This is a genomic window from Actinoallomurus soli (assembly GCF_024055715.1).
Classification (GTDB): Bacteria; Actinomycetota; Actinomycetes; order Streptosporangiales; family Streptosporangiaceae; genus Actinoallomurus; species Actinoallomurus soli.
On record NZ_JAMXMV010000020.1, the window covers coordinates 1 to 115343 of the forward strand.

Annotated in this window: 97 protein-coding genes, 4 tRNA genes, 2 pseudogenes and 1 riboswitch (1 of these 104 running past the window's edge); of the genes and pseudogenes, 62 read left to right on the plus strand and 41 right to left on the minus strand. The window is 71.5% G+C overall.

Annotation, left to right across the window (positions count from 1 at the left end):
- Positions 1-68 precede the first annotated feature (68 nt).
- Positions 69-1193, plus strand: a complete 1125-nt coding sequence (locus NDW01_RS34135; RefSeq protein ID WP_252828473.1) for a tyrosine-type recombinase/integrase — start codon at positions 69-71, stop codon at positions 1191-1193.
- 211 nt (positions 1194-1404) lie between these two features.
- Here NDW01_RS34135 and NDW01_RS34140 read toward each other — a convergent pair.
- From NDW01_RS34140 to NDW01_RS34150, 3 genes are all read right to left on the minus strand, one after another.
- A tRNA-Val gene (locus NDW01_RS34140) sits at positions 1405-1479 on the minus strand.
- 23 nt (positions 1480-1502) lie between these two features.
- Positions 1503-1573: transfer RNA gene (locus tag NDW01_RS34145), tRNA-Cys, on the minus strand.
- Positions 1574-1600: 27 nt separating this feature from the next.
- A tRNA-Gly gene (locus NDW01_RS34150) sits at positions 1601-1673 on the minus strand.
- Between the two features lie 139 nt (positions 1674-1812).
- Here NDW01_RS34150 and NDW01_RS34155 point away from each other — a divergent pair.
- The 5 genes from NDW01_RS34155 (at position 1813) to NDW01_RS34175 (ending at position 9337) form a co-directional block, all read left to right on the plus strand.
- On the plus strand, positions 1813-2532 hold the full coding sequence (locus NDW01_RS34155) for an ArsR/SmtB family transcription factor (RefSeq protein WP_252828474.1): 720 nt from the start codon (positions 1813-1815) through the stop codon (positions 2530-2532).
- A gap of 302 nt (positions 2533-2834) precedes the next feature.
- Positions 2835-5027 carry a hypothetical protein gene (locus NDW01_RS34160; protein WP_252828475.1) on the plus strand — a complete coding sequence of 731 codons (2193 nt, stop codon included), beginning with the start codon at positions 2835-2837 and terminating at the stop codon, positions 5025-5027.
- The gene (locus tag NDW01_RS34165; RefSeq protein ID WP_252828476.1) at positions 5027-6016 is read left to right on the plus strand and encodes an AAA family ATPase; all 990 of its coding nucleotides are present in this window, start codon (positions 5027-5029) and stop codon (positions 6014-6016) included. Before NDW01_RS34160 ends, NDW01_RS34165 begins: the two co-directional genes overlap by 1 nt.
- Before the next feature lies 1 nt (position 6017).
- Complete coding sequence (locus NDW01_RS34170) at positions 6018-7145, plus strand: DUF58 domain-containing protein (protein WP_252828477.1); 1128 nt, start codon at positions 6018-6020, stop codon at positions 7143-7145.
- On the plus strand, positions 7142-9337 hold the full coding sequence (locus tag NDW01_RS34175; RefSeq protein ID WP_252828478.1) for a DUF3488 and transglutaminase-like domain-containing protein: 2196 nt from the start codon (positions 7142-7144) through the stop codon (positions 9335-9337). Before NDW01_RS34170 ends, NDW01_RS34175 begins: the two co-directional genes overlap by 4 nt.
- A gap of 102 nt (positions 9338-9439) precedes the next feature.
- On the opposite strand, the gene NDW01_RS34180 is transcribed toward NDW01_RS34175, so the two are convergent.
- Positions 9440-11251: a serine/threonine-protein kinase gene (locus tag NDW01_RS34180; RefSeq protein ID WP_252828479.1), complete on the minus strand. Its 1812-nt coding sequence runs from the start codon at positions 11249-11251 to the stop codon at positions 9440-9442.
- A gap of 330 nt (positions 11252-11581) precedes the next feature.
- Between NDW01_RS34180 and NDW01_RS34185 the strand changes: the two genes are divergently transcribed.
- Positions 11582-12436 carry an aminotransferase class IV gene (locus NDW01_RS34185; RefSeq protein ID WP_252828480.1) on the plus strand — a complete coding sequence of 285 codons (855 nt, stop codon included), beginning with the start codon at positions 11582-11584 and terminating at the stop codon, positions 12434-12436.
- A gap of 85 nt (positions 12437-12521) precedes the next feature.
- Here NDW01_RS34185 and NDW01_RS34190 read toward each other — a convergent pair whose 3' ends face one another.
- Positions 12522-12944, minus strand: coding sequence for an SsgA family sporulation/cell division regulator (locus tag NDW01_RS34190; protein WP_252783169.1), 423 nt, complete (start codon positions 12942-12944; stop codon positions 12522-12524).
- A 205-nt stretch (positions 12945-13149) separates the two neighbouring features.
- Between NDW01_RS34190 and NDW01_RS34195 the strand changes: the two genes are divergently transcribed.
- From NDW01_RS34195 to NDW01_RS34215, 5 genes are all read left to right on the plus strand, one after another.
- A complete protein-coding gene (locus NDW01_RS34195; protein WP_252828481.1) occupies positions 13150-13518 on the plus strand; it encodes a TIGR02611 family protein in 369 nt (122 codons plus the stop codon).
- Positions 13519-13580: 62 nt separating this feature from the next.
- A tRNA-Val gene (locus NDW01_RS34200) sits at positions 13581-13652 on the plus strand.
- Between the two features lie 561 nt (positions 13653-14213).
- Positions 14214-14672: a hypothetical protein gene (locus NDW01_RS34205; protein WP_252828482.1), complete on the plus strand. Its 459-nt coding sequence runs from the start codon at positions 14214-14216 to the stop codon at positions 14670-14672.
- 631 nt (positions 14673-15303) lie between these two features.
- Positions 15304-16539 (plus strand): carbohydrate-binding protein, encoded by a 1236-nt coding sequence (locus tag NDW01_RS34210; RefSeq protein WP_252828483.1) that lies wholly within the window; start codon positions 15304-15306, stop codon positions 16537-16539.
- Positions 16540-16824: 285 nt separating this feature from the next.
- The gene (locus NDW01_RS34215) at positions 16825-17220 is read left to right on the plus strand and encodes a hypothetical protein (RefSeq protein WP_252828484.1); all 396 of its coding nucleotides are present in this window, start codon (positions 16825-16827) and stop codon (positions 17218-17220) included.
- Between the two features lie 181 nt (positions 17221-17401).
- Here NDW01_RS34215 and NDW01_RS34220 read toward each other — a convergent pair whose 3' ends face one another.
- From NDW01_RS34220 to NDW01_RS34240, 5 genes are all read right to left on the minus strand, one after another.
- On the minus strand, positions 17402-19336 hold the full coding sequence (locus NDW01_RS34220) for an ATP-binding cassette domain-containing protein (RefSeq protein WP_252828485.1): 1935 nt from the start codon (positions 19334-19336) through the stop codon (positions 17402-17404).
- Positions 19333-20235 (minus strand): Nif11-like leader peptide family natural product precursor, encoded by a 903-nt coding sequence (locus NDW01_RS34225; protein WP_252828486.1) that lies wholly within the window; start codon positions 20233-20235, stop codon positions 19333-19335. The genes NDW01_RS34220 and NDW01_RS34225 overlap by 4 nt, the downstream gene beginning before the upstream one ends.
- 4 nt (positions 20236-20239) lie before the next feature.
- Positions 20240-23455, minus strand: a complete 3216-nt coding sequence (locus tag NDW01_RS34230; protein WP_252828487.1) for a type 2 lanthipeptide synthetase LanM family protein — start codon at positions 23453-23455, stop codon at positions 20240-20242.
- Between the two features lie 90 nt (positions 23456-23545).
- Positions 23546-23785, minus strand: coding sequence for a cinnamycin family lantibiotic (locus NDW01_RS34235; RefSeq protein ID WP_252828488.1), 240 nt, complete (start codon positions 23783-23785; stop codon positions 23546-23548).
- A gap of 35 nt (positions 23786-23820) precedes the next feature.
- Positions 23821-24204 carry a DurN family substrate-assisted peptide maturase gene (locus tag NDW01_RS34240; protein ID WP_252783181.1) on the minus strand — a complete coding sequence of 128 codons (384 nt, stop codon included), beginning with the start codon at positions 24202-24204 and terminating at the stop codon, positions 23821-23823.
- 166 nt (positions 24205-24370) lie between these two features.
- Here NDW01_RS34240 and NDW01_RS34245 point away from each other — a divergent pair, with 166 nt between their 5' ends.
- Positions 24371-25693 (plus strand): cytochrome P450 family protein, encoded by a 1323-nt coding sequence (locus NDW01_RS34245; protein ID WP_252828489.1) that lies wholly within the window; start codon positions 24371-24373, stop codon positions 25691-25693.
- A 72-nt stretch (positions 25694-25765) separates the two neighbouring features.
- Here NDW01_RS34245 and NDW01_RS44535 read toward each other — a convergent pair.
- Positions 25766-26350: pseudogene (locus NDW01_RS44535) on the minus strand (nucleotidyltransferase family protein); the annotation flags it as partial.
- 22 nt (positions 26351-26372) lie between these two features.
- Complete coding sequence (locus tag NDW01_RS34250) at positions 26373-27638, minus strand: lactate racemase domain-containing protein (RefSeq protein ID WP_252828490.1); 1266 nt, start codon at positions 27636-27638, stop codon at positions 26373-26375.
- A 242-nt stretch (positions 27639-27880) separates the two neighbouring features.
- On the opposite strand from NDW01_RS34250, the gene NDW01_RS34255 reads away from it, so the two are divergent.
- The 3 genes from NDW01_RS34255 to NDW01_RS34265 all read left to right on the plus strand — a co-directional run bounded on the left by NDW01_RS34255 (position 27881) and on the right by NDW01_RS34265 (position 31620).
- Positions 27881-29431, plus strand: coding sequence for a class I adenylate-forming enzyme family protein (locus NDW01_RS34255; protein WP_252828491.1), 1551 nt, complete (start codon positions 27881-27883; stop codon positions 29429-29431).
- Between the two features lie 269 nt (positions 29432-29700).
- Positions 29701-30687, plus strand: a complete 987-nt coding sequence (locus NDW01_RS34260) for an alpha/beta hydrolase (RefSeq protein ID WP_252828492.1) — start codon at positions 29701-29703, stop codon at positions 30685-30687.
- Between the two features lie 102 nt (positions 30688-30789).
- Positions 30790-31620, plus strand: coding sequence for a DUF1206 domain-containing protein (locus NDW01_RS34265; RefSeq protein ID WP_252828493.1), 831 nt, complete (start codon positions 30790-30792; stop codon positions 31618-31620).
- A gap of 43 nt (positions 31621-31663) precedes the next feature.
- On the opposite strand, the gene NDW01_RS34270 is transcribed toward NDW01_RS34265, so the two are convergent.
- Both NDW01_RS34270 and NDW01_RS34275 read right to left on the minus strand, forming a co-directional pair.
- Positions 31664-32170 carry a CBS domain-containing protein gene (locus tag NDW01_RS34270; protein ID WP_252828494.1) on the minus strand — a complete coding sequence of 169 codons (507 nt, stop codon included), beginning with the start codon at positions 32168-32170 and terminating at the stop codon, positions 31664-31666.
- Complete coding sequence (locus NDW01_RS34275; RefSeq protein WP_252828495.1) at positions 32167-32595, minus strand: pyridoxamine 5'-phosphate oxidase family protein; 429 nt, start codon at positions 32593-32595, stop codon at positions 32167-32169. Before NDW01_RS34275 ends, NDW01_RS34270 begins: the two co-directional genes overlap by 4 nt.
- Positions 32596-32882: 287 nt before the next feature.
- Here NDW01_RS34275 and NDW01_RS34280 point away from each other — a divergent pair, with 287 nt between their 5' ends.
- The 4 genes from NDW01_RS34280 (at position 32883) to NDW01_RS34295 (ending at position 39096) form a co-directional block, all read left to right on the plus strand.
- Entirely contained in the window at positions 32883-35243 is a 2361-nt protein-coding gene (locus tag NDW01_RS34280) for a phosphoketolase family protein (protein ID WP_252828496.1), read from the plus strand.
- The gene (locus tag NDW01_RS34285) at positions 35240-36298 is read left to right on the plus strand and encodes an acetate/propionate family kinase (protein ID WP_252828497.1); all 1059 of its coding nucleotides are present in this window, start codon (positions 35240-35242) and stop codon (positions 36296-36298) included. Before NDW01_RS34280 ends, NDW01_RS34285 begins: the two co-directional genes overlap by 4 nt.
- Before the next feature lie 144 nt (positions 36299-36442).
- Positions 36443-38047, plus strand: a complete 1605-nt coding sequence (locus tag NDW01_RS34290) for a sensor histidine kinase (RefSeq protein WP_252828498.1) — start codon at positions 36443-36445, stop codon at positions 38045-38047.
- 191 nt (positions 38048-38238) lie between these two features.
- Positions 38239-39096: a universal stress protein gene (locus tag NDW01_RS34295; protein ID WP_252828499.1), complete on the plus strand. Its 858-nt coding sequence runs from the start codon at positions 38239-38241 to the stop codon at positions 39094-39096.
- Between the two features lie 5 nt (positions 39097-39101).
- Here the strand turns inward: NDW01_RS34295 and NDW01_RS34300 are convergent, their stop codons facing one another.
- Positions 39102-40646 (minus strand): sensor histidine kinase, encoded by a 1545-nt coding sequence (locus NDW01_RS34300; RefSeq protein WP_252828500.1) that lies wholly within the window; start codon positions 40644-40646, stop codon positions 39102-39104.
- On the minus strand, positions 40643-41398 hold the full coding sequence (locus tag NDW01_RS34305; protein ID WP_308211839.1) for a response regulator transcription factor: 756 nt from the start codon (positions 41396-41398) through the stop codon (positions 40643-40645). Before NDW01_RS34305 ends, NDW01_RS34300 begins: the two co-directional genes overlap by 4 nt.
- 187 nt (positions 41399-41585) lie before the next feature.
- Between NDW01_RS34305 and NDW01_RS34310 the strand changes: the two genes are divergently transcribed.
- The 3 genes from NDW01_RS34310 to NDW01_RS34320 are packed head-to-tail and all read left to right on the plus strand — an operon-like array spanning position 41586 to position 44314.
- Complete coding sequence (locus NDW01_RS34310) at positions 41586-42956, plus strand: ferredoxin reductase family protein (protein WP_252828501.1); 1371 nt, start codon at positions 41586-41588, stop codon at positions 42954-42956.
- A gap of 21 nt (positions 42957-42977) precedes the next feature.
- Complete coding sequence (locus NDW01_RS34315; protein ID WP_252828502.1) at positions 42978-43487, plus strand: FMN-binding protein; 510 nt, start codon at positions 42978-42980, stop codon at positions 43485-43487.
- Entirely contained in the window at positions 43484-44314 is an 831-nt protein-coding gene (locus NDW01_RS34320) for an FAD:protein FMN transferase (RefSeq protein WP_252828503.1), read from the plus strand. Before NDW01_RS34315 ends, NDW01_RS34320 begins: the two co-directional genes overlap by 4 nt.
- Here NDW01_RS34320 and NDW01_RS34325 read toward each other — a convergent pair.
- The 3 genes from NDW01_RS34325 to NDW01_RS34335 form a co-directional block, all read right to left on the minus strand.
- Positions 44230-45033 carry an HAD-IIA family hydrolase gene (locus NDW01_RS34325; RefSeq protein WP_252783199.1) on the minus strand — a complete coding sequence of 268 codons (804 nt, stop codon included), beginning with the start codon at positions 45031-45033 and terminating at the stop codon, positions 44230-44232. The genes NDW01_RS34320 and NDW01_RS34325 overlap by 85 nt on opposite strands.
- 105 nt (positions 45034-45138) lie before the next feature.
- Entirely contained in the window at positions 45139-46740 is a 1602-nt protein-coding gene (locus NDW01_RS34330) for an adenylate/guanylate cyclase domain-containing protein (RefSeq protein WP_252828504.1), read from the minus strand.
- Positions 46741-46927: 187 nt separating this feature from the next.
- Positions 46928-47746 carry a helix-turn-helix transcriptional regulator gene (locus NDW01_RS34335; protein ID WP_252828505.1) on the minus strand — a complete coding sequence of 273 codons (819 nt, stop codon included), beginning with the start codon at positions 47744-47746 and terminating at the stop codon, positions 46928-46930.
- A 223-nt stretch (positions 47747-47969) separates the two neighbouring features.
- Here NDW01_RS34335 and NDW01_RS34340 point away from each other — a divergent pair, with 223 nt between their 5' ends.
- The 4 genes from NDW01_RS34340 to NDW01_RS34355 all read left to right on the plus strand — a co-directional run bounded on the left by NDW01_RS34340 (position 47970) and on the right by NDW01_RS34355 (position 52601).
- Positions 47970-48719, plus strand: coding sequence for a dienelactone hydrolase family protein (locus NDW01_RS34340; RefSeq protein ID WP_252828506.1), 750 nt, complete (start codon positions 47970-47972; stop codon positions 48717-48719).
- A gap of 130 nt (positions 48720-48849) precedes the next feature.
- On the plus strand, positions 48850-49788 hold the full coding sequence (locus NDW01_RS34345; protein WP_252828507.1) for an aldo/keto reductase: 939 nt from the start codon (positions 48850-48852) through the stop codon (positions 49786-49788).
- A 139-nt stretch (positions 49789-49927) separates the two neighbouring features.
- A complete protein-coding gene (locus tag NDW01_RS34350; RefSeq protein ID WP_252828508.1) occupies positions 49928-50857 on the plus strand; it encodes a DMT family transporter in 930 nt (309 codons plus the stop codon).
- A 106-nt stretch (positions 50858-50963) separates the two neighbouring features.
- On the plus strand, positions 50964-52601 hold the full coding sequence (locus NDW01_RS34355) for an LCP family protein (RefSeq protein WP_252828509.1): 1638 nt from the start codon (positions 50964-50966) through the stop codon (positions 52599-52601).
- Here NDW01_RS34355 and NDW01_RS34360 read toward each other — a convergent pair.
- Complete coding sequence (locus tag NDW01_RS34360) at positions 52573-53478, minus strand: glycosyltransferase family 2 protein (RefSeq protein ID WP_308211840.1); 906 nt, start codon at positions 53476-53478, stop codon at positions 52573-52575. The genes NDW01_RS34355 and NDW01_RS34360 overlap by 29 nt on opposite strands.
- A 101-nt stretch (positions 53479-53579) precedes the next feature.
- On the opposite strand from NDW01_RS34360, the gene NDW01_RS34365 reads away from it, so the two are divergent.
- The 6 genes from NDW01_RS34365 (at position 53580) to NDW01_RS34390 (ending at position 61261) form a co-directional block, all read left to right on the plus strand.
- The gene (locus NDW01_RS34365) at positions 53580-54443 is read left to right on the plus strand and encodes a glycosyltransferase (RefSeq protein WP_252828511.1); all 864 of its coding nucleotides are present in this window, start codon (positions 53580-53582) and stop codon (positions 54441-54443) included.
- Positions 54433-55569, plus strand: coding sequence for a UDP-galactopyranose mutase (glf, locus tag NDW01_RS34370; protein WP_252828512.1), 1137 nt, complete (start codon positions 54433-54435; stop codon positions 55567-55569). The genes NDW01_RS34365 and glf overlap by 11 nt, the downstream gene beginning before the upstream one ends.
- Entirely contained in the window at positions 55566-57671 is a 2106-nt protein-coding gene (locus NDW01_RS34375; RefSeq protein ID WP_252828513.1) for a glycosyltransferase, read from the plus strand. Before glf ends, NDW01_RS34375 begins: the two co-directional genes overlap by 4 nt.
- Positions 57668-58564, plus strand: a complete 897-nt coding sequence (locus NDW01_RS34380) for an ABC transporter permease (RefSeq protein WP_252828514.1) — start codon at positions 57668-57670, stop codon at positions 58562-58564. Before NDW01_RS34375 ends, NDW01_RS34380 begins: the two co-directional genes overlap by 4 nt.
- Before the next feature lies 1 nt (position 58565).
- Complete coding sequence (locus NDW01_RS34385) at positions 58566-59960, plus strand: ATP-binding cassette domain-containing protein (protein WP_252828515.1); 1395 nt, start codon at positions 58566-58568, stop codon at positions 59958-59960.
- A 68-nt stretch (positions 59961-60028) separates the two neighbouring features.
- Positions 60029-61261 (plus strand): acyltransferase family protein, encoded by a 1233-nt coding sequence (locus NDW01_RS34390; RefSeq protein WP_252828516.1) that lies wholly within the window; start codon positions 60029-60031, stop codon positions 61259-61261.
- Positions 61262-61267: 6 nt separating this feature from the next.
- On the opposite strand, the gene NDW01_RS34395 is transcribed toward NDW01_RS34390, so the two are convergent.
- The 8 genes from NDW01_RS34395 to NDW01_RS34430 all read right to left on the minus strand — a co-directional run bounded on the left by NDW01_RS34395 (position 61268) and on the right by NDW01_RS34430 (position 73845).
- Positions 61268-62380 (minus strand): GDSL-type esterase/lipase family protein, encoded by a 1113-nt coding sequence (locus tag NDW01_RS34395; protein ID WP_252828517.1) that lies wholly within the window; start codon positions 62378-62380, stop codon positions 61268-61270.
- 37 nt (positions 62381-62417) lie between these two features.
- A complete protein-coding gene (locus NDW01_RS43590) occupies positions 62418-65426 on the minus strand; it encodes a beta propeller repeat protein (protein ID WP_305883844.1) in 3009 nt (1002 codons plus the stop codon).
- 178 nt (positions 65427-65604) lie between these two features.
- Entirely contained in the window at positions 65605-66624 is a 1020-nt protein-coding gene (gene galT / locus NDW01_RS34405) for a galactose-1-phosphate uridylyltransferase (RefSeq protein WP_252828518.1), read from the minus strand.
- A gap of 64 nt (positions 66625-66688) precedes the next feature.
- A complete protein-coding gene (locus NDW01_RS34410; protein WP_252828519.1) occupies positions 66689-69355 on the minus strand; it encodes a glycoside hydrolase family 2 TIM barrel-domain containing protein in 2667 nt (888 codons plus the stop codon).
- Between the two features lie 9 nt (positions 69356-69364).
- On the minus strand, positions 69365-70849 hold the full coding sequence (gene arfA, locus NDW01_RS34415) for an arabinosylfuranosidase ArfA (RefSeq protein WP_252828520.1): 1485 nt from the start codon (positions 70847-70849) through the stop codon (positions 69365-69367).
- Positions 70846-71655 carry a carbohydrate ABC transporter permease gene (locus NDW01_RS34420; RefSeq protein WP_252828521.1) on the minus strand — a complete coding sequence of 270 codons (810 nt, stop codon included), beginning with the start codon at positions 71653-71655 and terminating at the stop codon, positions 70846-70848. The genes arfA and NDW01_RS34420 overlap by 4 nt, the downstream gene beginning before the upstream one ends.
- Positions 71655-72563, minus strand: coding sequence for a carbohydrate ABC transporter permease (locus NDW01_RS34425; protein WP_252828522.1), 909 nt, complete (start codon positions 72561-72563; stop codon positions 71655-71657). Before NDW01_RS34425 ends, NDW01_RS34420 begins: the two co-directional genes overlap by 1 nt.
- 7 nt (positions 72564-72570) lie before the next feature.
- Complete coding sequence (locus NDW01_RS34430; RefSeq protein ID WP_252828523.1) at positions 72571-73845, minus strand: ABC transporter substrate-binding protein; 1275 nt, start codon at positions 73843-73845, stop codon at positions 72571-72573.
- A gap of 205 nt (positions 73846-74050) precedes the next feature.
- Here NDW01_RS34430 and NDW01_RS34435 point away from each other — a divergent pair, with 205 nt between their 5' ends.
- Positions 74051-75106 carry a LacI family DNA-binding transcriptional regulator gene (locus NDW01_RS34435; protein WP_252828525.1) on the plus strand — a complete coding sequence of 352 codons (1056 nt, stop codon included), beginning with the start codon at positions 74051-74053 and terminating at the stop codon, positions 75104-75106.
- Positions 75107-75439: 333 nt separating this feature from the next.
- Here NDW01_RS34435 and NDW01_RS34440 read toward each other — a convergent pair whose 3' ends face one another.
- Both NDW01_RS34440 and NDW01_RS44540 read right to left on the minus strand, forming a co-directional pair.
- Positions 75440-75664 (minus strand): fibronectin type III-like domain-contianing protein, encoded by a 225-nt coding sequence (locus tag NDW01_RS34440; protein ID WP_256513829.1) that lies wholly within the window; start codon positions 75662-75664, stop codon positions 75440-75442.
- Positions 75574-75828, minus strand: a complete 255-nt coding sequence (locus NDW01_RS44540) for a glycoside hydrolase family 3 N-terminal domain-containing protein (protein ID WP_406567788.1) — start codon at positions 75826-75828, stop codon at positions 75574-75576. Before NDW01_RS44540 ends, NDW01_RS34440 begins: the two co-directional genes overlap by 91 nt.
- Here NDW01_RS44540 and NDW01_RS34445 point away from each other — a divergent pair.
- From NDW01_RS34445 to NDW01_RS44545, 5 genes and pseudogenes are all read left to right on the plus strand, one after another.
- Complete coding sequence (locus NDW01_RS34445) at positions 75709-76134, plus strand: hypothetical protein (protein WP_252828527.1); 426 nt, start codon at positions 75709-75711, stop codon at positions 76132-76134. The two genes, NDW01_RS44540 and NDW01_RS34445, sit on opposite strands and share 120 nt — an antisense overlap.
- 630 nt (positions 76135-76764) lie before the next feature.
- On the plus strand, positions 76765-77076 hold the full coding sequence (locus NDW01_RS34450) for a hypothetical protein (RefSeq protein ID WP_252828529.1): 312 nt from the start codon (positions 76765-76767) through the stop codon (positions 77074-77076).
- A gap of 387 nt (positions 77077-77463) precedes the next feature.
- Positions 77464-77883 carry an ATP-binding protein gene (locus tag NDW01_RS34455; protein WP_252828531.1) on the plus strand — a complete coding sequence of 140 codons (420 nt, stop codon included), beginning with the start codon at positions 77464-77466 and terminating at the stop codon, positions 77881-77883.
- A 212-nt stretch (positions 77884-78095) separates the two neighbouring features.
- Positions 78096-78833 (plus strand): annotated as a pseudogene (locus NDW01_RS34460) (helix-turn-helix domain-containing protein); the annotation flags it as partial.
- 35 nt (positions 78834-78868) lie between these two features.
- On the plus strand, positions 78869-78967 hold the full coding sequence (locus tag NDW01_RS44545) for a DUF397 domain-containing protein (RefSeq protein ID WP_406567786.1): 99 nt from the start codon (positions 78869-78871) through the stop codon (positions 78965-78967).
- A gap of 70 nt (positions 78968-79037) precedes the next feature.
- Here NDW01_RS44545 and tenA read toward each other — a convergent pair whose 3' ends face one another.
- Complete coding sequence (gene tenA / locus NDW01_RS34465; RefSeq protein ID WP_252828533.1) at positions 79038-79718, minus strand: thiaminase II; 681 nt, start codon at positions 79716-79718, stop codon at positions 79038-79040.
- A gap of 58 nt (positions 79719-79776) precedes the next feature.
- Positions 79777-79874: riboswitch (TPP riboswitch) on the minus strand.
- Between the two features lie 78 nt (positions 79875-79952).
- Complete coding sequence (locus tag NDW01_RS34470) at positions 79953-80741, minus strand: sulfite exporter TauE/SafE family protein (protein ID WP_252828535.1); 789 nt, start codon at positions 80739-80741, stop codon at positions 79953-79955.
- A gap of 85 nt (positions 80742-80826) precedes the next feature.
- Here NDW01_RS34470 and NDW01_RS34475 point away from each other — a divergent pair, with 85 nt between their 5' ends.
- A complete protein-coding gene (locus tag NDW01_RS34475; protein ID WP_252828536.1) occupies positions 80827-81588 on the plus strand; it encodes an AraC family transcriptional regulator in 762 nt (253 codons plus the stop codon).
- Positions 81589-81601: 13 nt separating this feature from the next.
- On the opposite strand, the gene NDW01_RS34480 is transcribed toward NDW01_RS34475, so the two are convergent.
- A complete protein-coding gene (locus tag NDW01_RS34480) occupies positions 81602-82045 on the minus strand; it encodes a GNAT family N-acetyltransferase (protein WP_252828537.1) in 444 nt (147 codons plus the stop codon).
- 207 nt (positions 82046-82252) lie between these two features.
- Here NDW01_RS34480 and NDW01_RS34485 point away from each other — a divergent pair, with 207 nt between their 5' ends.
- Positions 82253-83293: a hypothetical protein gene (locus NDW01_RS34485; protein ID WP_252828538.1), complete on the plus strand. Its 1041-nt coding sequence runs from the start codon at positions 82253-82255 to the stop codon at positions 83291-83293.
- Here the strand turns inward: NDW01_RS34485 and NDW01_RS34490 are convergent.
- Both NDW01_RS34490 and NDW01_RS34495 read right to left on the minus strand, forming a co-directional pair.
- Complete coding sequence (locus NDW01_RS34490; RefSeq protein WP_252828539.1) at positions 83241-83951, minus strand: hypothetical protein; 711 nt, start codon at positions 83949-83951, stop codon at positions 83241-83243. The genes NDW01_RS34485 and NDW01_RS34490 overlap by 53 nt on opposite strands.
- Positions 83948-84688, minus strand: coding sequence for a class I SAM-dependent methyltransferase (locus NDW01_RS34495; protein ID WP_252828540.1), 741 nt, complete (start codon positions 84686-84688; stop codon positions 83948-83950). Before NDW01_RS34495 ends, NDW01_RS34490 begins: the two co-directional genes overlap by 4 nt.
- A 47-nt stretch (positions 84689-84735) precedes the next feature.
- Between NDW01_RS34495 and NDW01_RS34500 the strand changes: the two genes are divergently transcribed.
- Positions 84736-85389 carry a PhzF family phenazine biosynthesis protein gene (locus tag NDW01_RS34500; RefSeq protein WP_252828541.1) on the plus strand — a complete coding sequence of 218 codons (654 nt, stop codon included), beginning with the start codon at positions 84736-84738 and terminating at the stop codon, positions 85387-85389.
- A 527-nt stretch (positions 85390-85916) separates the two neighbouring features.
- Here the strand turns inward: NDW01_RS34500 and NDW01_RS34505 are convergent.
- On the minus strand, positions 85917-86351 hold the full coding sequence (locus NDW01_RS34505; protein WP_252828542.1) for a MerR family transcriptional regulator: 435 nt from the start codon (positions 86349-86351) through the stop codon (positions 85917-85919).
- A gap of 56 nt (positions 86352-86407) precedes the next feature.
- Here NDW01_RS34505 and NDW01_RS34510 point away from each other — a divergent pair, with 56 nt between their 5' ends.
- A complete protein-coding gene (locus NDW01_RS34510; RefSeq protein ID WP_252828543.1) occupies positions 86408-87364 on the plus strand; it encodes an SDR family NAD(P)-dependent oxidoreductase in 957 nt (318 codons plus the stop codon).
- A 162-nt stretch (positions 87365-87526) separates the two neighbouring features.
- The gene (locus tag NDW01_RS34515; RefSeq protein WP_406567787.1) at positions 87527-89398 is read left to right on the plus strand and encodes a rhamnogalacturonan lyase; all 1872 of its coding nucleotides are present in this window, start codon (positions 87527-87529) and stop codon (positions 89396-89398) included.
- A gap of 49 nt (positions 89399-89447) precedes the next feature.
- On the opposite strand, the gene NDW01_RS34520 is transcribed toward NDW01_RS34515, so the two are convergent.
- Positions 89448-90473 (minus strand): pectate lyase family protein, encoded by a 1026-nt coding sequence (locus tag NDW01_RS34520; protein WP_252828544.1) that lies wholly within the window; start codon positions 90471-90473, stop codon positions 89448-89450.
- 329 nt (positions 90474-90802) lie between these two features.
- Here NDW01_RS34520 and NDW01_RS34525 point away from each other — a divergent pair, with 329 nt between their 5' ends.
- Both NDW01_RS34525 and NDW01_RS34530 read left to right on the plus strand, forming a co-directional pair.
- The gene (locus NDW01_RS34525) at positions 90803-92329 is read left to right on the plus strand and encodes an MDR family MFS transporter (RefSeq protein ID WP_252828545.1); all 1527 of its coding nucleotides are present in this window, start codon (positions 90803-90805) and stop codon (positions 92327-92329) included.
- Between the two features lie 238 nt (positions 92330-92567).
- Complete coding sequence (locus NDW01_RS34530) at positions 92568-92960, plus strand: hypothetical protein (protein WP_252828546.1); 393 nt, start codon at positions 92568-92570, stop codon at positions 92958-92960.
- A 43-nt stretch (positions 92961-93003) separates the two neighbouring features.
- Here the strand turns inward: NDW01_RS34530 and NDW01_RS44065 are convergent, their stop codons facing one another.
- From NDW01_RS44065 to NDW01_RS34550, 3 genes are read right to left on the minus strand one after another with little or no spacing between them, the layout of a single operon-like run.
- The gene (locus NDW01_RS44065; protein ID WP_308211841.1) at positions 93004-93558 is read right to left on the minus strand and encodes a Clp protease N-terminal domain-containing protein; all 555 of its coding nucleotides are present in this window, start codon (positions 93556-93558) and stop codon (positions 93004-93006) included.
- Between the two features lie 2 nt (positions 93559-93560).
- Entirely contained in the window at positions 93561-93794 is a 234-nt protein-coding gene (locus NDW01_RS34545; protein WP_252783236.1) for an RNA polymerase subunit sigma-70, read from the minus strand.
- A gap of 50 nt (positions 93795-93844) precedes the next feature.
- Positions 93845-94243: a PPOX class F420-dependent oxidoreductase gene (locus tag NDW01_RS34550; protein WP_252828547.1), complete on the minus strand. Its 399-nt coding sequence runs from the start codon at positions 94241-94243 to the stop codon at positions 93845-93847.
- 96 nt (positions 94244-94339) lie between these two features.
- Between NDW01_RS34550 and NDW01_RS34555 the strand changes: the two genes are divergently transcribed.
- The 3 genes from NDW01_RS34555 to NDW01_RS34565 all read left to right on the plus strand — a co-directional run bounded on the left by NDW01_RS34555 (position 94340) and on the right by NDW01_RS34565 (position 98434).
- On the plus strand, positions 94340-94792 hold the full coding sequence (locus NDW01_RS34555; protein WP_252828549.1) for a MarR family winged helix-turn-helix transcriptional regulator: 453 nt from the start codon (positions 94340-94342) through the stop codon (positions 94790-94792).
- A gap of 87 nt (positions 94793-94879) precedes the next feature.
- Positions 94880-96505 (plus strand): acyl-CoA carboxylase subunit beta, encoded by a 1626-nt coding sequence (locus NDW01_RS34560; protein WP_252828551.1) that lies wholly within the window; start codon positions 94880-94882, stop codon positions 96503-96505.
- 3 nt (positions 96506-96508) lie between these two features.
- A complete protein-coding gene (locus NDW01_RS34565; protein ID WP_252828552.1) occupies positions 96509-98434 on the plus strand; it encodes an acetyl/propionyl/methylcrotonyl-CoA carboxylase subunit alpha in 1926 nt (641 codons plus the stop codon).
- Between the two features lie 28 nt (positions 98435-98462).
- On the opposite strand, the gene NDW01_RS34570 is transcribed toward NDW01_RS34565, so the two are convergent.
- The gene (locus NDW01_RS34570; RefSeq protein WP_252828553.1) at positions 98463-99377 is read right to left on the minus strand and encodes an NmrA family NAD(P)-binding protein; all 915 of its coding nucleotides are present in this window, start codon (positions 99375-99377) and stop codon (positions 98463-98465) included.
- Between the two features lie 87 nt (positions 99378-99464).
- Between NDW01_RS34570 and NDW01_RS34575 the strand changes: the two genes are divergently transcribed.
- The 13 genes from NDW01_RS34575 to NDW01_RS34635 all read left to right on the plus strand — a co-directional run.
- Complete coding sequence (locus NDW01_RS34575; protein WP_252828554.1) at positions 99465-100235, plus strand: TetR/AcrR family transcriptional regulator; 771 nt, start codon at positions 99465-99467, stop codon at positions 100233-100235.
- A 315-nt stretch (positions 100236-100550) separates the two neighbouring features.
- Positions 100551-101303, plus strand: coding sequence for an enoyl-CoA hydratase-related protein (locus NDW01_RS34580; RefSeq protein ID WP_252828555.1), 753 nt, complete (start codon positions 100551-100553; stop codon positions 101301-101303).
- Positions 101291-102076, plus strand: coding sequence for a CPBP family intramembrane glutamic endopeptidase (locus NDW01_RS34585; RefSeq protein ID WP_252828556.1), 786 nt, complete (start codon positions 101291-101293; stop codon positions 102074-102076). Before NDW01_RS34580 ends, NDW01_RS34585 begins: the two co-directional genes overlap by 13 nt.
- A 241-nt stretch (positions 102077-102317) precedes the next feature.
- Positions 102318-103343, plus strand: coding sequence for a LacI family DNA-binding transcriptional regulator (locus NDW01_RS34590; protein ID WP_252828557.1), 1026 nt, complete (start codon positions 102318-102320; stop codon positions 103341-103343).
- Positions 103344-103421: 78 nt separating this feature from the next.
- The gene (locus NDW01_RS34595) at positions 103422-106343 is read left to right on the plus strand and encodes a glycoside hydrolase family 48 protein (RefSeq protein ID WP_252828558.1); all 2922 of its coding nucleotides are present in this window, start codon (positions 103422-103424) and stop codon (positions 106341-106343) included.
- 151 nt (positions 106344-106494) lie between these two features.
- On the plus strand, positions 106495-108222 hold the full coding sequence (locus NDW01_RS34600; protein ID WP_308211842.1) for a glycoside hydrolase family 6 protein: 1728 nt from the start codon (positions 106495-106497) through the stop codon (positions 108220-108222).
- Between the two features lie 628 nt (positions 108223-108850).
- On the plus strand, positions 108851-109858 hold the full coding sequence (locus NDW01_RS34605; RefSeq protein WP_252828559.1) for a LacI family DNA-binding transcriptional regulator: 1008 nt from the start codon (positions 108851-108853) through the stop codon (positions 109856-109858).
- The gene (locus NDW01_RS44070; RefSeq protein WP_252828560.1) at positions 109855-110805 is read left to right on the plus strand and encodes a carbohydrate ABC transporter permease; all 951 of its coding nucleotides are present in this window, start codon (positions 109855-109857) and stop codon (positions 110803-110805) included. Before NDW01_RS34605 ends, NDW01_RS44070 begins: the two co-directional genes overlap by 4 nt.
- A complete protein-coding gene (locus NDW01_RS34615; RefSeq protein WP_252828561.1) occupies positions 110802-111620 on the plus strand; it encodes a carbohydrate ABC transporter permease in 819 nt (272 codons plus the stop codon). Before NDW01_RS44070 ends, NDW01_RS34615 begins: the two co-directional genes overlap by 4 nt.
- A 13-nt stretch (positions 111621-111633) precedes the next feature.
- Positions 111634-112932: an ABC transporter substrate-binding protein gene (locus NDW01_RS34620; RefSeq protein WP_252828562.1), complete on the plus strand. Its 1299-nt coding sequence runs from the start codon at positions 111634-111636 to the stop codon at positions 112930-112932.
- Positions 112929-113918, plus strand: a complete 990-nt coding sequence (locus NDW01_RS34625) for an ADP-ribosylglycohydrolase family protein (protein WP_252828564.1) — start codon at positions 112929-112931, stop codon at positions 113916-113918. The genes NDW01_RS34620 and NDW01_RS34625 overlap by 4 nt, the downstream gene beginning before the upstream one ends.
- A gap of 16 nt (positions 113919-113934) precedes the next feature.
- A complete protein-coding gene (locus NDW01_RS34630; protein ID WP_252828565.1) occupies positions 113935-114966 on the plus strand; it encodes an ADP-ribosylglycohydrolase family protein in 1032 nt (343 codons plus the stop codon).
- Positions 114963-115343, plus strand: partial view of an ADP-ribosylglycohydrolase family protein gene (locus tag NDW01_RS34635; protein ID WP_252828566.1) — the beginning only. The gene runs 753 nt beyond the window's last position; only the first 381 of its 1134 coding nucleotides appear in the window; the start codon lies at positions 114963-114965; the stop codon falls past the right edge of the window. The genes NDW01_RS34630 and NDW01_RS34635 overlap by 4 nt, the downstream gene beginning before the upstream one ends.

Sequence of the window (115343 nt, forward strand, 5' to 3'; positions counted from 1 at the left end):
CGGCTCGATCCGCTCCCACAGGCTGTCCCGCACGATCCACGGCGGCTGCTCGCCCTTCTTCACGGAAGATGATCAAAGCTGCCCGGCAGCCACCGTGGGACCGAAGTGATCATTTTGTTAGGACCTCCAAGACCGAAGCCCTCGCCGCGGCTGAGGACCTGGACAGTGACCAGCGCCGTGGAACCTTCATCGACCCCAACGATTCGCGCACCAGTCTGGCCGAGTGGGCGAGCCAATGGCGGAAGACCCACCTGGTCGCCGCCAGCACCCAAGCCAAGTACGACCACTACCTCGACCAGCACATCCTGCCCGCCTTCGGGCGCCTGGCTCTCGATCAGATCCGCCGTAGCGCGGTCAAGCAGTGGGCGATCGGCCTGCGCGCCCGTTACAGCCTGGCCAGCGTCCGCGGCATCGTCACCCTCATGTCGCTGCTGCTGACCGCGGCGGTCGAGGAACGCATGATCGCCATCAACCCGATCCAGGGCCTGCGCATGGCCGAACCCCGCACCCACCACCAACCAGACGTCGACCTGCGGCAGACCGCCAAACGCCCGATTCCCACCAGCGACCAGGTCCTGGCCATCGCCGACCGCATCCACCTACTCGGCGGACGCCCGGCGCAGGTGATGGTGATCACAGCCGCATTCACCGGGATGCGCTGGGGGGAGATCACCGGCCTGTCCAAGACCAACTGCCATCTCGACCAGGGCTATCTGCGAGTCGACCCGGACAACGGATCACTGCACGAGGTTGGCGCGCGCCTATGGCTCGGCCCGCCCAAGACCGACGCCGCCGCCCGACGCATCGACCTGCCGCCCTTCCTTATCGTTCTCCTCCGAGAGGTCATCGATAGTCATGACCATCCGCAGGTGTTCATCACCCCAGATGGGCACTGGCATCGGCGATCGAACTTCGCCCGCCGCCTATGGCGGCCCGCCTGTGACGGCGACCCCAGCCGCAAATGGCCGTTCATCCTGCCCGGGGCGGTCTTCCACGGCCTGCGCCACCACCACAAAACGATGCTGGATGAACTCGGCATCGAAGACGCCCTCAAATACGAGCGGATGGGCCACCGGATGCCCGGCATCGCCGGCGTCTACAGCCACGTCACCGACCCCATGCGGCAAAAGCTGGGGGACCGGCTTGAGCAACGCTGGACCACCCTGACCGTCCGCCGGGCGCAATCGTCGTGACCTCGACCCACCTCGTGCCGAGGGGGAGCACGGCCGGGAGCATCACCGGGAGCACTGCTCCCGGTGACCCCGACCCACGAAAAGTACCGACCCCTACCTACGGAATGGGTAGTCCCGATCAGTTGTGGAGCACCCTGCTCCCGATTCCGGCCCATCGTTAGCGTCGGAAACCAAAATGCAGGCCAGACACATGGTCTGACCTGCATTAACATGGTGGGCGATACTGGGATTGAACCAGTGACCTCTACCGTGTCAAGGTAGCGCTCTCCCACTGAGCTAATCGCCCTCGCGAAGCAGAGTGTGCTTCAGAGGTGGAGACGGGATTTGAACCCGTGTACACGGCTTTGCAGGCCGTTGCCTCGCCTCTCGGCCACTCCACCGAGTGAGGCCTTGGGGAGACCTCTCCGAGCGGACGACGGGATTCGAACCCGCGACCCTCACCTTGGCAAGGTGATGCTCTACCAACTGAGCCACGTCCGCGTGTCTCGGGGGCGTCCCCCCTCGGCAACGGGGTAAACACTAGCGGATCCTCGGCCCAACTCCCAACTCGATAGGACCGGACCGCGTCGCAGGCGATCTTTCGACGGCCGTCGAAGCGTGTCCGGCGTACCGTCGAACCATGCGAGCACCGTACGACTCGGACATCGCGCCGGTGGCCGCGCTGCTGGCGGACCGTACACGCGCGTCGATGCTGACGGCCCTGCTCGACGGCCGTCCGCTCGCCGCGGGGGAGCTGGCCAGGACGGCGGGAGTCAGCGCCGCGACGGCCAGCTCTCATCTGGCCAAGCTGCTGGACGGCGATCTCGTGGCCGTCGTGCGCCAGGGCAGGCACCGGTACTACCGCCTGAAGGGCGCCGAGGTGGCCGCGGTGATCGAGGCGATCAGCCGGATCAGCCCGAACGTCGAGGTCCGCAGCCTCCGCCAGTCGCGGCAGGCGCGCGCTCTCCAGGAGGCCCGCACCTGTTACGACCACCTGGCCGGCCGCGCCGGGGCGGCGCTGTTCGAGGCGCTCCTCAGCCGGGACCTGCTCGAGACCGTAGATCCGGCGTTCGACGATCCCGCGGCGTCCGCGTACGAGGTGACCGACAAGGGGGAGCGGCAGCTGTCCTCGATCGGCGTCGACATCGCCGAGGTGCGGCGGGCGCGCCGGAGGTTCGCGGGGCACTGCCTGGACTGGACCGAGCGCCGTCCTCATCTCAACGGCGCTCTCGGCGCGGCGCTCACGGCCCGGATGATCGAGGACGGCTGGTTCACGCGCGGATCGGCGCGGCGGGCGCTGCTCGTGACGGAGAGAGGCCGGAGCCGGCTGGCCGACGTCTTCGGCTGCGTCCTTGGCTGACCCGTCCCGGCTGCCCGGCTGCCCGTCTGACCGGCCCTGGCTCGTCTGACCGGCCCCGGCTCGTCTGAACGGCCCCGGCTCGTCTGAACGGCTCTGTCTCGGTTGAGCGGCTCCGGCACGACAGGGTGGTGCCGGCCCGGCTGACCGTCGCGGCTGCGTACGGCATTTCTTCCACTCCGGATTGAACCGTCTGTCACGCCGTTGCGTCCGAATATCGCGCACTCGCCAGGTTTAAGAGGCCTGGACACATTAGGGTGGCCCTGCGTCGCAGCGACGTTCGGGCGCGGAGGGGTGACGAATCGGTGAGCGGGGAGCGTAGGTTCTTCCGTCGTGATCGGCTGACCGGGCTGATCGCGATCGGCGCGGTCGGGGTGTTGTGCGTGGCCGCGGTGGTCTTCGGTGTCGGAATGGCCAGCGCGAAATACCATCTCGCCGATGTCGGCGGCTGGCTGACGTCGTCCAAGAAGGGCGAGCTCGTTCACGTCAACGGGCTGTCGGGCAAGGTCGACGGCAAGGTCACCCTGTCGGGTACGGCCGGCCACAAGATGCGGGTGATCCAGCAGGGCGGCGTCGTCCTCATCGTGGACGAGACGACCGGCGTGGTCAGCCGCGTCGATCCGGCCCACCTCAACGTCGTTCAGGGAGTCTCGTACCGCGGCGCGGCCGGCATGCAGGTCGTGTCCGGGTCCGGCGCCGCGTACGCGCTCGACCAGATGAAGGGCAGCGTGCAGCGGCTGGACGCGATGAGCCTGGCCACGGAGGGCGACCCGATCAGTCTGACCGGACCGCTCGGCGCGGCCGCCATCGACGCCAAGGCGACGCTGTGGGTGCCGGTGCCCACCAACGGGCAGGCGGCCTCGGTGCAGAGCGGCAGGCCGGGGCAGCCGGTCGGGGTCGGCCGGGCCGGGGACGACCTCGCGCTGACGATCGCGGGCGGCTCAGCCGTCGTCACGGACTTCACCACGGCGGAGAGCCTCGTCCTCGGTGACGGCGGCATCCGCGTGAAGGTCAAGCTGCCCTCCGTCGTGGCGCAGCTGCCCAAGGGGCAGGTCACCGCGCCGCCGACCGCCACGGACGGGCAGCTCGTGCCGCTGCTGGCCGGGAAGTCGCTGATCGTGATCAACGCGGGCAGCGGCTCGGTGAGCAGCGTCGCGCTGCAGCTGCCGCAGCATAAGCTCATGACCCCCCAGGTCCTCGGCCAGCGGGTCTACATCCCGGACCAGAGCTCGGGCAGCCTCCTGGTGTACGACTCCGCGACGAACCGGATGGCCCCGCAGGTACCGGTCACCGGGCGGCCCGGCCCGCTGGAGGCGTTCGTCAAGGACGGCCTGCTGTGGGTGAACAATCCCGACAGCCCGAAGGCGGTCGTGGTGGACGGGTCCGGCGCGCACAAGCCGGTGCAGAAGTACACCGGCAAGGTGCCCGGCGGAGCCGAGAACCCGATTCCGAAGGGCGACGACCAGGGGCAGGACAACAACCAGCCGACGTCGAACGCGCCCGCGCCTCCGGTGCCGACGTCCGGGCCGCCGGTGCCTCGCCTGCCGATCCACCCGGGGCACCCGAGGTCGCACAAGCCGTCGATCAAGCCGCCCAAGACGCCGCCGACGCACAAGACGGACCCGCCGAAGGTCACGCCGCCGAACAAGCCGACCAACCTGCGTGCGACCCCGCAGCCGGACGGGAGCATCAAGGTCGACTTCCAGCCCGGCGGAGGCGGTACGGCGACCGGCTACAAGCTCGTCGTGCCGGCGGGCCTGACCGCCACGCCCGCCACGATCCCCGCGGACGGGCCGGACTACACGTTCACCGTGCACGGCGGAACCTGCGGCACCGAGTACGTCTTCGCGGTCGCGGCGACGTACAAGAACGGTGACCACGACTCGGACATCGAGTCGGACGAGTCCGACCCGACCCTGTCCTGCACGCAGCCCGACGCGCCGAGCGGCATCACGGGCAGCGGGACCGCGCAGGGCGCGAAGATCGGCTGGCAGGCCCCGCCGAACGCCAAGGGAGTGACCTACAGGCTCCAGGTGACCGGCCCGAAGTCCTACACCAAGGACAGCATCTCCGGCACGTCGGTGACGATCCCGACCATCTGGAAGAACGGCTCGTACACCATCCGGGTGACCGCCTCCAACGGCGCCGGCGGCAAGACCGGCAGCGCGACCAGGGCGCTCACGGGTCCGACGCGGACGTACAACATCCACAACGGCGGCAACGCGAACGAGAGCAGCTTGATCTGGAGGCAGGCGGATCCCAACAGCGGAACCGCTGAGGCGATCCAGAACGCCAACACCCAGCAGGTGCGGGTGGACTGCCAGAAGATCGGGGTGCAGTACAACCACCCGAACGGCAAGGCGGCGTTCAGCGGCAAGCTGTACGACCACGTGAACCACAACGGTCACATCGGCTACATGATCGGATACCTGGTGAACACGCCGCACTCGCCGTGGCAGGAGCTCGCCGGGCCGACCATCTGGGAGTGTGCCGGCTGATGACGGCCGAGGTTCACGGGGCGTCCGACGCGGACGCCCTGGCAGGACGCTTCGCGCAGTTGTTCGGGGCGCTGGCGGGCAACATCGAGCGGGTCGTCCGCGGAAAGCGGGAGAACGTCGAACTGGCGCTGTTGTGCCTGCTCAGCGAGGGACATCTGCTGCTGGAGGACGTTCCGGGGGTCGGCAAGACCACGCTGGCCCGGACGATCGCGGCGAGCGTGGAGGCGCGCTGGACGCGGATCCAGTTCACGCCCGACCTGCTGCCGTCCGACGTGACGGGCGTGTCGATCTTCAACCAGTCCAACAACCGGTTCGAGTTCCACCCGGGCCCGATCTTCGCGAACATCGTGGTCGCCGACGAGATCAACCGGGGTTCGCCGAAGACCCAGTCGGCGCTGCTGGAGGTCATGGAGGAGCGGCGCGTGACGGTGGACGGGCAGCCGCACCCGGTGCCCCGGCCGTTCATGGTGATCGCGACGCAGAACCCGGTCGACATGGACGGCACGTACCCGCTGCCGGAGGCGCAGCTCGACCGGTTCCTCATGAAGATCTCGATGGGGTACCCCGACCACGCCTCGGAGGTCGCCGTGCTGGCGGGCACGCCGACCGGGCCGCTGATCGACCAGCTGCCGAAGGTCGCGGGCCGGGACGACATCAAGAACATGATCGACTTCGCGAGCCGGATCCACGTCGCGCCTCCGCTGTACGACTACCTCGTGCAGGTCGTCGCGATGACGCGCCGGCACCCCGACATCCGCCTGGGAGCCAGTCCCCGCGCGAGCCTCGCGCTGCTGCGGGCCGTACGCGTGCGGGCCGCGGCGGCCGGCCGGTCCTTCGTCGTCCCCGAGGACGTGAAGGGCCTCGCGGCCCACGTCATCGCCCACCGGCTCATGCTGACGCCGGAGGCGGAGCTGCGCGGCCGTACCGCCACGGAACTCGTCGCCGAGGCCCTCTCCCAGGTGCCGGTGCCGCAGTCCACCGGGGTCTGAGGTGCTCACGCCCGTCGGCTGGGGGGTCGCCGCCGTTTCGGCGGTGCTGTACGCCGCCGGCGCCCTGCTCGGCTACCCCGAACCGGTGGCCCTCGCCGTCGGCGGTCTCGTCGCCGTCGTGACGGCGGTGCTGTGGACGCTGCCGCGGCCCAGCCTCACCGTCGTACGCGAGGTCACGCCGAATCGCGTCGCACGCGGCGAGTCGGCCTCCGGCGTCCTGCACGTCACCAACACCGGCCGGATGCGCCGGGCGGGGATGCGGGCGTACGACGCGTGCGGCGGCGGGCGGATCGAGGTCCGGGTGCCCGTGCTGCGCCCCGGCAGGGCCGAGACGATCCGGTACCCCCTGCCGACGGACCGGCGCGGGGAGATCCCGGTGGGGCCGCTGCGGCTGGTGCGCGCCGACCCGTTCGGCCTCGCCCGGCGCGTACGGGAGTACGGCGAGCCCCGCACCCTCCTGGTCCGCCCGCACACCGTGGCCCTGCCGCTCCTGCCGTCCGGGCGCAACCACCACCTGGAGGGGCCGACGTCGGACACCGCGCCGGCGGGCACGGTGACGTTCCACGCGCTGCGCGAGTACGTCGTGGGCGACGACCTGCGCCACATCCACTGGCGGTCGAGCGCGCGCACCGGCACGCTGATGGTCCGCCAGCTCGTCGACGCGAGCATGCCGCAGACGACGGTGGTCGTGGACACCGACGCCGGCGCCTACGCCGACGCGGACGACTTCGAGCTGGCCGTGGACGCGGCGGCGTCCGTGGCGGCCGGCGCGGCGGGCATGAACTTCCCGGTCCGCGTCCTCACCGCGGACGGGCCGCTCGTGGAGACCCGCGGCGGCGCCCACGACGTGGAGGAGATCCTCGACCGGCTGGCCGGGCTGTCCCGTACGGACGCCGCGCACGGCGCGGTCGAGGTCGCCCGGCGCGTACGGGCGGGCGGGGCGCTCGTGCTCGTGACGGGCGGGCGAGGGGAGGTCTCCGGGGCGGGGACGCTGCGCCGGCGGTTCGACCGGGTGGTGTGCGTACGCGTCCGGCCCGACGCGCCCGGACCGCGCCTGCCCGGCGTCGCGCTGGTCGAGATCTCCGACCTGGCGGAGCTGCGTGCGGCGTGGAAGGGCACGACCCGATGACGATGACGGCGGCGCCCGCGCGGCCGGGCACGGACGCGCCGCCCGAGCCCCGGCGCGGCCTGCGGGTACGGCTCGTCACCGCGCTCGTCATCGTGGTGGCGCTGACCGGCGCCGGCGGCCTGGCGTTCCATCGCGTGTTCGCGCTCGGCGACCTGGTGCCCGTGGTCACGGTCTCCGCCGTCACGCCGGTCCTGCTCGTCGCGCTGCTGTCCTGGCCGCGGCGCCGGACCTGGCCGCTGTGGATCTCGGTCCTGGCGACCGCGGGGGCCTGGGCGCTCGTCGCCGGGCTGACGTTGTTCCACGGCGACTTCGCCGTGGTGGGCGGCGCGCTGCGCGACTCCTGGAAGGGCACGCTCACGTCGTTGCTGCCCGCGCCCGGCCGCCCCGAGCTCCTCGTCCTGCCGCACGCGCTGGTCTGGCTCGCCGCCTTCGGAGGAGCCGAGCTGGCCGCGCGGACTGAGGCGAAGGCGGCGCCGGCGCTGCCCTCGGTGGCCGTCTTCTGCGTGGCCCTGCTGCTCGGCGTCAACGGCCCCGGCTCGAACCTTCCCGTCGCCGCCGTGCTCGTCGGCCTCGCCGGCGCGCTCATGATCGTACGCAGCGGCGGCCGGCCGCTGTGGCTGCTCGCCGGGCTCCCGGCCGCCGCCGCCATCGGGCTGCTGGGCGCGGCCGTCGGGCCGTACCTGCCGATGAGGGGCGAGGCGTACGACCCGCGGGCGACCGTCAAGGCCCCGCCGCCACAGCAGCGGGACAGCATCAGCCCGCTCGACCGGGTGTCGGCGTGGCTGCAGACCCCGGACCAGCAGATGTTCACCGTGCGTGCCGACGCGCCCGAGGACTGGCGGCTCGCCGTCCTGGACCGCTTCGACGGCGTCACGTGGACGTCCGACGCGCGGTTCGTGCCGGCCGGCAGCCGCATCCCGGACGACCCGCGCGTCCACCGGACGCGCGTCGTCCAGCGCTTCACCGTCCAGGACCTGCCCGGCGTGTGGGTGCCCGCCGCCGACCGGCCCCGTACGGTGCAGGGCCTGGCGGTGGCGACCGACCCCGGCAGCGGGGTGCTGACGGCGGGGCAGCCGCTGCGCTCCGGACAGGCGTACACGGTCACCTCGATGGTGCCCGACTACGACGCCGCCCGGCTCGCGGTCGCCCAGCCCGCGCGGGACGCCGAGGCGCAGGCCGCGACCGGCCTCGCGGAGTCACCGGGGACCACCGCGAAGACCGCCGAGGTGCCCGCGTTCCGCAGTCTCGCGCTGGAGGTCACCAAGGACCAGGACACGGCGTTCCAGCGCGCCGCGAAACTCGCCGACTACCTCCGTAACGCCGCCAGGTACGACGTGACCGGCCTGTCCGGCCACACGTACGCGGATCTGCGCTACTTCCTCGGCACGTCCAAACGCGGCACCTCGGAGCAGTTCGCCACGGCGTACGCCGTCCTGGCGCGTTCGATCGGGCTGCCGACCCGGGTCGTCGTCGGGTTCCGGCCGGGCGTCGGCGGCAACGGAACCTGGCAGGTCCGCTCCGGTGACGTGCTCGTCTGGCCCGAGGTCGACTTCGCCGAGATCGGCTGGGTACCGTTCTTCCCCACGCCCGAGGAGACCGACGCCTCGAAGAAGTCGAACTCGGTGCCGGCGGGGGAGACGCAGCAGAAGCTGGAGGCGGCGCAGAAGAGCGCGGCGGCCCACAAGAAGGGCGGCGACTCCGGTACCCACGGCGCGCCGGCGCCCAGGGCCCCGGCCCGGCCGCCGCACAAGACGTCGTCGACGCCGCCGTGGGCCTACGTGCTGGCCGCGATCCCGGTCCTGCCCGCGGTGTACCTCGCCGGCGTGCTCGTCGTCCCGGTGCTGCGGCGGCGCCGCAGACGCGGCGGCCCCACCCCCGCCGCGCGGATCACCGGGGCGTGGGAGCAGACCCGCGAGGCGCTGGGCGCGGTCGGCCTGCCCGCCGCGACCGCCCTGACCGCCCACGAGGTCGCGGGATTCGGCACCGAGCGGGTTCCCGGCGCCGAGGCGCACCTGCGTCCCCTCGCCGACCTGGTCAACCGGTCGCGGTACGCCGCGACGCCCTCCGGACCGGACACGGCCGAGGCCGCGTGGCGGCACACCGACGAGCTCGGCCGCCTCGTCCGACGGACCGCCGGCCTCCGCCGACGCCTGGCGCGCCGCCTGCATCCCCGCTCCCTGCGCCTGCGCTGACCCGGGGGCGGGCTCGGCTCCCGCCCCCTCCCCGCGCCCGCTGACGATCAGGGGTCGGCTCGCCGCCCGGCCGCCCGTTCTGATCAGCGGGGCCCGGCTCCGTCACCGGGTCGTGGCGCCCCGGATGCACTTGGGCTTGGCCCAGGCGATCGTCGCGGGCTGTCCGTCGCCCTGACCGATGGCGACCAGCGCGCCGACCGTGAAGCAGTACCCCTTCTGCGGGTCCAGGCCCGAAACGGTCATCGTCGTGGAACGCGGCGCCAGCGCCTGCGGAGGAGTCTGGGTGGGAGACCCGTCGGACTGCTGCATCCAGATCGGGAAGTCGTTGTTCTTCGCGAGCTTCCAGCGCAGGACCACGATCTGTCCCTTGTCGGTCGCCCGCAGGTCGCGCGGGGTCGCGGCGGCCATCACCTGGGAGGGAATCGCCACGGGAGTGGACGACGCCGACGTCCGCGGTGCGGTCGGTGCCGGCGTCGGCGTGTGCCCTCCGCCGTCTCCGGTGTTGCCGAACAGCAGGAACCCGGTGACGCCGGCGCCCGCTATCACCACCACGCCGGCGACCACGCCGGCCACGACGGCGCCCGGCCGGCCCTTCCGGCCGTTCGCCGGCACGCCTGCCAGGTCCGTGGGCTCCACGCTCTCCGGCAGCGTCCGCGGTGTCGCCTCTCGGGGCCGCGGCACGGACACCTGGTCGGGGACCCGCGGCCGGGCCACCGGGCCGTGGACGGGCCCCGCACTCGACGCGCGGGCGGGCCCGGCGTTGAACGCTCCGGTGGGGCCGGCGCCCGGCGCGTGGGGCGGCCCGCCGGCCGGCGGCTGAGCGGGGCCCGAGTTCGGCGCGCGGGTCGGTCCGGCGTCCGGCGTCCGGGGCGGTGCGGGTCTCGGAGAGGCCGCGGGCGGCGAGGCGGGTCCCGGCCCGGCCGCCGGCCCGGCGGCGTCCGGATGCGCCGCCGGCAGGTGCGGCGGGGCGTACTGCTGGGCCAGGAGCTCGAAGCCGGGGCCGGTCAGCCCGGAGTGATCCTGCTCCGGCACGTACGGGGGCGAGGCGGGAGGCGCCGTGATCGAGTCGCTGCCCGCCGGCTCCGTCACCGGAAGCCCGAGTTCGGCCTGCAACTGCTGCAGCCGGCCCGCGAACGCGACCGCGCTGGGGTATCGCTGGGCCGGCGTCTTCGCCATCGCCTTGGCGATGACGTCATAGACCTGCGGCGGGACGTCCGCGCGCGGGATCGGCGGCGGGGGCTCGTTGAGGATGCGCATCATCAGCGCGCCGATCCCGTTGGCTGCCCCCGTCGTCTTGAACGCCGGACCGCCCGCCAGCAGCTGGTACATGCTCGAGGCCAGCGAGTAGACGTCCGCGGTCACCCCCGGCTGCTCGCCGTTGACGACCTCCGGCGCCGCGTGGTGCGGCGTGAACGCGGTGGTGTGCGTCACCTCCGACGAGCCGGTGAGCCGGGCGATGCCGAAGTCCGCGAGCGCCGGCTCGCCGTACTTGGAGACCAGGATGTTCTGCGGCTTGACGTCGCGGTGCAGCACCCCGGCCTCATGGGTGGCGGCCAGGGCGCCGGCGATCTTCACGCCGGCCCGCAGGACGTCCTGCAGGGGGAGCGGTCCCTCGCGCGACAGCCGGTCCCGCAACGACCCTCGCTCGAAGTAGTCCATCGCGATGAACGGCCGCCCGCCGCTCGTCACGCCGGTGTCGAGCACGGTGACGACGTTCGGGTGGCCGGTGAGCCGTCCGGTGATCTGGCACTCGCGCTCGAACCGGCGCATCGTGTCGTCGTCGACGGCGTCCACGGACAGCACCTTCAAGGCGACGATGCGGTTGAGGCGCTCCTGCTCGGCGCGGTAGACGACACTGAACCCGCCCTCGCCCACCCGCTCCAGGATGCGGTAACCGGGCACCTGGTCGATCATGGAGTCTCTTCTTCGTCGGGGCGGCTGCGGCTGCGCGGATGAGTCGTGTCGATGGTAATGCCTGTTTCCGATCTTCTCGCTGGGTCGGTCCGGGTTCATCCGCGTCGTTCGACGCGGCGACGGCTCCCGGCGTTCCCGGCGGACCCCCACCGGCGCGGACGGTCACCGGCGGCGCCGGTGACCGACGCGGAACGGCCGGCGCCGGACGCCCGTGTATTCGCTCGAATCAGGCGCGCCCGGGCCGTAGTGTGGGGTTCGGCCGGGGTGTCCAGCCCGGCGGAGCAGGGGAGGACCGGGCCGATGCGCCCGGCACGGAGAGGTGACTTCACGGTGGTCGAGCTCAGCTCCCAGACCGGTAACGTCCCGGTCTGGATCAACGGAGAACTGTACGCCCCGGAGAACGCGCGGGTGTCGGTCTTCGATCACGGCATCCTCGTCGGCGACGGCGTGTTCGAGACGGTCAAGGCCGTACGCGGAGAGGCCTTCGCCCTCACCCGTCACCTGCGGCGGCTCGCCGTCTCCGCCGCCGGGCTCGGGCTGCCCGAGCCGGACCTGGACGCCATCCGCCGGGGAACGCTCGCCGTCCTGGCCGCGGCGCCGTCCTGGGACCTGGCCCGGATCCGGATCACCTACACCAGCGGCATCGGCCCGCTCGGCTCCGACCGCGGCGCGGAGGGAGCCACGGCGATCGTCGCCGTCGCCGACCAGACGCCGTTCCCGCCGACCGCCGACGTCTCGGTCGTGCCCTGGCCGCGCAACGAGCGCGGCGCCCTCTCCGGCCTCAAGACCACCTCGTACGGCGACAACGCCAAGGCCCTCGCGTACGCGCACGAGCACGGCGGGGCGGAGGCGATCTTCGGCAACCTCGCCGGGAACCTCTGCGAGGGCACCGGCTCCAACGTCTTCGTCGTCCGCGACGGGCGCCTGACCACCCCGCCGCTGTCCTCCGGCTGCCTCGCGGGCGTGACCCGGGCGCTGGTGCTCGAGTGGTGCGGCGGCGAGGAGGAGGACCTGCCGCTGGAGGAGTTCTCCACGGCCGACGAGGCGTTTCTCACCTCCACGACCCGCGACATCCAGCCGATCCGCGCCGTCGACGGCAAGGTGTTCCCCACGGCGCCGGGCCCGGTCACCCGGAAGGCGATCGAGGTCTTCGCCGAGCGCGGCGCCGCCGACCTCGACCCGTGACAGGCAGGCGTACGGCCCCGCGCCATGGGTGTGGGCCAGCGCTGGGAGGCGCCTGGTGCGGGGCCGTACGGTCAGTGTGGGGGGCTCAGATGTGCCAGAGGAGGTCGTCCAGTTCCGCTTCAATGTCGATGAAGTCAGCCTCCCGGCCGGCAGGAACGATCTCATACGTCCGGTCAAGGAAGTCCGTGAGGGGCGTCAACGGCACCTCGAAGTGTGCCCGTCCGAACGGCGATGACAGCGTCAGGTTCAATATCCGCTCGCCGCTCTTCTCCGCCGGCCACACCCGCACGTCACCCCTGCCGACCTTGCGCACAATGCCGACGGTCAGCAGCTCGCGAGCAAAGATCCACTCCACCGGTGCCTCGTTCCCGACATGGAACGCCACACGGATCGCATAAGGGTCATCAGCGGAGTAGTCCAACGTCGCAAGCAGCGGGATGATCGTCCTATCCGGGACGAGGAGCCGAAGGCCGACCTCGGCGGAGGCAGTGGTGCTGCTGCTGTTCATCGGTCATCCTTCAGGCGTCAGTCCCGCATCGCGGGTTTCTCGGTGAGGACCTCGCTCCCTCCAACGGGTGTCCCCCTGGCTCTGTGACGCGTAACTGTCAAAAGTCCTAAGAACATTCCGCCCCCCGTACGTCATGTGACCTACCTCACCGGCCTTGATACCCGCTCTGACCTGCGTAGAAGCGAAGTGACCTAGGGTCGGTCGCATGAGGGAGACGCTGAACGACTGGCGCGAGCGCATCCGCGGCCGCCCCGTGCTGAACAACGTGTGGCGGCTCGCCGTGTTCAGCGTGGGCGTCACGGTCCTCGCCGCGGGCGTCGCCATGCTTGTGCTGCCGGGCCCCGGTTGGGCGGCGATCTTCGTAGGCTTTGCCATCCTGGCGACCGAGTTCGCCTGGGCGCAACGTGCCCTCACCTCCGCGAAGCAAACGGCGAGCAAAGCGAAGGAGAAGGCCCTCGACCCACAGGTGCGGCGCCGGAACCAGCTCCTGGCGATCTGCGCCGGCGTCGTCCTCGCCGTCGCGATCGTGGCCTACCTCCAGGCCTTCGGCGTAAACCTCCCGTGGAAGGTCTGATCGTCGATGCGCGAAGAGGGCCGGGGATGCGCTAGTCTTTCTGGCGGCGGTTGATCCGCCTGGGGCGATTAGCTCAGTGGGAGAGCGCTTCGTTCACACCGAAGAGGTCACTGGTTCGAACCCAGTATCGCCCACCCAGTGTGAGAGCAGGTCAGAGAGGGTTCCGGAGATCACTCCGGGGCCCTTTTTCGATCTTCGTGCGTCCTGTGTGCGTCAGGGGAGCCAAACGGAGAGCCGCCGCCACGCGGACTTGAGCTGGCCGAAGATGGTGTTCATCGTTTCGGCGCCCTTGGTGATGACCGGTATGGCCGTCGCCTGGGCGAGTGTGGGGGCTTACGCGACGGCACCGCCGCCGCGATCCAGGCGCGGAGGGCCGCCACCCTGCAGGCGGCCTTCATCGGCCCCCGAACGGCTCCGCGACCGGCGTCCCTCTCTCGCCGTTCCCGGCCGAGCCTTGGGTCGATCAGCCACCTGCGGCGCTAAGGACGGATACTCCGCCACGAACCACGCAAGGTATGTGATGTCTCGATCGATTCGGCGGATTCCGTGTGATAGCTCGGCTTTTCGCGCGTCGAGGATAGGTCCTGGGACCCAACGAGGACGTCGGAAGTTGAGCCTTGGAGTCCTGTCGCGAGCCAGGGCGGGTCACTACGTTGCCCCTGACAGCTCATCCCCCTGAAGAAACGGTTGAGATCTTGAAGTCAGTGGTTCGTATGGTCATCGCCGCCGGAGCGATCGCGTCGATCGCGGGGCTCACTGCTCCGGTCGCCTCCGCTGAGACGAGCACGAAGACCTCGGTCGTCTCCGCGGCCGCCACCCCGGCGACGCCGGTAGTCGTCGCGCAGAAGAATCACTGCCGGAACTTCCCGCCGCGGAAGAAGCTCTACGTCTGCATCAAGCGGATCGGCGGCGGGAAGCTCGAAAGCTGGATGACCAACGACAAGAAGGTCAAGGGCGCGTTGGGATTTCTGCCGTATAAGGCCGACGGGACGCCGGGCAAGCCCAAGCTGCTGAAGAAGAGCCCCGGCGCGAAGAAGGTCGACGTCGCTGGATACAAGTGTCCCAAGGGGTACGCGACGGTCGCGACGTGGTGGCAGGACAAGTACCAGGGCCACACGAACAAGTGGTACAGCGCCGCCATCAAGTGCAAATAGTCGGGGACGCCGCCTCGAATCGATAGACGCCGGTGCGGGCTCGCGAATGTCGCTAGCCCGGGCCGGCGTTCGGTCGGAATGACCGGGGCGGCGGGAGATGCCGCTGACTGAGCGTGCGGGCCTAATGAGGACTGGTCGTCGATGACCGCGATCTATCGCCGCAGCGCGGGCCTGGGCCCGCCGGACGGCCCGTTCGTGTACTTGACCGGAGGGACGCGGCGGGGCAAGTCGGTGAGCGGAGTCCGCATGGCTTCGTGCAGGAAGACCTGAGCGCCGTGCGTCGGTCCACGGCCGCCTAGAGTGGAGTCACCCGGCACTGGCCGGCAGCGTGACGTTGCACGATCGCCGCCTGGCCGGAGCGCCGGCGGTGCAGGCTCTGAGGTCCTGGCGCCGCGACCGGGCCGTCGCGGCCTCGCCCGGGCGTTCATCGCGCCGAGTGCGGTGGGCGGGGGGGCGGCCGTTTCCTCGCGGTCGGGCGGATGGCGATCAGGGCCTCCCGGAGAACACGTTCATCGAGTATCCTCCGAGGCAAGTCCAGACTGGAAACTTTCCTAAAAGAATGCTGAGCTTCCCATCCCCCGCCAAGACGTGCGGCCGGTGGCCGTGCGTCGACCCCCGAAGGAGAAGCGACATGCGATGGAGAACGCGCGTGCCCGGCCGCAGGCAAGGGCTCGTCGCCGCGATCGCCGCGGTGGCGGCGGCGCTCGGGACGGCCGCGGCCGTCACCGGGGCCAGCGCCGCGGCCACGAGCCCGGCCGCCGCACTCGGCGGCAACTGGTACGGCGCCGCGCCGTACGTGATGCCGTTCGACAACGACCCGCCCGACCTGGGCCCGGTCATGAGCGCGACCGGGCAGAAGACCTTCCAGCTCGCCTTCATCCTCGCGCCGAACGGCGGAGGATGTCGGCCGACCTGGGACGGCACCCAAGACGTCTCCTCCGACACGCAGGCCGCGTCGGTCGTCAACGGCATCCGCGCGGCCGGCGGCGATGTGACGGTGTCGGCCGGCGGCTACAACGGCACCAAGCTCGGCCAGGCCTGCGGCGATCCGTCATCGACCGCCGCCGCGTACCAGCAGGTGATCACCAAGTACGGGCTCAAGGCGATCGACCTCGACCTGGAGGAGCCGGAGTACGAGAACTCGGCGGCGATCCACAACGAGATCGGCGCCGCGAAGATCCTGCAGCAGAACAACCCGGGCCTGTACGTCTCGATCACGACGGCCGGCACGACCGGCGGCGAGGGCACAGGGTGGTTCGGCAAGCAGCTGCTGGCCGAGGCGAAGGGCCAGGGATTCACCCCGGCCAATTACGCGATCATGCCGTTCGACGGAGGCTTCAACGGGTCCGCGGCGCAGATCAGCGCGTTGGAGGGCTTCCACAACACGCTGATGAGCACCTTCGGCTGGGACTCCGCGACCGCGTACGCGCACGAGGGCGTGTCGATGATGAACGGCCGGTCCGACAGCGGCGAGATCTTCACCCAGTCCGACTTCCAGTCCGTGCTCGACTACGTCACCTCCCACAAGCTCTCGCGGTACACCTTCTGGTCGGTCAACCGGGACCGGCAGTGCAGCCCGCCGGACAACGGCGGGCGTACCTCGGGAACCTGCTCCAGCGTGGCGCAGTCGGCCTGGGACTTCACCCGCTACACGGCGAAGTTCGGCGCCTCGCCCACGGTGCCCATTCCGACGCCGACTCCTCCCGCGCCCGGTTCCTGCTCGGCGCCGGCCTGGAGCGCGTCGGCGGTCTACACGGGTGGGAATCTGGTCACGTACGCGTCGCACACGTGGCAGGCCCGGTGGTGGACCCAGGGCGAGACGCCCGGAAAGGCCGACGTGTGGGCCGACCAGGGCCCGTGCGGCTGACCCTGCCGGAGGCCGGGCGGGCGGTCGCCTGAGGCCGGCCGTCTCAGGGCCCGACGCTAGAGAGCCGCGCGGCAGACCGGAAACCGGGCGAACGGTACATCGTTCGCCCGGTTTCCGGCTTCGGGAGATGACGGCGGCTTCGATAGGGGAGGCCAGAGTTCGCCGCAGGGACGTGACGAATAGGTCTCAGGTCCTAATCTGCCGTTGAGCGCACAGACTCTGTATCGCGGCCTTTCGCGTCCCTAGGTTGATCTTGCTTACGCAAGACCGTCTCTAGGGGGAAACGTGCGCAAGCTCTCCATGGCCCTCGCCGGCGCCACCGCGGTGGCGGGTCTGGCACTTACCGCCGGTACGGCGGGCGCGACCACCGTGCACACGGCGGGTGGCGCCAAGTGCGGCAGCAAGTGGTGCGCCACCGTAAAGGGGACGGGCCTGAAGGTCGACACCTTCAACACCCACCTCCGCTCCTACAAGGCGTTCAGCGGCTATCCCTACGTCGAGGTGGAGCCGCCGCACAAGAAGGTCTACTTCCTCTGGTGGAGCCGCGTTAAGAACGTGCACGGGTTCGACGGGAAGCTCGACAGGAAGTTCCCCAACAAGACCGTGCTCTGCTTCGGTGTCGCACCGACCAAGGCGTACCAGGACCACCCGGGTGACGCCTGCTTCACCGTGCACAAGTAGACCGCTGCCGCGCCGGCCGGACACCAGCCGAGGTACGGGCCGTGGCGGTGGCCGGCGAACAGCTTGGCTCCGTGCATGTCGAGGGCCGTTCCGCGAGCGGGGCGGCCCTCGTGGCCTGTCGCCGCGCTGCCACAGGTGCGTTGTGCCGTCGGGGTGACCGACGGGCGTTCGCGCGCTGGGCTCAGGCGGGGCGGGAGAAGCGGCGGGCGGCCAGGAGCAGGCTGAGGAGGGCACCGACGGTCATGAGGCCGCATTCGGCCGGGACCGGGGGGTGCCAGTGTCCCCAGCCGAGTCGCTGGAACAGGGGGCCCGGCGGGTGCGGTAGGTAGGCCGCGACGGTGCGGCGCATGCCGTCGACCGCGTAGCTGAGCGGGTTGAGCAGTGCGAGCGACGCCATCCAGGCGGGCATGGCGGCGAGCGGGAACATCGCGCCGGACAGGAACGTCAGCGGTGCCATGACCACGGTCAGCGCGGTACCGAAGGTCTGCGGCCGGCCGATCAGTGTGGCCGCCAGCACGCCGAAGGCCGTCATGGCGAGCGCGGTCAGGGTGAGTTCGATCAGGAGCAGCGCGTACAGGCCGAGGTCGAAGGGGACACCGATCGGGGCGGCCGCGGTGAGGAGCATCGCCGCCTGGCAGACCGCCACGGTGGTGCCGCCCAGGCACTTGCCGGCCAGCAGCGTGCCGCGCCGGACCGGACTGACGAGCATCTCGCGGAGGAAGCCGTTCTGGCGGTCCCATAGCACCGAGGACCCGACGGAGACGGCCGGTCCCTGGGCCGCCATGAGCAGGATCCCGGAGAACAGGAAGACCTGGTAGTCGGGTCCGCCGGCCGTGGGGAGGAGACCGGCGACACCGGCTCCGAAGACGAACAGGAACAGCAGCGGCTGCAGCAGCGAGACCGCGGTTCCGGTGCGGTCGCGGGCGAAGTGCAGGATCTCACGCCGCCAGATCATGCGCAGGGCACGCAGTTCGGCGGGCAGGCCACGGGGGAGGGGCGCCGTCCGTGCCGGGCGGACGGCCGGTGGCGGTCCGGCCGGGGTCTGTGGTGGTCCGGCCAGGGGCTCGGGACCGGGGGAGGAGGCGTCGGGTTCGGCCGGGGCGTCGTCGCGGATGTGGTGCCCGGTGTGGCGGAGGAACACGTCGTCGAGGCTGGGCCGGACGACCTTCGCCTCGTAGACGAAGACGTCGAGTTCGGTGAAGAGCCGGCGCAGGACCCCGGTGCTGTCGGTGACCTGCAACGACAGCCCGGACGGGCCGGTGGCCGCGTCGAGACCGAGGCGCTCGTGCAGCAGCCGGGCCGCCGCTACGTCGTCGGCGGTGCGCAGGTGAATGCGGTCGGTTCCGAGAACCGACTTGAGAGCGTCGGGAGCACCCTCGGCGACGATACGTCCCTCGTCGATGATCGCGATACGGTCACACTGATCGGCCTCGTCCAGGTAGTGCGTGGTCAGGAACAGCGTGACCTTCTCGATCCGGCACACCTCCCGTAGGTGCCGCCAGACCCGGGCGCGCGCCTGCGGGTCGAGTCCGACGGTGGGCTCGTCCAGGAAGAGGACCTGGGGACGGTGCAGCAGCGCCCGGGCGATCTCCAGGCGCCGCCGCATGCCGCCGGAGTACGTGCGCACGAGCCGGTCGCGGTGGCCGGCCAGCCCGACAAGGGCCAAGGTCTCATCGATGCGGGCGGGCACCTCGGTGATCGGAACGTCGTACAGGTCGGCGTGGAAGCGGAGGTTCTCCGCGGCGGTGAGGTCGCCGTCCAGCGTGGTCTCCTGGAAGACCATCCCGAGGCTGCGTCGGGCTCCGGCGGGATCGGTGCGTGTGTCGTGGCCGGCGATCTCGATCCGGCCCGAGGTGGGTGCGGCCAGCGTCGAGAGCATCGCGATCGTCGTCGTCTTGCCCGCGCCGTTGGGGCCGAGGAAGCCGAAACTCTCACCCGAGGCCACCGTCAGGTCGATCCCGTCGACCGCGGTGACATCGGCGAACCGTTTGCGCAGGTCGACCGCCCTGATCGCCGGGACGGTCGACGCGGTCCCGGCGGGCGTCGTATCGGCGGATGGCGTACCGGCGGATGCCGTACGGGCGGGCGTCGGTACCGGTACCGGCCGCAGGCTCATGACCGCTCCGGCAGACGATCGGCCCAGTGGTCCGGCACGACGAACCCGAAGCTCCAGCGGTGACGCTCGGTCGGGTTGACGATGCAGTGCCACAACAACCGGTCCGGATCTTGCTCGATCCTGAAGAAGCGCACCATCCGGGGGCGCTCACGCAGGGTGACCAGTTCGCCGGTGGCGGGGTTCTGGTAGCGGAAGAAGGAGGTGTGCCCCGGGTCGGGGAAGTCCCCGTCGAAGTCGACGATGTACATCCGCCAGCCCGGCTGGTCCTCGTTGGTGTGCCAGAGCCGGTAGGCGGACGGCGGGTACCACATGCTGCCCGAGAACCGGACCTCGGCGCCGAAGACGTCCTCCAGCGCGGTGATCACCCGGGTCTTGGCCGCCAGGTAGGCGTCGTACCCGTCGTGAGCGACGTGCTCGTCCAGGTTGACCAGGTGGAAGTCGCGCCTGACGTCCCCCGGCGGCTCGGCGGCGGCCCGGTCACGCCACGCTTCGTACTCGGGGCCGGACGGCGCCAGCGAGGTCGAGCGCAGATCCTCTTCCCGGAACGCGTCGTGGAAACGGGCCAGGTCGACCGTGGGCGGCCGGATCTTCAGCCGCGGGAGCTCATCGATGATCGCTGCGAACCCGGGAAGCTCGTTCAGGTCGTACTCGTAGTGGTAGACCCCGCTCGCCGACGGCTTCGGACGCTCCACGATCTGGGGGGCGTCCGCGGTCTGCGGCGTGTCCGTAGGGCCGGCCGTGGAAGACGCCACCATGAGATCGCGGACGGTGAAGTCGTAGCCGCCGGCACGGGCGAACCGGATCACCTCGGCGACCCCGGTCAGGGCCTTCATCCGCTGCCGGACGTGCGGGTCCTCCGCTGCCAGGCGCAGAAACCGGGCGCAGGAATCAATGGACATCGGTTCACTCCTTCGATGAGCGACGGGGGCCCGGAGGGTCGAGGAGGAGGACCGACGGGGTGCTCTCCGGCCGGGCCAGACGCAGGAAGTGCATGCCGAAACCCGCCAGGCCCAGCATCAGGCCGGGGAAGAACCCCGACTCCGGCCCCGGCCGCGCGTCCTCCAGGTTCCGCCACTGGGCCTGGGCCTGGATGTTGGCCTCCATCCGGAAGGCGGGCTCTTGACCCAGCTCGGCGAAGCGCAGGAACAGCTCGGCGTTGCCCGAGCGACCGTGGCAGAGCGAGTCGTTCATCAGGCGCGGAAAGCCGCGCATCGTGGCCGTGAGCGCTTGGCGCGCCTCCCGGAACATGGCGTCGTCGTCCTTGCCGAGCAGAGCCCAGCCACTGATCCGGGTCATGCCGATCCCGGCGGCGCCGTTGCACCACGCGTTGGCGTAGTGGCGCCCGTTGCGGAACCGGCCGCCCGCGACACGCCTCAGGTCGTACCAATCCTGTTCGTCCTCGTCGAAGTGGCGGGCCTCATAGGCGAAGGCGCGCCGGCCGGCGTCGACATAGTCGGGACGGTCGTCGCGGCACCCCAGCATGATCAGCGCCCAGCCGATGCCGCCGGCCCCGTGCGAGAGGCCGGTCAGGTTGGCCGTCACGGTATGCGGGTCCGGGCTCGGCCACGAGAGGGTGTCGCCGTCGGCCTGCGAATGGCGCATCAGATGCGCGGCGCATCGGTGCGCGTGCTCCAGGCCGTGGCCACCGGTGGCGTCCGCCAGCCCGAGGAACACGGGGATGAGCCCGGCCACGCCGTGGAAGACATCGAGGCGGCGGTCCAGCTCGATCAGGCCGGCGGCCTCGTCGGCGAGGTCGACGGCACGATCGAGCAACGCGCGATCACCCCACAGGTGGTGCAGGTGAGTGAGGAGATAGATCAGCCCGCCGAGCCCGGCGAAGGCCCCGATGCGGTGGCGGTCGCAGGAGTCGAGGGCGTGGGCGAGCGCGCGTTCGGCGGCCCGGCGGAACTCCGGCCGCGGGGCCGCCTCGTGGAGGTGCGCGAGGAACAACGCGACACCCGCGGAACCGATGTACAGGTCGCCCTCGATGTCGATCTCGGTCTTGCCATCGCCGGTGATGACGTACGACGTCCACGGCGCACGGTCCGGCTCGCGCAGCATCCGGCATAGCCGCAGCCCGACGGCGCTCGCCTGCTCGACGCAGGTGGCCGCGAAGTCCGGGCTCGTGACGTCGCCGCCGGACAAACCCGCGGCGATGTACTGGTCCTGCTGTGCGCGGTTCCGAGCGGAGAGCCGCCGGATCCGCGCGGCGGCGTGGTCCAGCGGCGTCGCATCGACCGTGGCCGCGACCTCGTCGCGATGGTCGTGGACGAGCCTGTCCCCGCCCGCCTCGACGGTGAACATGGGGACGTCCAGCCGCCACATCGACGTCAGCTCGCAGGGCGGGAGCACGCCTTCGGCGTCCCAACTGCGCGGGAACCTGCGCACCGTGTCGATGAGCAGGTCGACCTCCAACGGCTCGATCATGCACTTGGGGTGGCGCGCGGCCAGCAGCAGTTGGGCGTAGACCTGAGTGCTCCAGTTGATGAAGCGCACGCGGGTGTGAGCGAAAAGGGCGGTCACGTACTCGATCGCGGGCTCCGGCCGCTGCTGGAACCACCGGTAGACGCGGTCGAACCCGGTCCTGATCGCGTCGGTGAAGTCCTCGGCGCGGGTGAGCTCGTCGCCGACGAAGACGCGGTTGGGCGCTCCCGGCTCGACCAGCACGCCCGTACGGTGCGTCACGGCCGCTTCGAAGGACATCCGGTGGTCGCTGACCCGGGGCACCGGCGTCGGCAGGCGATAGGCGTCGCCGCCGGAGTAGCCGCTGAGCCGGATGCCGGTGTCGGCCGTGGACGCCGCCGTGGGCCACTCGATCAGGCCGGTCTTGAACACCGAGTCCATGAGCGTGCCGGACGGCCGAGGCTGCCCCTTGGGCGGCGCGCCGAGCACGGTCTCGCAGTCGCAGATGAACGCGTGGCCGTCGGCGACCAGGACGTTCTCGAAGTGCAGGTCGCCCCCGCCGAGGATGTAGAAGATCGCGAGGTAGCCACCGAGTTCGGCGTACACGTGCCCGGCCTGATCGCGCGTCTCGACCCGGTTGCGTCCTGACGGGATCAGCGCCTCGTAGCCGTATCCGTCCCTGGGCAGCACCGGCCGCGGGGCATAGCCGACGACGTCATCGTCGCGTAGCCGGGCCAGGAGCTCCTGCAGCGCGGCCTCGCCGCGGACACAGCGTGGCTTGTAGACGAACGACTCCTCGCGGCCGTCCGCCAGCGTGACGTCCACGATCGCCACACTGCGGGCGCCGGCGTGCATGTCGGAACGGCCCAGGCGCAAGGAGCGCACTCTGGTGATCGGCGCTTCGAAGAACGCCTCGGCCACCGCACCGGCGTCGGCGCGCAGCCGGGCGATCATCTCGCGGCCGTGGCCGGCGAGCAGCTCGGTGACGTGGGCCAGCCACCGTCCCAGGACCGGGAAGTCCAGGTAGAAGCGATGGTAGGACGCCGCGTCCGAGAACGTCTCGTCGAGATAGGCCAGGTAATCCTTACTGGTCGTCCGCGCCGGGTCGATGCCGTGCAGCGCGCAGTGCGCCTTGGCGGCGGCCTCCACCGCCCACGCCAGCGCCAGCTCGAAGCGGCCGAGCAGGTGGTCCTGGAAGTCGTCGACCACCTGGACGTCGATGGCGGGGACCCCCCGACCGTCTTCTTCCGCGAGCGCGTCGCTCAGCCGTAGGCCCAGTTCGGTCAGGAACGGCTTGCAGGCGATGGCGAGTCGGCCGTAGTAGACATCGAACTCGCGCCAGCCCGCCTTCATCCGGTCATCGGCCCGGCTCAGTCCCCGCAGCGCGCTCTGGTACGTCGGCAGCCATTCACCGTGCAGGTCCGTGAGGATCCGTCCGAGGGCGTCGTCGGGACCGGTCAGCGTCAGTTCGTGTCGGCGGTACTCGGTCAGGATTTCGGTCACCCGATGCCGTGAATATCGCGCCGATCCCGGCCGTCGCCTGCTCTCTTCGTGGGAATGCTCGGCCAGCCTGACCGCCAGCCGGCCGATTCTCCACCGGTCGAACTCCGTCAGCGCGACTGTGTCGTCGGCCGGTCCCAGGGTGGAGACGACCTGCGCCTGCTCGGAGAGGTTCGCGGCGCGGGCCGCGATGTCCAAGGGGAAGAGTGGGGTCACGCCAGGGTTCCTTGCTCCGTCGGTCCGCGCGGGCCGGTGGGCCGGTGGGCCGACGAGGGTCGGCCCACCGGTTGCTCTTCGCTTCCGGGGTTACTTGGTCGTGCCGTCGCAGAGGATGGTCAGCGGACCCGCGCTGCAGGTGGAGGCGCAGGCGTACACCTCGGTGGCGGCCAGGCCCTCGGTCCAGAAGCCGAGCGACTCCTCGTCGAGCGGCTCGACGGAGGCCGGAACGGTGCCGGCGGACACGCCGAACGCCTCGGGGGCCGCCAGTATCTCGGCGCGGACCTCCGCGTCCGCGGCCGCGTGACGCAGAACGCTGCTCGGTGACATCGCGTTTCTCCTTCGTTGTGATGAACTCTGTCGTGCTACTCGGCCAGCTCCGTCGCCAGCCTTATGCCGAGTTGTCGCTCGACATCCTTGATTTCCGTTACCGCGGCATCCATCTTTGGTTTGTCGTTCTGCCAGGCGATCAACTCCTCTTCCGCAGCGGATATCCCGTCCCGGATAAAGAATGATTCGAGCCATTCCTTGGTGGCCTGGGGATGCAGATCCGTTACCGGCGTGACGCGCGCCAGCAGTGGCTCCTCGGGAAGTGCGAGTGCGAGTCGGAGCATTTCCTGCAGGCTGCCGTCGGGGGGAAGCAGCGCGCACAGCAGCATCAGGTGCTGGATCTGACGGACCGTCTCGATCGCTCGGTGCTTGGTCAGGTCACTCGGCGGCTTCGGTCCGGTGCCCTTGAGTGCTCCCATGCGGCGTACCCTTCTCGGACGGTCCCTGATCACTCTATGGAGTGGTATGGTCACGGAGAGTTAATTAAGGTGAATGTTATTGGCACTCCAAAGCGAAGTCAAGGCCCTGCGAGATGTCCCGTAAGGGCGAAGCGAGCGTTTTGGGGTTTTCATGGTGGAGGGTGGAATGGTTACTCCGATTACCGTCGATCTTTCGGATCCCGAGCTGCTGCAGGACCCGTTCCGCGGTTATTCGCGGCTGCGCGAGCGGTCGCCGATGGTGCAGGTCGTCCACGGCGACCGGGGCTCGTCCCTCTGGATCGTCACGCGGCACGCGGACGTCCGGGTGGTGCTGAACGACCGCCGGTTCGTCAACGCCCCGGCCAACGTGCCCGGCATGGAGATCGAGGACGCCCGCGCGGAGGTCTTCCGGGCGATGGGGATCGACGACGACTACGCGCCGTACCTGCTCCGCAGCGTGCTGGACGCCGACGGTGACGACCATCTCCGGCTCCGCAGGCTCGTCTCCCGCGCGTTCACCGCGCGCCGCGTCACGGCTCTACTGCCTCGGGTCGGGGAGATCGTCGGACGGCTGCTCGACCGACTTCCCGACCGTGCGTCTCCGCCGGACGGTGTGGTCGACCTCCTCGAGCACTTCGCCTATCCGCTGCCGATCACCGTCATCTGCGAGCTCGTGGGGATCCCCGAGGAGGACCGCGGGCGGTGGCTGCGGTGGAGCCGCGCACTGATGCGCTCGCACGAGACCGGGCACTTCACCGCGGCGATCCGCGGCATCGTCGACCACGTCAAGGAGCTGATCGCGCGCCGCCGGGCCGAGCCCGCCGACGACCTGCTGACCGCCCTGATCGGTGTGCACGACGAGGACGGGGGCGTGCTCAGCGAGTTCGAGCTGGTCACCATGGTGCTGACCATCGTGCTCGCCGGGCACGAGACCACCGCGCACCTGATCGGCAACGGCATGGTGGCGCTGCTGACCCATCGCGACCAGCTCGACCTCCTGCGCGCCGACCCGGCCACGCTGCTGCCGCGCGCCGTGCAGGAGCTGATGCGCTGGTGCGGGCCGGTACAGGCCGCCCGGGTCAGATACGCCACCGAGGACGTCGAGATCGGCGGAAGGAGGCTGCGGAAGGGCTCACCCGTGATGGCCAGTCTCGTCTCCGCCAACTTCGACCCGCGCCGCTTCGCCGACCCGCACCGGCTCGACATCACCCGGCGGCCGGACGGCGGCCACGAGACCCATCTCGGATTCGGTCACGGCCTGCACTACTGCCTCGGCGCCGCCCTGGCCCGCCAGGAGGCCGAGGTCGCCTTCGCCGGCCTCCTCGACCGCTACCCCGGCCTGTCCCTGGCGGTCCCTCCGGAGAGCCTCGACCGCATCCCCATGCCCGGCACCTGGCGGCTGGCCGCCCTCCCCGTCCGGCTCGGCTCTCCACCGCCCGCTCACCCGTCCGCGGTCACCTCGGGGGCCACCTCGCCCACCGGCACCTGACGGGTACGGACCATTCCCGGCGGGACGTCCGTCACCGTCCTCCGGCTCGGGGGCGCACAGGCGGAGCTCCGGCCAGTGCTCTCGCCACCGCCGGGCCTTCCGGGCGAAGACGTCGGCGGGCGCCAGGACGAGGTTCGGCCGGAGGACGAGGCCGAGAAGGTCGGTGAGGCCGAACGGCGCGTACAGCCGCCACGCGCCGTCGGGTTCCAGCCGCGCTCCCACGCTGGAGGCGGTCGACGGGAAGGCCCCGATGGCCATCTCGGCCGAGAGGTACCGCGGACAGGGGAAGCCGAATCTCGCCTCGTACCAGAGGTGCACCCGGGCCTGGTTGCGGACCTCCAGCTCGGCGGGCAGGTCGCGGACCGCGGCCCGCGCCGCCCGGATCGCCTCGTCCTCGGCCGCCCGGCCGAGGTCGGCGTCGTCGAAGTAGATCAGGTCGTGGTCGCGGCTCCCCTGATCGAGGGCACGGCCGGTCCGGTGGTTCCAGACCGTCTGGGCGACGCATCCGGCCGCGAGGTACCAGCCCGGCAGACCGAGGCCGGCGCAGCGGGCCGGCACCTCGGCCAGGAGGTCGCTCTCGCGCAGCATCGAGCGCACGGTCTCCGCGTCGCGTACGGTGCCCGCGGTCGCCGGGGCGGGACCGACCAGGAGGTTCATCGCGACGCCGGCGCGGGCCGGCTCAGCCCGCCGGCCGGAGACGGTACAGGATCTCGCCGGCGTCGGGGACGACCAGGACGTCCGGATCCGGGTCCTCGATCCACCGGTCGACGTCGATGGAGGCGGGGTCCCGGTATCCCAGGCCGTGGGCGGCGCAGACGTCCTCGGGGATGCCCGTGGCGAGGGTGACGTCGATCCGCGGCCGCTCCACGCCCGCCTCGTACGTGCCCTGCCCGCGCAGGTGCGTGCTGTGCGCCAGGACGCCCAGCGGCCGGTCGCGGAACCGGTCCCACTGGGCGAGGAAGTAGTCGCGCGTGTGGTAGCCGATCTCGGCGAGGACCGCGCCGTGGGTCACGCTGAAACGGTCGATGTGCGGGGCGTAGACGATCACCTCGCCGCCGTCGGCGATCACCGGCTCGACCTTGTACATCCCCTTGGCGGCCGTCCACATGTCCGCGTACCGGCGCGGCATGATCGACAGCACCGTCTTGTAGGGCCGGTCGACGTGGCGGACGTGCACGTGGGCCGACAGCTCGGCGGCGGCGGCCCAGGCCTCCTCGGGGGGCCCGGCGTAGAGGCCGGCCAGCTCGGTCCCGCCCGGCCGTACGACCATGGCCAGGCACAGCTTCGACGTCGGGATCATCGCGGCGGCGCGGTCGATGATCGCCCGCACGGGGGTGACGCCGCGCGCGCCGATGATGTCGTAACTGGTGATCAGCGCGCCGAGCCAGTGCGAGAGGTCGATCACCTCGGGGCCGCCGACGCCCGGGAAGAAGTACTTGTTGCCTCCGGAGAAGCCGACGACCTCGTGCGGGAACACCGGCCCGCACACGATCGCGAGGTCCGCCTCGGCGACGAGGCGGTTGATCCGTACGTCGACCGGGCGGTCGAGCCGTCCGCCGCTCAGCTCGCGGACCTCCCCGGCGGTGATCGTGCCGAGGGTCGCGTATGTCGCCGGATCGGACCAGGCGTGGTTGAGGACGGTCATCTCCGGGAGCAGGCGGTCCCGGCCGATCCCGGCGGCGCCGACGAGCGCGTCGAGCGCGGCGTCGTCCATGGGCTGGTGGGTGCCGAGCGCGACCAGGACGTCGATGCGGGCCGCCCGGCCGGCGAGCGCGTCGTGGAGCAGGCGGAGCATCAGGGGCATCGGCGCAGACCGGGTCCCGTCCGGGATCACCACGACCACGTGCCGGCCGTCGACGTCCCGGCCGGTCAGCAGGTCCTGAACGGTCCCGCGGATCTCGTCCTCGGTGAGCGTACGCTCCGGACTGCCCGTCCCCTGTACCACGATCGGCCTTCCTTCCCTCGATCGGCGGCGCCTCCCGGAAGACCATCTCATCACCGGATCCCGCGCCGGGGAACGGGGTCGCGCGGCCCGAAACGCGGCCCGGGAGACCCCGCCGGGGAGACCTGCCGACAGGAGCCGGAGGTGTCCGCGCGTGTCCCGTCCCGGCCGCCGTCTGAGAAAGCTCTGAGGAGGACCGGCCTAGTCTCCTGCGCGTCGGACGAGTCGACCGCAGCGAGGCGACGATGCAGGACAGGCCAGACGACGCGATCTTCCCGCAGGCTCTGCTGGACGCGCTGGCGAGCGCGCCCGAGGCGCCGGCGTTCGAGCACGGGGAGCGGGTGGTCTCACGGGGTGCGCTGCTGGAGACGATCCGGCGGGTGGCGGGAGGCCTGCGGGCCGCCGGCCTCGGGCCGGGCCGCGGCCTGGCGATGGTGGCGTCGGTCTCGCCGGAGGCGTTCGCCGCGCGCGTCGCCGCCTACGCGCTGGGCTGCCGGGTCGTGGGCGTACGCCCGGGGCACACGGCCGCGCAGCTCGCCGCGATGCTGAACGCCGACGTCGAGGCGGTGGTGGTCGACGGGCCGTCCCTGACGCCGCAGCTCGTCGCGGCGACCGGGGACAGGCCGCTGCTCTCGCTGGGGGAGTGCCCGGAGGGGAAGGACCTGCTCACCGGCGCGGCCGATGAGCCGCTGACCGCGCGGGGGCGTCCCGACGACGTCGCCCGGCTGACGTACACGAGCGGCAGCACCGGGCTGCCCAAGGGCTGTGCGCAGACCTACCGGGCCCTCACCGACCACTGGGCGCACCGGCCCTCCACCTGGCCGTCCGAGGTCGCCCGGATGGCGCACGGCTTCGAGCGCTGCCTGGTGTTCGGCACGCTCGCCAGCCCGGTGGTCATGGACTGGACCACGCTGTCCCTGATGGGCGGGGGCGTCGGCGTGATCCCGGACCCGGCCGACACCCGCCCCCTGTTCCCGTACGCCCTCGAGCGCTACCGGATCACCGGTACGATCATGACCGTGCCCCGGCTCTACCAGCTGCTCGACGTCCTGCGCGAGGAGCCGGCCGACCTGGGGAGCCTGCGGGCGGTCATGGTGTCGGGGTCACCGGTGAACCCGCGCCGGCTCGCGGAGGCCACCGAGCGCCTCGGCCCGGTGGTGTACCAGGGGTACGGGCAGAGTGAGGCCGGCCTGATCTCCGTGCTGACGCCGGAGATGATCGCCGAGGGGCCGGCGGACGTCCTGGCCTCGGTGGGCCGGCCGCTGCCGTTCGTCGACATCAGCGTACGGGCCGAGGACGGCCGCCCGGTCCGGGCGGGGGAGACCGGCGAGATCTGGCTGCGCAGCCCGTACATGATGAGCGGGTACTGGGGGGATCCGGCACAGACCGCCGAGACGCTGCGGGACGGCCTGCTGCGCACCCGGGACCTCGGCCGGTTCGACGACCGGGGGCTGCTCCACCTGGTCGGGCGCAGCCGGGATGTGATCATCGTCAACGCCGAGGTCTGCTACGCCGGCCCGATCGAGTCGGTGCTCGCGGAACACCCGGAGGTGGACCAGGCGTACGTCGTCGGTACGCCGGACGAGCGGACCGGCGAGGCGATCCACGCGTTCGTCGTGCCCGCCGGCGGCCGTGCTCCGGAGCCCAGCGCGCTGGCGCGCATGGTGCGGGAACGGCTCGGCGCCGGGAGCGTGCCCAAGACGATCACGGTGATCCCCGAGGCGCCGGTCGCCGCCAGCGGGAAGTTCGACAAGCGGGCACTGCTCGCCCGGCTCTCGGACCACGGCGAGCGCTGACGGAACGTCACCGATCCGGCACCGAACGGATGGCGGATCCGGCCACGCACCGTCATCGCACCCTTCCGCATCGGGCATACCCGGTTCTTACGTGGGGGGAGAAGCAGGTATCCCAAGGGGGGATTCCCCCGTATCGCGGGCGCTGAGGGCGGAGGGACGATCGGGTGTGGTTCCTCCAGACAAGTACACCGAGGCGCAGTAATGACCAAAATCCCCCTCTGCGGCCGGGCGTCGGAGCCGGGCCGTTCGGTACCCGCCGGTGGTGTCGTGTGACCTCCTACGACGACCTTCCCGCCGCATTCGCCGACATGGTCGCTCCCAGCCGGCAGGCCAGGGCGCTGGCACGCGCCCTGAGCCTCGGATGGCGGCCCATGGTCGATCGCCTGAACGGACGCTTCGTCTCCCTCACGGTGCTCCGTATGGCGATCGAGCACGGCACCCGCCTCCTACGGCCGGTGCCCGGCGTACGGGTCGAGCCCCTGACCCGCGCGGCGGGCGCTCCGGTCACCGGGGAGTGGGTACGGCCCCCCGAGCCTCACAAGGGCGCGATCCTCTACCTGCACGGCGGCGGGTACGCGTTCTGCTCGCCGCGCACGCACCGGACGCTCACGAGCCGGCTCGCGGCCGACACCGGACTGCCGGTCCTGGCGCCGCGTTACCGCCTGGCCCCCGAACACCCGTTCCCCGCGGCGCTCGAGGACGCCCTGGCGGCCTACCGGTGGCTCCTCACCGAGCTGCCGCCGTCCCGGATCGTGATCGCGGGTGACTCCTCCGGAGGCCATCTCGCCGCCGCCACCGTCGGCGAGGCCTGCCGTTCCGGACTGCCGGCGCCGGGAGGCGTCGTGCTGTTCTCGCCCTGGGTCGACCTCAGCTGCGAACTGTCGGTCCTCAGCGACCGGGAGTACCGCGACCCGTTCATCAGCCCGGCGCTGGCGCGTCACTTCGGCCGGCTCTACGTCGGCGATCACAACGACTGGTCCGACCCGCGCCTGACCCTGCTCGACTGCGCCGGCCTCCATCTGCCGCCGTTCCTGATCCAGGTGGCCGGGCAGGAGGTCCTGCGCGGGGAGGCCGAGCGGCTCGCCGAGGCGCTGGCCGCCTCGGGGAACAGCTGCCGCCTGCAGATCTGGCCCGGGCAGATCCACGTGTTCCAGCTGTTCAACCGGCTGTTCCCCGAAGCGCGGGCGGCCGTACGGGAGGCGGCCGACTTCATCGGCACGGCCATCGGCCCCGACGCCACCGACCAGGCGGCCTGACCGCCGGGCGCGACGGGGCGGCGGTGCGCGGCGTGCGCGGCCGGTCACCAGGTTTGATTTCGTGCGGACGGGGCATCTCCGCGGCCGATCCAGGAGGTGCCCATGACCGCGCAGAGCGCCCACGTACGGGCGGCCGGCCGCCGTGCGTCCAACAGCACGCCGTTTCAGCTTCTCGCCCGGAGCGGACTCGCCGCGCGCGGCGTGATCTACCTCCTGGTCGGATACCTCGCGGTCAGGATCGCCTTCGGCAAGGGCGGTCAGGAGGCGGACCGGCAGGGGGCCCTGCAGACGGTCGCCGGCACCACGGGCGGCACCGTGATCCTCTGGCTGCTGGCGCTCGGCTTCGCGGGTCTCGCCCTGTGGCGTTACAGCGAGGCCCTCCTGGGCCAGTCGGGGCCGGAGGGGCACAAGGCCACCAAACGCCTGTCCTCCCTGGCACGCGGGGTGTTCTACACGGCGGTGTGCGCGAGCACGGTGGCGTTCAACGTCGGCGCCGGCGGGCCGGGGTCCAGTGACAAGAAGTCCAAGGACCTGACCGCGAAGGCGATGCACGACTTCCCCGCGGGCCGGTGGCTCGTCCTGCTCGTCGGGATCGGTTTCGTCGCCGGCGGCATCGGAATCGCGGTGGGCGCCCTGCGGCGGAACTTCGAAAAGCAACTCAAGACCGAGCAGATGAGCGCCAGGACCCGTAAGGTCGTCGAGGCGCTCGGGATGGTGGGCCGCTCCACACGGGCCCTGGTGTTCGCTGCGGCCGGGGTCTTCCTCGGCTACGCCGCGATCACCTACGACCCGGGAAAGGCCAAGGGCATCGACGGGACGCTGCGGGAGTTCGCGTCGACCTCCGTCGGACCGTGGCTGCTGGTCCTGGTCGCGGTCGGCCTGGTCATCTTCGGCCTCTACTCCTTCTGCGAGGCCCGCTGGCGCCGGGTGTAGGGCGAGGCGACGCGGGCCGTCCCGGGAGCGCCGTCTCCGCCGGTCAGCTCGGCGGTATCACGCTGCCCTCCGGGTGCCGCTCCGGGAGCACCGGCTCGATGCGGTAGAGCGCCGGGGCGGTGACGTGCCCGGCGCTGGTGCGCGGGTGGGCGCCGGCGGCCAGGGCGATCAGATCCCACGCCGTGAACAGGCCCGACAGCCGGCCGTCCTCGTCGAGGACCGGGACGACGTCGGTCCCGGCGGCGAGCATCGCCCGCGCGGCCGTGGCGACGGAGTCCTGGGGGCGTACGTGCGCCGGCGGGTGGTGGCCGACGAGGGTTCCGACGGGCTTGCGCATCCGGTCGGGACCGCCGCTGTCCCAGACGGCGGCCAGCGTCTCGGCGTCCAGGACGCCGATGAGGCCACCGTCGTCGCTCAGCACGGGCACGTGGTGGTAGCCGCCCTGCCGCATGAGCTCCCAGGCCATGAGGGCGGACTCGGTCTCGGTGACGGCGAGCACGTCGGCCGACATGGCCTCGCCCACCGGCCGTTCTTCCAGCGTCCCGGTCATGGTCTCGCCTCCACCATCGTCGGATGGATCCGCCGCCCGCTGACGACGTCGCTCCGGATGCGGATGAAGTGGTCACGCCGCCCGGGGATCCACGGGTTGAGCGGCAACCGGGACAACCCGCTGAGCTCGCCGGAGTCGTACACCGCCCGAGCCTGCCCGAGGACCGTGACGGACCAGCCGGCCTCGTCCCCGGCGTCGAAGGCGTCGACCTCGAACGCGACGATCGCGCCGGACGTGGCCGCCGCCAGCTTGGAACCGGACGCGGTCGCGATGATCACGTCCTCGCCCTGCAGCACGAAGTTCACCGGCTGGATCGCCGGCAGTGCCCGGTCGGTGAAGACGATCCGGCCGACCGGTACGGATGCCATGAGGGTGAGGCACTCCTCCCGGTCGAGGATTTCCAGCCCGTTGGCGTCGAAGCGCATATCTCGATGCTGCTGCCGTCGCGGGCGGCCCGGGCAGGGGCGAACGTCCCGCGTCCGACGGTCCTTCTCCGCCGGCGCCGTCCGATCCGGGACCTTGGTCCGCGGTGGGCGTCCCGGCGGGCGGCGTGCGTCCGGCGGCGTGGGGACCTTCGTCCCTGCAGGCCCGTACACCGCCCGTGATCCGATGAGATCCCAGGGCCGTGAGACCGGGCCGCGCGATCGACCGAACGGCGCGCGGGCAGGCGTTCGCGACCCGACCGACGTCCATCGATCGAGGAGATCGCGCCATGACCTTGGCGGATGACGAACTGCGCCGGATCGACGCATACTGGCGGGCCGCGAACTACCTGTCGGTCGGACAGATCTACCTGCGCGCCAACCCGCTGCTGCGGGAGCCGCTGACCCGGGACCACGTCAAGCCCCGGCTGCTGGGGCACTGGGGGACCTCGCCCGGGCTGAACCTGTGCTACGTCCACCTCAACCGCGTCATCACGACCCGTGACCTGGACATGATCTACGTGATGGGCCCCGGGCACGGCGGCCCGGCGGCGGTCGCGAACGCCTGGCTCGAGGGCACCTACAGCGAGGTCTATCCGCGGGTCTCGCGGGACGAGACGGGCATGGCCCGGCTGTTCCAGCAGTTCTCCTTCCCCGGCGGCGTGCCGAGCCACGTCGCGCCGGAGACGCCCGGCTCGATCCACGAGGGCGGCGAGCTGGGATACTCCCTCGCCCACGCGTACGGCGCGGCGTTCGACAACCCGGACCTGGTCGTCGCCTGCATCGTCGGCGACGGGGAGGCGGAGACCGGGCCCCTGGCGGCGAGCTGGCACTCCACCAAGTTCGTCGACCCGGCGACCGACGGCGCGGTGCTGCCGATCCTCCACCTGAACGGCTACAAGATCGCCAACCCGACCGTGCTCGCCCGCATCCCGGAGACCGAGCTGGTGGCGCTGCTGGAGGGGTACGGCCACCGGCCGATCATCGTGAGCGGCGACGATCCCGCGGACGTGCACCGCAGGCTCGCGGACGCCCTGGACGACGCCCTGGACGACATCGCCCGGATCCAGGCGGCGGCGCGCGGCGGCGGCTCCACGGAGCGTCCCCGCTGGCCGATGATCGTACTGCGGACGCCGAAGGGCTGGACGGGCCCGCGCGAGGTCGACGGGGTTCCGGTCGAGGGCACGTGGCGGGCCCACCAGGTGCCGCTCGGCCGCGTGCGGGAGGACCCGGAGCACCTGGCCGCGCTGGAGGCGTGGCTGCGCTCCTACCGACCGGATGAGCTGTTCGACGAGGACGGCCGGCCGGTCCCGGAGCTGCTGGCGCTGCCGCCCGAGGGAGAACGGCGCATGAGCGCGAACCCGCACGCCAACGGCGGCCTGCTCCTGCGCGACCTTAACCTGCGTGACTTCCGTGAGTACGCCGTGCCGGTCGACAAGCCGGGGACGGGCTACAGCGAGGCGACCCGCGTGCTGGGCGGCTTCCTGCGCGACGTGATCGCCGACAACGCCGACAACTTCCGGATCACCGGGCCGGACGAGACGGCGTCGAACCGCCTGTCGGCCGTGTTCGACGAGACGGACCGGGTCTGGGAGGCCGAGCGCCTGCCCACCGACGAGCACCTGGCCCCGCACGGCCGCGTCATGGAGGTGCTGAGCGAGCACCTGTGCCAGGGCTGGCTGGAGGGCTACCTGCTCACCGGGCGCCACGGGCTGTTCAACAGCTACGAGGCGTTCGTCCACATCGTCGACTCGATGTTCAACCAGCACGCCAAGTGGCTGTACGTCACCCGTCGCCTGCCGTGGCGGCGGCCGATCGCGTCGCTGAACTACCTGCTCAGCTCGCACGTGTGGCGGCAGGACCACAACGGCTTCACCCACCAGGACCCCGGCTTCCTCGACGTCGTCGTGAACAAGAAGTCGGAGATCGTCCGGGTCTACCTGCCGCCGGACGCCAACACCCTGCTGTCGGTGGCCGACCACTGTCTGCGCTCCCGCGACTACGTCAACGTGGTCGTCGCCGGCAAGCAGCCGGCCCTGAACTGGCTGTCGATGGAGGAGGCGGTGGCGCACTGCGCACGCGGCGCCGGCATCTGGGACTGGGCCGGCACGGACGCCGGCGGCGACCCGGACGTCGTCCTCGCCTGCGCCGGCGACATCCCCACCCTGGAGACGCTCGCCGCCGCAGACCTGCTCCGCCAGCACTTCCCCGAGCTGCGGGTCCGGGTGGTCAACGTCGTCGACCTGATGCGGCTGGAGCCCGACACCGAGCACCCGCACGGGATGTCCGACGCCGAGTACGACTCGCTGTTCACCACCGACAAACCGGTGATCTTCGCCTTCCACGGCTACCCGTACCTCATCCACCGGCTCACCTACCGGCGGCACGGCCACGATCACCTGCACGTCCGGGGGTACAAGGAGGAGGGCACCACGACCACGCCGTTCGACATGGTGATGATGAACGACCTGGACCGCTTCCACCTCGTGATGGACGTCATCGACCGGCTCCCGCAGCTGGGCGGGCGGGCCGCGTACGTGCGCCAGCAGATGGTCGACCAGCGCCTCCGGGCCCGGGCGTACACGCGGGAGCACGGCGAGGACCTGCCCGACGTGGCGAACTGGGCATGGCCGCACGGCAGGCTGTCATGAGGGTGCTCGTGGTCAACGCCGGGTCCAGCAGCCTCAAGCTGAGCCTGCTGGACGCCGACGACACCGTGCTGGCCACGCCCGGAAGCCTGGAGGAGCTCCCGGACCTGCCCGCCCCCGACGCGATCGGTCACCGGATCGTCCACGGGGGCCGGGAGTTCATCGAGCCGGTGCTGATCGACGACGAGGTCGAGCGGCGGCTGCGGGCACTGGTCGACCTGGCCCCGCTGCACCAGCCGAAGTCGCTGCACGGCATCGACGCCGTACGGGCGGTGCTCCCGGAGACTCCGGAGGTCGCCTGCTTCGACACCGCCTTCCACGCGGGCCTGCCGCCCGCCGCCGCCACGTACGCTCTGCCCGCGTCGTGGCGGGAGAAGTACGGCCTGCGCCGCTTCGGGTTCCACGGCCTGTCCCACGCGTACGCGGCCCGGCGGACCGGGGAACTGCTGGGCGCCGACCCGGCCACTCTGCGGATCGTCGTCTGTCACCTGGGCGCCGGGGCCTCGCTGTGCGCGGTGGCCGGCGGCCGCTCGGTCGACACGACCATGGGATTCACCCCGCTCGAAGGGCTCGTGATGGCGACCCGGTCCGGCAGCGTCGACCCGGGCCTGCTGCTGTGGCTCCAGCAGCACGAGGGCGTCGCCATCGACGAGCTCGCCGAGGTGCTGGAGCACGAGTCCGGGCTGCTGGCGCTGTCCGGGACCCCGGACATGCGGCAGATCCTCGCCCGCGAGGACGCCGACGCGACGCTCGCGCTGGAGGTCTACCTGCACCGGCTGCGCGGCCTGATCGCGCAGATGGCCGCGGCCATGGGCGGTCTCGACGTCCTGGTCTTCACCGGCGGCGTCGGCGAACACGCACCGGAGATCAGGCGGCGCGCGGCGGACGGACTCGCGTTCCTGGGCGTGCGCGTCGACGCCGGCCGCAACGTCGCCGCCCGCGGCGACGCGGACATCGGAGCCCCGGGGGCGGCGGTCCGCTCCCTGGTCGTGGCGGCCCGGGAGGATCTTGAGGTCGCGGCGGGAACGCGCGCGGTCCTGAGCGCGGCGCCCCGGTAGCCCCGGGTGCGCCTTCGATGGCCTGGAACAGGCCACGGCGGCCCGGGGCGTCCAGGGTGGCCCGGGTGCGGCCCGGTGACCTGGTGTTCCATACTGTGAACAGCGGGCCCGGGCAGCGGCCTGACGGGGGAGGTTCTCGCTGCCATGCCTTCGGACATCCGGTCGGGCCAGGACGGTTCCGGCCTTCTGCCGCAGCTGAGGCTCGACGAGCTGCTCGCCGAGCTGCAGACGCGGCTGGCCGCCGTGCTCACCACCCGTGACCGCGTGCACGCGCTGGTGGAAGCGGTCGTGACCATCGAGAGCGATCTGGACCTCGACGTCGTGCTGCGGCGGATCGTCGAGGCGGCGGCCACGCTCGCCGGCGCCCGCCGATGCTCCCTGCGAGTGATCGGGGAGGACGACCGGCTCGGGCGGCTCGTGACCGCCGGAGGGCATGGCGACCCCGGCGCCGATCCGCCGCCGGGCCGATCGCTCAGCGTGCCGGTACGGGTCCGGGACGCGGTGTTCGGCACGCTCGAGCTCGCCGGCAGGAAGGACGGCGGGGAGTTCGACGAGAACGACGAGAACATCGTCACCGCGCTCGCCGTCGCGGCCGGCGTGGCCATCGAGAACGCCAGGCTGTACGAGGAGGCCCGCGGGCGGGAGCGCTGGCTCCAGGCGTCGGCCGACGTCTCGGCGTCATTGCTGTCCGGCACCGAGCCGGATGAGGTGCTCGTGCTGGTCGCCGAACGCGCCCGGCAGGTCTGTTCCGCCGCCACCGCCGGCGTGCTGCTGGCCACCGGCGGCGAACTCGTCGCCGAGGCCACCGCCGGCCGGCACGCCGACGCGCTCCGCGGAATGCGGCTGCGCGTCGACGACACCGTCGCCGGCCGGGTCTACCGAAGCGGCCGGTCCGTCGTCCTGGCCGACGCGGACGAGTTCCTGCGCGCGGCCGGGATTCGCCTCCCGGACGTGATCGGACCGGTGCTGATCGTTCCCCTGGGCTCGGGCCCGGCCGCGCGCGGCGTCCTGACGGTGTGCGACCCGCCGGGCGGGCCCACGCTCGGCCGGTCCGCCCGCCGGTTGCTGGAGGCGTTCGCCGCCCAGGCGGCGGTGGCGCTCGAACTCGCGGACCGGCGGCGTGACGCCGAGCGGCTCGTGCTGCTGGAGGAGCGGGGCCGGATCGCCAAGGACCTGCACGACACCGTCATCCAGCGCCTGTTCGCGACGGCCATGACGCTGATGGGCGCGGCCAGGGCCGCCGAGCGGCACGACGTGGCCGCGCGCGTCCGGCGCGCGGTCGACGACCTGGACGACACGATCCGGCAGATCCGCTCGACGATCTTCGCCCTGCAGGTCGCGCCCGACGAGCGCGCGCTGCGCTCGCGGATCCGGCGCGTGACCGACCGGGCGGAGGAGATGCTCGGGTTCGCTCCCGAGGTCCGGCTGGACGGCCCCCTGGACCTGACGGTGGACGACGGAGTGGCCGCCCAGGTGACGTCGGTGCTGGCGGAGGCGCTCTCGAACGCCGCGCGGCACGCCAAGGCGCACCGGGTGAGCGTCACCGTGAGCGCCGCCGACGACGTGGTCGTACGGGTCGCCGACGACGGGATCGGGATCTCGCCGGGCGGCCGCCGGAGCGGCCTGCGCAATCTCGCCGAACGGGCCGAACGGCTCGGCGGCTCGTTCCACGTCGGGCCGGGGGAGCGCGGCGGCAGCGTCCTGGAATGGCGCGTCCCCGCGCACGCGTCCCCCGCGAAGGAGCCCTGACGCCCGGTGCGCCCGCGTGACGGCCGCCGGCGGCGGCCGACGTCACCGGTGACACTGGCCGATCGGCACGGGGACCTTGGTCCCTTCCGGCCGGTTCTCACGGGCGATGATCCTGGAGGCGTGAACAGACCTCGCGACGGTCACGCGGTGAACGGGGCCGGCCGGGGTACCGCGCCGGTAGAGGAGATCCCATGAGGCCGATCGTCGTCGGAACGGACGGCTCCCCCCGCGCGGGCCTCGCGGTCGAGTGGGCGGCGGAGGAGGCGGGACGGACCGGGCGCCCGCTCCACGTGCTGCACGCCGTCGAACGCTGGCCGTACGACGTGCCGTTCCACCCGGCCCCGGGCCTGGCCGAGTCCCGTGCCGAGGACGCGGACCGGGTTCTCGCCGATGCCGCGGACCTCGCCGTGAAGACCAGGCCGGGCGTCGAGGTCACGACCGGGCTCGTCGAGGAGAGTCCGTCCGAGGCGCTCCGGCAGGCGGCCTTCGGCGCGTACGAGATCGTGATCGGCAACCGTGGCCTCGGGGGCCTCGCGGCCCTGTTGCTCGGGTCGACCGGGCTGAAGGTCGCGGGGCACGCTCCCGGACCGGTGATCATCGTGCGGGGCGAGACCGGTGAGACCCGCGGTGAGGTCGTCGTCGGAGTCGACCGGTCCGGCGAGTCCGCCCTCGCCCTGGAGTACGCCTTCGAGACGGCGAGCCTTCGCGGCGCGTGGGTCAGGGCCGTGCACGTCACGTCGGCCCCGTCCGCCGCGCTCACGACGTCGTACCCGGCGGCGATCCGCGACGCGGCCGCGGCCGCCGCGACGCTCCTGATCGGCGCGCTCGCGCCCTGGCGGGACAGGTACCCCGAGGTCAGGGTCGTCGAGCAGGCGGCCGTGGGGCACACGGTGGGCGAGCTCGTCGAACGCTCCGCCCGCGCGGACCTGCTCGTCGTCGGCGTCCGCTCGAACTACGGCGGCCGCTACGGCCTGCACCTCGGCTCGGTGAGCCACGGCGTGATCCATCACTCCGCCTGCCCGGTCGCCGTCGTGCGCGCCCGCCCCTGAGACCCTCAGCCCGGCGGTTCCTCGTCCGGCGATCCGATCGGCAGGCGGATCCGGAAGTGCGTTCGCCCCGGCCCGCTGTCGAGTGTGGCGGACCCGCCGTGGGCGTGGACGACGGCGGACACGATCGCCAGCCCCAGCCCGCTGCCGCCGGCCTTGCGCGAGCGCGAGCCGTCGCCCCGTACGAAGCGTTCGAAGACGTCGTCGCGCAGGTCGGCGGGGACGCCGGGGCCGTCGTCGACCACCTCGAGCAGCACCGTCTCGTCCCGATCGGCCGCGGCGACGCGCACCGTGACGTTCGTGCCCGGCGGGGTGTGGGTGCGGGCGTTGGTCAAGAGGTTCCCGATGACCTGGTGCAGCCGGAACTCGTCCCCGTACACCGTCACCGGATCCTCCGGCAGGTCGAGGGCCCAGTGGTGGTCCGGGCCCGCGGCCCGCGCGTCGCTGGTGGTGTCGATCGCGAGGCGGGTCAGGTCCACCGGTTCGTTGGCGAGCGGGCGCCCGGCGTCGAGCCGCGCGAGCAGGAGCAGGTCGTCGACCAGGTGCCCCATCCGCGCCGACTCCGCCTCGATCCGGCGCAGCGCGTGGTCGGCCCGCGGGCCGGTCTCGCCGGGATCCCGGCGGGCCGCCTCGGCGTGGCTGCGGATGCTCGCCAGGGGGGTGCGCAGCTCGTGGCTGGCGTCGGCGATGAACCGCCGCAGCCTGTCCTCGCTGGCCTGCCGCTGCGCGAGCGCCGACTCGACGTGTTCCAGCATGTGGTTGAAGGCCGTGCTGACCTGCCCGACCTCGGTGCCCGGCTCGGTGTACGGCACCCGGGCGGGCAGCGCGACCTCCCCGCTCGCCAGCGGCAGCTCGGAGACGTGGATCGCGGTGGCGGCGACGCGCCGCAGCGGGCGCAGGGCGAGCCGTACGAACGTGGCGCCGGCGACCCCGCCCGCGGCGAGGACGACGATGAACACCGTGAGCTCGACCATGACGAGCCGGCCCACGGTCTCGTCGACCCCGTGCATCGGCAGCCCGGTGACCAGGATGTCGCGGTCCTCACCGTGGCTGGCCATGAGCCGGTACTTGCCGAGGGATTCCAGCTCGACCGTGCGCGGGCGGCCGTCGGGGGACAGCGCCTCCAGCCGCGCCCGGTCCGCCGCGGGCAGGGCGAGCTGACCGCCGTGGTCCCGTACGACGCCGCACTGCGTCACCTCGCCGTCGGCCAGGCGTGCGCCGAACGTGCCGACCGCCTGGCCCTTGACGCGGTCGAAGTGCTCGTCCTCCACGGCGTGTTCCAGGCCGATGGCGTACCGGCCCTTGGCGTCCTGGAGCTGCTGGTCGAGCCGGCCGATGAGGAAGCGCTGCAGGGACAGGGTCGTGGCGACGCCGACGATCGTGCAGGCGAGCGTGAACAACAGGAGCGACCCGACGATGAGCCGGCCGCGCAGCGTACGGATCCGGAGCCGGCCCAGGAGCAGGCGGATCCGGTGGCCCGGGCGGGCCGCGGGCCCCTGGGAGGGGCGGCTCGCCGGGACGGCGTGTTCCGCGCGGTCGGTCGGGGCCGTCATGAGGCGGGCGGCCGCAGGACGTAGCCGACGCCGCGGACGGTGTGGATCATCGGCTCGCGCCCGGCGTCGATCTTCTTGCGCAGATAGCTGACGTACAGCTCGACGACGTGCGCCTGCCCGCCGAAGTCGTAGTTCCACACGCGGTCCAGGATCTGCGGTTTGGACAGCACCCGGCGGGGGTTGCGCATGAAGTAGCGCAGCAGCTCGAACTCCGTGGCCGTCAGCTCGATCAGGTCACCGCCCCGGCGCACCTCGCGAGAGCCCTCGTCGAGGGTGAGGTCGCCGACCGCCAGCGCCTCACCGCCCTGCGCACGGGCCAGCCCGGACCGCCGGAGCAGGCCCCGCAGGCGGGCCAGCACCTCCTCCAGGCTGAACGGCTTGGTGACGTAGTCGTCGCCGCCGGCGGTGATGCCCGCGACGCGGTCCTCGACGGCGTCGCGTGCGGTCAGGAAGAGGACGCAGACGTCCGGGTTGTCGGCGCGCAGCCTCCGCATGACCTCCAGGCCGTCGAAGTCGGGGAGCATCACGTCGAGCAGGACGGCGTCGGGCCGGAAGTCCCGGCCCGCCTTCACCGCCTCGGCGCCGGCGCCGGCCGTCATGACCTCCCAGCCCTCGAAGCGCAGGACGCTGGCGAGGACCTCGGCGAGGCTCGTCTCGTCGTCGACCACGAGCACGCGTACCGGCGAACCGTCGGGTCGCGTCATCAACGGGTGCCGGGCCGACGGGGAATCGGGGGGTCGGGGTTCGCTCATCGTCTCCTACGCTGCTCCCGCAGTTCTGGGCACCCTGAACGTTCGCTGAGAAATCCCTCTGAGCGTTCCTCATCCGCGCAGGTCGGCGCGGTCTCAGCGGGGGCGCACAAGCCGTTCAGAAGGAACGTTCAGCTTCGGGACCGAAAGTAGTCGACCGAACGACCCAAATCATACGGGGGGACAACCTGTGACTACTCTCGACGAACGGGCCGCGGTGCGGAGGCCAGGGGCCGGCCGGCAGCCGGTACGCGCCCGGCCCGAGCACGTGCTGGTCCCGATCGGCCTGGGAGCGGCCGCGGTGATCGCGCTGTGGTGGCATGACACTCCGGCCATCCACGGCTTCGGCGACTGGCTCACCAACGCCGGACGCATCACCGGGCTGCTGGCCGGATTCGCGGCCGTCGTCCTCGTCGGCCTCATGGCCCGGGTCCCGGCGCTCGAGCGCGGGGTCGGCACGGACCGGCTCGCCCGGTGGCACGCGATGGGCGGCCGGTACATGGTCTGGCTCGTCATGGCGCACGCGCTCCTGATCACCTGGGGATACGCGGTCACCGCGCACACCGACCCGATCCACCAGACCAAGACGCTGCTGCTGAGCTACCCGGACGTGCTGATGGCGACCGTCGCGGGCCTGCTCCTCGTCGGCGTGGGCGTCGTCTCCGCCCGCGCCGCGCGCCGCCGGATGCGCTACGAGACGTGGTACTACCTGCACTTCTACACCTACCTGGCGATCGCGCTGGCGTTCAGCCACCAGTTCGCGACCGGCGCCGACTTCATGACGAACCTGCCCGCCCGCGTCCTGTGGTCCGCGCTGTACATCTTCGTCGGCGTGCTCCTCCTCTGGTTCCGGTTCGCGGTGCCGATCCGGCGGGCGTTCCGGCATCGGATGCGCGTCGAAGGGGTGTACCGCGAGGGCCCCGGCGTCGTCTCGGTGTGGGTCCGCGGCCGGCACCTCGACGAGCTGCGGGCCGAGCCGGGCCAGTTCTTCCGCTGGCGGTTCCTCACCCGTGACCTGTGGTGGGCCTCGAACCCGTACTCGCTGTCGGCTCCGGCCCGGCCGGACATGCTCCGCGTCACGGTGAAGACCTTCGGAGAGCACAGCGGCGCGCTGTCCCGGCTGCGTCCCGGCACGCGCGTGTTCGCCGAGGGCCCGTACGGCGCCTTCACCTCGGGACGGCGCCGGCGGCGGAAGGTGCTGCTGCTGGGCGGCGGCGTCGGCATCACCCCGATCCGCGCGCTGTTCGAGACGCTCCCGGCCGCTCCCGGCGACCTCACGCTCATCTACCGGGCCACCGACTGGTCCGACGTGGTCTTCCAGGAGGAGCTCCGCCAGATCGCGAAGGTCCGCGGCGCGGCACTGCACTACCTGGTCGGCTCGCGCCGGAACCTCGGCGCGGACCCGCTGTCCCCGCAGGTCCTCACGCGGCTCCTGCCGGACCTGAGCGACCACGACGTCTACCTCTGCGGCCCGGACGGCATGGCGAACGCCGCGAAGGCGGCCCTCCAGCAGGCGGGCGTGCCGCGCCGCCGCATCCACCACGAGTCCTTCGAGTTCTGAGTTCCAGGGGGATAAGAGCACATGAAGAGGGCGATCCTCACCATCGTCGGGACCGTCGCCGGCCTGGTCCTGCTGTTGACCTTCAAGACGCACTCGGCGCCGAGCACCGCCTCCGCCGGAGCCACGCTGGGCACGGGTTCGGGTACGGACAGCGGTGCGGCGGCCCCGGCGCCGAGCGAGAGCAGCGGCTCGAGCGCCGGCACCGGGAGCGGGACCAAGACGGGAGGCGGCAGCGGCCGGACGTCGAAGTCCACGACACGTACCGTCACCGGGAGCACCATCGACACGCGCTGGGGCCCCGTCCAGGTGCAGGTCACGCTGAAGGACGGGAAGATCACCAAGGTCCAGGCGCTCCAGCTGCCGAGCGGCAACCGCCGCGACCTGGAGATCAACAACTTCGCCGTGCCGCAGCTCTACCAGGAGACCCTGTCGGCGCAGAGCGCGCAGATCGACGCGGTCTCCGGCGCCACCTACACCAGCCAGGGCTACATCCAGTCGCTGCAGAGCGCGCTCGACAAGGCCGGCAAGTGACGGCGCTGCGGCACGCCGAGCCGTGCATGGGAACGATCTTCTCCTTCGACCTGCGCGAGCCGTACCCGCGCGACGGCGCGCTGGACGAGGCGATCGCCTGGCTGCACTGGGTGGACGCGACCTTCTCGACGTACCGCCCGGACAGCGACATCAGCCGGCTCGCACGCGATGAGGTGGACGTGGTCGACTGCGCGCCCGAGGTGGCGGAGATCCTCGCCCTGTGCGACCGGCTCGCCGAGACCACCGAGGGCTGCTTCAGCGCCTACGCCGACGGCTCGCTCGACCCGTCCGGCGTGGTCAAGGGCTGGGCGATCGAACGCGCCGGGAGCATGCTGCGCGCGGCCGGCGCGCCGAACCACAGTGTCAACGGGGGCGGCGACATCCAGCTGTCCGGCGGTCCCGAGCCGGGCCGCCCGTGGCGGGTGGGCATCGCCGACCCCCTGAGCCCCGGCTCGGTGGCGACGGTCGTCGCCGGGCGCGACATGGCCGTGGCGACCTCCGGGACCGCCGAACGCGGAGCGCACATCCTCGACCCGCGCACCGGGCGGCCCGCGGACGGCCTCGCCGCGGTGACGGTCGTCGGGCCGAGCGTCACCCTCGCCGACGCCTACGCGACCGCGGCCTTCGTCATGGGGGACGCCGCCCGCGACTGGATCGAGGACCTGACCGGCTACGAGGCGTACGGCATCGAGCTCGACGGAGGGACCTGGGCCACGTCCGGTCTGCGCGGCGACGCCTCCCCTCAGCCCGTGGCCAGGTCCGGCAGGTCGACCATGTCCACCAGGTCCGCGATCGAGTCGGCCACCCGCTGCGGGCGGAAGGGATAACGCTCGATCTCGCCCCGGGAGGTCACCCCGGTCAGCACCAGGATCGTGTACAGACCGGCCTCCATGCCGGACACCACGTCGGTGTCCATGCGGTCACCGATCATCGCGGTCTCCTCGGAGTGACCGCCCACCGTGTTCAGCGCGTTGCGCATCATCAGGGGGTTCGGCTTGCCGACGAAGTACGGCTCGACCCCGGTGGCCTTGGTGATCAGCGCGGCGACCGCGCCGGTGGCCGGCAGCGAGCCCTCGTTGGACGGGCCGATGGGGTCGGGGTTGGTGGCGATGAACCGCGCGCCCTTGTCGATCAGGCGGATCGCGGTCGTGATCGCGGTGAAGCTGTACGTCCGGGTCTCGCCCAGGACGACGTAGTCGGGGTCCAGATCGGTCAGGACGTACCCGACCTCGTGCAGGGCGGTCGTCAGGCCGGCCTCGCCCAGGACGTACGCCGAGCCGCCGGGGCGCTGGTTGTTGAGGAACTGTGCGGTGGCCAGCGCGGAGGTGTAGATCGACTCGATGGGGATGTCGAGCCCGGCCGCGCGGAGCCGGACGTGCAGGTCCCTCGGCGTGTAGATCGAGTTGTTGGTCAGCACGAGGAACCGCTTGCCGGCCTCCCTCAGCCGGGAGAGGAACTCCTTGGCCCCGGGCACGGGCTGCCCCTCGTGCACCAGTACGCCGTCCATGTCCGTCAACCAGCAGTTGATCGGCTTGCGCTCAGTCATGCGACCAAATATCCCGCATGACCATGGACGTTATCCAGCCGGGCCATTCCGGCAGGTGAGACATCGGCGGTCGGGAACGTGGCCGGACGCCGGATGGCGCTCTCCTCAGCGGCGGAGGCGATGGATCACCCGGTCGATGCCGCTGGGCGGCGGCCGCCGGAACGGCGCGGCCAGCCGGGTCCGGCTGGTACGGCCGCGCAGCGTCACGGCGCTGCCGAGCCGCCAGTGCGCGGCCTCGCCCGGCCCGGCGGCCGCGACGACCGTGTCCGAGGCGAGCAGCCGGTCCGGCGCGCTCTTGGCGAGGTCGCTGAGCCGCGCGGCCTCGTTGACCGGGTCCCCGATCACGGTGTACTCCAGGCGCTGCTCCGCGCCGATGTGCCCGGCGACGACCTGCCCGGCCGACACCCCGATCCCGGCGATGAGCTGGGGGAGCTCCGCCCGCAGGCGGCGCGACAGCTCACGGGCGGCGGCCAGCGCCTGACCCGCCGGGTCCTCGAGCCGCTCGGGCACGCCGAAGACGGCCAGGGCGGCGTCGCCCTGGAACTTGTTGATCAGCCCGCCGTGCCGGGCCACCACCTCGACGACGACGCCGAAGTACGCGTTGAGCAGGGCGACGACCTCACCGGGCGGCCGCGTCGCGGCCAAGTGCGTCGAGCCCTGCAGATCGACGAAGAAGACGGCCGCCTCGCGCAGCTCACCGCCCAGCACGACGCCATGTTCGAGCGCGTGCCGGGCGACGTCCTCCCCGACGTGCCGGCCGAACAGGTCCCGGACCCGTTCGTTCTCCCGCAGCCCCGCCGCCATGTGGTTGAACCCGGCCTGCAACCGGCCCAGCTCGCTCGCGTCATAGACCGGGACCGACGCCTGCAGGTCGCCGCGCTCCACCCGCGCCAGCCCCTCCCGCACGGACCGGACCGGGTCGGCGATCGCGCGGGCGGCGATGTAGGTCACCGGCGCCCCCACGAGCAGGGCGACGCCGCCGAGCACGAGGATCGTGACGGCCAGCTGGGTCAGGGACATGCCGTCGACGACCAGCGCGGCCACCGCGGCGGCGACGGATCCGAGGACCGGGACCGCGCTGCCGAGCGCCCACGCGAGCATGGCGCGCGGCGTGATGCCGAACCACGCGTCGTACTGCGCGGGCCCGGCCGCCATCACCACCGCCGCGATGGGCCGCAGCAGGCGCTCGGTGAGCAGGTACACGATCGCGCAGGTGGTGACGCCGCCGAGCGCCGTGATCATGCCGACCTTCAGGGCGAGCAGGCTGGAGTAGGGCGCGTCGATCACGGCCCAGCCGACCGCGCCCAGCCCCCACAGCGTGCCCTGCATCGCCAGCAGCCGCAGGGGGCCGCGCAGCACGCCGCGCCGCTCCTTCTCGGTCGGGTCGTGCTCGTGACGGGCGAAGGTGCGCACCGGCCGGAACAGCCACAGTCCCCAGGTGACGCCGATCGGCGCGCCGAACACGAGGTAGGCGCAGAAGACCAGGAGGTTGACGAGCCGGACGTGCGAGGGGTCGGCGATCCCCGGCGGGTCCGGCATCACGAACGTCGAGAAGAGCAGGACGAACAGCGCCCCGGCGAGGTTCGCCCCGCCGACGGCGACGATGAGCAGCCACCGCGTGCGGCGTTCGAGCATCGCACGTGAGGCACCCGGCGGCCCGTCCAGCCGCCCGTGGAGCCCCTTGTTCATCACCGCTTTGGCGGCCACCGCCCGACTGCCTCCTCCGCGCATCTGTGGAAGACCAGTGTGACCGATCGCCGGAAGAACCCGCGCGCGGAGGTCACAGACCCACGTCCGACGAGCGCGGAACACCGGGTTTCGGCTTCAGGGAGGTGCCCGGGAGAGAGGGCCTCGGCCTCAGGGCGCCGGCCGCGACGAAGGCGAGACCTCGGCCTTAGGACGCGGGCCGCGACGAGGGCGCGACCTCGGCCTCGCCCGCGCCGACCGGCGTGAAGGTGATGAGCCGCTGCCGGGCGTCGCCCGCGAGTTCGAAGTTCTCGAAGAAGAACGTCAGCGTGCCGAGGACTCCGTGGTGGAACCTCTTGACGCCGTATGTGCGCACGTCGACGTCACCGCCCGCCCACAACCGGCGGAAGTCGTCGCTGCCGGAGTGCAGCTCCCGGATCAGCGCCGACAGCTCGGCGTCGCCGGGGTACCGGCCGGCTACGACCCTGAGCTCGCCCACCGTCGCCGCGGCGACCTGCTCCCACTCCACGTAGAACACCCGTCCCTCAGGAGTCAGGAACTGGAACCGGGCCAGGTTCCCGCGCGCCGCCGGGAAGGTGTCCAGGGCGAAGATCCGCTTCGCGCTCGGGTTCCCGGCCAGTACGTCGAACCGGTCGTTGATGACGACGGCGGGCACGTTGATGAGATCCAGCAGGCGCCGTAGCTCCGGCCGGACGGTCTCGACCGGAGCGACGTGCCCGGTCCGCCGCCGGGCCGGGCGGGCCAGGACCCGCAGATGCTCGCGCTCCACCGCGTCGAGGCGGAGGACCTCGGCCAGGGAGTCGAGCACCTCGTCCGAGGGGCGGGTGGCACGGCCCTGTTCGAGCCGCTGGTAGTACTCCGCGCTGATCCCGGCGAGCTGGGCGAGCTCCTCCCGGCGCAGGCCGGGTACCCGGCGCCGGGCACCACCGCGCAGTCCGGCGCTCTCCGGGCTGACGCGGGCCCGGCGGGTCCGCAGGAACCTCCCCAGCTCCCGGTGATCCTCCATGCCCGCCAGTATGCCCGGCCCGGTCACGGCGGCCTCCGGCCCTCGGGGCCCGTGGCGGTGGCGCGCATGCGGAGGTGGTGCGCCCAGGGTGGCCCTGCGAGTACCCGTAACAGCGGGGGACTGGGTGACGGGACGAAGCGGCGGCAGGCTGCGGGACGTCCCCGGCCGACGGGGACCCGAGTCCACGAGAGACGGAAGCCGACGAGAGACGGAGATTCCTGCCATGTGTCACAGTGTCGACGCCCTGCCGCCCGCTGCCCCTGTCGTGACCGGCGAGGTCGCCGAGCACGGCCCGCTGGAGCTGACCGCGGCCGATGGGAACCGCTTCCGGGCCTACCGCGCGGTTCCCGGCGTCCCCAACGGCCGCAGTGTGCTCCTGCTCCCCGACACCCGCGGCCTGCATCCCTTCTACGAGGCCCTGGCTCGGCGGTTCGCCGAGGCGGGGTTCAACACTCTGGTGATGGACTACTACGGGCGCAGCGCCGGTACCGGAGCCCGTGACGACTCGTTCGACGAAATGGCGCACCTCGAGCGGCTGGAACCCGCGCACGTGGAGACCGACGCGGCGGCGGCCGTGGCGGCCCTCCGCCGGTGGGACGCCGGTCCGGTGTTCAGCGTCGGTTTCTGCCTCGGCGGCGGGACCTCCTGGCGGCTGGCCGCGGCCGGCCTCGGGCTCGCCGGAGCGGTCGGCTTCTACGGCCCGCCACGTTTCTTCGGCGACCGGACGGCCGAGCTCTCGGCACCGCTGCTGATGCTGCTCGCCGGTGATGACGCCGTCACCACGCAGGAGGAGTTCGACGCGCTCGCGGCGGGATTCGACGAAGCCGGGAAGGAGTACGAGATGCACGTCTACCCCGGAGCGCCGCACTCCTTCTTCGATGCCGCATACGCGGAATGGACGGAGGCCTGCGCCGACGCCTGGCACCGTATCCTCGACTTCACCCGTCGGCACGGCGACGCCCGCACGTCCTGATCCTTCCCGCCGTCGCCCTCGGCGCAGGCCTCGGCCCTGTCGTCGGCCGAGCGGGTCGCCGTGGTCGTGCCCTCCGCGCCGGAGGCGGCCGGTTCCGGCGGACGGACGGTCCCGTGGGACGGTAGGTCCCATGACCGTGATCGGGAGGATGGGGCTCGGGCTGGCCGCCCTGGGGCGACCGGCGTACATCAACCTCGGCCGGGACGGCGCACTGCCCGCCGAGCGGACGGTGGAGGCGATGAGGGCGGCCGCCTGGCGGGTGCTGGACGCGGCGTACGACGAGGGGATCCGCTGGGTCGACGCCGCCCGTTCGTACGGGCTGGCCGAGGAGTTCCTGGCCGGCTGGCTGGACGACCGGGGGCACCGCGACGTCACCGTCTCCAGCAAGTGGGGCTACGCCTACGTCGGCGAATGGCGCCTGGACGCGGACGTGCACGAGGTCAAGGAGCACTCCCTGGCGAGGTTCCGGGACCAGGTGGCGCGGAGCCGGGAGCTGCTCGGCGACCGCATCGCGGTGTATCAGATCCACTCCCTGATGGCGGACGGCCCGGTGTTCGGCGACGCCGCCCTGCAGCGGGCCCTGGCCGGGCTCGCCGCGGAGGGCGTACGGGTGGGCTTCTCCACGTCCGGCCCGGCCCAGGCCGAGACGATACGGCGCGCGCTCGACCTCGAGGTCGACGGGCGGCCTCTCTTCGCGGCCGTGCAGTCGACCTGGAACGTCCTGGAGCCCTCGGCGGGCGACGCGCTCGCCGAGGCGCACGCCCGCGGCCTTCACGTCCTCGTGAAGGAGGGGCTGGCCAACGGACGGCTCGCGGTCGAGCCGCCCGCGGCCGTACGCGAGATCGCGGCGGCGCACGGGGCCGGGACGGACGCGGTCGCGCTCGCCGCCGTGCTCGCCCGGCCCTGGGCGGACACCGTGCTGGCCGGGGCGGTGAGCGTCGCGCAACTGGCGTCCAACCTCGCGGCCCCGCGCGTCCCGCTGAGCGACGACGACCTCGCCGCGCTGGACGCGCTCGCGACCCCGCCGGAGGAGTACTGGAGGCGCCGCGCCGCCTTGCCGTGGACATGACACGGTATTGACTGAAACACCGTACGGAACCGACCTATATCGGCGAACATGGCTATTGACGCGATGATCGCTATCCGCGACAGTCGTGACACTTGGAGCGAGGAACACGTGTCACGAAGCGGGACGAGAGGCTCGGTGCATGGGTGGATCCGACGTCAGGGGCGCCGTACTGGCGCTGATGGCGACCCTCATCTACTACCTGGGCTTCATCGTCTTCCGCGTCGCCGCGGGCCGCATGCCCGAACTGCGCGGCACCCGGCCGCTCCGCCTCCTGCAGTACACCTACACGGACTGGCTGTGGCTGTCCGGCCTGGTCATCGTGCTGGCCGGGGTGGCCACCCAGGTCAAGGCGCTGACGATGCTCCCGCTGAGCCTCGCCCAGCCGATCTTCGCCGTGAGCCTCCTGTTCATCCTCTTCTACGCCGGCGTCTTCTTCGGCGAGCGGCTGACCGGCCGGGAGTGGGCCAGCGTCGGCCTGTTCGGCCTGGCGACCGCGATGGTCGGCGCGTCGAACGGCCGGCACGAGGTGCTGACCTGCGCCGTGGCCGGACCGCTCACCCTGACCGCCGTCGTCGTCCCCGGCGTCCTGGTCGGCGTGGCGGTCCTGGTCGGCGGTGACATCCGGACGTTCGGCCGGCATGCCCGGCCGCTGGCCGGCATCGCCTACGGGATCGGGTCCGGCGTCAGCCTCGGCGTCTCCGAACTGGCGCTGAAGGGAGTCGCCGCGGTCTACAACGCGCACGGGCTGGCGACCGCGGCCTACGGCACGCCGTACCCGTACGTCGCGGTCGGGATGGCGGCGCTCGGCCTGGCCCAGCTGCAGATCGGCCTGCAGCGCTGCCGCATGTCGATCGTCGTGTCCGTGCTCACCGTGACCGCCAAGACCCAGCTCGTCATCCTCGGCGCACTGCTGTACAAGGAGCCGTGGCCGTCCGACCGCCTGCTGGTCATCCTCCGGATCGCGGCGTTCGTCCTGGCGGTGGTGGCGCTGGTGCTGTTCCCGCGGCACGACGCGGTGGAGGAGCGTCCCGGCACCGCGCTGGTGCCCTCCGCCCGCGAGCGCGCCTGACCTGACGCAAAGGGTCAAAAGCGGTATTTGTCATCTGATGTACTTCGGCGTGCGTCTAAGGGGCAGGACTCGCGCGGCACCGCGCGTGACGGATCGATGAGGTGGAATGGCCGACAACGACGCTGACGACGTGACGCCGGAGGAGGCGTCGCCGAAGGCGCCGGACTCCGAGGGCCCGGCGGACGAGACGCCTGCCGCGGAGACGCGATGGGGTGAGAAGGACGAGCCTGGCCCGGCGGGCGAGGCCGGTGGAGGTGAGCCCGCGTCGGCGGGTACCGCCGACAGGGACCCCGCCGATAGGGGATCCGGCGAAGGGTCCGCCGCCGAGGGGGCCACCGGAGACGGGAGCGGCGACGACGGGGCCGGCGACGACGGGGCCGGTGAGAAGGCGCCCCCGGTTCCGCCGGAGCCCGTGCGCCGCCGTGGGCGGCGCGTCCTGCGCTGGGTCGCGGTCGGGGTGGTGCTCGCGCTCGTCGCGGCGGGCGGCACGGCGTTCGGCCTGTACGAGAAGCTGCAGGGCAACATCACGAAGGAGCATGTCGACCAGCGGCAGCTGGGCACGAACCGCCCGCCGAAGCTGAACAAGTCGATGAACATCCTGCTGCTCGGCTCGGACTCTCGTGACGGGGAGAACCATGAGTACTGGTCGCCGGACATCGCCGGTGAGCGCTCGGACACGACGATCCTGCTGCACCTGTCGCCGAACCGGGACCGCGCGGTGGCGATCAGCTTTCCCCGTGACTCCATGGTCCACGTCCCGGAGTGCCGGAAGAAGAAGGGCGGCACGGTGCCGGCCTTCTTCGGCATGCTGAACGCCGCGTTCGCCTACGCCGGGGCGACCTGCACCTGGAAGATGATCGAGGCGGACACCGACATCCACATCGATCACTACGTCAAGATCGACTTCGCCGGGTTCAAGAAGGTGGTCGACGCGCTGGGCGGGGTGGAGATCTGCGTGCCGCAGGCGGTGAACGACCCGCGCGCCAACCTGTCGCTGAAGGCCGGCCGCCAGGTCGTCAAGGGCAACGACGCGCTGGGGTACGTCCGTACGCGCTACGGTCTCGGCGACGGCTCGGACCTGGAGCGCATCCAGCGGCAGCAGAAGTTCATGGCCTCGGTGGTCAAGAAGGCCACGAGCCAGGCCATGCTGACCGACCCGACGCGCACGTACCGCTTCCTGAACGCCGTGACCAAGGCGATCTCGACCGACGACGACTTCAGCGTCTCCGCGATGAGGAAGCTCGCGACCAGCCTGAAGGGGATGAGCGCGGGCACCGTGCGGTTCGTCACCGTGCCGACGCAGACCTACCCCAAGGACCCCAACCGGGTGCAGTGGGACATGGCCCAGGCCGGTCCGCTGTTCGACGCGATCCGCAAGGACGACGACCTGCCCGCGCCGAAGCCGGAGCCGTCCATGCCGGTGGCGCCGAAGCCCGACGAGGTCAAGGTCACCGCGGTCAACGCGCCGAAGAAGGCCGTTCAGGACCTGAAGGGCCAGGGCTTCCACGTGAAGGCGGCGAAGGGCCCGGCGCAGCCGCAGACCAGGATCCTCTACGGGCCGGGCGCCGAGCGCTTCGCCGACGCCCTGGCCGTCGCCGTGCCGGGTGTGGTCATCGCCGCCGACAACACGGTCGCGCCGGGCACCGTGTCCCTCGTCGTCGGCCCCGAGGGCGTGCAGGTGAAGGCCCCGGACATCCCGAAGGTGAACGGGGAGATCAACGGGGCTCAGAATCCGTGTCAGTGAGGACGGCGTCGTTGGGCCGGGGGCCGGAGCGCAGGCCCGCCCACAGTCCCCGGCCCAGCTCCCGTACGAGCGCCGTCCGGTCGGCGGAGCCCGCGAGCGTACGGGCCCAGCGGAGGGCCGTCGCGCCGGCGTAGAGCAGGCGTTCGCCGGGGCCGAGGCAGCGGCTGCGGGTGAACAGCCAGACCTTGTTGCGCACCTCGTGGAAGAACCGCCGTCCCGGATCGAAGTCGGGGGAGGCGGTCCTGTGCACGGCAACGCTGTCCCGGCAGAGCAGGCCGGCGCGCCCGCGCAGCAGCCGCAGCGTGAACTCGAAGTCGTCGTTCCAGAGGAAGTAGTCGGCGATCGGCAGCCCGCGCTCCCGTACGGCCTCGGCGTCGACGAGCACGGACACGAAGGACGCGGAGCGGATCCGGGCGCAGCCGGGCACGGCCGACGGCCGGGACCGCGGGGTGTTCATCGGATGGTCCCGGCCGTCGGTCCAGACGACGCGGCCGGCGACGAGCGCGGGTGGCCGCCCGCCGCCGTCCCGCCCCCGGTCGCGCGCCGCCAGGAGGGCGGCCAGCGCGTCCGGCTCGGGCACCGTGTCGTCGTCCAGCAGCCAGAGCGCGTCCGCTCCGGTGGCCAGGGCGTGGGCCATTCCCGTGGCGAAGCCGCCGGCGCCGCCGATGTTGCGGGGAAGCGTCAGCAGCCGGACGCCCGGAAAGCGTTCGCGGACGAGGCGGGCGGTCCCGTCGGCCGAGGCGTTGTCGACGACCACGATGCCGTCGGGCGGGCGGGTCTGCTTTTCGAGGGCGGTCAACGCCTCGGTCAACAGATCCCGTCGGTTGTGCGTGACAACCACGGCGGCGATTTGGGCGTCTTTCAGCTGACACCTCACCTATCACCGAGTTGGGCCATCAATGAAGTCGGCAAAAGTAGCATAAGATGCATTCCGCCTCAGTGGCCGCATCGCATCCCCCTCCACCCCGAGACGGACGCATGGCCGAACCCTTCGCGCTTCTCCTCACCGTCTACGGCGGGGACCGGACGGACCGCGTCCGCGAGGCGTTCCGCAGTTCGGTGGACGCCCAGACGCGCCGTCCCGACCAGGTGATCCTCGTGCAGGACGGGCCGGTCCCGGCGGAGCTCGCCGGCTGCCTGGCCCGGCTGACCGAGGGGAGCCCGGTGCCCGTGACGTTCCTCCCGCTGGAGCACAACGGCGGCCTCGGCCTGGCCCTGGACGCCGGGCTGGCGGCCAGCCGGTACGACGTGGTGGCCCGCATGGACGCCGACGACATCGCCATGCCGCACCGCTTCGCGACGCAGCTGCCGGTGATCGAACGCGGGGCCGACCTGGTCGGCGCGGGAATGCTGGAGTTCGGGACGGGCCGGGACGACATCGTGGGCAGCCGCACGCCGGTCTCCGACCCGGAGCACATCGCGCGCTACGCGCGGCTGCACGATCCGTTCAACCATCCGACGATCGTGTACCGGCGCACCGCCGTCCTGGCCGCGGGCGGCTACGGCGACATGCCGCTGATGGAGGATTACTGGCTGTTCGCGCGCATGATCGCGAGCGGTGCCAAGGTCGTCAACCTGCCCGAGCCGCTCGTGTACTACCGCGTGGGGGAGGGCGCGTACGAGCGCCGCGGCGGGCTGACGCTCCTGCGGGCCGAGCTGCGCCTGCAGCGCGAACTGCGGCGCAGCGGCTTCACCACCCTCGCCCAGTACGCGCGCAACGTGAGCGTCCGCGGCGGGTACCGGTTGACGCCGACCTGGATCCGCAAGCCGCTGTACCGGCGGTTCGTGGCGCCGCGCGGCGCGGGGGAGCGGCCTCCCGTGGAGGAGACGAGTGAACGCTGACCTGGTGGTGGCCGGCGCCGGGCTGTTCGGGCTGACCGTCGCCGAGCGCTGCGCCCGCGACCTCGGCCTGCGGGTGCTGGTCGTCGAGCGCCGCGACCACATCGGCGGCAACGCCTACAGCGAGACCGAGCCGTCCACCGGCATCGAGGTCCACCGGTACGGCGCGCATCTCTTCCACACCTCCAACGAGCGGGTCTGGGAGTACGTCAACCGGTTCACCGCCTTCACCGACTACCGGCACCGGGTCTTCACGGTCTTCAAGAACCAGGTGTACCCGATGCCGATCAACCTGGGCACCATGTGCGCGTTCTTCGGCCGCGCGATGTCCCCGGACGAGGCGCGGGCGCTGATCGCCGGGCAGGCCGCCGAGATCAGCGACCCCGCCAACCTGGAGGAGAAGGCGATCTCGCTGATCGGGCGGCCGCTGTACGAGGCGTTCATCCGGGGCTACACGGCGAAACAGTGGCAGACCGACCCTCGCGCGCTGCCGGCGGAGATCATCACGCGGCTGCCCGTGCGCTACACCTTCGACGACCGCTACTTCGCCGACCGGTACGAGGGCCTTCCCGTGGACGGCTACGCCGCCTGGCTGGAGCGCATGGCCGACCACCCGGGGATCGAGGTCCGGCTCGGCACGGACTTCTTCGACCTGGACGCCGTCGGCAACGTCCCGGTCGTCTACACCGGCCCGCTCGACCGCTACTTCGGCCACCGCGAGGGCGTGCTCGGCTGGCGCACCCTGGACTTCGAGCTGGAGGTCCTGCCGACCGGCGACTTCCAGGGCACCCCGGTGATGAACTACGCCGACGAGGACGTCCCGTACACCCGGATCCACGAGTTCCGGCACTTCCATCCGGAGCGGGACCATCCGGGAGATCGAACCGTGATCATGCGCGAGTACTCTCGCTTCGCCGGGCCCGCCGACGAGCCGTACTACCCGATCGACACGCCCGCCGACCGTGCGATGCTGCACCGCTACCGGGAACTGGCCCGCGCGGAGAAGGACGTGCTGTTCGGCGGCCGTCTCGGCACCTACAAGTATCTGGACATGCACATGGCCATCGCGTCCGCGCTGACCATGTACGAGAACCGGCTGCGGCCGCGTTTCACCGGAGGCACGGGATGAGGGTCCTGCAGCGCGTCGTGCTGCCCGTTCGACGCGATCCGGACGTCGTGAGCCTGTACGTCGACGGCCGCGTCGTATGGAGCGGGGCCGACCGGAACGGCGCGGCGGCGCGATGGTCCGCCGCACGGGCCGGCTCCGAGGCCAGGATCACCGGCCGGCGCGGCCTCGTCGTGCCCACCGGCCGGCGGGTGTCGTTCTGCACCTACTTCAACGCCTTCCCGGCGAGCTACTGGCGGCGCTGGAGCGTGGTCGACCGCGTCACGCTGCGGCTGCGGCTGCGCGGCGACGCCATCGTCAACGTCCACCGCTCCACCGGCAAGGGCCTCACCCAGAAGGTCACGCAGGTGGAGGTCGACGCGAACATCACCGTGGTCCGCGAGATCGACCTGCCCCTGAAGCCGTTCATCGACGGCGGCTGGTACTGGTTCGACATCGTCGCCGGCGACCGCGACGCCGTCCTGGACGGCGCCGAGTGGTGCGCCGACTCCGACCGGCCGCGGGGCAGCGCGAGCATCGGCATCACGACGTTCAACCGGCCGGAGTTCTGCGTCGAGCAGCTGCGGGCGATGGGCGAGGCGAGCGACGTGCTCGACGTCGTCGACGAGATCTTCGTCGTCGACCAGGGCACCGACCGGGTCGAGGACCACCCGGACTTCGCGGCCGCCGCCGAGTCGCTGGGCGGCCGGCTGCGCCTCATCGACCAGGGCAACATCGGCGGCTCCGGCGGGTTCTCCCGCGCGATGAGCGAGACCCTCGACGCCGGGCGGAGCGACTACGTCCTGCTTCTCGACGACGACGTGACCGTCGAGCCGGAGGGCATCCTGCGCGCGGTGACCTTCGCCGACCTGGCCCGTACCCCGACGATCGTCGGCGGCCACATGCTGGACATCTTCCACCGGTCCGTGCTGCACGTCTTCGGCGAGACGATCGCGCGCTACCGCTGGTGGATGACGCCGGCGGCGCACACCTTCCTCGGGCACGACCTGGCCGAGCACCCGCTGCGCCACACGCCCTGGCTGCACCGCCGGGTCGACGTCGACTACAACGCCTGGTGGATGTGCCTCATCCCGGTCGACATCGTGCGCAAGGTCGGGCTGTCGCTGCCCTTCTTCATCAAGTGGGACGACATCGAGTACGGCATCCGCGCCGAGAAGGCGGGGTTCCCCACGGTGTCGCTGCCGGGCGCGGCGGTCTGGCACGTGCCGTGGCATTCCAAGGACGACACGCTCGACTGGCAGGCGTACTTCACCGAGCGGAACCGCATCATCACCGCGCTCATGTACTCCCCGTACAAGCGGGGCGGCAACATGATCAAGGAGAGCCTGTTCATCGCGACCAAGCACGCGCTGGCGATGCAGTACTCCACCGCCGAGCTGATGCTTCTCGCCATCGAGGACGCGCTGCGCGGCCCCGAGCACCTGCACGCGTCGATGACCACGAAGATGGCCGAGCTGCGGGCCCTGCGCGCCGGGTTCCCCGACGCGCAGGCCAAGCCGGACATCGACAGGTTCCCCAAGGTCAAGCGGCGCAGGCCGCCCCGGCGCGGCCGCGAGCCCGAGCCTCCCCACGGGCGCAAGGCCCTGGTCAGGACGGCACTCGGCGGAGTGCTCCGGCACTCCCGGCCCGTCGACTCCCACCCCAGGAGGCATCCGGAGGTGGCCGTGCCGCACGTCGACCAGTCCTGGTGGCTGCTGTCGCGCTACGACAGCGCCCTGGTCACCTCGGCCGACGGCACCAAGGCGGCCTGGTACCAGCGGGACCCGGCGCGGTTCCGCTCCCTGCTGCAGCGGGCCACGGCCCTGCACGCGCGCCTGGCGTACGAGTGGCCGGAGCTGAGCCGCCGCTACCGCGCCGCCATCCCCGACCTCGCCTCGCCCAAGCGCTGGCGCGAGACGTTCGAGGCGGCCGCGCGGCCGGAGAAGCCGTCCGAGACCGCGACCGGGTCGGATGAGCCGTCCGAGACCGCGATCGGGCCGGATGAGCCGTCCGAGACGGCGACCGGGTCGGTGACGGTGACCGGGCGGGAGACGGTGACCGGGCGGGAGACGGCGATCGGGCCGGAGCAGACGTCCGAGGCGGCGACCCGGCCGGAGGAGCGATGACGGTTCCGCCCCTGACCGCGCCGGGGAGCGGCGGCGGTCTGCTGGACGTCGCCCGGCGGAGGTACCTGCTGCGGCTGCTCGTGCGCCGGGAGCTGCGCAGCCGCTACCAGGGCTCCCTCCTCGGGCTGGGCTGGTCCTACGTCCGTCCCGCCGTCAACTTCGCCGTCTACTTCTTCGTCGTCGGCATCTTCCTGAAGATGAGCAAGTCCATCCCCGGGTACCCGGTCTTCCTGTTCTCCGGGATGGTGCTGGTCAGCTTCTTCACCGAGATGCTGATCACCAGCACGTGGTCCGTCATCGGGAACGCGCCGCTCGTCCAGAAGATCTACCTGCCGCGCGAGATGTTCCCGGTGTCCTCGGCGCTGGTCTCGGCCGTGCACATGGTGCCCGGCATGGCGATCCTGTGGGGCGGCGCACTGCTCGGCGGCTGGCGGCCCTCCACGCTCGCGTTCGGGTCGATGGCGCTCGGCCTGGCGATCGTGGCCGTGCTGGGGCTGGCGTTCGGCCTGCTGTTCGCCGGGATCAACGTCTTCTTCCGCGACTTCGGTCAGGTCGTCGACATCCTCAACATCGTCATCCCGTGGACCGCCCCGATGATCTACCCGTGGACGGCCGTACAGGACTCCGCGGGCAACGGCCTCGGCCTGCAGATCTACCTGTCCAACCCGCTGGGAACGGCGACGTTGCTGTTCCAGCGGGCGTTCTGGTGGCCCGCCGACCCGCGTCAGGCGCACCTGCCCGACGGCACCCCGACGTTCCCGGACGGCAGGCACGCGTTCCCCGACCACCTGACCGTACGAGGACTGGGGAGCCTCCTCGCAGCCGTCGTGCTGCTGGGGCTGGCACAGATGGTCTTCTTCCGCCTGCAGCGGCGGTTCGCCCAGGAGCTCTGACGTGGAATCGATCGTCGTCGACGGCGTGACCAAGCGCTTCACGCTGCGCCACGCGCACTCCATCAAGGAGATGACCGTACGCGCCGCGCGCCGTCAGAGCCTGTCGGAGCGGTTCACGGCCCTCGACGAGGTGTCGGTCACCGTGGAGCAGGGCGAGTCGCTCGCCCTGATGGGGCTCAACGGGTCGGGCAAGAGCACGCTGCTCAAGCTGATCTCCGGTGTCATGCAGCCCGACGCCGGGTCGGTCGGGGTCCGCGGCCGGGTCGCGGGCCTGATCGAGGTCGGCGCCGGCCTGCACCCCGACCTGACCGGCAAGGAGAACATCTTCCTCAACGCCGCGATCCTCGGCATGAGCAAGGCGGAGACGCAGGCCAGGTACGACGAGATCATCGCGTTCTCCGAGATCGAGAAGTTCCTTGACACGCAGGTGAAGTTCTACTCCTCCGGCATGTTCATGCGGCTGGGCTTCTCCGTCGCCGTCCACACCGACCCCGACGTCTTCCTCGTCGACGAGGTGCTGGCCGTCGGTGACCCGCCGTTCCAGAAGAAGTGCCTCGAGCGCATCGAACAGCTGCACGGTGAGGGACGCACGCTCGTCATCGTCTCCCACGACATGGGCACGTTGGAGAAGGTCTGCGGGCGGGGCGTCGTGCTGCGCGAGGGCCGGGTCGCGTTCGAGGGCGAGATCACCGAGGCCGTCGACTTCCTCAATCCGCCGGACGGCCCCCTCGACGCCGCGCGCCGGCAGCGGGGCCGCGAGGAGGCCAGGCTCGCCGCCGCCACGCTCAAGGCGGAGAAGGCCGCGGCCGCCGAGGCGGCCGAGCTGATCGAGGAGCTCATGCCCGGCGCCACGGCCCTGTCCGACCCGCAGGCGACGCTCGAGTACGCCCTGTCCCTCGCCGAGGGCCAGGAGGGCATGGCGCTGGAGTTCGGCGTCTTCTCCGGCCGGACGCTGCGGACGATCACCGCGGCCCGCGACGGCAAGAACGTCTTCGGCTTCGACTCCTTCGAGGGGCTCCCGGAGGACTGGCGGGAGGGCTTCCCCGCCGGCACCTTCGCCGTGGACGCGCCCCCGGAGGTGCTCGGCGCCGAACTGGTCGTCGGGCTGTTCGAGGACACCCTCCCCGGGTTCCTCGACGAGCACCCCGAGCCGGTCGCCTTCCTGCACCTCGACGCCGACCTGTACTCCTCGACGCGGACGGTCCTGCGTCACGTGGGGCCGCGCCTGCGGCCCGGCAGCGTCGTCGTCTTCGACGAGTTCTTCGGCTACCCGGGGTGGCGCGAGCACGAGTACCGCGCGTGGACGGAGTACGTCGAGCGGGCCGGCCTGCGGTTCCGCTACGAGGGCTACACGCGCGGCAACGAGCAGGTCATCCTGCGGATCACGGAGCGGTGATGAGCGCGAAACGACGGGTGTCCGCGGCGGTGGCCGCGCTGCTGTCCGCGGCCAAGGGCTGAGCCGCCATGCCATCGGCGAACGGTTCCACGGCGGCCGGCGCGCAGGACGCGGCGCCGAAGAAGACCGAGGACGCACGCGGACCCGTACGGCCGCCGGGACGGCTTCGCGAGCTGGACCTGCTGCGCTTCGTGGCGGCCGCCGCCGTCATGCTGCACCACTTCACCGGGGTGCCCGCGCCGGAATGGCCCGGCGGCAGTGCCCGGAAGATCTTCCCCGGCCTGGGCGAGGTGACGCGGTGGGGCTTCCTCGGCGTCGAGCTGTTCTTCCTGATCAGCGGCTTCGTGATCCTGATGAGCGCCTGGGATCGCCGCGTGGGCGACTTCGCGGTGTCCCGGTTCACCCGGCTGTTCCCGGCCTACTGGGTGAGCGTGTGCCTCTCGCTCGGCGCGTACCTGGCCTTCCGCTCCTACGTCCCGTTCGGCCCGGGGACCGACGGGCCCGTCATGCGGTTCCTGCCGAACCTGACGATGCTCCAGGAGGGCGTCGGGTCCCAGCGCATGGAGGTCGTCTACTGGACCCTCTACGTCGAGTTGCACTTCTACGCGCTCATCGCGCTCCTCGTCTGGCGGGGCGTCACGTACGGCCGGTGCGTCGCGTTCATGACCGGCTGGCTCCTGCTCAGCGTGTTCGCGATGGAGGCCGACTTCGGCTTCGCCAAGGTCCTGCTGCTGTGGCGGTACGCGCCGTTCTTCGTCGCCGGGATGGGGTTCTTCCTGATCTACCGGTACGGGAGCAACCTCATCGTCTGGCTGCTCATCGCCGTCGCCTGGGCGCTCGGCTGCTACTACGACCTGAAGTACAACTTCCCCGACTTCATCGTGCCGGGCGTCTCGGAGTACGTCATCCCGGCCGGCGTCACCTTCGTCTTCGTCATCATGGCGCTCGTCGCGACGCACCGGCTGGCGTGGTTGCGCTGGCGCGGCCTCACCCTGCTGGGGATGCTCACCTACCCGCTGTACCTGGTGCACCAGACGATCGCGCGGACGCTCGTTCCGCGTCTCTACCCGCACCTGAGCCGGTGGGCGGTGCTCGGCGTCCTGATCGCCGTCGCGCTGGTCTCGGCCTACCTGATCTACCGGCTCGTCGAGGCCCCCGCACAGCACCGGCTGCGCACCCGGCTGAAGACCGCGCTGGCGCAGATCCGGCGGAACGGCCTTCCCCCGGAGGCCCCGGACGGCGCCCGCGGCGACGCGGCGGCGCGACATCCGGGGGACGACGCCGAGGTGCCGTCGTCCTGAGGAGGGTCAGCGGGCGGGTGCCAGGTCGATCGCGTCGATCTCCGCGCTGCAGGTCTGCCGGGTGAACCGGATCGTGTTCCGGCCGGCGTTCAGCCACACGTCGACGGCGGTGATGGTCCACTGGTCCCAGCCGTACGGGCGGTAGACCAGCCGTTCCCGTGGCCGCCCGTTGACCGAGAGGAGCTGCCCGCACGGGGCGTCCATGCCGTCGGCGGCGCGCACGTACATCCGGTAGCGGCCGCCGCTCGGCAGCGGGAGCGCGAACTCCAGGTAGCTGTCCGGGGCGGCGAGGTACCCGGCCTTGCCGTTGCCCGACGCCCGTGACGTGGTCAGCCGTTCGCCCTCGTTGATCGTGGTGTACGCCGGCTTCTCCGCCTCCCACCGCGTCATCGGGACGCCGGTCAGCGCGGCGTACCACCGCGCCGCCATCTTGGAGTAGCCCCCGTAGGTCGGGTGGATTCCGTCGGCGGACAGGTCGGCCCTCGTGAGCGCCGCGTGCATGTCGACGAGGTGGACGTGCCGGCCCCGCGCGGCCCGCGCCGACACGATGCCGGGGATCGCCGCGTTGTACCGCCGGGCGAGCCGGTCACCGGCCGGATCGGCCAGCGGAACGATCGTGGCCACGTACACCTGCGCGTCCGGCAGCGTCGCGGTGATGAGATCCACCAGCGCGGCCAGCCGCGCCGGAGCCTGCGGCAGCGCGCTCCGCTGGATGACGTCGTTCGTTCCGATGTGCAGGAGGACGACGTCGGGGCGGTAGACCCGCAGCCACTCCCGCACCCGCACGGCCAGCTGGTGGATCCGCCATCCGGGATGGCCTTCCTCGTTGCGGTCGCCCAGCTGCGGGGGACCGTTCGCCCGCGACCCCACGAAGTCGGCCGACCTTCCGTCGGCCGTCAGGTACTGCCACAGATCGCTGCGGTACCCACCGGACGTCTGCAGCCCATCGGTGATCGAGTCTCCGAGCGGCATGATCCGCAGTGGCGGACGGGGCGTGGCGCTCGGGGTGGGGCGACGGGGCTCGGTGACGGCAGGGGATCTCGCCTCCGCGCACGCCGCCGTGGCGAGCAGGCAGGCGCTCGCCACGGCCGCCAGCGTGGCCCGGAGGCGGCCGGTCACGACCGCGCGGCCTTCTGTCCGATCCGGGATGGGGTGCTCACGGCAACGGCCTCCGCCACAGCGTCGGCTGCTCGCCCTGGTGGTCGGTGCTCACCCCGACGGCGAGCAGGTCGCCGCCCAGCGGTGTCATCCCGGTGAGCCATTGGTCGCCCCGCCCGGACAGGCCGGTTCCCTCGGGCGTCTGGGCAGTCCAGGAGCGTCCGTCGCGGGAGGTCCACAGCACGACGTCGGAACGGCCGAGCCGCCCGCCGGCGCCGGTGACGACGAACCCGCGCGGGGTCGCGGTCGCGGCGGTGACGATCGAGTTGCGGTCGCTGGAGTCGGGGCCTGCCGGGCCGGCGGCCGGCAACCGGACCTCCTGCCACGAGGCGCCGCCGTCCGGCGAGACGAACGCGAACGCCCTCCGGCCGGAGGCCGTCGCCGCGGACCCCGTGGCGACCACGACGTTGCCGACGGCGGCGACCTTGTCGAACCACGCCTCCAGGGCGCCGGACGGCAGCGGTATCCGGTGCAGCGTCCACTTCCTGCCGTCGGCCGACGTCCAGGCGGCCGGCCGGCCCCTCGGGGCGTCCTTGACCGCCGGATCGTTCAGCCCGCCGACCGCGACGTATCCGAACGAGCCGCCGACCACGCCGCGCATCCAGCGGTTGGCCTGCTGATCGCCGGTGAGGTCCGGTCCGGTGCCCCGGTCCCAGCTCTTGAGATCGGCCGAGTGCCACGTTCCCGCCGAGAGGCCGTTCTCGCCGACGATCACGTAACCCGCCGGCCCGACCGTCGCGGCGTACGTGGCGACGTGGTCGGCGTCTCCCGGCGCGAACGCCTTCCCGCCGTCGACCGCCCGCCAGGTCGTCCCGTCGTCGGAGGCGACGATCAGGGGGTGGTTCACGTCGAACCCGACGGCGAGCCAGCCCGCGTTGCCGGACACCACGCTGATGAGCCGCTGCTTCCCCGGCCGGGCGAACACCTGGCCGGGCGCCTGGGCCCGGCTCCAGCGCCTGCCGTCGGCGGACGTCCAGGCCGCGGCGTCACCGTTCGTGCTGCCCACCGCGACGCTCAGCCGGGAGCCCGTCGCCACCGAGGTCAGCGCCTGGTCCGGCTCGACCGCTCCGGCGATCCGGGTGGGGTCGACCGCGATCTCCTGCCCGAGCGGATCGCGCACCGCGAGGACCGCGTCCGCGTCCTGGGCACCGGCCTCCCGCCCGGCGACGATGGTCGCGCCCGCGGTCACGGCCATGCCCTGGATCGAGACGCTCGACGGCGTCGGGACCTCCCCGGCGTTCTGCCACGCCCGGCCGTCCGTGCTGCGGGCGAGCAGGACCTTCCGGTCGCCGCCGATGAGGGCCGCCACGCCACGGTCGGTCCCGGCCAGCCGCTGCAGACCGCCGTAGCCGGGCAGATGGATCTCGCCGGCGGTCTGCCACTGCCTCCCGTCGGCGGACGTCATCATCACGCCGTACCGCTCCGACTTCGAGCTGCCGTTCCGGCCCGCGACGAAGCCGCTCGACGTCGCCCCGATCGCGACGCCCGGACCGGCGGTGCCCTTCGGGTGCGGGACGTCGACCCACTCCCAGGACCGCCCGCCGTCGGCGGACCGCCACACGGCGTCCTTGACGACCCGGCCCTTGTGATCGGTCGTCCACCCGTACACGAGCGCGGTGTTGCCCACGGTCGCCAGGTCGACGAGGGACAGTGGGCCGCCGGACAGCGACATCCTGAGCTGGTCGTTGCCCAGCCGCTCCCAGTTCCGGCCGTCCGGGGAGAGCCAGACGACCGGCACCGCGTCGCTGTAGTCGCCCTTCTGCGACGTGTCGCCGATCGCGACGAAGCCGCTCGCCGTCCGCGCGACCCGCGCGATCCGGTCGCGGCCGAAGGACGCGCCCGCCGCGTCCGGCTGCCGCACCCACGACGTGCCGTCCTTGCTCGTCCACACGGCCGTCCCCGCGTGCGAACTCCCGAGCGCGACCCAGGCGCCGCCCGACCCGGCGACCACCCGCGGGACGTCACCGTACGCGGGCTCGGCGCCGTCGGCCGTACGAAGCCCGGCGAGCCGGAACGAGCGGCCGCCGTCGGTCGAGACGAGGAACTCGGCCCGGTAGTCCGCGGTGTCGGCCTCGCCGCCGATGGCGACCACGGTCGAACCCGACGACGCGACCCCGAGCAGTTCCTGGTCCCGCCCGTCCGCACCGGCCGCCGGGTCCGCCGCGAACAGCCGGCCCGCGAGCCGGGCCGCCGGCGTCTTCGGCGCGGACTTCTTGTCGCTGCCGGTGAGGACGTACACCCCTCCGGCGACCAGCCCGGCGACGACCACGCCCGCGACGCCGATGAGGATCGGCCGCAGCGGTATCCCCCGGCGTCCCGTCCGGCCGGGGGTCTCCATCCGCCACGGCTCGTCGAACCGGACGGTGTTCTCCCCCGACGTCCGCGAGTCGCGCCCGAGGCCGCCGGGCGGCCGTGGCGTGGACCGCGGGACCATCGCCGACGGCGGCAGATCCAGCGCGGTCGACCGGTCTCCTCCGCCCGCGTCATAGGCGGGGAACCGCGGCGCGGGCGGCTCCTGTTCCCCCGTGTCGTAGGGGGGAAAGCGTGGTGGGGGTGGTTCCTCTGCGCCTGTGTCGTAGGCGGCGAAGCGCGGTCCGGACGGCTCCTGTTCATCGGGGCCGTACGGATCCGGGGGAGGCGGGGACACGGCGGGGGAGGGCTCGACGGCCGGGTCCCACGGCGGCTGCGGCGGAATCCGCCACGGATCGGCCGCCGGCTCCGGCGCCCACTCCTGCGTCTCGGGCGGCGCCTGTCCTTCTGGCGGGTCCTCCTGCGCCGGAGGGCTGGACGGCGGGGGTTCTTCCGGTGGTGGCGCATACGGCGGGGAGCCGGGCAGGCCCGGCGGCGGAGCGCCGTACGGCGGCGCGGGAGGCGCGGCCCAGGGCGGGAGCGCCGGCCGAGCCGGATCCGGGCCCCAGGCCGGGGGCGGCGGGGGTGGAGGTGACCACTGATCGTCGGACGGGGGCTCCCTGTTCGGATCGTCGTCCGGCGTCTTGTGCCCGGCCACGCGCACCCTTTCCGTCCATCGCCCGGAGGGCGACTCCGACCCGACCTCCACACAGAGCGTCGTGGCGAAATCTTATCGGGGCAAAGCGGTCAAGCGGCGCAGTCACTGTCACATCCCCGGCACTGCGATTCCGGCCACGGCCCCGGGGTCTCGCCGACCGGGGCCGCGGCCTCGCTGCTCAGGCGGCCGGGCGGTCCTCGTCGTGGCCGTCGTCAGCCGCCGCGCGGGCGAGGACGTCGCGGAGCGCGGCGGCCGTGCGTTCGGGCGCCAGGTCGGTGACGTACGCGCCCGCGGCCAGTTCGCTGCCGGCCAGGTACTTGCGCCTGGTGGCGGTTCGGTAAGGCGGCGACAGCTCCAGGTGCAGGTGGGTGAGGTCGGCGTAGCCGGGGACGGCGGGCTCCTGGTGTACCGCCATGACGTAGGGCATCGAGAAGCCGAACAGGCCGTCATAGGCGACCAGCACCTGCTTGAGCACGCGCGCCAGGTCGTCCCTCTCAGGTGCGGTGAGCGACGGCAGTGCGGGAGCGTGGCGGCGGGCGCTGATGTACACCTGGTAGGGAAATCGCGCCCAGAACGGCACATACGCGGCGAAGGCGTCGCCGGTCACGACGAGTCGCTCGGAACTCTCCTCCCGGATGACGACATCGCACCACACGCACGACCCGTGCAGCGACCGATACCGCCGCGCGGCGGTGACCTCCTGCGCCGGGATCGGCGGGATGTCGGGGTAGCCGTAGATCTGGCCGTGCGGGTGGTGGAGGGTGACGCCTATCTCCTCGCCCTTGTTCTCGAACGGGAAGACGTAACCGATCTCCGGGCGTCGGCCGAGCACGGTCGTGCGGTCCGCCCACACGTCCACGAGGGCGCGCAGCCGGGCGACCGGCAGCTCGGTCAGCGTGGCGTCGTGGTCGCTGGTGAACACCACGACCTCCGCATGGCCCACCGCCGGCTCGACCGGGGTCAGCGCGTCGCCGGCGACCGAAGGCTCCGGAGGGTGGGCGGTGAACGACGGGAACCGGTTGTCGAAGGTGACCAGTTCGTATGACGCGTGCGGGATCTCGGTCGGTGGCCCGCCGGACGATGGCGCGGTGGGGCATAGCGGGCACTGGTCGGCGGGCGGGAGGAACGTACGGTTCTGTCGGTGGGTGGCGAAGGTGACCCACTCGCCGCGGGTCGGGTCGTATCGCCGCTCGGTCATGGGACCTCCTTCGTCGGCTCCATGACCAAGGTGCCGTGCTCGCCGATTCCCTCGCTTCGCTCGGTCATGATGCGTCCTTCGTCGCGTAGTAGGTGATGGCCCGGCCGTCGGCGAGGTGGTCGTGCTCGGCCCGTAGCCCGGGAACAGGCGCGGCGAGGTGGCGGAGGAGGTCCGCGAGCACCGCCGTGGCCATCGGGTCGCCCCGTCGTACGGCCGCGAGCAGCGGGAACTGACAGACGAGCAACCGGCCAGGCCCGACGCGGGTCTCCCCGATGATCGTGCCGGCGATCTCGTCCGGGAACGGCTTCCACATCCCGGCGACCACGTGTCCGGGGAACGGACCGTCGCCGATCCGGGTCCACACCACGTCCGGCACGATCGACATCGACTCGACGGACAGGACGGTGGCCTGCGGCAGCGAGGGCACCGCCGGCGAATCGGTGGTGAACAGGAACGGCGTCGATCCCCAGGCGGTGGCGACCTCGGTCAGCTCGGCCGTGATCGGCAGGTGCCGGGCCCGGTCCGCGTCCTGCGCCAGGACGAGGACCGCCCGCCCGGCGGCCAGCGCCTCGGCGGCCAGGGCGCCACTCCCAGCGTCCAGCGCGTCCTCCGCCACGACGAGCGGCGCTGTGTCGTCGGTGACGACATGCGCCCCGGCCAGGTCGCCGGCATCGCCGACGAGCCGTACCGCGACCCGCGCGGGCTCGGACGAGACCACGTGCACGGGATACCGGTTCGATCCGACCACGTCGTCTCCGACGAGCCGTACGGTCAGCTCGTGCGTCCCGGCCACCTCGGGCGCCGGCACGCGGACCGTCGCGACCTCCGATGCCGTGTGCGCGGGCAGGTCCACCGGGCCGTACCGCACCGTACGCCCGCGGAGAGAGACTTCGAGGACCACGCCGGAGAGCGCGGGGCCGTCGTTGGCCACCGAGACGGGCACCTCCACCGCCTCGCCCGCGGTCACGGTCCAGGTGGTCCGCGCGACGATCGGCAGGACGTCGGCGCAGGCCAGGGAGAACTCGGCGTGGGCGGCGGGCTTCGGTGCGCGTTCCAGGCTCCACAAGCCGTTGAATTCGTGCGGCACGTCGGTCAGCTCGGTGACGCACCAACCGGCGATGCCGTCCTGGCGGCGGAACAGCTCGACCTGCAGCCGGTCGGCGATGCCCTGGTATCGCTGCGTGCCCTCGACGAACGCCGCCACCGTCCTCGGCCAGGGCGTCCGCTCGATCGCCGTGCTCAGGTCGGCGCCGTACCACCAGAACGGTGAGTCTTCGCGCGGACCCAGGTCGGGCAGGCCCCAGTCGCCGAACTCGCTCACCAGGAACGGGCGAGGCGAGGCGGCCCACGGCGCGGTCTTGCTGGCCAGCTCCGTCAGGTACGCCGTGGACAGCCGGCCGTACCAGTGCGCGGTGAGGATGGGGCTCTCGAAGACACGATCCGGGTCGGGGTCCACCCAGTCGTTCTCGATGACCGGGCGGGTCGGATCGGCGTCCGCCACGGCGGCGTAGAGGCGCCGCGCGAAGCCCTCGTACCCTTCGCTCGCGCGGGACGGCTCGTGATCGAGCCCCAATTCGTTCATCGCCGACCAGAGCACGATGCTCGGGTGGTTCCGGTCGCGGCGTACCTGTTCGGTCGCTGCCGCGGCGCACCGGTCGGCCACTTCGCCGGTGAAACCCAGCTCGCCGTGCGCGATCGGCTCCGCGACCGGGATGTCGCAGTGGACGAGCATGCCCAGCTCGTCGCACACGTCGAGGTAGACCGGGTCGAACGCCTTGATGTGCAGCCGCAGCGTGTTGAGCCCGAGCCGCTTGGCCTCGGTGACCTCGGCCTCGATCGCCTCGCGGCCGGGCTCGGCGTACAGAGTGCCGGCATAGAAGCCCTGGACCAGCGCGCTGCGCATGCGGTACGGCTCGCCGTTCAACACGAGCCGGTCGCCCTCGACCGTGATGGTCCGCAGCCCGAAACGCGTCGTCCGCTGGTCGCTGACCTCATCCTCGGCGGTGACCGTGACCTTCGCCTCGTGCAGCACCGGAGACTCCGGCGACCAGCGCGCCGCGCCGGCCGGGCCGAAGGCGATGGTCACGCCGCCGTGTTCGCCCGGCGGCAGGACGGCCTCCTCTTCGCGCACGTCGCCGGGTACGCCCGCGCGGACCCGGGCGGTGACGGTGTCCGGCGAGCGGTTGGACAGTTCGACGACGACGGTCAGGTTCTCGGGGTCGCCGTTCACGAAGACGTCCTCGATGGCGATCGGCCCGTGGCGGCGCAGCGTGACGGACTGCCAGATGCCACCGTAGGTCAGGTAGAGGCTCGGCGGGCTGGGGAACGCCTGGTTGGCCCAGCCCTGCTTGCCATGCGCGGTGCGCGGGTGCTCCGGGTCGGTCAGGGCGTGGTCGGTGACGCGGACGGCCAGGACGTTCTCGCCCGCGACGAGCGCGTCGCCGGGGTCGAACTCGAACGGCGTGAACGCGCCGAGGTGCGCGCCCAGCGCGACGCCGTTGAGGTAGACCTCGGCGGTGTCCATGACCGCGCCGAACCGCAGGGTCCATCGGCCGGACGGGTCGTCGCACACGAAGGTTCGGCGGTACCACGCAACGCCGTCGAGGGCCGGGTCGACCTCCGCCTCCCACAGCCCGGGTACGGTGACGGGCCGCGACGGAGCGTCGGCCAGCCCGGCGATCCCGGGGTCGCCGACGATGAGGTCCCAAGTGCCGTCGAGGGTGAGATGCATCGTTCCCTTTCAGATGGTGAGCCGGAGGACGTTCCAGGACACCGGCGGCAACTCGACGAGCAGCGGCTCGCCAGGCCGTACCGGGACCTCGCCGCGCCGGGGCGTAACGCGGCCGGGGGCGGTCGCGGTGTTGGCGGCGCCCCGATCCGCGTCGGCCAGGACGATCCGTTCGGCGTTCCGCACGGGCGGCAGGGCGCGGGGGTCGAGTGTGAGGCCGACGGCCTCATCGACGTCCCGGTTGACGGCGAACACCGTGATGCCCTCGTCGTCGCGGGTCGCGACCGCGTCGACGAGCGGGACATCGCCGTATCTGGCCGTCTCGTACCGCGGGGTGTCGAGTACGACCCGCAGCGCGTCGCCCTTCGCGTACGCCGCGACGTGCGCGAAGGGATGGAAGATCGTCTGCCGCCAGGCAGGGCCGCCCGGCTCGGTGCGGATCGGCGCGAGGATGTTCGCGAGCTGCGCCTGGCAGGCGACGCCGATCCGGTCGGCGTGCCGGAGCAGGGAGATCAGGAGGTTCCCGACCACGACGGCGTCGGCCACGTTGAACAGGTCCTCGCTCATGCGCGGAGCCTGCTGCCAGGTGCCCCCGTCGAAGGAGTCGGTGTACCAGACGTTCCACTCGTCGAAGGAGAGCTGGATCCGCTTTGACCTGTGCAGCTTGGCCCGTACGTGGTCGGCGGTGGCGATGACGCCTTCGATGAAGGCGTCCATGTCCACGGCCGAGGCGAGGAAGCTGGGCAGATCGCCGTCCTGGCCGTAGTAGGCGTGCAGAGAGATGTAGTCGGCCTCGTCGTAGCAGTGCTCGAGGACCGTGGCCTCCCAGCTTCCGAACGTCGGCATGTGCCCGTTCGAGCTGCCGCAGGCGACCAGTTCGATACTCGGATCGACGAGCTTCATCGCCTTCCCGGTCTCCTGGGCGAGCCGGCCGTACTCCTGTGCCGTCTTGTGGCCGATCTGCCAGGGCCCGTCCATCTCGTTGCCCAGGCACCACAGGCCGATGTCGTACGGTTCGGCCCGCCCGTTCTTCACGCGACGGTCCGACAAGGCCGTGCCGCCGGGATGGTTGCAGTACTCCAGCAGATCGACGGCCTCCTGGACGCCTCTCGTTCCCAGGTTGACCGCCATCATCGGCTCGACTCCCGCCCGGTCGGCCCACGTCATGAACTCGTGCAGGCCGAAGGCGTTGGTCTCCAGCGACTGCCACGCCAGGTCGAGCCGGGCCGGCCGCTCCTCGACGGGCCCGACGCCGTCCTCCCAGCGGTAGCCGGAGACGAAGTTGCCGCCCGGATAGCGGACGACCGTGACGCCCATCTCCCGCGTGAGCGCCAGCACGTCCTGCCGCAGCCCGTCGGCGTCGGCGTCCGGATGGCCGGGCTCATAGATGCCGGTGTAGACGCATCGGCCCATGTGCTCGACGAACGAGCCGAACAGGCGTGGCCGTACCGGCCCGACGCGGAAAGCGGGGTCGAGGATGAGATTGGCGGTCTTCATTTCAGTCCCGTCGTGGCGATGCCCTGGATGAACCTGCGTTGCACGAAGAGGAACGCGATCACGATCGGCACGGTCGTGAGCGTCGCCCCGGCCATCACCACGCCGTACTGCGTGACGTGCTGGCCCATGAACAGGGCCAGCCCGGCGGGCAGCGTCTCCATCTTCGTGCTGGTGGTGAAGATCAGCGGCCACAACAGGTCGTTCCAGTTGAACATGAAGTCGAACAGGGCGATGGTCAGCAGGGCCGGTGTGGACAGGGGGAGGATGATCCGTGCGTAGATCCGCCAGTCGCCGGCCCCGTCGATGCGCGCCGCCTCGTCCAGGGAGCGCGGAATGCCGAGGAAGAACTGCCGCAGGAAGAAGATCCCGAAGGCGTTCGTCGCACGCGGGATGATCAGCCCGGGGAAGGTGTTCATCAGCCCGAGCTTGGCCACGATCTGATAGGTCGGGATGAGCGTGACCTGGTACGGGATCATCAGGAACAGGATGATCGCGACGAACAGCACGCGCCTGCCGGGAAAGTCGAGCCGGGCCAGGGCGAAGGCGGTCATCGAGTTGAACAGCAGCGAGAAGACCGTGACGCCGCCCGCGAAGATCACCGAGTTGATGAACTGCCGCACGAACGGGATCTGCCGGGTCACCTCCCGGTAGTTGCTCCCCGTGAGGTGCTGGGGCAGCAACTGGGCGGGATGCCCGGTGATGTCCGCCTCCGGCTTCAGCGACGCGAAGACCATCCAGACGACCGGGAGCAGGATCACGGCCACGGCCAGGACCAGCCCGGCGTAGAGCAGTACACGGCGGCTCATCAGTACTTCACCTGCCGTCGGCTGAAGTAGAAGTTCTGCACGAGGCTGATCGCGAAGACCAGGACGACGAGGACCCATGCGGCCGCCGAGGCGTACCCGAAGTCGAAGTCCGTGAAGCCCTTGCGATATATGAGGTAGACGAGGGTCTCGGTCTTGAAGAACGGCCCGCCGCGCGTCATCACGAAGATCTGGTCGAAGGCCTGCAGTGAGGCGATCGCCGCGATGACGAACACGAAGAGCGTGGTGTTCGACAGCAGCGGCCAGGTGATGTTGCGGAACCTCGCCCACGGACCCGCGCCGTCGATCGCCGCCGCCTCGTAGAAGTCCGTCGGGATGGTGCCCAGCCCGGCGAGGTACATCACCATGTAGAACCCGGTGTTCTTCCAGATCCCGACGAACATGACGTACGCCATCGCCCAGTTCGGGTCGTGTACACCGTTGCCGAGCGACAGTCCGGCGTGCTGCAGCCAGCGGGGGAGCAGCCCGATGTTGGGATCGAGGACGAAGTCCCACGCGATGCCCATCACGCCGAGGGACAGCACGGCCGGCAGGAAGATCGAGGCGCGGAAGAACGACCGGCCGCGCAGCCGCCGGTTCAGCATCAGCGCGAACGCCAGCGCCAGCCCGACCGAGATCGGGGTGACCACGGCCGCGTACTCCAGCGTGTTGACCAGGTCCCCGCGGAACGTCGCGTCCGTGAGGAGCTTCCGGTAGTTGCCGAGCCCGACGAACGTGGGCGGAGCGAATTGCGAGGCGTCGTAGAAGGAGGTGCGCAGGGACCAGATCATCGGCCAGGCGAGGAAGACGCCCAGGATGATCACCGACGGTGCGATGAAGCCGTACGCGCTGAGACGCCGCCGGGCGCGCAGCGACAGGCCGCCGCGCGCCTGGAGACCGGATCGTCGCATGGACCGGTCAGCTCCCCGAGACCATCGACCGGAGCTGGGTCGCGCCCTGCTTCAGGAGCGTCGCCGGGTCGCCCTTGCCGTTGAGGATCTTCTCGAACGTCGGGTCGATGACCTCGCTTTGCATCTGCGGGAACTGGGTCTGGCCCGGCATGAGCGGAACGGCCTTGGGCGCGTACTTGGCGAACACCGCGACGTTGGGGTTCTTCAGGTCGGCGGCGCCGATGTCGGTGCGGGTGGGCGGGAAGCCGGTCGTGTTGGCGAAGTAGATCTGGGAGTCACGGGAGTTCCAGAAGGCGATGAACTCCTCGGCCGCCTTCTTCGCCGCGCCCTTCACGCGGCTGCCCACCGAGAACTGCACGCTGTCGTCGATCGTGGTCTGTGCGGCCGGCCCGGCGGGCACCATCGCGACGCCGTAGTCGATCTTGGCCTGGTCGAGGGAGGACGTCAGCCAGGGTCCGTTGACCTCCATGGCGGCGGTGCCGGCCTGCATGAGCTTGTCGGCGTCGGCGCCCGACGTGCCGACCGGCATGACGTGGTCGTTACGGACGAGGTCGGTCCAGTACGTCATCGCCTGGACCGACTGCGGGCTGTCGAGCGTCACCGTCTTGCCGTCGGAGCCGATCACACCCCCGCCCTGGCCTGCGAGCAGGATCGGGATGCCCTCGACCGAGTCGTGCGTGCCCATGGTCAGCCCGTACTGCGCCGGCGCGCCGCCGGGGCCTTTTCCCTTGGTCAGCTTCTTCAGGTCGGCGGTCCACTCGGTCCAGTTCGCCGGCGGCCCGGCGATGCCGGCCTGCTTGAACAGCTTCTTGTTGTAGTAGAGGAGGAGCGGGGTGAAGTTGGCCGGCAGGCCGTACTGCTTGGCGGCGTACTGCCCGGCCTGCAGGGCACCGGGAACGATCTTCGACTTGTCGATCAGGCCGCTCGAGAAGGCGTCGTCGAGGGGCTGGAAGACCCGCTTGGAAGCGTACTCCGCGAGCTGGTTCGCGCTCATCGCCGTGATGTCGGGGCCCTTGCCGGCGCCGTACGCGGGCAGCAGTTTCTGGTAGAAGACGTCCCACGGCATGATCTGCATGTTCACGTGGATCTTCGGGTGCGACTTGTTGAACTCGTCGACGAGATGCTCGACACCGGGCCGGTCGCCACCGGTGAAGCCGTTCCAGAATGACACGGTCACGGTGCCGCCGCTGCCGCCGCCCGACGAACCGGACCCGCCGCACGCGGCGGCGGTACCCAGCGCTGCGAGCGCGGCGAACACGGTGAGCTTCCTGCGTAGGTCCACGGCGTCTCCCCTCATCCACGTGCGATGAGCCGTCGGCACGGCTCCCATCGCCGGGCCGGAATTACCGGGACGATACTCGCGAAGGTAATCGATGTACACCCCTCACCTCGTAGTAGTAAGGGATGGCGCGCACCGTACTTCCAACGATGTAGTAGTCGATATACTCTCGTCCCCGAAACGGAGACACATACCCGGGGGGCCGGCCATGACCAGCACGTCACCGCAGCGGGGACGGCGCTCGGCCAGCATGAAGGACGTGGCGGCCCGTGCCGGAGTGTCGGTCAAGACCGTCTCGAACGTCATCAACGGCGCCGCCGTCGGCGCCGGCACCCGCGAGCGGGTCCAGCGCGCCATCGCCGACCTCGGCTACCGGCCCAATATCAGCGCCCGCAACCTGCGTCGCGGCCGCACCGGCATCCTGGCGCTCGCCGTGCCCGAGCTCGATCAGCCCTACTTCGCCGAGCTCGCCCGTCTCATCGTCGACGCGGCCGAAGAGCACGGTTACACGATCATCATCGACCAGACCGGCGGCGGCGATCGGCGCGAGCAGTACGTCATCGACGGCATGGGGGCCAAGCTCGCCGACGGCGTCATCTTCAGCCCGGTCGCGATGGACCGCCTCGACATCGCCCGACGCGTCGACACGACACCGCTGGTCCTCCTCGGCGAGCGGGTCTCGGCCGGACCGGCCGACCACGTCGCGATCGACAATGTCGCCGCCGCCCGTACGGCCACCGCGCACCTCGCCGGTCTCGGCCGACGCCGGATCGCCGCGATCGGCGCGCAGCCGGACCACGCTCAAGGTACGTCGCGTCTGCGGGAGACGGGCTTCCGGGCTGCGCTGGAGGAGGCCGGGCTGCCGGTGGAGGAGTCGCTGATCGTGCCGGCCCGGGACTACCACCGCCGTGACGGTGCGGAGGCGGCGGCGTACCTGACGGAGCTGGAGGACCCGCCGGACGCGGTGTTCTGCTTCAACGACACCCTGGCCCTGGGCGCGATGCGGACGCTGCACGACCGGGGCTACCGGATTCCGCACGACGTGGCGGTGGTGGGCTTCGACGACATCGACGACGGCCGGTACAACGTGCCGAGCCTGACGACGGTCAGCCCGGACAAGGCAGGCATCGCCCGCTCGGCTCTGCGCCTTCTCCTGGACCGCATCGAGGCGATCGACTCGCCCCCGCGCGAGGTGACCGTGAGGCACGAGCTACGCGTCCGCGAGAGCTCGGGCATGACCACCCGCAGGCCCTACTCCGGGTGACCCATGCTCCGCGGAGGGGCCTTCCGGCCGTGCGGCCGACGCGGTCGACCGTCCGAGACGCCTACGTCGATGAGCACGGTGGCGGCTCCGAGGCTCAGCCGTGCCGCGGCTGCGGCGCGCGGGCCGGGGAGCGGCGAGATGGCGTCGGCGAGGCTCTCACAGCCGATCGCCTCCCGGTGCTCTTCGAGCGTGAGAACCGTGAGGTGTACGCGCAGCCCGATGGATCGTTCGAGGTCGTCGAGCACCTACGCCCCGTACGGCCGCGCTGACCAAGGCGAATGACAAGGGCCGTCATGCCGTGCGGCATGACGGCCCTTGGGCCGGGACGGGGATTCAGCGGAGGGTGACGGTGGCCGACAGCGGGAGGTCCGTGGCGGAGTCGCCCGCGTAGACCGTGCGGGTTCCGGTGCCCAGGACCCAGGTCTGGCCGGAGGCGGACCAGGAGGACAGATCGCGGGCCGCGACGGTCAGGTGGACCGTACGGGATTCGCCGGGCTGCAGCTGGACCCGGTCGAACTGGACGAGCTTGCGCGACACCTGCTGGATGCTCGCGGGCAGGTTCGGGGAGGGACCGACGGTAGATCTGCGGTACGGCGGCAGAAGTGCTTGACCTGCGACATCAGGCCGGTGTTCTGCAGCGCGTTGATCTCACGGCCGGTGAGCTGCGCGGCCAGGTAAGGGTCCTCGCCGTAGGTCGTCATGTTCCGCGCCCAGGTGGGCATCCGGGCCAGGTCGGCATCATCCTGGGCGCGCCCCGGCTCGGGATTCCCGACATACGGCAGGCCGACGCACAGGGCGTCAACGTCTACAAGGACGCCACCGCCTATCCGCCCCGGCTCGGACTGGCCGCCTCGTTCGACCGCGAGGCGGCGGGGGAGGAGAGGGACAACAGGAGGGCGGGCCTCGCCGTGCGGATCGGGGTCCGTGCCGCCGTGGACGAGTCGGAGTGGCCGCACACGCGGCGGCCGCCGCTGTTCTCTTGCCGAGCATCGTGCTCCATTCGTGAGCCCCGGATCGGGGCGGGGTGAAACCACGGCGATCGCCTGGCCAGGCCGTTTCCGCTGCTCGGAGTAAGCCAGACCGGGCTCTTCCGGACAAGACTCCCCAGGCGATTTCGGTCCCGGCGGAAACGAAATCGCTGGTCCAGCCGCTATTCGAATGGTGTATGCGGACCATCCACAAGACGGATGGTTCACTGACCGAAACCCGAGGTCGTCGCGTCAGGAGCGACAGACCGCCGCCGTGGACAAGACCGGATCCGTCTCGGGGACCTTGATGGCGGGGTGGACCGTCAAGTGGGTGATTGCTCGGGCCGAGATGGAGTAGGAGGGTCTCTCGGAAGCGCCAGAATGGAAGGAGGTGCGCTCTGTTGCGTTCAGGGCGCTGTCCGGCTTGGGAGGCGTCGAGGTATGCCACGACTGTTAGTGATCATGTCTCTGGTTCTCGCGTCGGCTGGGGCGGGGTGCTCGCTCGTCGGTGCGCGTGAGGGAGATCCGGTCGTGGCCGTGCCGCCGGCTTCGGCGCCGTCAGCGATGGTGCGGGCGGTGGGCGATGCTAAGCCGTGCATCGTGCGTCGTGCTTCAGACAGTGCCCGCCCGAGGGGCCTGGTCGCGGTCCACCCCAACCCCGCCGGCGTTATCGTCGTTTGGCTGCCTGGTATGAATCAGCACCCCTGCCGTGCCGAGTTGACGCGGGGGGATGCCGATTCGGCGCGACGCCTTGCCAAGGACGTCGAAGCGGCGCCGAAATGGCCGTCCGGAAATTTCAGCTGCCCAATGGACGATGCCTTGGGCGCCGAGTTGTACTTCGAACAGTCCAAGCATGCGACGGCGGAACTGGTCGATGCCCAGCTTTCCGGATGCAGAGGAATCACCGCTCCGGGTAGGTCGTCTCGCTGGCTCACCGACCGATTCGCCCGCGACCTCGCGTCGATCGCACCCGCCCCTTGGCGCGTGCGCCTGACGGGCTGACCGATCAATCTGGAGCGGATACGAAGATCAGCCTGCTCTGGCAACCGCGGCTTGACCACGAGTGCGCGTCCGCAGTTCCAGGCGTCATTCTGGACCAGCGGCCACCTTGGGCGCGGAGCTTGACGATCTTGGGGCTTCCTGGCGCGTAGTGGAAACTTTCGCCACCCGGTGCGTCCTCGCCGTACCGATCCGGAGTTGGGACAAACCGCCGCGAGTGCATGCAGCGCCGCAGGTCGCCGGGCGGCCGGTCCCGCGACGACATGCCCTTGTCGATCTCGTCCGACGCTGCCACGGACTGCTCGGCCTTTGCAGAGCCTCCGGAATTGTGGCGTGCGTCTACGTGCCGGATCAGTCTTTCGGCGGGTCAGACCGAAGGACGTGACGCACATGGACATCACCCGGCTGTACGAGATCCCCCGCAGGTTCGATCTGAAGATGTTCGCCTACGCCGAGAACGTCTATCTCGTCCGTGATCTGGTGGATCAGGCCGTTGACACCTGGGGTCTATCGGAGAATGCCAGATTCGCCGGGCGGCTCATCCTCACGGAGCTGACGACCAACGCGGTACGGCTGTACGAGGGCAAGGAGATCCACGTGTGGGTCTCGAACGCGGCCAGACCGGACCTCCTGGAGCTGGCCGTCTGGGATCCCGACCCCGGCAACCTTCCCAGGATTCTTCCGCCGACCGAGTACGGCGAGTCCGGCCGTGGCCTCGCGCTGGCCTGGGAACTGTCCGACCGGCGGCTCGGCTGGTACCGGTCGACGACGGCCTGCGGGAAGGTGGTCTGGGCGCGCGTCGGGCCGTAGGCGGTGATGGGCGACGGAGGTTCCCTGGTGTGTGGAGCCGTCTGGAGCGCTGCGGGTATGGGGTCACAGTGCCCGTCTGGGCGAGTTTCCGGGAATCGGCTGCGTTAAGTAGCCGAAGTATCTACTCTCCGTAAGTAGCTGCTCACGCCGCACAAGGAGAGTCGATGTCAGTCGTACGGGCTCCGCTCAACCCGAAGGTCTCGCTCTGGCACATGCTGGCCTACCTGCTCCGGTGGGAACGCGAGAAGAACGGCCTCTCGCTGGTGCAGTGGGGAAAGATCGCCAGCGCCGCCCCTTCGACCGTCTCCAATGTCGAGGCGGGCCGGAGAAAGATCGACGAGAGACAGGCGAAGATCCTCGATCGCCACTTCCGCACCGGCGGCCTCTTCGAGTTGCTGCTCTGGTACGCCCAGAACGGCCACAACCCCGACTGGGCCCAGTCGATTACCGCGTACGAGGCCGTCGCCCAGATAATCAGGATCTACCAGGGCCAGTACATTCCACCTCCGTTCCAGACCGAGGACTACGCGCGAGCCCTGCTGCAAACCAGCAGCGACGGCAAGGACCTCGACGAGACGCTCAAGGCCAGGATGGAGCGACAGGTCACCATCTTGGACAGGCCGGATCCGCCCTACGTATGGGTCCTCCTGGACGAGGACGTCCTGGACGACTGCATCGGCGGACCCGAGGTCATGCAGGCGCAACTCCGGCACCTGCTCGAACTGATGCAGCGGCCTAACGTCTCCATTCGCATCATCCCGCGCTCGGCGGGAGCGCATATCGGTAAGGACGGCCCCTTCCGCATCATCACTGTCGATTCCCGCGATATTGCCTACGCTGGAGCAGCGAGAGGCGGTCGGCTGATCGAGATGTGCGGCGAGGTCGAACAGTTCCGGCTGGACTTCGACCGGATCGGGCAGAAGGCAGCGTCCGAGGACGCCTCGCGCTTTCTGATCGAACGGCGATTGGAGGCCACCGAGTGGCGATGCAGTGGCGCAAGAGTTCCCGCAGCGGAGGGGTTAACGACGAGGCGTGCGTCGAGGTGGCGTCGCTGACCTCGCAGGAGATCGAACTCGATCATTGAGCGACACGGCGCGGCTCGTACGATCCCTGCGAACACCGGGACCGTACGGCCGCGCCTCGCCTCATGACGCCTACCTGAGCCACTCGGTGGTGGGCCAGGTCTCGCGACGCCAGGCGCTGTCCCAGAACATCCACTCGTATTCGGTGGCGCGGAAGAAGGCGCGGGTCATCGCCTCGCGGGTGGCCGGATCGGTGGTCGCGGCCAGGCGGTCGGTGATGTCCTTGGCGCGTGCGGTGGACTCGGCGAAGGCCGGGTCGGAGTAGGTCGCGATCCAGGCGCGGTACGGGTGGTCCTCGACGTCCGCCGTGTTCTTGAGCAGGGCCGTGCCGACGTCCTGGTACACCCAGAAACACGGCAGCACCGCCGCCGCCAGCACCGGATACGGATCGGCGAGGGCCGTCGCCTGGAGAAAGGACGCGTACCCGAGGCAGGTCGGGGACGTCTCGATGCCCGCGAGGTCCTCGGCGGTCAGCCCGAACTCCTCGATGTAGCCGGCGTGCAGCGTGCGCTCCGCCGCCAGCGCGGCGTGCGCGCTCTCGGCGAAGAAGACGGCGTCGTCGCTGTCGGTGGCCCGCGTCGAGGCGACCGCGAGCGCGCGGGAGAACGCCTCCAGGTAGCGGGCGTCCTGCACGATGTAGAACGCGAACCGCTCACGGTCGAGCGTGCCCGCGCTCAGCGCGGTGTTGAACGGGTGCTCGTGAATCGCGCGGAGCAGCCGGGCCGAGCGCTTCCACACCTCGTCGCAGAACATCGGGATCTCCTCAGCGGTCGGCGGACGGCACGGTACGGACGCTCGACAGCACCAAGAGAGCCGGTCATGGCGACGTCCCTTCGCTAGTCCGAACTAGATCAGGTTCAACGGGTCTGCTCTCAGCCCGGGAGATACCGGGCACCCCGCGTCACCGCCGACCGTAACAAGGATCAGCCGGGACCTGCCACCCACGACGGCGCCGGGACCTGGCGTCCAGTGGGGCATGGGGGTGGATCACGCCGCCGCAAGCATCGTGATCGTCACGAGGACGAGCAGGCCGAGGTAGGACCGGGCGTACAGGTGGTCGGGGATACGCGGGGGACGGCGGCGAAACGCGATGATGACCGGGATCGCGCCGGTGAGCAGGCAGGCGGCGGCCGTCGGGTCGATGAGGCCGATGAGATGGGCGCCGGGGGCCGGGCCGGCGGGCAGGGAGACGAGGGCGGCCGGTACCGCGATGACGAGGGTGAGCGGGTTGGCCAGCGCGGTCGCCGCGTGCATGGAGTGCCCGGCGCGGCGGAGCATCGGGACGGTCATGACGCTGCCGCCCACCCCGAGGAACGCCGCGACCGCGCCGATCGGTGCGCCCAGGGCGGCGGGAATCGGCCGCGGGCCGCGCGGTACGGCCTCGCCCGGTGCGTGCGGGCGGATGAAGCCGGGGCGTACCAGTAGGTCCACGATCGTCGCAACGAGATACCCGACGAAGGCCCACCGGGTCAGGCCGGGTGGGACGAGTCGCGTCAGGAGCGCGCCGGCCGCGCCGCCGGCCGCGAGCAGCGTGAGAAGGATGGCGCGGCCGCGCAGCGCCGCCAGGAGGTTCCGGCGCGTGGCGGCCGTGGCGAATCCCGCGTTCACCACCATCACGAGGGCGGACGTCGCCGTGGCGACCCGCATCGCACCGGATCCCAGGGCGGCGTCCGACCACACCACCACCGGCACCGTGACGAATCCACCTCCGAAGCCGAACAGCACGGTCGTCACTCCGGTCATCAGCCCGATCCCGAGCAGTACGACGAGTTCCACGGACTCAAGACCATCAGGCCGGGCCGAGCGCGCGCATTCGAAGATCGGCATCATTCCTTCGTGTCTCGGCCACTAGCCTGGTCGGGTGAGGAACGTGTCGCTGGCCGAGGTCGACCACGTCTCCCGCGCCGTCCTCCCGATCGGCACCGACTACCCGCCCGGGCACCTGCTCGACTGGCACGAGCACCGCCGCGCGCAGTTCCTGTACGGCGCCACCGGCGTCATGATCGTCGAGACCTGCGACGGCACCTGGACCGTCCCCACCGACCGCGCCGTCCTCATCCCGCCCGCCATCCGCCATCGGGTCCGGATGCTCGACGTCAGCACCCGGAGCCTCTATATAGAGCCCGGCGCCGTCCCATGGTGGCCTGCGGCCTGTACGGTCGCGGACGTCACTCCGCTGCTCCGCGAACTCCTCCTCGCCGCGGTCGCGTTCCCCGCCGATTACGACCTGGCCGGTCGGGAGGGCGGCATCGCCACCCTGCTCCTCCACGAGATCGCCGCGCTCACGCCCCTTCCCCTGCACGTCGCCCTTCCCGCATCCGCCGACCTCGCCGCCCTCTGCCGGGCCTACCTCGCCGCCCCCGACGCCGGGGTGACCAACACCGAATGGGCCGCCCACCTGTCCACCAGCGAACGCGCCTTCACCCGCCGTTTCCGCCGCGAGACCGGCCTCAGCCCCGCCGTCTGGCGCACCCGCGCCCGTCTCCTCGCCGCGGTCCCTCTCCTGCGTACCGCCACCGTCACCGAGGTCGCCGCCCGCCTCGGCTACGCCTCACCGGCCGCATTCACCACCGCCTTCACTCGCGCCTTCGGCCGGCCACCGTCCCGCTTCACCCGGTCGTAGCGGCATTGACCTATCACGCCAGGTCGATCTGGTAGCGGATGAAGCCGTTGTTCTCGGCCATCGCGTCGTACAGCCGCCGGGCCGTGGCGTTCGACTCCTGGGTGTGCCAGTAGACCCGGGAGCAGCCGTGGGCCCTCGCCCAGTCGGTGACCGCCGTGATCAGCGCGCGGCCCACGCCCCTGCCTCGTACGCCGGGGTCGGTGAAGAGGTCCTGGAGGTAGCAGACGTCGGTGTCCGGCATCGAGGTGCTGGGATGGGTGAGGAAGTGCACGATGCCGACGAGCCGTCCGTCGAGTTCCGCGCCGAGCGCGTGGATGCGGGTGTCCGCCTCGAACTCGCGCCAGGCGCCCTCGTACATCTCGTCGGGCTCGACCCGCTCATAGAAGGCGATGTAGCCGCGGAACAGTTCCTCCCAGGCGGCTCGGTCGGACGGAACGAGCCTGCGAACGCTGATCATCGGTCTCCTGCACGATCGGATGGGGCCTGGCCGTCGACGGCCCGCCTTCGGCTCCCGAGCGTACGGACGAGCGATCGGCGTGAACACGGCCACTCACGTGCGAAAGGGCGAGACCAGTCCCGGCCGCGAGTGGGGCTGGCCATACCCGTGAAGCGGGGGACGGCGGCAATGCGCGGCCGGCCGGTGCGTCCGTAGGTTGAGCGTCCGATGCGACCTTCGATGCACCGACTCGGGCTCATCCGCGCGGCCGACGCGGCGCCGTACCTTCGCGGGTTCGTCTTGTCCGGAATCGCCACCGTCCTCGTCACGCGGGCCCTGCTGGCACAGACCGGCTATCCCAAGGTGGGCGGCGGGAACCTGCACATCGCGCACGCCCTTTGGGGTGGCCTGCTCATGGCCGTGGGCCTGGGCATCGCCGTCGCCTTCCTCGGCAGAGCGGCACGTGCGTGGGCCGCGATCGTGGGCGGGGTCGGCTTCGGCCTGTTCATCGACGAGATCGGCAAGCTGGTGAACAAGACCGGCTACTTCTACCGGCCGGCCGCCGGGCTCATCTACCTGACCTTCGCCGGGCTGGTCCTCGTCTCCCAGTGGGCCGGTGCACGGGCGCCGCTCAGCCCGCGCGAGCGTACGGCCAACGCCGCGTCCACGGCGCTCGCCGGAATGAGCTCGGGGCTGACGCCGCAGGAGCGCGGAGCGGCCGTGCGCCTGATCGCGGACCTGGACGGTGAGGTGCCGGCGGCGCTCCTGCGTCTCCTCGACGCGGTGCCGGAGCGCCGGCCGTACGCGCCGGGACCGGTGCGCACGGCGGCTGCTCGCGTCCGCGGCCTCGCCGGTCGGCTGGCGAGCCACCGCGTCGTCCGCGATGTCGCCGTCTGCTACCCGGTCGCGCAGGGAGCGCTGACGCTCGCCGGGGTCCTCGCCGACGACGTCATCACCGCGCATCCCGCCGAACGGCAGACCGGCGCGGTCGTGGCCGTGGCCTGCTGCGCCGTCGTCTCGGCGGCGCTGGGCGGGTACGGGGTGCTGCGGCTCGCCCGCGACCGCCCGGCGGCGTTCCGGCTGTGCAACGCGGCCCTGCTGGTCGACGTCCTCGCCGGGCAGGTCTTCAAGTTCACGATCAACCAGTTCGCCGCGCTGTCCGGCCTCGCCGTGGACCTCCTCGTCGCCTGGATCATCGCAACGGAGCTGCGCGGGCTCACGGCTCCTCGGCCGTCTGGCACTGATCGAGGAGTTCCCGCGCGCGGCTGAGCTCCACGGCGGCGTCGGGAGTGCTCGCAGTGGACGCCGCAGCATTCAGCAGACGCGTCACGGCGCTACCTTCCACCCAGTGTTCGAGCGTGGCAAACCACGCGGCATCGGTGAAAGCGCCGAACCAGAGATCCGCGACCAGCCACGCCAGGTGACGCGCCGCCGCCTCGTCTTCGCGGGTCTCCCAGTGCGCGAGATACGGCTTGATGGGCACGCTCAGCTCAGCATTGGATTCCAAGAAGGAGAACGCGGAGAACTCGCGGGGGAACTCGCTCAGCGTCGTCGGCCACCAGGCTCCGAGGAACGTCTCGATGGCGGCGCGCTCGTCATCCGGCCAGGCCCGCCATAGCAAGGCGACCTTTCCCAGGAAGATCGATGCGACGGCCTCCTCATGGACCTCATCATCGGCGATCAGCTCCAGAACGCGGGGCAGGAAGTGCTTGAGCTCCGCCTCGTCGCCCCAGGTGCCCAGCGCTTTCCACATCAGCGGGTGGAGGTCGTCCGCGGTGAGCAGGCGCAGCGGTCTCGCCCGCGTCGCCGCGACCTCGCCAGGGGTCACGCAATGCTCGCAGTAGTCGAGCTCGGTGGGGAGCGGATATCGGGCGAAGGCGGAGTAGAGCCGTTCGGTGCCCTCACCCAGATCCGGGAATCCGATCACGCCGGACGACGATACGGCCTGTCGATCTCCGCGTGCGGCTTCCGCGCGAGGACGAGCCGGTAGCGCGGGCTGCCGTCGGCGCGGCGGCCCATCAAGGGAACCGTCGTCACGGTGAATCCGGCCGCCGTCAGGTCGTCGCGGACCGCGTGCAGCGGGCAGGTGCGGTAGTACATGACGAACGGGGGACGCCACACGGCGTTCCGGACCCGCATGGCCAGGTCGAATCCGAGCAGCGCCCAGTACCAGCCCGACGTGACGGGCGGCGGCGCGCCGAGCGGGAACGCGAAGAGCCCGCCGGGCCGCAGCGCGCGGTACACCCCGGCGAACAGCGCGGGCCGTTCGGCGGGCAGGAAGTGGCCGAGCGCTCCGAAGCTGACCGCCAGGTCGAAGGCCCCGGCGAAGGGCAGGGCCCGGACGTCGGCCCGTACCCATCCGGCGGCCGGGTGCGCCCGGCGGGCCTGCGCGAGCATGCCGGCGCTGAAGTCGACACCCGTCGTCCGCCCCTGGCACAGGGCTTCGAGGACCCGCATGCCCGCGCCGGTGCCGCAGCACACGTCCAGTCCCCGGCCGAACGGCCCGAGCGGGCGCAGAGCGTCGGCGGTCGCGTCGAGAACGGCGTCCGGAGTGCGGAAGGGCGTGTGGTCGAACTTCGGTGCCAGCAGGTCGTAGCCGCGTTCGACCGAGGACAGCGCCTGGATCGCCAGTTCACGCGGAGATGGGCCTTGAGGCGAGAACACCGGCCCAGGGTAAGCCGGAGCGGCGGTGGCGTGCTTCACTTCGGCGGGTGACCGACTACGACGTGCTGCGGGTCTTCTGCGGGCCGGACGGGAGTGACGGCAACGCGTTGGGGGTCGTACGGGACGGGGCCGCCGTGCCGACGGAGGGGGAGCGGCAGGCGTTCGCGCGGCGGCTCGGGTTCAGCGAGACCGTCTTCGTGGACGACGCCGAGCGCGGGGTCATCGACATCTACACGCCGACGCTGCGGCTGCCGTTCGCCGGACACCCGTGCGTGGGCACGGCCTGGCTGCTCGGCGCGCCCGCGCTGATCACCCCGGCGGGGCGGGTCCGCGCCCGGCGCGCGGGAGAGTGGACGTGGATCGAGGCGCGGGCGGAGTGGGCGCCGCCGCGCACGCTGCGGCAGTACGGTTCGGCGGCGGAGGTCGACGCGTTGCCGGTGCCGCCGCCGGGGGAGTGGATCTACGCGTGGGCGTGGCAGGACGAGGCGGCCGGCCGCGTACGGGCGCGTGCCTTCCCCGGACGTGACGACGGGATCGACGAGGACGAGGCGACCGGCGCGGCGGCGCTGCTGCTGACGGCCCGCCTCGGCCGCGCCCTGACGATCACCCAGGGCCACGGCTCTCAGATCGTGACCGCTCCGGGGCCGGGCGGGCTGATCGAGGTCGGCGGCCGCGTTCGCCTAACAGGGGTTGTGGCGTAGGCCTTGTGCGTCCTCGGTGAGGGTGCCGCCGTCGTGGTCGGATCGCCGCTGCTGGTGACGGGCCGGTGACCGGTTCGCCCGGTTTGTCGCGGCAGCATCGACGTCACAGTGGCTGGTCAGCCTGGTTGGCGCGGTGACCACAGACGTTCGCCTGGTCCGGTGGCAGCCCGGCCGATCCCTCCGGGGCCTGTCCCCAGCGACCCGGCGCTGTCACGTGAGCGGGAACGAATCGGTTCCGGCTCGCTTTTCGTGATGGCAGCGCTGACCGGGCGAGCCCGCCCGCCCGCTCGCCGCCCCGCCCACGCCGTCCGTCTTCCCTCCGCCTTTGCTCTGCTCACCCCGGGTATGCACCTGGAACGGTCCACTGTCTACCCGGTGTGAGCAGAGCAAAGGTCGGCAAGAATGTGCCGGCCGACGGCGCCGGCCCACGACAGCGAGCGGCACGTCATCCGATCCGGTGCATGGTCGTGGTCATCAGCCTGGGTCCGAACGGGCACGAACCACTCACCTCTTGCGGCGGGCGCCCGTCAGGCGGATCGTCGGCCGGGGCCGGGCTTGGGGGACCACACGCCGGCGGCGGTGCCCTCCTCGACGTGCCTGCGATACGTCATGACCTTGTCGTGAATGATCGCCAGGCTCGCGGTCAGGTCGGCGATCTTGGCCTGGACGGTCCGTTCGTGCTCTTCGAGCAGGGCGAGCCGCTCCGGCTCGTTGCCGGAACCGGCCCGTACGAGCTCCGCGAACCTCTTCATCGTGGCGATCGGCATGCCGGACTCGCGGAACCGGTTGCAGAGCAGCAGCCATGAGACGTCGGCGGGGTCGTAGACCCGCTGGCCGCCCGCCGACCGGCGGATCGGGCGAAGGAACAGCCCTTCGCGCTCGAAGAACCGGAGGGCGTGCACGCTGAGCCCCGTCTTCTCCGCGACCTGTCCGATGGACAGGCCTCCCGCGTGTCTCGTCACGGCGCCGAGCGTACAGCTTGACCTAGAGAGAACTCTAGGTTTTAGCGTCCTGAGCCATGACAGCGAAGCAGCAGAGGATCGGCAGTGGTTTCGGCGCCCGCAGCACGGCGGGCGACGTCCTGGCCGGAATGGACCTGTCGGGCCGGACGGCCCTGGTGACGGGCGGGTACTCCGGCCTGGGGCTGGAGATCACGCGTGCCCTCAGCGGGGCGGGCGCGCACGTCATCGTCCCCGCCCGCCGGCGGGCCGCGGCGGAGACGGCCCAGCGCGACGTCCCGCGCACGGAGGTCCGTGAACTCGATCTCGCCGACCTGGAGAGCGTGCGGATGTTCGCCGAGCGGATCCTGGAGACGGGCCGTACGCTCGACGTCGTCATCGCCAACGCCGGGATCATGGCCTGTCCCGAGACCCGGGTCGGGCCCGGCTGGGAGGCGCACTTCGCGACCAACCATCTCGGCCACTTCGCCCTGGTCAACCGGATCCGCCCGGCGCTGGCCCCCGGCCGGGCCCGGGTGGTCTCGGTGACCTCCTCGGGACACTTTCTGTCCGGCGTCCGGTGGCATGACGTCCACTTCCGCGAGGGCTACGACCAATGGCTCGCGTACGCGCAGTCGAAGACCGCGAACGCACTGTTCGCCGTGCACCTGAACGAGTTCGGGGCGGATGACGGCCTGCGGGCGTTCGCGGTGCATCCAGGCAGCATCCTCACTCCGCTCCAGCGGCACGTTCCCCGCGAGGAACAGATCGCCCGGGGGTGGATCGACCCGGAGGGCCGGCCCGCGGAGGGCTTCAAGACTCCTGCGCAGGGAGCGGCGACGGCCGTGTGGGCGGCCACGTCGCCGCTGATCGACGCCCATGGCGGGGCGTACTGCCAGGACTGTGACATCGCCGAGCCCGCCACCACGGACGACATGCTGATCGGCGGGGTCAAACCCTGGGCGGTGGATCCGGACGAGGCCGCGCGGCTCTGGGCGTTGTCGAGCGAGCTGACCGGAGTCGACGCGTTCTCCTGACGGCGGAGCCGCCCCGGTCGGGCACCCGCCCGGGGCGGTCGCGTCATGGCCGCGGTCACGGCTGAAAGGGCGGTGAAAGCGTCTTGGCCCGGCCCGGTGGCCGGTTTAGCCTTCGTCGACTCCTCGGGAAAGCGCTTTCCGAGCGGATGAGGGAGGACGCCGATGGGACGTTCACGAAGCAGGCGGAGACGCGGGGGAGCGGTCGCGCTCGCCGTCGCCGCCGGAACGATGATCGCCGGAGGTGCGCAGCTGCCCCGGCACGACGCGGTCGCGGCGACCGCCCGCCAGGTCGAGAAGCTCAACCGCGGCGTGGTCAGCGTGCGGTCCGGCAGCGGGAACTTCGTCAGCTGGCGGCTGCTCGGCACCGACCCGGCCGGCGTGGCCTTCAACCTCTACCGCGGCTCGACGAAGGTGAACTCCAGCCCGATCACGAACTCGACGAACTACTACGACGGCGGCGCGGCGTCGGGGGCCTCGTACACGGTGCGGCCCGTCGTGGACGGCGCCGAGCAGGCGGCGTCGGAGGCGTCGCTGCAGTTCGGCAGCGGCGGTTATCTGGACGTGCCGATCAGCGCGCCGCCCGGGGGGACGACGCCGGACGGCGTCTCGTACACCTACAGCGCCAACGACGCGAGCGTCGGCGACCTCGACGGGGACGGGCAGTACGAGATCGTGCTCAAGTGGGATCCCTCCAACTCCAAGGACAACTCGCAGTCCGGCTACACCGGTGACGTGTACGTCGACGCGTACCGGCTGAACGGCACCCGGCTGTGGCGGATCGACCTCGGCCGCAACATCCGGGCCGGCGCGCACTACACGCAGTTCCAGGTGTACGACTACGACGGCGACGGCAAGGCCGAGGTCGCCATGAAGACCGCCGACGGCACGAAGGACGGCACCGGCAAGGTCATCGGCAGCTCCTCCGCCGACTACCGGAACTCCAGCGGGTACGTCCTGTCCGGCCCGGAGTACCTCACGATGTTCAACGGGCAGACCGGCGCGGCGATGCAGACGGTCGACTACGTCCCGGCGCGCGGGACCGTGTCGAGCTGGGGCGACGGCTACGGCAACCGGGTCGACCGGTTCCTGGCCGCCACGGCGTACGTCGACGGGCAGCGGCCGAGCCTGATCGAGGCGCGCGGCTACTACACCCGTACGGTGATCAGCGCGTGGGACTGGCGGAACGGCGCCTTCACCCGCCGCTGGACCTTCGACACCAACAGCTCCACCAACTCCGGCAAGGGCTATGACGGCCAGGGGAACCACAACCTGGCGGTGGCCGACGTGGACGGCGACGGCAAGGACGAGATCGTCTACGGCGCGATGTGCGTCGACGACAACGGCGCCGGGCTGTGGACCACGAAGAACGGCCACGGCGACGCGATGCACGTCGGCGACCTGGACCCGAGCCGCCCGGGGCTGGAGGAGTTCAAGGTCGACGAGGACTCGTCCAAGCCGAGCTCCTGGTTCGCCGACGCCCGTACCGGCCAGGTCATCTGGCAGACCTCCCCGAACGGCGACAACGGCCGCGGCGTCGCCGACGACGTCTGGGCGGGCAGCCCGGGGGCGGAGTCCTGGTCTGCGGCGGCCGACGGCCTGCGCGACACCCACGGCAACGTGGTCGGCCGCAAGCCGTCCTCGACGAACTTCGTGATCTGGTGGGACGCCGACCCCGTACGGGAACTGCTCGACGGCACTCACATCGACAAGTACGGCACCAGCTCCGACACGCGCCTGCTGACCGGCTCCGGGGTCGCCTCCAACAACGGCACGAAGTCCACGCCGGCGCTGTCCGGCGACATCCTCGGCGACTGGCGCGAGGAGGTGATCTGGCGGACGTCGGACAGCACCGCGCTGCGGATCTACACGACGACGGCCGTCACCGACCGGCGGATCGTCACGCTGATGCACGACACGCAGTACCGGACCGCCATCGCCTGGCAGAACACCGCGTACAACCAGCCCCCGCACCCGAGCTTCTTCATCGGGAACGGCATGGCCGAGCCCGCCCGGCCGAACGTCTACACCCCCTGACACACCGAGAACGGCCGTGGCGGGGCCCGCCACGGCCGTTCTGCCGGGGTCAGGAGACCTTGCCGACGCCCGCGCCGGCGGTGACGGTGGACTTCACCGACGAGCCGGACTCGGCCGAGTAGGAGTAGGGGATGCTCGCGACGCTGGAGGAGTTGCGAGTGGCGATGCTGCCGGAGCCCGTGAGGTAGTTGCCGCTCGCCTTCAGGTTCCCGTCCGGCGAGTCGCCGGTCTGGGTGACCGTCGGGCTCTTGACGTTCTCGAAGTAGTTGTTCTCGACGAAGACGCCCGCGTTGCAGGTGGACGCGACACCGTAGCTGGTGACGGCGCCGTAGTAGTTGTTGAAGACGTGCACCGGGTTGCCGAACCGAACGCGCGGGTGCCGCTGGGTCGTCTTGTCGAACCAGTTGTGCACGTACGTCACGCGCAGGTGGCCGATGTCCTCGGACCCGTTGTCGTCGGAGTGGCCGAGCAGCGCGGTCTTGTCGTGGTTGTGGAAGTGGTTCCACGACACGGTCGCGTAGTCGGACGCGCGCTTGATGTCGACGAGCCCGTCGTAGGCGTTGGACAGGTCGTTGTGGTCGATCCACACGTTCGTGGAGTACTGCACGTTGATGGCGTCGTCGCCCGAGCCGGTGAACGTGAGGTTCCGGATGATCACGTTCTTCGCGTTGGTGACGTTGAGCCCATAGCCGGTGATCTTCCCGGCGGTGCCGACGCCGATGATCGTCTTGTTGGACGTCACCTTCGTCATCGACGACAGGGAGATCGAGGCGTTGACCTTGATGATGTACGAGCCGCTGCGCGAGGCGTAGTCGGTCAGCTGCGACGCGGTCGTCACGGTGACGGTCGTGCCGCCCGCGCCGCCGGTGGTCCCGCCGTTCATGCTCGCGAAGCCGACGGGGCTGGACTCGTACGCGGCGGCCACCGGGGCCGCGGCCGTCCTGGCGGTCTTGGCGGTCGCGCCGGTGCCGGTCAGCGCGCCGGCCCCGAGGACGAGACCGAGGATCGCGACCGCGCTCAGGGGGCGCAGGGGGAGCCGCCGGGTCCGGGGGGTGGGGTGCGTGTCGTTCCCCATGGGGAACCTCCTCCAGGGGTGGATGGTGCGGTGGGAGCAGGGTGGAAAAGGTTTTCCTCCGGCAGCGTCCCGCCGCCGTCAGGGGCCGTCAACGCATCACGGCGACCCGCCCGCCGGTGGGTCCGCCCCCCTGCCGCCCGTCACCGCTCCACCAGCGCGAACCCGTGACGCCTTCTTGACCGGCCTCTGACAAATGTCGTGAAAGTTTCATTTCGGTGACCATCCCGCTTCGGCGGAATGGTCCGTGGTCTGGGATGGTTAGGGCGGCTAAGGGCCGGTCGTCCCCTCCGGGGTGACCGGTTTCGCGCTGCCGGGTGAAGGGACATGGAGTGACGACGACGAATCCCCGCAGGACGGTCCAGGGGGTCGGCCTGCGATCGGAACGTGGACCGGTGCTGGCCGCGCTCATGCTCAGCACCGGGCTCGTCGCCCTGGACAGCACGATCATCGCCACCGCGGTGCCGTCCATCGTCCACGACCTCGGCGGCTTCACGCAGTTCCCGTGGCTGTTCTCGATCTACCTGCTGACCCAGGCGGTCAGCGTGCCGCTGTACGGCAAGCTGTCCGACGTCTTCGGCCGAAAGCCGATCATGTTCTTCGGCATCGGGGCGTTCCTCCTCGGCTCGGTGCTGTGCGGGGCCGCCTGGAGCATGCTCAGCCTCATCATCTTCCGCGCCGTGCAGGGGATCGGCGCGGGCGCCGTCCAGCCGATGAGCATGACCATGGTCGGCGACATGTACACCGTCGAGGAACGCGCTCGCGTCCAGGGCTACCTCGCCAGCGTCTGGGGAATGTCGGCCGTCGTCGGGCCGACCCTCGGCGGCGTGTTCTCCGACTACCTGTCCTGGCGGTGGATCTTCTTCATCAACCTGCCGCTGGGCGCCTTCGCCGCGTTCATGCTCGCCAAGCGCTTCACCGAGTCCGTCGAACGACGCTCGCACCGCCTGGACTACGCCGGCGCGGTCCTGCTGACCATCGGCTGCTCGCTGGCCATCCTCGGCCTGCTGGAAGGCGGGGTCTCCTGGGGCTGGGCCTCGGCGCCGAGCATCCTGATCTTCGCGGTCGGCGCGGCCGCGCTGGTCGCCTTCTGCCTGGTCGAGCGGCGCGTGCCCGAGCCGATCCTGCCGCTCTGGGTCTTCGGTCACCGTGTCCTGGTCGGCGCGACGCTGGCGTCCGTGGTGGTCGGCGCGGTCACGATCGGGCTCAGCTCGTACGTGCCGACGTACGCCGAGGGCGTGCTGGGCACCAGTGCCCTGGTGGCGGGCTTCGCGCTCGCGGCGCTCACGGTCGGCTGGCCGATCGCCGCCTCACAGGCCGGGCGGATCTACCTGCGCATCGGGTTCCGCGACACCGCGCTGATCGGCGGCGTCGTCGCGGTGATCGGGACGCTGCTGTGCCTTCCGCTCGGCGTCTCCACGAAGGTCTGGGAGGTCGCCGCCGCGTGCTTCGTGATCGGCGTCGGCCTGGGGTTCACGGCGAGCCCGACGCTGGTGGCCGTGCAGTCGGTCGTGGGGTGGGAGCACCGCGGCGTCGTCACCGGGAACAACATGTTCGGCCGGTCGCTCGGCAGCGCGGTCGGCGCCGCGGTGTTCGGCGCGATCGCCAACGGCACGCTCGCGCACCGCTTCGCCCACCCGCCGGCCGCGCTCGCCGGCCGGCTCGGCCACAGCGTCGACGCCACGAGCGTGGTCTCGGCGGGCAAGGGCGGCAAGGACCCGGTGGTCGCGGCGTTCGTCCGGAACGCGCTGAACCACGCGAGCCACAACGTCTTCCTCACGCTCGCCGCGCTGGCGGTCCTCGGTGTGGCGGCCGTCGCCCTGATGCCGCGCCGCACCGAGCCCCTCGATCTGGCCTGATCGGCCGGGAGCACACCGCGAGCGGACGGCCGCTCCGGCCGAGGCTCTCCGGGCTCTCCCGCGGAACCACCGCCGTCGCTCACTGCGCGAGGGTCGGAGCCTTCCGCGACCAGCGACCTTCCTCCAGCTCGCGGACGATGAAGCGGGCGAGGTCGGCGCGGGCGATCATCCGGCCGCGCGGCGGGGTGACGCCCTCGCCGACGCGGTACTCCCCGGTGGGGGAGTGTCCGTCAGCCGGGTGGGACGGACGAACGTCCAGTCCAGCGGGCTGTCACGGATGGGGACCGGTCTGGACCCGCTCGACCCCGCGCCGCAGATCGCCGCCACCGCCATCACGGGCCTGTGGGCGGTCGCCTTCCGCGCTCTGCGGCGCGAGGCGGAGGCCGGCACCGAGGCCGCCACCGCCCATGCCTCCGTCATCGCCGACATCGAGCAGGCGGCGAGTCTGCTGGAGACCGGCCTGTGGTCCTTCGACCTGCTGGTTCAGGGCCATGACGACCGTGATCATCTGACCGGCGCGGCGCGGGCCTCCGATCGTTCACGCGAGCGCGTGCTCGAACGTCTTCGCCGCGCCCGCAAGACCCGGGCGGGGGCGCGGCCTTCCGGTGCGCCGGCCTCTCCGGGCGGCTGAACGCCTGTCGGCGGTGAGCCGCCCGGGCGCCGGCCGCTCGTCGTCAGGCGGCCTTCGGCGGGATGCGCCGGATCACGTCGGCGCGCAGGACGGCGAGGTCGACGCCGTCGTCGGTGAGGACGCGGGCCGCCAGACCCTGGCCCTCGCGGAGCACGCCGAGCAGGAGGTGCCCGCCGCCGATGTAGTTGTGGCCGAGGGACAGGGACTCCCGCAGGGCGAGCTCCAGCACCTTCTTGGCCCTCTTGCTGAAAGGGATGTGGCCCTTCGGCACCTGCCGGCGCCCCTTCGGGGCGAGCGCGCCGGGGCCGAAGCTGGCCTCGGTCGCCTGGCGTACCTGGTCCAGGTCGATCCCGATCGTGGCCAGCGCCTCCGAGTCGAGGGCCTCGTCCGGCGACTCGGTCAGCAGGCCGATCCGCCGGCTGAGGCCTGATCCCGTGACGCCCTGGGCGAGCAGCGCCTCGGCCGCCGGCCCGTGCCCCTCGTCCAGGAGGGCGAGCAGCAGATGCTCGGTGCCGATGAACGGATGGCGCATCCGCCGCGCCTCCTCCTGGGCCAGCCGCACCGCCTGCCGAGCGTCGTCGGCGAACCGTTCGAACATCCTTACCGCTCCTTCCCGAGGATCCGCCGGCCGCCGCCGTACTTCTTGTGGACCGCCTGCCGGCTGACGCCGAGGCAGACGGCGATCTCCTGCCAGGACCATCCCTGGTCGCGCGCGTTCTCGACCTGCAGCCCCTCGAGGCGCTCGGCGAGTTCGCGCAGTGCGCGCACCGCCCGCAACCCGATCGCCGGGTCGCGGCTGCCCGCCGCCTGGGCGAGCTGGACTCCGTCGTTCATGACGTCAACATAGGTTGACAGAGGAGCGGATGTCAACCTTGGTTGACGGGTTACTGGCAGGTCGTGTGCGTCGGGCGCATCACCAGGACGACCCGTCGGTCCGCGTCTCCGACCGGCGGGTCGTAGGCGAGCCCGTAGCGGCGGGCGAGGAGGTCGAAGAACGCGCCCTCGGGGTCGGGTTCGACGCTCTCGATCGACCCGCGCACCTCCAGGTAGCGGTACGGCCGGTCGGGGTCGTTGACGGAGATCGCGACGGACGGGTCGCGGCGGACGTTGCGGCACTTCTGGCGGTCGGTCGTCGTGGTGAAGCGGAGGTGCTCACCGTCCCAGAGCAGCCAGACGGGGGTCACCTGCGGCCGGCCGCCGGGCCCGACCGTGGCCAGGTGCCCGAACAGCGGGCGTTCGAGCAGGTCGCGGTGGCTCTCGGGGATGAGGCTCTGTGGGGTCAACGTCGATCTCCATTCGGGTTCGGTGAGATCGCAACTTATCAAGACCTTGATGATTGTCAAGGTCAGTATCGATGCACGGGGCTGTATGATCCGGTCATGGGCATGCCGCTGGGCGAACGCCTCGGAATGGACCTCAAGCGGGTCGAACAGGAGCTCATGGCGGCCAAGCACGCCGCCGTGAAGGTCGCCGGGCTGACCGTGCCGCAGTACGCCGCGCTCTACGGCCTCGCCGGCGCTCCCGGGATCTCGGGCGCCGCCCTCGCCCGCGCCTGCATGGTCACCCCCCAGGCGATGACGGGCGTGCTGAAGAACCTCGAGGAGCGGGGGCTGGTCGAGCGCACCCCCCATCCCTGGCACCGCAACGTGCTGGAGACCCGCCTCACCGACCAGGGCCGTGCCGCGCTCGAGAAGGCCGACGCGCGGGCGTCCGCGATCGAGCGCCGCATCTTCGAGGAGTTCACGCCGGAGGAGCGGGACACCCTTCGCGCCCTGTTGGCCCGGGTCGGCAAGGCCGTTCGGGCGCAGGCGGCGGAGCAGGCGACCGAATGAGATTCGTTTCACGCGGCCGGTGATCTTCCGTCGCGCCACCGCGGTTGGACATACTCGACGCACGGCTCACGGTGACGGAGGGACGGGATGACGGTTCTCACCAGCGCGCTGGACACCGCCGGGCCGGACTATGCCGCCCGGCGGGCGGCGATGCTGGCCAGACTGGCGGAGCTGGACGCCGAGCACGCCAAGGCGGTCGCGGGCGGCGGCCCCAAGTACGTCGAGCGCCACCGCAAGCGCGGCAAGCTGCTGGCCCGCGAGCGGATCGAGCTGCTCCTGGACCCGGACTCACCGTTCCTGGAGCTGTCGCCGCTGGCCGCCTGGGGCACGGGTCCTGCCGGAGGCGGGCAAGGCCAACACTTCACGGTCGGCGCCAGCGTGGTCACCGGCATCGGCGTGGTCGAGGGCGTCGAATGCCTGATCTCCGCCAGCGACCCGACCGTCCGGGGCGGGTCCAGCAACCCGTGGACGATGCGCAAGTCGTTCCGCGCCGCCGAGATCGCGCTGCGGAACCGCCTGCCGGTGATCAACCTGGTGGAGTCCGGCGGCGCGGACCTGCCGACGCAGAAGGAGATCTTCATCCCGGGCGGCCGTACGTTCCGCGACCTGACCCGGCTGTCCGCCGCCGGCATCCCGACGATCGCGCTGGTCTTCGGCAACTCCACCGCCGGCGGCGCGTACCTGCCCGGCATGAGCGACTACGTCGTGATGGTCAAGGACCGCGCCAAGGTCTTCCTCGGCGGGCCTCCGCTCGTCAAGATGGCCACCGGCGAGGAGTCCGACGACGAGAGCCTCGGCGGCGCCGAGATGCACGTCCGCACCAGCGGCCTGGCCGACTACATGGCCGCCGACGAGTACGACGCGTTGCGCATCGGCCGCCGCATCGTCGCCCGGCTGAACTGGCGCAAGCAGGGCCGCGAGCCGCTTCCCGCGCGCCCGCCCGCCTGCGACGAGGACGAACTGCTCGGCATCGTCCCCGAGGACCTGAAGATCCCCTTCGACCCGCGCGAGGTCATCGCCCGGATCGTCGACGGCTCGGACTTCGACGAGTTCAAGCCGCTGTACGGCGCCAGCCTCGTCACCGGGTGGGCGACGTTGCACGGCTACCCGATCGGCATCCTCGCCAACGCGCGCGGCGTGCTGTTCAGCGAGGAGGCGCAGAAGGCCGCGCAGTTCATCCAGCTGGCGAACCAGAGCGGCACGCCGCTGCTGTTCCTGCAGAACACCACCGGCTACATGGTCGGCGCGGAGTACGAGCAGGGCGGCATCATCAAGCACGGCGCGATGATGATCAACGCGGTCTCCAACAGCCGGGTCCCGCACCTGACCGTGGTGATGGGCGCGTCGTACGGCGCGGGCAACTACGGCATGTGCGGCCGGGCGTACGACCCGCGCTTCCTGTTCACCTGGCCGAGCGCCAAGTCGGCGGTGATGGGCCCGGCCCAGCTCGCCGGCGTGCTGTCCATCGTCGGACGCCAGGCCGCCCAGGCCCGCGGCCAGGTCTACGACGAGGAGGCGGACGCCCGGATGCGGGCGATGGTCGAGCAGCAGATCGAGGCCGAGTCACTGCCGTTCTTCCTGTCCGGGCGGCTGTACGACGACGGCGTCATCGACCCGCGCGACACCCGTACCGTCCTCGGCCTCTGCCTGTCCGCGATCAACAGTGCCCCCGTCGCCGAGCGCCCGGAGGGCTTCGGCGTGTTCAGGATGTAGGCGATGATCTCTCGACTGCTCGTCGCGAACCGTGGCGAGATCGCCCGCCGGGTCTTCCGCACCTGCCGCGATCTCGGCATCACCACGGTCGCCGTCTTCTCCGACCCCGACGCGTCCCTGCCGCACGCCCGCGACGCCGACCTGGCCGTACGCCTGCCGGGCGCGGCCCCCGCCGAGACGTACCTCGACGGAGAGGCGATCGTCGCGGCGGCCAGGGCCGCCGGGGCGGACGCCGTCCACCCCGGCTACGGCTTCCTGTCGGAGAACGCCGCCTTCGCCGAGGCCGTCATCGCCGCCGGGCTGACCTGGGTCGGGCCGCCCCCGGCGGCGATCGCCGCCATGGGCTCGAAGATCGAGGCCAAGCGGCTCATGGGGGAGGCGGGCGTGCCCGTCCTCCCGGAGCTCGACCCCGCGACGGTGAGCGAGTTCCCCGTGCTGGTCAAGGCGTCGGCGGGCGGCGGCGGCCGGGGCATGCGCATCGTCCGCGCCGCGGGGGAGCTGCCCGGTGCCGTCGAGGCGGCCCGGCGGGAGGCGGCGTCGGCGTTCGGCGACCCGACGGTCTTCTGCGAGCCGCTGCTGACCGGCGCCCGGCACATCGAGGTGCAGGTGCTCGCGGACTCCCACGGCACCGTGTGGACGCTGGGGGAGCGGGAGTGCTCCATCCAGCGGCGGCACCAGAAGGTCATCGAGGAGGCCCCGTCCCCCGCGGTGGACGCGGCGCTGCGCGCGCGCCTGTCGGAGGCGGCGGCCGCGGCCGCCCGCGCGATCGGCTACACCGGCGCGGGCACCGTGGAGTTCATGCTCACCCCCGGCGGGGAGTTCTTCTTCCTCGAGGTCAACACCCGGCTGCAGGTCGAGCACCCGGTCACCGAGTGCGTGTACGGCGTGGACCTGGTCGCGCTGCAGCTCGAGGTCGCCGAGGGCGCCGCGCTCGGCGACCCGCCCCGGCCGCGCGGCCACGCCATCGAGGCGCGGCTGTACGCCGAGGACCCGGCCGAGGACTACCGCCCGCACAGCGGCCCGCTGCACGCCTTCGAGATCCCGGGCGTGGACGCGGAGTTCGCCGTCCCGCCGGGGCACGGGCTGCGGCTGGACGCCGGCGTCGTCTCCGGCAGCGTCGTCTCGACGCACTACGACCCGATGCTCGCCAAGGTCATCGCCTACGGCCCCACCCGCGCCGCCGCGATCCGCCGGCTGACCGCCGCCCTGGCCGGGGCCCGCCTGCACGGTCTCGTCACCAACCGCGACCAGCTCGTCGCCACGCTGCGTCACGACGCCTTCCAGGCCGGCGACACGGACACCGGCTTCCTCGACCGTCACCGGACGACCGCGCCGCTCGCCGACGAGGAGGCCGTACGCCTGTCGGCGCTCGCCGCCGCCCTCGCCCGCGCCGCCGCGAACCGCCGGTCCGCGCCCGTCCTGCGCGGCCTGCCCAGCGGCTGGCGCAACGTCGCGTCCCAGCCGCAGCGCACCGTCTTCGAGGAGGCGGAGGTGGCCTACCGTCTCACCCGCGACGGCCTGGCGGCCGACGGCCACCCGGACGTCGCGCTGGTCTCCGCGGAGCCGGACGCGGTGGTCCTCGACCGCGGCGGCGTACGGCTCCGGTTCGCCGTGGCCTGGTACGACCGGCGCGTGCACGTCGAGTCCGTCCTCGGGCCCGTGACGCTCACGCCCGTCGAGCGGCTGCCCGACCCCGCCGAGCAGGTCGCCCCGGGCACGCTCCTCGCCCCGATGCCCGGCTCGGTCGTCCGGGTCGCGGTGCGCGAGGGCGACACCGTCGAACGCGGGCAGCCGGTGCTGTGGCTGGAGGCGATGAAGATGGAGCACCAGATCCTCGCCCCGGCCACCGGGGTCGTCACGGCGCTGCACGCCGAGGCCGGCCGCCAGGTCGAGACCGGCGCCGTCCTCGCCGTGGTCACGGAGGGCTAGTCGGTACCGCGACGGCGCCGCTTCGGTGTCATGAGGAGGTGAGACGGGCGCGGAGGGCGGCGGCGCCGGACTCGGCGAGCCAGTCGGAGAGGGTGCGCAGTCCGGGATGGATGACGCGCAGCGCCTCGATGTCGGCGTGCCAGCGGTGACCCGCCTCCCATTGCTTCTTGATTCCGGCGATTCCCGGGCCGAGCGCGGCGGCCTCGTCGTCGGTGAGCTGCTCGTACCGGATCGGGATGCCGGTGGCCTCGGCGATCGCGGCGGCGGCCTCGACCGGCGTCGGTTCGTCGCCGGCCAGTTCCAGGGTCCGTCCGGCGAATCGGGCCGGATCCGCGAACGCGAGCGCGGCGAACTCGGCGATGTCCTCCAGCGCGATGACCTGCATGGGCTTGTGCGGTGAGAAGAGGTGCCGGTGCACGCCGTGGGAGATGCCGTCGAGGCCGCGGGCTCCGGCGGCAAGATAGTTGGTCATGAACCGGACCGGGCGCAGCACGGTGGGCAGCGCGATGTGGTCGCGCAGGTACTCCTCGATCAGCGCCTTGCCCTTTGAGCCCCACGACCCGGCCGACGCCGAGGCGACGGTGCTGAACACGACCTGCTCGATCCCCGCCGCGGCCGCGGCGTCGATCAGCGCCCGACCGCGGGCCGCTTCGAGGTCTGTCTCGGGTCCGGCCGGCCCGAAGGCCACGGGCGGGATGCCGAACACGGCGGCGGCGCCGTCGAACGCGGGACGCAGGCTCGCAGGATCGTCGAAGTCGCCTCGCACGAGTTCGGCGCCCGCGGCGGCCAACTCGACGGCGGCGGGTGCGGTCAGGTCGCGGACCAGGGCCCGCACCGGCCACCCTCCGGCGAGCAATCGCCGGGCGGTGACGCCGCCCTGCTTGCCGGTGGCGCCGGTGACGAGGATGGGGGAGTCGGGGTCGGCCGGGTTCGCGGTGGTCATGGGTGCCCTTTCCGGAGATGGTGCGGGATACTCGAGCGATCCGGAATGCTCCACCCGCTTCGACCTCGTGGACAAGGATTTCGTGACATGACAGCAGGACCGGCGCCGGCACCCGCCGGGCGCGCCGACGCCCGACGCAACCGAGAGACCGTGCTGCGCACGGCGATGCGCGTGTTCGCCGAGGAGGGGCTGGAGATCTCACTCGGCCGGATCGCGCAGCGCGCCGGGGTCGGCGCCGGGACCGTCTACCGGCACTTCCCGAGCAAGGAGATCCTCATCGAGGCGGTGCTCGCCGAGCACATCGAGGGCCTGGTGGCCGCCGCCGACCGGTGGGCCGCCCGCGCCGCGCCCGGTGACGCGCTGTTCGGCTTCCTCCTGGAAGTGATCGAGAAGTCGGCGGGCCGGCAGCACATCTGCGACGCGCTCACCGCCGACCGGGGCTGGCCGCGCGTCGTGATGGCCGCTGCGGGTCGGCGGTTCCGTGAGGCGCTGGAACGCCTGCTGCGCGACGCGAAAGAGGCCGGTGCGATACGCGCCGACGTACGGGCCGACGACCTGTCCGCGCTGGCCGTCGGCGGCGCCGCGCTGCGTTCGGCGCACCGGGACCCAGTGCGGGGCACCCTGCTGGTGCGGCTGCTGCTGGACGGACTGCGCCCCGGGGCGGTCACGAAAGACGAAGCATTCCGTGACCCATCCTCCCTTCCGCGTCACGGAACCACCGCCCAGAGGCACTGCGTCGAATGCGGCGCGCGGCTGCGCGTCCGTGCCACCGGACGGCCGCCCCGCTACTGCGGCCCGGCCTGCCGCCAGCGCGCCCACCGGCGCCGCCTCGCAGTCCAGCCGCCGTCGCAGTCCTAGAGGGCGCTCCAGGTCGCGCGGGCGTCGAGGAGCGCGGGTCGCCCTCCAGACATCGGATGATTCTGGCGGGCCACTTCGCGTTCGTCGACGAGAGCGAGGATCCGAAGCCCCACCGGACCCTGGCCGCGATGGCCGCCCGATCGCGGGGCGGCGGGCCCCGCTGCCGGAGGACGGCGGCTGCGTAAGATGTGACCGCGCCGATCACGCGGACGCGTGCGGCGCCTGAAACCGTCACTGTGGGCCGGGACGGATCTTCCTCAGGCCGTGGCCCGGCCACCGGCAGGGGACGCCTCCCGGATGCGTCCGGGGAGGACCATGGAACCGCTCGTCCGTCTCACCGCCGAGGGCGGCGTCGCGACCGTCACCCTGGACTCGCCGCGGAACCGCAACGCGCTGTCGAGCCGGCTCGTCGCCGAGCTGCGCGAGACGCTCACCGCGGTGACCGCGGACGACTCCGTGCGCGTCATCGTCCTGACGGGCACCGGTCCGGTGTTCTGCGCGGGCGCGGACCTGAAGGAGCAGCGGGCGGGCGGGGCGCCGCCGGACGTCCCGGGCCTGCTGACGCTGATCTGGGAGAGCCCGAAGCCCGTCGTCGCGCGGCTCAACGGACCGGCGCGGGCCGGCGGGCTCGGTCTGGTCACCGCCTGCGACATCGCGGTCGGGCCGGACACCGCGACGTTCGCGTTCAGCGAGGTGCGGCTCGGCGTGGTGCCGGCCATGATCGCGGTGACCTGCCTCCGCCGCATGGAGCCCCGCGCCGCCGCCGAGTACTTCCTGACGGGGGAGGTCTTCGACGCCCGGCGCGCGCAGGAGATCGGGCTGCTGAACCGCGCCGTGCCGCCGGAGGAGCTGGACGCGACCGTCGCCCACTACACCGGGATGCTCCTGCGGGGCGCTCCGGAGGCCCTCGCCGTCGCCAAACGGCTGCCGCGCATGGTCCCGGGCGCGTCGGTGGCGGAGGACTTCGCGCGGATGGCCGAGCTGTCCGCGGAGCGGTTCGCGTCGGAGGAGGCACGGGAGGGGATCGCGGCGTTCCTGGAGAAGCGCGACCCGCGGTGGATTCCGTGACCGTGGCCGACGTCCGCGCCGCACCGGCGAGCCGGCGGCTGCTCACCGCCGAGATCTGGGTCGTCTTCGCCGTCTCGCTGGGCGCCAGCGGGGTCCAGGCGCTGCTGCAGCTGATCGCCTCGCTCACCGCCCCGAAGGCGCTGTCGCACCAGCAGGCCCTGATCGTCGGTTCCTACGCGCCGGGACGGCCCTGGATCGACCTGATGTTCCAGCTGTTCGGCATCGTGAACGCCCTGACGCCGGTCGCGCTCGTCGCCTACCTGATGCTCCGCTCGGGGGAGTCCCTGGCGACGCTCGGCGTGGACCGCCGGGACCCGCTGCGGGACACCCTCCGCGGCGCGGCGCTGGCCGCGGTCGTCGGCGGAGCCGGGCTGGGGTTCTACCTCGCCGCCTACTACTCCGGGGCCAACCTCGCCGTCGTGCCGGCCCGGCTCCCGGACGTGTGGTGGCGCATTCCGGTGCTGCTGCTGTCCGCCGCGCAGAACGGCGTGCTCGAAGAGGTCATCGTCGCCGGCTACCTGCTGCACCGGCTCTCCCAGCTGGAGTGGTCGCCCGGGCGCGCGCTGACGCTCAGCGCGGTGCTGCGCGGGTCGTACCACCTGTACCAGGGGTTCGGCGGGTTCGCCGGCAACGTGATCATGGGCCTGATCTTCGGCCGGCTGTACCAGCGGTGGGGCCGGGCGGCGCCGCTCATCGTCGCGCACACACTGATCGACGCCGTGACCTTCGTCGGATACACGCTCCTGCACGGGCACGTCGCCTGGCTGCCCTGAGCGCCACCCCTTTCTTCCTCTTTCATCGATTTTCACCGCCCAGGGCGAGGCGCCTCCGGAGGCCCGGCGGGAAAGCGGCCTGTTCGTGAGCGTGGACGAACGCGTCGCGATCATCACCGTGAAACTCCCCGTTTACATACGCGATACATTCCCCTTGACAACCCTTTCGCGCGCCTTGGATTGTGGGAGCGCTCCCACACCCCCGCCGCTCGAGCCATAGCGCCCGAAGGGAGTCATTTCCGTGAACGGAAGGGAACTCTCCGCACCCTCCTGCACCATCGAGACGCCGACGCTAGCCCACGTCGCCGCTCTCGCCGGAGTCTCGCCCGCCACCGCCTCGCGTGTGATCAACGGGACCGCACGGGTCAGCCCGCGCGCCCGTTCCCGCGTGGAAGAGGCCGTGCAACGCCTCGGTTACGTGCGACACCGCGCCGCCCCCGCGGACCGTCGCAGTGGATCGATCGCCGCGGTGGTATGCGAGGACGACGCCCGTGTCTTCACCGATCATTTCTTCGCCCGTCTGTTCTCGGGCGTCCGGCGCGAGCTGGGCGACGACCGGGAACTCGTCGTCCTGGTGGTCGGCCGCGCCGGCCGCTGGGGCACCGTCGCGGAGTACCTGCGCGGTGGCCGTGCCGACGGCGTGCTGCTGATCAGCGCGCACGGCGCCCCCGCGATGGCCCTCCGGCAGACGGGTGTCCCCGTCCTGCTGGCCGGGCGGCCGCTGTGGACGACCCCGCTGCCGTACGTCGACGCCGACAACCGCGGCGGCGCGCGTACCGCCGTGGACTACCTGCTCAAGTGCGGGCGCCAGACGATCGGGACGATCGCCGGGCCGCCCGACCGGGCCGTGGGCGTCGACCGCCTGGCCGGCTACCGCGCCGCCGTCGGTGACGCCGGCCTCCCGACCTCCGGTCTGATCACCTACGGTGATCTGCACCAGGCGTCGGGTGAGCACGCGATGAACCGCCTGCTGGACCGCAGGCCCGACATCGACGCCGTGCTGTGCGCCTCCGACCAGATGGCCGTCGGGGCGCTGCGCGCGCTGCGCCGTACCGGGCGCCGGGTCCCCGAGGACGTCGCCGTCGTCGGCTTCGACGACTCACCCATCGCCGGCCGGGTCCGCCCCCGGCTGACGACGGTCCGCCAGCCCATCGAGGACATGGGCGTGCGGATGGCCCGGGAGCTGCTCGGCCGCATCGCCGGGGAGTCGCCCTCCGGGCAGGGCGTCGTGCTGAACACGAAGCTCATCATCCGCGACTCCGCGTGATCATCCGGCCGCGCAGGCCGACCCCCCAGCAGCCGGCCCGGCGGGCCGGTGGTGCTCCCCGTCAGGAGGAATCCGCCCATGAAGAGACGGCAAAGGTGGCGACCGTTCCTGGTCGTCCTGTCGCTCCTGGCCGGCATGTTCGCCGCCGGCACAGGCGCGCACGCCGCCGATGTGCAGTGCAAGGTCGACTACTCGGTCAACGACTGGGGCTCGGGCTTCACCGCCAACATCACGCTGACCAACCTCGGCCCCGCCATCAACGGCTGGACCCTGAAGTACTCCTACTCCGGCAACCAGAAGCTGAGCCAGGGCTGGAGCGGCAACTGGACGCAGTCGGGTCAGGACGTCACCGTCACGAACCTGAGCTGGAACGGCGCGATCGCCACGAACGCCTCCGTCAGCTTCGGCGGTAACTTCACCTACAGCGGCACGAACGCCAAGCCGACGTCCTTCTCCGTCAACGGGACGGCCTGCAACGGCGCGCACAAGGCGCCGACCGTGTCGCTGACCAGCCCGGCCGCCGGCGCGACGTACAGCGCGGGCGGGACGATCCCGCTGGCCGCGACCGCGAGCGCCAACGACGGCGCGACGATCAGCAAGGTCGAGTTCTACAACGACACGACGCTGCTCGGCACCGCCACCTCCTCGCCGTACTCCTTCAACTGGACGAACGTGCCGGCGGGGGACTACTCGCTGTACGCCAAGGCGTACGACAGCCAGGGCGCGACGGCCGAGTCCACGCCGGTCGGCGTGCACGTCGCCAGCGGCCCCGCCGTCGTCGCGAGCCCGACCGCGCTGACCGTGCAGCAGGGCAAGACCGGGACGTTCGGCGTGAAGCTGTCGAGCCAGCCGTCCGGCAACGTGACCGTCACGGTCGCGCGCGACAGCGGGAACAGCGGCCTGACGGTCTCCGCGGGCGGCACGCTGACCTTCACCCCGTCCAACTGGTCGACCGCGCAGAACGTCACGATCAGCGCGGACTCCTCCGGCACGGGCGCGGCGACCTTCACCGCCAAGGCGACCGGGTACGACACCGCGAGCGTCACCGTCACCGAGATGAAGTCGAACGGCGCGTACGAGGACCGGTTCCTCACGCTGTACAACAAGATCACCGACCCGGCCAACGGCTACTTCAGCAAGGAGGGCATCCCGTACCACTCGGTCGAGACGCTGATGGTCGAGGCGCCGGACCAGGGGCACGAGACCACCTCTGAGGCCTACAGCTACATGATCTGGCTGCAGGCGATGTACGGGAAGGTCACCGGCGACTGGAGCAAGTTCAACAACGCCTGGGCGATCATGGAGAAGTACATGATCCCGTCCCACGCGGACCAGCCGACCAACAGCTACTACAACGCCGGCAAGCCGGCGACGTACGCGGCCGAGCACGACCTGCCCGACCAGTACCCCTCGCAGATCGACTCGAGCGTCACGTCCGGCCAGGACCCGATCGCCGCTGAGCTGAAGTCCGCTTACGGCACCGACGACGTCTACGGCATGCACTGGCTGCAGGACGTCGACAACGTCTACGGCTACGGCGACACGCCCGGCGGTGGCTGTGAGGAGGGCCCGAACACCAACGCGCCGTCCTTCATCAACACCTACCAGCGCGGCCCGCAGGAGTCGGTGTGGGAGACGATCCCGCAGCCGACCTGCGACAAGATGGCCTACGGCGGCAAGAACGGCTACCTGGACCTGTTCATCAAGGACTCCAGCTACGCCAAGCAGTGGAAGTACACCGACGCCCCGGACGCCGACGCGCGCGCCATCCAGGCCGCGTACTGGGCCGACACCTGGGCCAAGCAGCAGGGCAAGGGCTCGGACGTCTCGGCGACGGTCGCCAAGGCCGGCAAGATGGGCGACTACCTGCGGTACTCCTTCTTCGACAAGTACTTCAAGAAGATCGGTAACTGCACCAGCCCGAGCTGCCCGGCCGGAACCGGCAAGGACAGCGAGCACTACCTGCTGTCGTGGTACTACGCCTGGGGCGGCGCGACCGACACCAGCGCCGGCTGGGCCTGGCGGATCGGCGACAGCGCCTCGCACTCCGGCTACCAGAACCCGATGGCGGCCTACGCCCTCACCAACGACTCGGCCATGGCGCCGAAGTCCGCGACGGGCGTGGACGACTGGAAGAAGAGCCTGCAGCGGCAGCTGGAGTTCTACCGCTGGCTGCAGTCCTCCGAGGGCGCCATCGCCGGTGGGGCGACCAACAGCTGGGGCGGCGCGTACGGCACGCCGCCGTCCGGCGACTCCACCTTCTACGGCATGGCCTACGACTGGGAGCCGGTCTACCACGACCCGCCGAGCAACCAGTGGTTCGGCTTCCAGGCGTGGTCGATGGAGCGGGTCGCCGAGTACTACTACGTCACCGGTGACGCCGCCGCCAAGACCGTGCTGGACAAGTGGGTGGCCTGGGCCACGGCGAACACCACGCTGAACCCCGATGGGACCTACCAGATCCCCTCGACCCTGCACTGGAGCGGCCAGCCCGACACCTGGAACCCGTCCAGCCCCGGGTCCAACGCCGGCCTGCACGTCACGATCGCCGACTACACCAACGATGTCGGCGTGACCGCGGCGTACGCCAAGACCCTGGCCTACTACGCGGCGAAGTCCGGGAGCACCACGGCCAAGGCGACCGCGCAGACGCTGCTGGACGACATGTGGACCAACGACCAGGACGGGATCGGCATCTCGGTGCCGGAGACCCGTACGGACTACAACCGGTTCACGCAGGCGTACAGCACGTCCAACACCAACCACGACGGCGTGTACGTGCCCTCCGGCTGGACCGGCACGATGCCGAACGGCGACAAGATCGACAGCAACGCGACGTTCCTGTCGATCCGCTCCTGGTACAAGCAGGACCCCTCCTGGTCGAAGGTCCAGTCGTACCTGAACGGCGGAGCGGCGCCGGTCTTCAACTACCACCGGTTCTGGGCGCAGGCGGACATCGCGATGGCGATGGGCACCTACGGCCAGCTCTTCAACCAGTGATCGACCGCTCCGGGGGCGCCGGCCGGCGCCCCCGGAGCCTCCACCGTGCCCCTCCTGATCCCCGACCCACCGACCCGACCCTCCGCCCCCGCCCAATGGAGCCGTTCCGACCCGTGGAGCGACTCCCGAACCGTCCGAGGAGGACACACCCTTGTTGAAACTCAACCCCCGCCGCGGCGTCGCGCTGCGGATGGACCGGGTGGGCGTGGCGATCGCCGCGCTCGTGCTCGGCCTCGTATCCGTGCTGTTCGGCATGGGACGGGCTCACGCGGCCGCCGGCTGCAAGGTGACCTATTCGGTGAACCAGTGGAGCAACGGCTTCACCGCGAACATCGGGATCACCAACCTCGGCGACTCGCTCAGCTCCTGGACCCTCGAGTGGGACTTCGCCGGTAACCAGCAGGTCACCCAGGGCTGGAGTGGGACGTTCTCCCAGTCCGGCAAGCACGTCACGGTGAAGAGCCTGTCCTACAACGGCAGCCTCGCCACCAACGCGTCGACGTCGCTCGGCTTCAACGCCTCCTACTCCGGGACGAACGACGCCCCGACGTCCTTCAAGGTGAACGGCACCACGTGCAACGGCACCCCCGGCGGGCCGACGGACACCCCGACGCCGACCCCCACCATCACCCCGACGCCGCCTCCGGGTGGCGGATCGCACGTCGACAACCCGTTCGCGGGCGGCAAGGGCTACGTCAACTCCGAGTGGTCGACCGAGGCCAAGAACGACGGCGGCAGCGCGATCGCCAACCAGCCGACCGCCGTGTGGCTGGACCGCATCGCGGCGATCAACGGTGTGAACGGCGGGATGGGCCTGAAGGCCCACCTCGACGCCGCGGTGGCGCAGGGCGCGAGCTACGCGCAGTTCGTCATCTACGACCTGCCCGGTCGTGACTGCGCGGCGCTGGCCTCCAACGGCGAGCTCGGCCCGACGGATCTCGGCCGCTACGAGACCGAGTACATCGACCCGATCGCCTCGATCATGAGCGACTCGAAGTACGCGAACCTCAAGATCATCACGTACATCGAGCCCGACTCGCTGCCGAACCTGGTCACCAACGTCAGCGGCAACACCGCGACCACCAACTGCCAGACGATGCAGCAGAACGGCAACTACGTGAAGGGCGTCCAGTACGCCCTGAACAAGCTGCACGCGATCAGCAACGTCTACACCTACCTCGACGCCGGTCACCACGGCTGGCTCGGCTGGGACAGCAACTTCGGGCCCGCCGCGCAGCTGTTCGCCACGGTCGCCAAGGGCACCACGGCGGGCGTCAACAGCGTCGACGGTTTCGTCATCAACACCGCCAACTACTCGCCGACCACCGAGCCGTACCTGCCGGTCAACTCCCAGACTCGCGCGTCGACCTGGGTGGACTGGAACTACTACGTGGACGAGTCGAGCTTCGGCGCGGCCTTCCGCCAGCAGCTGATCTCCGACGGCTTCCCGTCGACCATCGGCATGGTGATCGACACCTCCCGCAACGGCTGGGGCGGATCGGCCCGGCCGACCGGCCCGAGCTCGGCGAGCGACATCAACACCCAGGTCAACGCCGAGCGCGTCGACCGCCGGCCGCACGTCGGCGACTGGTGCAACCAGGCCGGTTCGGGTCTGGGCGCCCGGCCGACCGCCGCTCCGGCCGCCGGTTTCGACGCCTACGCGTGGGTCAAGCCGCCGGGTGAGTCCGACGGGTCGAGCACCAGCATCCCGAACGACGAGGGCAAGGGCTTCGACCAGATGTGCGACCCGAACTACGGCGGGAACGTGCGGAACGGCAACAGCCCGACCGGCGCCATGGCGAACGCCCCGCTGTCCGGTCACTGGTTCTCCGCGATGTTCCACCAGCTCCTGCAGAACGCCTACCCGCCGGTGCAGTAGGGCACCGGTCGCCATGACGCGGGCCTGACCCGCGCCACCGACGCCGGGCGGAGGCGATGCCTCATGTCGCCTCCGCCCGGCCCACCACTCGCTGATCCGATGTCCGCCCGGGAGAGAACCTCCGGGCGATCGATGGACTGGGCGCCGGGGTCGGACCCAACGGTGGGAGCGCCGTGACCCCGGCGCCCTTTCGTCGTCTCCGAAAAATGTCGATCCGGCGGCAACCTTCCACGGGCCCGGGGCGACTGGAGGGATAGAACGCCGGGGCCGCCACCGAACGGTGTGGGAGCGCCGGGCGGCCCCGGCGTCTCTCCTTCAAGCGGGCGGAAGCCCGCGCGCCGCCGGCCAGGCGCCGTACGCGTCCCCGTCTCGGGGCCCGGGGGCTAACTTACTATGTAAAGGCCGTGGCGCGAGGTTCACGGGCCTGCTGAGGGTCCCGCCCGTGCCGGTTCACTCCCGGTACTTCCCCCTGATCGGCACTTGACGTCGACGGTTTCCGGCGTGTTTCATACTCCTCACTCCCGTAAACGTTTACGGGAGTCGCTTCAGTGGTCTGTAAACGTTTACGACGAAGGTAACGACTTCCGTGAGTGCTGCTGGCGCTCGTGGGCGAGGCCGGAGGGAAGCCGTGGCTCAGGGACCGACGATCACGACGATCGCCGCGCGTGCGGGGGTCTCGATCGCGTCGGTGTCGCGCGTACTGAACGGGCTGCCGACCCGCGAGGAGACCGTGCGCAAGGTGATGGCCGCGGCCGACGAGCTCGGCTACGTGCCGAACGCCGTGGCCCGCTCGCTCAAGTCCAACCGCACCTACCAGGTCGCGTTCGCGATGGCGGACATCGGCAACCCGACGTACGTCGCGATGGTCCGGGAGATCCAGCCCGTGCTGAAGGCCGCCGGGTACCGCCTGGTCCTGCACTCGACCGACGGCGACGTCGACGACGAGCTGGACGTGCTCCGGCGGCTCGGGGAGCGGTACGTCGACGGGCTCATCATCAGCCCGCTGCGCGGCGTCGCGCAGCGGCACCTCGACCTGCTGACCTCCGCGCCCGCGCCCGTCGTCGTGATCGGCTCGGTGCCCGAGGGCACGCCGGTCGACAACGTACGGGCCGACTCACGCGCCGGCGTGCGGCTGGCCCTGGAGCACCTGCACGGCCTTGGGCGGCGGAGGATCGGCCTCCTCAACGGCCCGCTCGACACGGTCCCGGGCGCGGCGCGCGCCACCGCCTACACCGACGCGCTCGCCTCGCTCGGCCTGCCGTACGACCCGAACCTGGTCGAGGTCGGTGACTTCTACCGCGCCGAGGGCGCCCTCGCGGCACGCCGGCTCCTCGAACGGGCCCGGCCGGACGCCCTCCTGTGCGCCAACGACCTGATCGCCCTCGGCGCGCTCGACGTCCTGAGGGAGGAACGGCTGCGGGTGCCGGAGGACGTCGCGCTCGTCGGCATGGACGACACCGAACTGGCGACCGCGGCCTGGCCGACGCTCACCAGCGTCGGGCTCGGGTCGGCCGAGCGCGGCCGGCGGGCCGCCGAACTGCTCCTCGACCGGTTGAACGACGGCGCCGCCGCGCCCCGGATCGTCACGGTCGAGCCCACGCTCGCCGTCCGCGCCTCGACGGAGGGGGCTCCGTGAGCCACGTGACCGCCGCACCGACCGCGGCCCGCCCGCCACGGGCCGGGCGCCCGGCCGACCCGAGCCCGAGGCCGCGCGCCCGAGGCGACCGCGGGACGCTGATCCTGCTGCTGCCGGCGCTCGTGCCGGTGCTGCTGTTCAGCGTCGGGCCGCTGCTGTACGGCATCTACCTGTCGTTCACGGACGCGCGCGGCGGCCGGAACGCCGTCATCTCCTTTGTCGGGCTGAAGAACTTCGGCGACGTCCTCGCGGACACCGACTTCTGGTCGTCGTTCAAGATCGGCCTGATCTGGGCGGTCAGCGTCACCGTGCTGCAGTTCCTGGCCGCGCTCGGGCTGGCGCTGCTGCTGAACCAGAACCTCCGTCTCCGCACGCTCGCCCGGGTGCTGGCGATGGCGCCGTGGGCGATGCCGCCCATCGTGATCGGGCTGATGTGGCGGCTGGTCTACCACCCCAACGCCGGCGTCCTCAACGCCGTCCTGCAGGACGTGCACCTGCTCGACCACAACGTCGACTGGCTCAACGACTTCGGCACCGCACTCCCGGCGATCATCGTCGTCGGCGTCTGGACCGGGATGCCGCAGACCACCGTGGTGCTGCTCGCCGGGCTGCAGGGCGTGCCGAAGGAGCTGCACGAGGCGGCCGCCGTCGACGGCGCGAGCGTCTGGCGCCGCTTCTGGAACGTGACACTGCCGCAGCTGCGGCCGGTGATCGTCACGATCACCGCGCTGGACTTCGTGTGGAACATCAACCAGTTCGCGATGGTCTACGCGCTGACCCAGGGCGGTCCCGGCGGCCGTACCCGCCTGCCGATGCTCTTCGCCTACGAGGAGGCGTTCCGCTACGGGTTCTTCGGGTACGCGGCGGCGCTCGGCGTCGCGATCACCATCGTCGTCCTCGTGGTCCTCGGCTTCTACCTCTGGCGTCAGATGAAGGAGAGCCGGTGAAAACCACGCTGAAGTACGCCGGGCTGCTCGGCTACCTCGTCTTCCTGGTCTTTCCGCTGCTGTGGCTGCTGTCGACGGCGTTCAAGACGCCGCGCGAGATGGCGACCCTGCATCCGCGCTGGATCCCGCACCACCCGACGCTGCGCAACTTCAGCGACGCCTTCGCCGCGCAGGACCTGACCGGCAGCGCCCTCCGCAGCCTGATCGTCGCGGTCTCCGTGGCGGTGCTCACCGTCGCGATCGCGCTCCCGGCGGCGTACGCGCTGGCGCGGCGGCGATCGGTGCTGAACCGGATCGCGATCGGCTGGGTGCTGGTCAGCCAGGTCTTTCCGGTCGTGCTGATCATCATCCCGCTCTTCATCATCCTGCGCCGGCTCGACCTGGTGAACACGCTGCCGGGGCTGGTCCTCGTGCACGTCACCTTCGTCCTGCCGTTCGCACTGTGGATGCTGCAGGGGTACGTCCGCGGCGTGCCCCGCGAACTGGAGGAGGCCGCCGCCGTCGACGGCGCCGGGCGGATCAGGACCCTGGTCAACGTCGTCGCGCCGCTGCTCGCCCCCGGGGTCGTCGCCGCCCTGCTGTTCTCCTTCATCTCCTCCTGGAACGAGTTCTTCTTCGCCCTGGTGATCCTCAAGGACCCGGACAAGGCGACCCTGCCGCTGACGCTGGTGAAGTTCACCGGCGCGGAGCAGGCCGCCCGGCTCGGCCCGCTGGCCGCCGCGTCCCTGCTGGCCACCGTCCCCAGTCTCGTCTTCTTCGCCATCATCCAACGCCGGCTCCGCTCGGGCCTCACCGCCGGCGCCGTCAAGGGTTAGTAGGAGGTACCCCATGCGTCGCGGTCTTCGCTCCGCGCTCGCGGTCGCCGCCGCCACCGTGCTCGGCCTGACCGCCGGGTGTTCCGGGGGCGGCAACGACTCCGGCAAGCCGGTCACACTGAAATTCCTGAGCCTGGCCTGGCAGAAGGACTCCCTGGCCGCCAACAAGCGGCTCGTCACGGAGTGGAACAAGGCCAATCCGAAGATCCAGGTCCAGTACGTCCAGGGCAGCTGGGACAACGTCAACGACCAGCTGGTGACCTCCTTCGAGGGCGGCGACCCGCCGGACGTCATCCACGACGACTCCTCCGCCCTCGCGGGCTTCGCCGGGCAGGGCTACCTCGCCGACCTGACCAAGCTGATTCCGACCGGGCTCAAGAACGACATCCCGGACGCCGCCTGGGGCACCGCGACGTTCGACGGGCAGGGCGGGCAGGGGATCTACGGGGTGCCGTTCCTGCAGGAGTCGCAGGTCATCCTCGCCAACAAGAAGATGCTGGACGCCGCAAAGGTGCGCATTCCCACGTCCGGCGACCCCTGGACCTGGGACGAGTTCCAGCAGATCAGCAAGAAGCTCACCGTCGGCAAGCGGTACGGCATCGCGTGGCCGCTCAAGTCGCCGGTGAACAAGGTGCTCAACCTCTCGCTGAACTTCGGCGGCACCTTCTTCCAGACCTCCGGCGGCAAGACGACGGTCAAGGTCGGCCCGCAGGAGAAGGAGGTCCTGCAGCGGATCCACGACCAGCTCTACAAGGACAAGACCGCCGACCCCTCGACGCTCGGCATGGGCACCACCGACCCGCTGCCCGGGTTCTACGCCGGCAGGTACGCGATGGTGCCCGCCGGGATCTACCTGCGGCAACAGGTCGTCGAGCAGGCGCCGAGCGGCTTCCAGTGGGTGACGATCCCGCCGCTGAAGGGCCAGACGACCCAGCAGGGCGCGATCTCACAGACGCTCTCGGTCGCGGCCGACAGCAAGCACCCGAAGGAGGCGATGCAGTTCATCTCCTGGTTCCTGAACGGGCAGCACCAGGTGGACCTCGCCAAGGGCGACTGGCTGATCCCGACGAGCAAGACGGCGGCCCAGGACCCGACGCTGACCACGGACAAGTACGGCTGGAACGTCGCGACCGCCTCGGCCAAGAGCCTGATCCTGGCGCCGTACCTCAAGGTCAACGGCTTCGACGAGTTCAAGAGCAAGGTGGCGACGCCGGTCCTGCAGTCCTACTTCGCCAACAAGATCACGATTGACCAGCTGGCGCAGAAGCTGACCCAGGACGGCGACAAGGTCCTGGAGCGCTACAACAAGTGAGCGAGTTCCGCGACCGCGCCCGTGGGTGCCTGCTCGGCCTGGCGGCCGGCGACGCCCTCGGGCGGCCCGCCGAGAACCTCACGCCCGAGGAGATCACCCGGCGCTGGGGCCGCCTCACCGAGCTGGAGCCCGGCCCGGACGGCGGCCCGGCGGGCACCGACGACACCGAGTACGCGATCTTCGCGGCGTCCCTGCTGACGGCGCACGGGTCGGCGCTCACGACCGAGGACGTCGTCGCCGCCTACCGGGAGCAGGTCCTGCCGATCGACGGGCCGATGAAGGGCGCGGGCTTCTCCGAGTTGGGAACGGTCCAAGCCCTGCGGCGGGGACTGACCCCGCCGCTGACCGGGCGCCGGCACGACCACGGCTGGTCCGACGGCCTGGCGATGCGCGCCGCACCGTACGGGGTGTTCGCGGCAGGTGACCCGGACGAGGCGGCACGGCTCGTGACCGTCGACGGCGCGGTCAGCCACAGCGGCGAGGGGATCCTCGGCGGACGTGCCGTCGCGGCGGCGGTCGCCGCCGCCATGACCGGCGCGCCGCCCGCCGGCGTCGTGGCCGCCGGACTGGGCGCGGTCCCGGAGGACTCCTGGACCGCCCGCAGCGTCCGCGCCGCCGTGCGGATCACCGCGGGCCGGGACCGGGATCGCCTTGCGGCGGACCTGCACGAGGCCGTCGTCGCGCGGCACTACCCCTGGACCGACCTGGCCCCGGAGGCGGTGGCGCTGGCGTTCGCCGCGTACCTGACCGGCGGTGGCGACGTCGAGGAGTCCGCGGTCACGGCGGTGAGCCTGGGCCGCGACGCCGACACCACCGCCGCCATCGCCGGGGCGCTCGCGGGCGCAGGCCGTGGTGAGGGCGGCGTTCCGGAGCGCTGGGCGCGGGCGATCGGCCCGGTGCGGGGGGCCTGCCTGCCCGCCGTGGCGGGCAGGGACGTCCGCGAGGTCGCCGACGCGCTCGCACGGGCGCGCAAGACGCACGGCTGAACGAGCGAGGAGACAGATGGCATCGGGGGATCCGCGCGACCGGGTGCGCGGCGCGTTCGCCGGGCTGGCGATCGGCGACGCGGCCGGCTGGCCGGCCGCGCGGCACAGGTGGGGCCTGCTCGCCCCGTGGACCCGCCGGCTCGGCCGGGAACTCGACGGCTTCGCCGAGGAGCACCGGGTGACGACGCTGCCGGTGCCGTTCGCGCTGAACCAGCCGGTCGCCGCCCTCGCGGTCGGCCCGTCCGACGACGCCGAGTGGCTGGCCTGGACCGCGCGCACGCTGGGCACCGACCGCCGCGGGGCGTTCGAGGCACTGGGCGACGACGTACGGGCCCGGATCTCGGTGCGCACCGCGCTGGACAACCTGGCGCGCGGCGTCGATCCGCCCGCGAGCGGTCACGACAACCCGCACTTCTTCGACGACGCCGCGGCCGTGCGGGCGGTCGCGTTCGGGGCCGCTCATCCGGGCGCGCCGGAGGACGCGTCCCGGGCCGCGCGCGCCGACGCGGTGATCACCAACGCCGAGGACGGCGTGCACGCGGCCGGGGCGATGGCCGCCGCGACCGCCGTCGCGGTGGCGGGCGCTCCGGCGGGTGACGCCGTCGCCGCCGCCCTGGCGGAACTGCCTCCGGGCACCGCGATCCACGGGGCGGCGACGGACGCGCTCGACCTGCCCGGCGACGCGTTCGCCCTCGTCCCGAGCCTGGACGCGGCCCTCCAGGACCACGTGTACAGCTACGGCGTCGCGGCGGCGCGGACGGTGCCGGTGGCGCTCGCCCTCACCCGCGCGTCCGACGGCGACCTGGCCAGGGCCGTCCCGGCCGCCGCCTGCCTGGCGTCGCTGGCCGACTCGGCGCCCGCGCTCACCGGCGCGCTGACCGGTGCGATCACCGGATGGGCGGCCCTGCCGGAGACCTGGCGGGAACGCGCCCGCCACCTCGCCGGCTGCTGCCTGCCGGAGCTCGCCGGCGCCGACCTCGTCGCCATCGCCGATCGACTCAGCGGTCCCGGACCGTCCGGGACCGCGCACCAGGAAGGAACGGGATGACTCCGTTGCAGGACAAGGCCGTCGGCGCGCTCGTGGGCGCGGCGGTCGGGGACGCGCTCGGCGGGGCGACGGAGGGCTGGACCCCCGAGCAGATCCGGGAACGCTACGACGGCCCCGTCACCGGCATCGTCCCGCCGTACTTCGCCGATTGGCGGAACGCGCGCCCGATCGCGCCGTATCACAAGGGCGACGGGCACGTCACCGACGACACCCTCATGACGCACGCCCTGGTCCGGGTGTACGAGCGGGTGGGCGGCCACCTGGACGCGTACGCCGCCGCCGAGCACCTCGTGCCGGAGATGATGGGGGAGAAGCGCTGGATCCCCGAGCTGGAGGCGGAGGCGCTGCCGCTGCAGCGGGTGTTCCTCGCCGAGAAG

Excerpts from the sequence above, each read along its gene's own strand:
- NDW01_RS34135 (WP_252828473.1), top strand. The coding sequence starts at position 69 with ATGATCAAAGCTGCCCGGCAGCCACCGTGGGACCGAAGTGATCATTTT.
- NDW01_RS34155 (WP_252828474.1), top strand. The coding sequence starts at position 1,813 with ATGCGAGCACCGTACGACTCGGACATCGCGCCGGTGGCCGCGCTGCTG.
- NDW01_RS34165 (WP_252828476.1), top strand. The coding sequence starts at position 5,027 with ATGACGGCCGAGGTTCACGGGGCGTCCGACGCGGACGCCCTGGCAGGA.
- NDW01_RS34175 (WP_252828478.1), top strand. The coding sequence starts at position 7,142 with ATGACGATGACGGCGGCGCCCGCGCGGCCGGGCACGGACGCGCCGCCC.
- NDW01_RS34180 (WP_252828479.1), bottom strand. The coding sequence starts at position 11,251 with ATGATCGACCAGGTGCCCGGTTACCGCATCCTGGAGCGGGTGGGCGAG.
- NDW01_RS34190 (WP_252783169.1), bottom strand. The coding sequence starts at position 12,944 with ATGAACAGCAGCAGCACCACTGCCTCCGCCGAGGTCGGCCTTCGGCTC.
- NDW01_RS34195 (WP_252828481.1), top strand. The coding sequence starts at position 13,150 with ATGAGGGAGACGCTGAACGACTGGCGCGAGCGCATCCGCGGCCGCCCC.
- NDW01_RS34210 (WP_252828483.1), top strand. The coding sequence starts at position 15,304 with ATGCGATGGAGAACGCGCGTGCCCGGCCGCAGGCAAGGGCTCGTCGCC.
- NDW01_RS34220 (WP_252828485.1), bottom strand. The coding sequence starts at position 19,336 with ATGAGCCTGCGGCCGGTACCGGTACCGACGCCCGCCCGTACGGCATCC.
- NDW01_RS34225 (WP_252828486.1), bottom strand. The coding sequence starts at position 20,235 with ATGTCCATTGATTCCTGCGCCCGGTTTCTGCGCCTGGCAGCGGAGGAC.
- NDW01_RS34235 (WP_252828488.1), bottom strand. The coding sequence starts at position 23,785 with ATGTCACCGAGCAGCGTTCTGCGTCACGCGGCCGCGGACGCGGAGGTC.
- NDW01_RS34240 (WP_252783181.1), bottom strand. The coding sequence starts at position 24,204 with ATGGGAGCACTCAAGGGCACCGGACCGAAGCCGCCGAGTGACCTGACC.
- NDW01_RS34245 (WP_252828489.1), top strand. The coding sequence starts at position 24,371 with ATGGTTACTCCGATTACCGTCGATCTTTCGGATCCCGAGCTGCTGCAG.
- NDW01_RS34255 (WP_252828491.1), top strand. The coding sequence starts at position 27,881 with ATGCAGGACAGGCCAGACGACGCGATCTTCCCGCAGGCTCTGCTGGAC.
- NDW01_RS34265 (WP_252828493.1), top strand. The coding sequence starts at position 30,790 with ATGACCGCGCAGAGCGCCCACGTACGGGCGGCCGGCCGCCGTGCGTCC.
- NDW01_RS34270 (WP_252828494.1), bottom strand. The coding sequence starts at position 32,170 with ATGACCGGGACGCTGGAAGAACGGCCGGTGGGCGAGGCCATGTCGGCC.
- NDW01_RS34275 (WP_252828495.1), bottom strand. The coding sequence starts at position 32,595 with ATGCGCTTCGACGCCAACGGGCTGGAAATCCTCGACCGGGAGGAGTGC.
- NDW01_RS34280 (WP_252828496.1), top strand. The coding sequence starts at position 32,883 with ATGACCTTGGCGGATGACGAACTGCGCCGGATCGACGCATACTGGCGG.
- NDW01_RS34285 (WP_252828497.1), top strand. The coding sequence starts at position 35,240 with ATGAGGGTGCTCGTGGTCAACGCCGGGTCCAGCAGCCTCAAGCTGAGC.
- NDW01_RS34290 (WP_252828498.1), top strand. The coding sequence starts at position 36,443 with ATGCCTTCGGACATCCGGTCGGGCCAGGACGGTTCCGGCCTTCTGCCG.
- NDW01_RS34295 (WP_252828499.1), top strand. The coding sequence starts at position 38,239 with ATGAGGCCGATCGTCGTCGGAACGGACGGCTCCCCCCGCGCGGGCCTC.
- NDW01_RS34300 (WP_252828500.1), bottom strand. The coding sequence starts at position 40,646 with ATGACGGCCCCGACCGACCGCGCGGAACACGCCGTCCCGGCGAGCCGC.
- NDW01_RS34305 (WP_308211839.1), bottom strand. The coding sequence starts at position 41,398 with ATGAGCGAACCCCGACCCCCCGATTCCCCGTCGGCCCGGCACCCGTTG.
- NDW01_RS34315 (WP_252828502.1), top strand. The coding sequence starts at position 42,978 with ATGAAGAGGGCGATCCTCACCATCGTCGGGACCGTCGCCGGCCTGGTC.
- NDW01_RS34325 (WP_252783199.1), bottom strand. The coding sequence starts at position 45,033 with ATGACTGAGCGCAAGCCGATCAACTGCTGGTTGACGGACATGGACGGC.
- NDW01_RS34335 (WP_252828505.1), bottom strand. The coding sequence starts at position 47,746 with ATGGAGGATCACCGGGAGCTGGGGAGGTTCCTGCGGACCCGCCGGGCC.
- NDW01_RS34340 (WP_252828506.1), top strand. The coding sequence starts at position 47,970 with ATGTGTCACAGTGTCGACGCCCTGCCGCCCGCTGCCCCTGTCGTGACC.
- NDW01_RS34345 (WP_252828507.1), top strand. The coding sequence starts at position 48,850 with ATGACCGTGATCGGGAGGATGGGGCTCGGGCTGGCCGCCCTGGGGCGA.
- NDW01_RS34350 (WP_252828508.1), top strand. The coding sequence starts at position 49,928 with ATGGGTGGATCCGACGTCAGGGGCGCCGTACTGGCGCTGATGGCGACC.
- NDW01_RS34355 (WP_252828509.1), top strand. The coding sequence starts at position 50,964 with ATGGCCGACAACGACGCTGACGACGTGACGCCGGAGGAGGCGTCGCCG.
- NDW01_RS34365 (WP_252828511.1), top strand. The coding sequence starts at position 53,580 with ATGGCCGAACCCTTCGCGCTTCTCCTCACCGTCTACGGCGGGGACCGG.
- NDW01_RS34375 (WP_252828513.1), top strand. The coding sequence starts at position 55,566 with ATGAGGGTCCTGCAGCGCGTCGTGCTGCCCGTTCGACGCGATCCGGAC.
- NDW01_RS34380 (WP_252828514.1), top strand. The coding sequence starts at position 57,668 with ATGACGGTTCCGCCCCTGACCGCGCCGGGGAGCGGCGGCGGTCTGCTG.
- NDW01_RS34390 (WP_252828516.1), top strand. The coding sequence starts at position 60,029 with ATGCCATCGGCGAACGGTTCCACGGCGGCCGGCGCGCAGGACGCGGCG.
- galT (WP_252828518.1), bottom strand. The coding sequence starts at position 66,624 with ATGACCGAGCGGCGATACGACCCGACCCGCGGCGAGTGGGTCACCTTC.
- NDW01_RS34410 (WP_252828519.1), bottom strand. The coding sequence starts at position 69,355 with ATGCATCTCACCCTCGACGGCACTTGGGACCTCATCGTCGGCGACCCC.
- arfA (WP_252828520.1), bottom strand. The coding sequence starts at position 70,849 with ATGAAGACCGCCAATCTCATCCTCGACCCCGCTTTCCGCGTCGGGCCG.
- NDW01_RS34420 (WP_252828521.1), bottom strand. The coding sequence starts at position 71,655 with ATGAGCCGCCGTGTACTGCTCTACGCCGGGCTGGTCCTGGCCGTGGCC.
- NDW01_RS34425 (WP_252828522.1), bottom strand. The coding sequence starts at position 72,563 with ATGCGACGATCCGGTCTCCAGGCGCGCGGCGGCCTGTCGCTGCGCGCC.
- NDW01_RS34435 (WP_252828525.1), top strand. The coding sequence starts at position 74,051 with ATGACCAGCACGTCACCGCAGCGGGGACGGCGCTCGGCCAGCATGAAG.
- NDW01_RS44540 (WP_406567788.1), bottom strand. The coding sequence starts at position 75,828 with ATGCCCACCTGGGCGCGGAACATGACGACCTACGGCGAGGACCCTTAC.
- NDW01_RS34450 (WP_252828529.1), top strand. The coding sequence starts at position 76,765 with ATGAATCAGCACCCCTGCCGTGCCGAGTTGACGCGGGGGGATGCCGAT.
- NDW01_RS34455 (WP_252828531.1), top strand. The coding sequence starts at position 77,464 with ATGGACATCACCCGGCTGTACGAGATCCCCCGCAGGTTCGATCTGAAG.
- NDW01_RS44545 (WP_406567786.1), top strand. The coding sequence starts at position 78,869 with ATGCAGTGGCGCAAGAGTTCCCGCAGCGGAGGGGTTAACGACGAGGCG.
- tenA (WP_252828533.1), bottom strand. The coding sequence starts at position 79,718 with ATGTTCTGCGACGAGGTGTGGAAGCGCTCGGCCCGGCTGCTCCGCGCG.
- NDW01_RS34480 (WP_252828537.1), bottom strand. The coding sequence starts at position 82,045 with ATGATCAGCGTTCGCAGGCTCGTTCCGTCCGACCGAGCCGCCTGGGAG.
- NDW01_RS34485 (WP_252828538.1), top strand. The coding sequence starts at position 82,253 with ATGCGACCTTCGATGCACCGACTCGGGCTCATCCGCGCGGCCGACGCG.
- NDW01_RS34510 (WP_252828543.1), top strand. The coding sequence starts at position 86,408 with ATGACAGCGAAGCAGCAGAGGATCGGCAGTGGTTTCGGCGCCCGCAGC.
- NDW01_RS34515 (WP_406567787.1), top strand. The coding sequence starts at position 87,527 with ATGGGACGTTCACGAAGCAGGCGGAGACGCGGGGGAGCGGTCGCGCTC.
- NDW01_RS34520 (WP_252828544.1), bottom strand. The coding sequence starts at position 90,473 with ATGGGGAACGACACGCACCCCACCCCCCGGACCCGGCGGCTCCCCCTG.
- NDW01_RS44065 (WP_308211841.1), bottom strand. The coding sequence starts at position 93,558 with ATGTTCGAACGGTTCGCCGACGACGCTCGGCAGGCGGTGCGGCTGGCC.
- NDW01_RS34545 (WP_252783236.1), bottom strand. The coding sequence starts at position 93,794 with ATGAACGACGGAGTCCAGCTCGCCCAGGCGGCGGGCAGCCGCGACCCG.
- NDW01_RS34555 (WP_252828549.1), top strand. The coding sequence starts at position 94,340 with ATGGGCATGCCGCTGGGCGAACGCCTCGGAATGGACCTCAAGCGGGTC.
- NDW01_RS34560 (WP_252828551.1), top strand. The coding sequence starts at position 94,880 with ATGACGGTTCTCACCAGCGCGCTGGACACCGCCGGGCCGGACTATGCC.
- NDW01_RS34565 (WP_252828552.1), top strand. The coding sequence starts at position 96,509 with ATGATCTCTCGACTGCTCGTCGCGAACCGTGGCGAGATCGCCCGCCGG.
- NDW01_RS34570 (WP_252828553.1), bottom strand. The coding sequence starts at position 99,377 with ATGACCACCGCGAACCCGGCCGACCCCGACTCCCCCATCCTCGTCACC.
- NDW01_RS34575 (WP_252828554.1), top strand. The coding sequence starts at position 99,465 with ATGACAGCAGGACCGGCGCCGGCACCCGCCGGGCGCGCCGACGCCCGA.
- NDW01_RS34580 (WP_252828555.1), top strand. The coding sequence starts at position 100,551 with ATGGAACCGCTCGTCCGTCTCACCGCCGAGGGCGGCGTCGCGACCGTC.
- NDW01_RS34595 (WP_252828558.1), top strand. The coding sequence starts at position 103,422 with ATGAAGAGACGGCAAAGGTGGCGACCGTTCCTGGTCGTCCTGTCGCTC.
- NDW01_RS34620 (WP_252828562.1), top strand. The coding sequence starts at position 111,634 with ATGCGTCGCGGTCTTCGCTCCGCGCTCGCGGTCGCCGCCGCCACCGTG.
- NDW01_RS34630 (WP_252828565.1), top strand. The coding sequence starts at position 113,935 with ATGGCATCGGGGGATCCGCGCGACCGGGTGCGCGGCGCGTTCGCCGGG.